Genomic DNA, 115343 nt, shown 5'->3' on the forward strand with positions numbered 1-115343 from the left:
GCCCAGCGCCGCATCGCCGGCCGACTGCGCGCCCGCCAGAGCGCTCACCACGATGTCGCCGCCCGCCGTGATGCGGTTGTTCGAGCCGGCCTCGCCGGTGAGCAGCGGGGTGCGCAGGTTCAGCTGGCCGCCCGTGAAGTCGTAGCCCTTGCCCGTCACGTACTCGCCCTGCTGGTGGTACACGGCCAGCGTGCCCTTGCCGTTGGCGGTGATGCGCTCGCTCGCGTTCAGGTTGACCGTGCCGAAGCCCAGCGCCAGGCGGTCTGCCGAGAAGCCCGCGTCGGGTTGCGTGCTGGGCGCGTGGCCCAGCACGATGCGCGCGGCCGACACGTCGAGCGTGCCGTGGCCCAGCAGGCTGCCGATGGCGCCACCCGGCGCGTTCTCACCGGGAAAGATCTGATCGCTGCCGGGCGGGCGCGGCGTGAGGCCGGTCCAGATGAATTCGCCGGTCGTGATCTTCGCGGTGTCGCCTGCGCCGCCGTAGCCGTAGATCGCGGGCGTGCCCAGCACCAGCCGTTCGATCGACGACACGCCGGTGACGGGGTCGAGCGTGTCCAGCGACACCGCGCCGTAGATGTTCACCGACTCGCGCGCGTTCAGCACCAGCGTCTCGACCGCGGGCACGCCCTCGCCCTTGTTGCCAGCCAGGAGGCTCGCCAGGATGCCCTGGTTCATCGACAGGCCCGACGGCAGCTGGCCGTTGGCCGCGGCCTGCTGCAGCGCCGCGTCGCCGCCCAGGTTGACCGAGGACACGGCCAGCATCAGGTTCTTCGCGCCGTAGCGCACGTTGTCGGCCATCGTGAACGAGCGGTTCGTGGCCACGGCCAGCGTGCCCTCGCCGTACAGCGTGGTCTGGCCGGTGCAGGCGCCGCTCGCGCACTCGCCGATCTGGACCGTGGCGGGCACGCCCTCGCTGACGGGAGGCATCAGGTTGATCCAGCCGTTCGACAAGCCCAGCACCGCGGCGCGGCCCGCCGAGAACACCACGCCGTCGGTGGAGTCGTAGGCCGGCGCGCCGGCGCCCAGCGTGTTCAGCGAAGCGCCCTGCTCCACCTGGATGCCGTCGCCGTAGCCGCCGGCCACGAGGAAGATTTCCGCGCCGCGCAAGGTCGCGCCGCTGCGCACAACGACATGGCCGGTGTTCGAATTGAAGGTCGCGAAGTTGTCCGCGTAGCGCAGGTCGACCCTGCCGCCCAGGATCATCCGGGGGGCGCCGAAGGCGTTGAGCTGGTCGGCCTGCAGCGAGGCGCCCGTGAACCCGGCCGTGCGCTGCACGCCCGGCGCCGTCACCTCGATGCCGATGCCATTCACCGACAGCGTGCCGCCGAAGCCCGTGCTGCCGGCCGCCGGGTTGAACAGCGCCTGGCCGTCGAACCGCAGCATCGACACGCCGTCCTTCGGCTTGGAATAGAAGTAGTCCAGCAGCAGGTTGCGGGCATCGGCCGCGATCTCGCCGCGCACGCCGCCGCGGCGTGCCGCGTCGGCTGCCACGAAGGCGTCGTAGCCCATGTCGTTGTAGCTGGCGTGCTGCTTCACCAGCGCCGCCGGCGTGAGGACCAGCTGGTTGGCCAGCGACGACTTCACCGCCGTGTTCGCCACGCCCAGGGTGCCGCTCGCCGCGTACGAGCCGTAGCCCACCGGCAGTGGCGCCGCGGGCTGCGCGGTCGGCGCGCCCACTTCCACGCGGAAGGCGCCGGGCAGCAGTGCGTAGGTCGAAGGCAGCAGCGTGTAGGTGCCGGCCTTGAGCCCGCCCACGTCGTGGTCGAGCGTGACCTGCCGGCCGACGGCCGGCTCACCCGCGCCTGCGTCGGGCGACACCGGCGCGTAGCCGCCCTGGAAGCCCGGCACGATGGCGTACACGCCGTTGCCTGCCTTGCTGAAGGTGTTGGCCGGGTTGGCATTGGCCAGCGGCGTGCGCAGCACGTCCACCGAGCCGCCGCGACCGCTCACGAAGCCCGCGCCCGTGAGCTCGCCGCCGCCCGACAGGTCGAGCAGCGCGCCCTGGTGCCCGACCACGCTGTCGGCGGTGAGCAGGATGCCGCTGCTGCCGACGCCGCGCTTGTCGATGGGCGTGCCCGCCACGCTGTAGCCGATGCCGTCGGTCGTGCCGCCGTAGGGCATGAGCAGGCCTGCGCCGCTGACCGAGGTGATGCTGCCCGGCAGCAGCTCGAGCAGGCTGGCGCGCGCCTCGAAGGTGCTGCGCCCGTCCTGCCCCACGATGAGATTGCCCAGCGGCGCGCGCACGATGCCGCCCTGGCGCACCGTGCCGCCGCCGAGCGCGAGCGTGCCGAATGCCGACTGCGGCATGGCCACGTCGCCCTCGACCTGGCGGCGGATGTCGAGCACGCGGCCCTCGTCGTAGCCTGCGCGGATCTGCGCGTTGGCGCCGGTGGCGGGGTAGATCTGCGCGGCGGTGAGCGTGAGGTCGCCCAGCGTCGCCAGCTCGGTCGTGATCGCGCCCAGCAGGCCGAGCGACGGGCTGCCGCCCAGCAGGCGCAGGTCGCCGCGGCTGGTCATGTGCACGGCGTCGAAGCCGCGGCGGTCCACCACCTGCGCGGGGCCGGTCTTCCTGGCGATCTCGCCGTGCGCACCGAAGCCCACGCGGTCGCGGATGTCGATCAGGTCGGCCTCGGCCGTGAAGGCGGCCTCGCTCGTGCGCGTCGATGCGCCGTGGCGCCAGGTGGTGGTGTAGATCACCTCGCTGTCCTGCTTGGGCACACCGGTCACGCCGGCCAGCCGCAGGTAGGACGAGGCGAGCCGCACGTTCGAATCGGTGGCCGCGCTGTCGGCCAGCGCGAAGCTGCCGGCGTACAGGCGCAGGCTCTGCGCGGTCGTGAGGTCGACGTGGCCGTCGAAGCTCAGCAGGCCGTTGACCAGCAGCGAGAGGTTGCCGAAGCCGCCGTCCCGCACCTGGTCCGCGCTCAGGCGCCCCTTGCCGTAGGCCAGTGCCGCATCGGCCTGGCCCGGCTTGAGGGTGGCCGGCAATCCGCTGGGCTGCTGCGTCTGCGAGATCACCAGCTCGCGCGCCTGCCGCACCGCGTCGTCGACGGTGTAGATCTTCGAGAACACCGGCGCTTCGAGCGCCACCGCGAGCGTGCCGCCCGCCGCATTCGCGCCGCCCGCATGGGCGCGCAGCGTGCCGTCCAGGTACAGGCTGTGCGCCGACTTGAGCACGATGCTGCCGCCGTCGCTGGCCACGTCGAGTTCGCGCCACAGGCCGCCGGCCGCCGGCACGTCGATACGCGCATGGCTGCCCGAGGCATCGAGCAGCGCGCCGGGGCGGATCACAACCGCCACGTCGGGCGCGTTGGCCGCACCCTTGGCCTCCCAGTCGAGCGCGCCGCCGATGGAAATGGTGCCGCCGTTGCGCACGCTGCCGTAGCGGCGGCCGTCGTCGTCGATGCCGGTCTGCGCGCGCGCCGCCACGTCGAGCACCGCGCCCTCGCCGATCCACACCGAGCGGTTGTGCGGCTGCAGCGAGGTGCTCACCGGGGAGTTGAAAGCCGGCGCCTCGATGCCGATGGCGATGCGCCCGCCCCAGGCGTTGAGCCGGCCGTCCACCACGACGCTGCTCTTGCCGCCGCCGAGCAGCTGGATCGAGCGGCCCGGATCGACCGTCACCACCGCGCCCGCGCCGATGGCGATGTCTGCGCCTTCGGTGACACGGCGCTGCGCGCGCAGCACGAGGTCGGCGCCCTGGCGCTGCACGACCTGGCGGTTCACCGAATCCTGTTGCAGCAGCGGCGGCGTCCAGAGTTGCAACCCGATGCCGCCCTCCTGGCCGGCACCGGCCTCGGGCGCGATGCGGTAGACCGGCATCGCCACGTCGAGCTGCGCGCTCGGCGCGACCGTGAGGCCCGCGTGGCCGTTGAGGTCGTAGGTGGAAAAGCCCGACTGCAGGCGCGACGCGTCGAGCACGAGCTGCGTCGCATCCGACAGCGCCGGGTCGAGGCCGAGCACCAGCGCGTGGCCCGTTTCGATCTTCAGCGTGCCGCCGCCGTTCACGCCGTGGCCGCGGATCTCGCCGTCCAGCGACAGGCGCCCCTGCGCGTCGATGGGCGACGCGGCCGAGTCGGCCACCAGCGTCACGTTGCCACCCTTGCCGCCCCTTGGCTTGCCCTTGGCCAGCAGTGCGGCGCCCGACGACACGTCGATCAGGCTGCCCTGCCCGATCGTCACGCCGTGCGTCGATTCGAGGCGCACCGTGCCGCCGTCGATGGCGGCGAGCAGGGCCGTGTCTTCGGGGGCCGTGCCGACGTCGACGCGGCGCCCGCGCAGGTCGAGCACGACGCCGTCGCGCACCCGCACGCGCGCGCCGCCCTCGTCCATGAGCGCCTGCGTCACCGTGCCGGACACCGGCGAGGTGAAGACGTTGCCGGCCTCCAGCGTGCCGCTGCGCACCGTGACGTTCGCGCCGATGTCGATGAACGCGCCGAGCAGGTTCATGCGCCCGCCGTCGGCGAGCGTGAGCGCCTTCTCGACGTTGACGCTGCCGCGCGTGCCGATGTCGAGCACCGACAGATGCTGCGCATTCAGGTGCGCCGCGTCGAGCCACAGCGTGCCGATGCGCTCGGCGGCCAGTGCGTCGGCCGCGGCCATCTGCTGCGTGACCGGCGCCACATCGCCGAAGCGCACGTCGGTGTCGAACAGGTCGACGCGGCCCAGCGCGCCGTAGCGCCCCACCGCCAGCACGCCGCCGCGCGCCACCGCGCTCTGCGACTGGCGGTAGCTGTCGTCCAGCGCGGCGTCGCGGGCGCGCGTCTGCTGCGCACCGTTGAACACCTCAGCCACGATGTCGCCTTCGAGCACCGCCGTGGGCGCGCTCACCACCAACCGGCCGGCGTCGCGCCCGACCGTGTAGCCGTTCTCCAGCGAGCGTTGCGGCGCGATCAGCGGGTTGTAGAAGTAGTCGGTGTTCTTCTTGCCCCAGCGCACGTGCTCGGCCTCGAAGCCCTTGTAGACACCGTCGAAGAGCATGTCCGACGGGGCCTTGTCCAGGCTGTACAGGCGCCCGTCGCTGCCCTTGAGCCAGGTCTGGTTCAGGAAACCGGTCTGCACGTTCAGCGAGCCGCCCGACAGGTTGACGTTCGAACCCGCCTGCGTGACGACCTCCGCGCCGCCCAGCACCACGGTGCCGCCCTGCGCAGCCCATTCGCCGATGCCGTGGCCCTGGTTGCCCAGGTAGCCGCCCACCTCCAGCAGGCCGCCCGCCGCGTACCAGCGCTCGCCCTCGTAGCCACCCACGCCGGGCGCCACGCGCACCAGCTTGCGCCGGTCGATCCACACGTCGCTGTTGAACAGCTTGCCGCTCTCGCGGTTGCGCGGGGCGTCGCGCGTCTCGTTGCCCTGCACGCTGACCTTGACGTTGTTCGATTCCATCGTCACGTTCACGCCCACCGCGCCCGACACATCCAGGCGCGCCTTGTCGGCCACGAAGCTGCGGCGCGCGGCGCTGGCCGCGATCTGCCCGCCGGTGGCCAGCGTGAGCGACTCGCCCTCGAAGCGGATGTCGCCACCCGAGACGATCTCGATGCGCGACTGGTCGCGCCGGTCCGACAGCCGCGAGAGGTTGTCGAAGAGTGCGGGCGGCACGAGCGCGCGCGCGGCGTCCTGCGCGGCCGATTCCTTGATGAGCGCGTCGCGCTGGCTGTCGAGTGCGCTGGCCTTGCCGTCGTCCTCGATCAGCACGGCCGTGACCGCGCCCTTGCCGACGGCGACGTTGCCGCGCGTGTCGGCGGCCGAGTTCAGCAGGTGCACCGTGCCGCGCACCGCGACGGTGGAGGTGGCCAGCGCCACGCCGTCCTGGCGCACGTCGCGGCCGGCCAGCGTGATGTCGCCTTCGCGCGCCACGATGAGGCCGGTGTTGCGCACCGTGCCCGCCGTGCTGTCGGCCGCGAACTGCGGCGCGATCTCGTTGCCGCGCGTGGTCGAGAAGGCGTTGGCCTCGGTGCCCATGCCCTTGCGGATCACGAAGCTGTCACCCGCGGCGAGCTGCGCCTGGCCCTTGCGCGCGGCGATCTCGCCGGCGTTGGCCACTTCCTTGCCCAGCAGCAGCACGTAGCCGCCGCCCTGCGTGACGGAGGCGGGCTCCTTGGTGGTCAGGCGTGCGCCGGCCTGCACCTCGACCTTGCCCTGGTCTTCCTTGCGCGTGGTGAAGCTCGGTGCGGTGTCGTTCGAGTAGATGCCGCGCGCCTTGAACTGGTCGTCGCCGATGTGGGCGGCGGCGGCCACGAGGTTGCGCGTGTCGGTCTGGCTGGTGCCGCTGAACACGATGCCGTTGCGGTTGGCGATGAGCACCGTGCCGTCGGCCTTGATCTGGCCCTGGATCTGCGAGGGTCGCGCCTTCGGGTCGTTCACGCGGTTGAGCACGGCCCAGTCGGCCTGCTGCTTGAAATCGACCGTGGTGTTGCGCCCGACGTTGAAGGTCTCCCAGTTCAGGATGGCCTTGTCGCCGGTCTGCTCCACGGTGACGACGGTGCGGCCGTCGACCTGCTTCTGCGAATCGCGGTTGAGCGCGCGGGCGTTGAGCCAGCCGGCGCTGAGCGAATTCGTGTCGACCTTCAGCCCGCCGTCGGCCAGGCCGTCGGGCACCGAGGGTTCGTTCAGCGCGGCGGCGCGTGCGGCGGCCTGTGCGGCCTGCTGCGCGGCAATCGCCTGCGCCGCGAGGCCCAGGTTGCCGAGCGACTGGCGCAGCTGCTCGTTGGCCTTCTGCTGCTGCGCCAGCGGGTTCGTCAGCATCGAGGCCGGCGTGCCGTTGGGCAGGTAGCCCGTCGCGGCGGCCGTGCCCTGCGTCACGTTCTTCTGCGCCATCCACGCGGCGCTGAAGGCGCGCTGCGCCTGTGCATTGCCCGCCAGGCCCGCCATGGCCAGCGCGAGGGCGGCGGCGTGCGCGACCGGCGCGCGGCGGAATGTCTTGTTGCTCATGTCATACCCCAGAGAAAAACCGTTCTGGAGAAGAGACCGGGCTCACCGGATGCGACCGACACGCGCGCTGCAAAAGTTCGGGAGAATTTGCGAACGAAGACGACGCGCCGTTTTTTTCACAGCCGCGTCACACAGCGCGGCTATCCGAGCAGCACGATGCCGGCGGGCAGCGACGTGAGCTTCGCGCCGTAGCTCACGGCGATCAGCGTCTCGACATGCGGCAGCTCGTCCAGCCGCAGCCGCGCCTGCACCTTGCGGCGGCCGAGTTCGGCGCGCGTGACGATGAGGCGCCCCGGCCGGTAGCGGTTGATCTCGTCGACCACGGCCGCCAGCGGCGTGTCGTCGAACACCAGCACGCGCTCGCGCCAGGCGGCCACCGCCGCGAGGTCGGGCGCGCGCGCCACCTCGGCCTCGCGCCGGCCGCCGTAGCGGATCTGCTGCGCCTCGCCCGCCACCAGCACGCGCTCGCCGTCGCGCAGCTCGACCGAGCCCGCGAAGCAGGTCACGCACACCTCGCCGCCGGTGGCGCGCACGTTGAAGCGGCTGGCCGACGCGGCCACGAGGCGCGCGCCGCCCACCGTCATGGTGAAGGGCGCGCGGCGCGCCGCGTCGAGCTGCACCTGCGCCTCGCCGCCGAGCATGTCGAGCACGGGCGCCTCGCCCTCCGCGCCGCGCGCGAGGTTGAGGCTGGTCTGCGTGTTCATCTCGACCACCGCCGCCGCATCGGCCAGCACCACGCGGCGCTGCTCGCCGGTGCCGGTGCGGTAGTCGGCCGTCATGTCGGACAGCGCGGGCCACAGGCCGGCCGGCGGGCGCACCACCACGAAGGCGGCGGCACCGGCCGCGAGCGCGGCGCCGAGGAACTGGCGGCGGCCGAACATCGGCGGGCGCGACACGGCGATGGCCGTGGCCGCGCGCGGCGGTGTGTCCATCGCGGGCATGCGCCGCGCCACCGCTTCGGCGGCGGGCCGGGTCAGGTCCCACAGGCGCGTCGCCTCGGCCATGGCCTGCGCATGCTGCGGGCTGCGGGCACACCAGCGGCGGAAATCCTGCGCGTCGCCGGTGGTGGCGCTGCCGGAGGTCAGGCGCACGAGCCAGTCGTGCGCCTGGGCGTCCAGGGCGGCGCGGTCGGCGTCGTCGTCGTTGATCGGGGTACGTGCGGCCATCATGTCTTCTCAGACTGTTTTCCCGCCCCGGGACCGAACCGCTGGATCACATCGCGTCCCAAACGGCCGGCGCAATGCACCAGCGCGGCCTTCACTTCACGCTCGACGATGCGCACCGACACGCCGTAGCGCCGCGCCAGGTCGGCATGCGGCGTCTCGTCCACGCGCGAGGCGATGAAGATGTCGCGGCGGCGGCGCGGCAGCTCCTCGAGGGCGCGCTCCAGCGCCTGCACCTCGCTGCGCGCCTCCGAGACGCGGGCCGGGTCGTGGCTGTCGTCCGAAAAGTGCAACAGCTCCTCGACCTCGACGAAATCGAGCAGGCGCCCGTGGGAGATGCGCCGGTCTTCCGCCACGTTCGACGCGATGCGCAGCAGGTAGGCCATGGGGCTTTGCACCGGGCCGGGGTCGCTCATGCGCTGCACGCGCAGCCAGGTCTCGTGCAGCACGTCGTCGGCCTGCTCTTCCGAGCCCAGGCGGCGGCGCAGCCGGTTGCGGAAGTCGATGTAGCGGCTGGTCAGCAGGCTGCGCAGAAAGCCGGGGGTGTCCTGTTCCACGGCGTGCTCAGGGAGAAACCGCTGCGTCGCAGACGTCGGGGCGGTCGCCGGTGCGCGGCAGCAGCAGCACCGTGAGCGGCTGGTCGGCCTCGCCTTCGGGCGGGCGCTCGAGCACCAGCGTGTTCATCGCGGCTTCGAGCGCGGCGTCGCGCTGCGCCAGGCCGGTGGAGCTGAGCAGCCGCGTGCGCCGCACATGGCCACCGGGCCCGACCCACAGCTGCACGAGCGCGCGGTAGGTGCCCGGTCGCGCGTGCGGCCAGCGGCACAGCGTGCGCTCCAGCGCCTGCTGCACCACGCGCGCGTCGCGCGAAGACATGGCGGGGACAGCGGGCGCGGCCGGCGCCATCGCAACCACGGGCGGCGGCGCCTCGGCCTCGACCAGCGTGAAGGTGCGCGCGTCGGTGTGGCGCGCGGCCAGCCGCGTGCCGGCCAGCAGGCGCTGCAGCGCCTCGCGCGGGGTGAACAGGCCGTGCAACGCGGCGGATTCGAGGCCGGCGGTGAGCTGCCCGTCGAAGAACACGGACTGCCCCGTCGCCTGCGCGTAGACCTGCACGGCGGTGGCCAGCGGCTGGGCCGGCAGGTCGAAGGCGATGCGCCCCGCCACATCGGGCGAAGGCGCAGGTTCGCCGGCATGCGACACGGCCGCGAGGGACAGAATTCCGAGGATCAGGGTCAAGACACACACCCACCGTGACCGAGCAACGCGAGACATGCCGGGTCCTGTGACGAAGGAGGAATCGCAGGCGCCGGGTCGGTGCCGGGTACTGCTTTGGTGCTCGGAATGCTAGTGACGCTTTGTGACAGCTTGAATGCATCGCAGCCACGGGCCACGGTCCGAAGCGCCCCTGCCGCTGGCGACAATGCCCCCATGACGTTCGACCTCTTCGACGCCCCGCCGCGCGCCGCGCGCGAGCCAATCGGCCCGGCCGCCTTCGTGCTGCCGGGCTTTGCGCTGCCGCGCGCCGAGGCGCTGCTCGACGCCATCGACGGCGTGACGGCACGCGCGCCGTTCCGCCACCTGGTCACGCCGGGCGGCTTCACGATGTCGGTCGCGCTCACCAACTGCGGCGCGCTCGGCTGGACCAGCGACCGGCGCGGCTACCGCTACAGCGCGGTCGACCCTGACAGCGGCGTGCCCTGGCCCGCGATGCCCGAGGCCTTCGCACTGCTCGCGCGCGACGCGGCGGCGCTGGCCGGCTTCGACGGCTTTGCGCCCGACGCCTGCCTGGTCAACCGCTACCAGCCGGGCAGCCGGCTCTCGCTGCACCAGGACCGCGACGAGCGCGACCACGGCGCGCCGATCGTGTCGGTGTCGCTGGGCATGCCGGCGGTGTTCCAGTTCGGCGGGCTCGCGCGCGCCGACAAGACCACCCGCATTCCGCTGGTGCACGGCGACGTGGTGGTGTGGGGCGGCGTGGACCGGCTGCGCTTTCATGGCGTGCTGCCGCTCAAGGACGCACCGCATCCGCTGCAGGCGCGGCTCGGCGCGCAGCGCATCAACCTCACCTTCCGCAAGGCGGGCTGATGCGCGCATGACGGGTTTGACGACCTCCTCCACCGAATCTCCCGGCCGCGCGATCCGCGCGCTCTACGCCGCGCTGTGGCACTTCGCGGCCGGCGCGCGTGCGCAGCTGCTCGGCGCCACCGCGTTGCTCGCGAGTTCGCAGCTGATCCGCCTCTCGCTGCCCTATCTCGCGGGCCAGGCCATCAATGCACTGCAGCGCGGCGACCTGCCCGCGGCGGGCCGCTGGATCGCCACGCTCGCGGGGGTGTACGTCGGCGCGTGGGCGCTGCACGGGCCGGGCCGCATCCTCGAGCGCAACGTGGGCCTGAAGGTGCGCGAGACGCTGGCCGACCAGCTCTATGCGCGCATCGCCGCCGCGCCGCTCGCCTGGCACGACAGCCACCACTCGGGCGAGCTGCAGCACCGCGTGCACCAGGCCAGCCGCGCACTCGCCGACTTCGCGCAGAACCAGTTCATCTGGCTCACCAACGCCGTGAACTTCGTCGGGCCGCTGGTGGCGCTGGCGCTGCTGTCGCGCACCAGCGGCGTGACGGCGCTCGCGGGCTATGTGCTGATTGGCGTGGTGATCGTGCGCATCGACCGCGCGCTCATGAAGCTCGCGCGCGCCGAGAACGACGCCGACCGGCGCTACGTGGCCGCGCTGCTCGACTTCCTGGGCAACGCCTCCACGGTGATCGGCCTGCGGCTGCAGGGCGCGTCGCGCCTGTTGCTGCGCCGTCGCATGGCGGCCGTGTCGCTGCCGCTGAAGCGCACCGTGGTGCTCAACGAGGGCAAGTGGTTCGCGGTCGACCTGATGGGGCTGGCGCTGACCTGGGGCCTGGTCGTCATCTATGTGTGGCAGGCGCGCGCGCCGGGCCAGGCCGTGATGCTGGGCGCGGTGTTCATGATCTACCAGTACGCGCAGCAGGCGGCGGGCGTGGTCACCTCGGTGGCGGCCAACTTCAGTTTCTTTGCGCGCATGCACACCGACTACAGCAGCGCCGAGCCGATCTGGCACGCGCCGACGAGCCCCACGCTCGAGGCCCCGCCCGAAACAGTGCCGGCGCACGAACGCATCGACGCGCAGGCGCCGTGGACGCAGCTGCAGGTCGCGCAGCTGCAATGGCGCTACGCCCCGCGCGGCGCCGTCGCCGTCACCGTCGCCGATGACCCGGCGGCGCCCGCGCGCAGCGGCCTGCACGACGTGGCGCTCTCGCTGCGCCGGGGCCAGCGCGTGGCGCTGGTCGGCCCCAGCGGCGGCGGCAAGAGCACGCTGCTGCGCGTGCTGGCCGGCCTGTATGCGCCGCACGGCGGCACGCTCTTGCTCGACGGTGCGCCCACCGACTGGGCCCGGCTGCGCCAGCTCGCCACGCTGATCCCGCAGGAGACCGAGCTGTTCGAGGCCAGCGTGCGCGAGAACCTGGCCTTCGGTCGCCCCTGCGACGACGAGCGGCTGCGCGCCGCACTGCACACCAGCACCTTCGACGAGGTGCTGAAGGCCACGCACGGCGACCTCGACAGCGCGATCTCGGAACGCGGTTTCAACCTGTCGGGCGGCCAGCGCCAGCGGCTGTGCCTGGCGCGCGGCGTGCTCGCGGCCGAAGGCAGCTCGCTGCTGCTGCTCGACGAGCCGACCAGCGCGCTCGACGCCGCCACCGAGGCGCGCGTGCTGGGGCGCATCGCGGCGGCGTTTCCGCAGGCCTGCGTGATCGCCTCGGTGCACCGGCTGAGCCTGCTCGAGCGCTTTGACACCGTGATCCTCATGGAAGCCGGCCATGTGCGCGACCACGGCCCGCGCGACGAGGTGATGGCGCGCCAGCCGATGCTTCGGGAGGCCGTGTCCGGCAATAAGCAGTAGGAACCCTCCTGCGCCAGGACGCGGCGTTCACACCCGTCGCGCTGGCATGCCTTCTGCAACAGTATCGGCATCCATTTGTTCACGCTTGGCCGGCGCAGTCCCTTTTTTGCGCCCCGGCTGCGTTCCAATCACATGGTTCTTCATTCCGCGAGCGTTTCCCGCCTCATGCGTTCTTCCCGCGCCACCCTTCCGCTCGCCCTGCTCGGTGCCCTGCTGGGCCTGTCCGCCTGCACCACCGGCACCACCGCCGAACAGCGCCAGGCCGCCGCCAGCAAGCCGCCGCCCACCGACTGCACGGCCTGGGTGGGCGCCGACCGCAACGCACGGGTGGGCGGCTACCTGCTGCCGCAGGCCGGCACCGCCGTGAACGCCGGCGGTCCGCGCGTGTGCGTGCCCGTGCTCATGAGCGCCTACCCTGTGCCCACCAACTATGCGGGCGGCGACTACCACGTGGGCGCATTCACCGACGACCAGCTCAAGGCGCGCTGGCGCACCTGCAAGGCCGAGCCGGACTGCTTCGCGCGCGTGAACGCACAGATGCAGCGCTGGCTGCCGCCCAACAAGGCCCGCGCCACGCGCGTGACGGGCGCGGTCGATCCGGCCGGGCGCATCGATGCCGACAGCCCGAACGTCGACCTGAAACAGATCCGCCGCCCCGCCTTCTTCGCGAAGGCGCCCTACCGCGAAGGCATTGCCGAGGCCGACGCGCGCACCCACATCGTCGAGTTCACCGTGCCGCGCGACACCTTCGAGCGGCTCGACCTGAAGCTCACCGACCCGATCAGGCTGCGCGGCTGGTACCTCGAAGGCGCGGGCGTGGACGACGGGCGCGGCCGCAAGGTCCGCGCCCTCGCCGTCATGGCGGCGGGCGGCGGCGGGCAGCTCACGGCCCTCCAGCACCCGGACGAGGTCGCCCACCGCATCGACGCCGCTAGCGGCAAGGCCGTGCCGGTGTCCTTCCCCAACGGCACCACCGAGGCCATGGGCCAGCGCTGGTGGCGCGAGAACCTGCATGCGCTGAACCAGGCCGGCTTCGACGTGCTCGCCTACGACCGGCGCGGCGAAGGCCTGTCGGGCGGCGTGAGCGACACCAACACGCTGGAGCAAGGCGAGGACGTGTTCCGCGTGCTCGCCCAGCTCGAGCACGGCCAGGGCTTGCGGCTGCTCACGCCGGCGGGCCAATTGCTCGAAGGCAATGCCGCGCGCGGCCGGCTGCTGGCGGGCCAGAAGGCCAGCGAGATTCCGCTGGTGCTCGGCGGCTACTCGCGCGGGTCGATGTCGACCGCCTGGGCCCTGACGCGCAACTACGTGGCTGCCTGCAGCTTCGACATGCCCGTGCCCAACTGCACGCCGGCGCGCGGCTGGCGCAACATCCGAGGGGCCATCCTGCTGTCGTCGTTCGCCAGCGGTGCGGGCTACCTGCCCGACGCGCCCGACCTGGCCGACCGCAACCTCTTCTTGGGGGGCATGGCGGCGGACCACCACATCCTTTTCTATCCGAACTCCGCCACGCTCGCGGGCATGGACCGCTGGCCCGCCGCCTTCTTCGGCAAGGGCCTGTGGGACCGCGCCGAATCGCTCGAAGGCACCGTGGCCGCCTACAACCGCATCCGCGGCGTGAAGGAGATCGTGCTGTCGCGCGGCCCGCACGCCATCGAGACCTGGCCCGAGTCCGAGCGCCGCTACCTGCGCGAGCGCATGGTGGCCTACGCGAAGGTGGTGATCGTCGGCGGGCGCACGGTGCCGGGCGCGCGGCCGTGGAAGGACTTCAAGTCGCTGGTCGCCACCACGCCCGATGTGTGGGAGCCGTCGTCGCGGCCGGGCACCGGGCCCGGACGACAGCCTTAGTCGCCAGGTGGCCGCCACAATGGCGGCCATGGACCTGCTCAAGACCCTCGGCCTCTTCATCGCGACCGCGCTCGCGGAAATCGTCGGCTGCTACCTGCCCTACCTGTGGCTCAAGCAAGGCCAGTCGGCCTGGCTGCTGCTGCCCGCCGCGCTGAGCCTGGCGCTCTTCGCGTGGCTGCTCTCGCTGCACCCGACGGCTGCCGGCCGCGTGTATGCGGCCTACGGCGGGGTCTACATCGGCGTGGCCATCCTGTGGCTCTGGGCCGTGGACAAGGTGACGCCCTCGGCCAGCGACTGGGTCGGCGTGGCCGTGTGCTTCGTCGGCATGGGCATCATCATGTTCGGGCCGCGCAGCGCGGGCTGAATCACCATGAACTTGCGCGACTGGGCGCGCCGCATCAAGCGCGACGCCGTCACCCTCTGGTTCGCCTGCCGCGACACGGCCACGCCATGGCTGCCGAAGGCGCTGTGCTGGTTCACGGTGGCCTATGCGCTCAGCCCCATCGACCTGATTCCCGACTTCATTCCCGTGCTCGGCTACCTCGACGACGTGCTGCTGCTGCCCGCACTGATCTGGCTCGCCGTGCGCCTGCTGCCGCCCGAGGTCATCGTGCGCAGCCGCGCGCGGGCCGAGGAATGGATGGCGCAAACGGGCAGCAAGCCGACGAGCAAGACTGGCATGGCGCTGGTCATCGGCATCTGGGTGCTGGTTGCAGCCGGGCTGGCCTGGTGGCTCTGGCCGCGCTGACGACAATCCGCTGGAAGTTCATCCGCTTCACAAGGAGCCGAAATGTTCTCTCATGTCTTCTTCAGCGTCTCCGATTTCGACCGCGCGCTGGCCTTCTACGACGCGGTGATGGACGGCCTCGGCCTGGAGCGCCGCTTCTGCGACCCGGCCAAGCCCTGGGCGGGCTGGCACAGCGCAGGGCGCGCGCGACCTTTCTTCGTGATCTGCCAACCCCACGACGGCCGGCCGCACGACGCGGGCAACGGCCAGATGGCGGCGTTCACCGCCGGCACGCGGGCGATGGTCGATGCGGTGCACCGCATCGCGCTCGCGCACGGCGGCAGCTGCGAAGGCCCGCCGGGGCTGCGCACGCACTACCACCCCGACTACTGCGGCGCGTACTTCCGCGACCCAGACGGCAACAAGCTGTGCGTCGTGTGCCACGACGCGGCGGGCTGAGCTTCTAGCTCGCGCGGCTGCGTGAACTCTTGCGCGGGCTCTCGGTGCGCGCCACGCGCGCGGCCTCGGCGGCGGCGTTCACCTGCTCGATCCACAGCAGCGCATCGACGTGTGCCATGAAACGCTGCAGGTACTGCGGCGACAGGTCGCGCATCAGCGTGAGCGCGCGCTGCACGAGGTGGTGCGTGTTGAGCGGGCCGGCGTTCTTCGGCACCTTGGCGAGCGACTGCGTCACGCGCTGGTCGGCGGCGAGCTTGGACCAGGTGCCGCGGAAGTAGCTCAGCGTCTTGAGCTCGGGCGCGGTTGAGAGGCTCGGCACGGTGTCTCCGTCGGTCGCCTCCGCGTCGGGCGGCGGCGGCAGCGGTGCGAGCTGGGCGATGTGGTTCATCAGCTCGGCGAGCGCGGTGTGCAGCGGCGCATCGGCCGGCGCTTCGGCCTCGGGGGCGACCTTCTCCAGATCGGCGCGGTAGGTCGCCATGAGGCTGGCCAGCCGCGCATCGAGCAGGCGCCGTGCCTCGCCTTCGTGCGCCGCCGCGCGCTGCGCCATCGCCGCGATGAAGCGGAAGCGCACCGGGTCGAAGCGGTCGTCGCCGCGCGCGCGCCAGGCGTCGAGCGCCGCGACGGGGTCGACCTGATCGTCCGGTGCGGTGTCGTTACTCACGGGGCTTCGCTGCGTCGGGTGCGTTCTTGGGTCGGGGCGTCGGCGCCATTTCCACGCGCCGGTTCTTCGCGCGGCCTTCGGCGTCGCCGTTCGAGGCCACGGCCTGCTCGGCGCCGAAGGCCGCAGCGAACACCGACGACGAGGGCACGCCCTCTTCGATCAGCGCGCGCGTCACAGTGAGCGCGCGCTGGGCCGACAGCTCCCAGTTGTCGGCGAACAGGCGCGCGCCCTCGCGCATCTGCCGGTCGTCGGTGAAGCCGCTCACCATCAGGATCTCGTCGCGCGCCTTCAGGTAGGCGCCCAGCGGACCGGCCAGGCTTTTCAGCAGTTGCCGGCCGCCGGGTTGCAGGTCGGCGGAATTGAAGGCGAACAGCACGCTGCCGCTGATGCCGATGCGGCCGTTGTTGAGCGTCACGCGGCCCGCGGCGAGCGGACCGGCCAGCGCCTGCTCGAGCGCCTCGCGGCGCTGCGATTCGGCGCGGCGCTGCTGCACCTCGGTTTCGAGGCGGCTCGCCAGGTCCAGCTGCATGCCGAGCACGCACACCAGGATCAGCACGAACGCGCCCAGCATGCCCGCCATCAGGTCGCCGAACACCGCCCACACGGGGACGGTCGGCTCCAGGCCGGCGTCGAGGTCGATCTCGTCGCGCACCATTTCAGGCCTCGCTGCCTGCGGTCTGGCGGCTGGCGAACTGCTGCAGGTCTTCGACGATCTGCTTCTGCGACATGATGCTCAGGTCGATCACCTCGCGCGCCTGCGCCACGTAGTAGGCCAGCTGCTCGTCGCTGCGCGCCAGCGACTTGCCCAGCGCGCCTTCGATGCGCTGCAGGTGCGCCACCAGCTTGTCGTTCGATTCGCCGAAACGCTGCACGGCAAAGCCGAAGGCCTCGCCCAGGCTCGCCACCTCGACCGCGCCGCCGGTGATCTGCGCGGCGATGCCGGCCATCTTCTCGGTCTCGCTCTCGACCTTCTCGGTGAAGCGGCTGCCCACGCGCTCCATCATGTCGGCCGAGGCCGTGACGAGCGCGTCGATGGCGCTGCGCTGTTCGGTCGAGGCATGGTTCACCGCGCCCAGCAAGGTTTCGAGCGTGCCGAGGATGCGGCTGCGCTCTTCGAGCATGTCGTTGTCGCGCGCCATGCCGTCCGACAGCTTCTGGCGCAGCTCGGCGATCACGTCGGCCGCGGCCTTCGGTGCCTCGGCCGCCACCTGCAGCAGCTGCGCGACTTCGGCCACGGTCTGCTTGGCATTGGCCTCGGCCTGCGCCGACATGTCGCGCACGGTCTGCGCCAGCGTCTCGCTCATCTGCTGCTGTTGGCTCAGGCTGTGCGCGCCGGCCTGCTGCCATTCCTTCTGCAGCGAGGCGGCCATGGTCTCGAGCGAGCCGCTCCAGGCCGCGAGGCGCTGCGCGTCGCGCGTGGCGAGTTCGGTCTGCAGGTTGGCGTGCGCCTCGCGCACGGTGTCGAGCAGCGACGCGGCGGCGCGGGGGGCGTCCGACGCGGCCTGCAGCAGCTGTGCGACTTCGGCGACGGTCTGCTTGGCGTGCGCTTCGGCCTGCGCCGACACGTCGCGCGCGGCCTGCGCCAGCGTCTCGCTCAGTTGCTGTTGCTGGCTCAGCGTGTGCGCGCCGGCCTGTTGCCATTCCTTCTGCAGCGACGCGGCCATGGCTTCGAGCGACTGGCTCCAGGCCGACAGGCGCTGCGCATCGCGCGCCGCCAGTTCGGTCTGCAGGCTGGTGTGGGCCTCGCCCACTGTGCGCAGCAGCGACACCGAATGCTGCTCGAAGGTGGCGGCGGCAGCGGCGAGCGCCTGGTGCGAATCGCCCGACAGTTTTTCGCTGACGCGCTGGTGCTGCGCGAGCGCGCTGCCCCAGGTGTCGGACACGCTGCCCACGGTGCTTTCGAGGCGGGCGGACACGCCGTCGACCAGCGCGGCCGAGCGCTGCTCGAAGGTCTCGGCAAAGCGTTCGAGCGTGCCGCGCAGGTCGCTCGACAGCGCCCCGCTCGCGCGCTCGTGTTCGGCCAGTGCGGCCTTCCAGGTGTCGGCGACGCCGGCGGTCGAGGCCTCGAAGCGGCCCGTGAGGCCTTCGAGCTGCCGTTCGACAGCCTGCGCCATGCCGCCCTGCAGCGAGGCCGCTTCGCGCGCGATGCCGAGCATGGCCGCCTCGACCACGGGCTGGATCGTTGCGCCGGCGATGCGGGCGGTGTCGGTGAGGCTGTCCTTCAGCGAGCGATCGACCGAGGCGGCCAGACCGCTGTAGGCGGCCTCGGCCTTTTCGTGGAAGCTGTCCTGGCTAGCGACGAGACGGTCGTTCTGCGACTGGCCCTGGCGCTCCAGCGCGGCCATCATCGTCTGCAGCTGGCCGACCAGTTCGGGCATCACCTTCGCCACCGGCTGGATGGTTTCACCGGCGATGCGGGCGCTGTCGGCCAGGCTGTCCTTCAGCGAGCGATCGACCGAGGCGGCCAGCCCCGTGTACGCGGCTTCGGCCTTCTGGTGGAAGCTGTCCTGGCTGGCCACGAGGCGGTCGTTCTGCGTCTGGGTCTGGCGCTCCATCGCGGCCATCATGGTCTGCAGCTGGCCGACCAGCTCGGGCATCACCTTCGCCACGGGCTGGATGGTTTCTCCGGCGATGCGCGCGCTGTCGGCCAGGCTGTCTTTGAGCGAGCGGTCGACCGAGGCGGCGAGCCCCGTGTAGGCGGCTTCGGTCTTCTGGTGGAAGGTGTCCTGGCTGGCGACGAGGCGTTCGTTGATCGACTGGCTCTGACGGTCCATCGCGGCCACCATGGCCTGCAGCTGGTCGACCAGCGCGGGCATCGCGTGGGCCTGCTGCTGCATCAGCTTGAACGACTCTTCGCGGCGGTGCGCCAGCGAATGGCCGCGCAGCGACGTGGCGATCAGCGTGTCGAGCGACTGCCCGGCCAGCAGGCGTTCACGCCGGCACAGCGCCGAGGCCAGGCCCAGCATGGCCGATGCGGCCACGCCCGCCACCGAGGTGCCGAAGGCCAGGCCCAGGCCGCGCACGGGCGCCGACAGCGAGTTGCGGATGGCCTGCACGTCGGTCGCGCTTTCGAGCGCCAGCCCCGTGCCGTTGAGCGTGACCACCATGCCCAGGAACGTGCCCAGCATGCCCAGCAGCACCAGCAGGCCCGCGAGGTACGGCGTGAGCGCCGGACCCGGCAGGCCGACGCGCTCGCCTTCGATGCGCAGGCGCACCGCGTTGCGCAGCGAGGGATGCAGGCCGGCGAGCCAGTCGCCAAGGCTCGTCGGCGGCGCCGACAGGTCGTTCACCGCGTGCGAGAGCGTGCCGGTGGCCTGGTGGAAGCGGTGCAACTCCAGCGCGCCCATCAGGTAGAACGCGCCGATCAGCGCCGTGATCACCAGGGCCAGCGGGTTGTGGCCGACATAGCTGGCACCGACCCAGCACACGACGGCCAGGCCCACGAGGAAGACGGCGTAATGGAAAAATCTGTTCATGGAAGCTTGTTGTCTCTTATGGGGCTAGCGATCGCGAAGGGCTTCTAGGAGGCCTTCGACCGGTTGCATGCGAATGTCCAGTTCGGCCCGCAACACGCTTTGCATGTCGCGGCCGAACACGTTCAGCCAGCCGCCGGCGGAATTCGGTGGCGGCTGGGGGGTGTCGGGGTGTGCGTCCTGCGCGGCCTGGTCGGCCTCGCGCAGACGCTTGAAGTGTTTCTCCAGCAGCGACGGCACGCTCGCCAGCAGGCTGCGTTCGCGGGCGCCCACCACCTGCTCCAGGATGGCGTCCACCGCAGCCAGCCGGGCCAGCTCGGGCGAGCGGGTGGCCAGGCGGGCCCGCAGGCGCGCGCGCAGCGGTTCGATGGCCGTTTCCATGGCCTGCTGGCGCGCGAAGTAGCGGCGGCGGTACGGCGGGAAGTCATCGTTCGCGCCGGGCAGCACAGAGGCCACGCCGCCGTCGGCATTGCCCTTGGCCAGCGCGGCCTTCAGGCGCGCGCACTCCTGCGCCTCCTCGGCGCCCTCGGACGCCCGGACGCCGGACACGGCGACGCCCAGATCGGAATCCAAAGCTGCAGACAAGGAGATGGCGTCGGTCCAACTGAACCACTGACTCAAACGATCCGCGAGGGCTTGCCTGGATTCGGGAACGTCGATGTCGCTCAATTGAGCGAGCAAGCGAGTGAGCGCCGAGCCGGTGAAGCCTGTGCGCCGTGACACTTGCACCATACCGCGAGAGAGGGAGAAAACCGGGCAGTTTACACCGGTCAACTAACGGCTTTCCCTCTGTGAACTGGTGCACACGAAGCGCGGGAGAAGTGAAACGGGGTGTGACAGGGATCGAGGAAATCCGGGCCTTCCCAGCCCGCCCGTTCCGCCTTTTTCAGGCCGCCCTGGCCTGCGCGCGCTGCGCCACCCCGATGCTGCAGATCACCAGCACGAGCCCTGCGACCTGCGCGGGCGTGAGCGTCTGCTGCAGGAACACGCCGCCCAGCACCACCGCCGTCAGCGGGCTCAGGAAACCCAGCGACGACACGACCGACGACTCCAGCCGCGCGATGCCGCGAAACCACAGGATGTAGGTCAGCGCCGCACCCACCAGCCCGAGCCACGCGAGCCCCAGCAGGCTGGGCGTCGTGAACGCGGGCAGCGCCGGGTCGAGCGCGAGCGACACCGGGACCAGCAGCAGCCCGCCGGCCGTGAGCTGCCACGCGGTGAAGGTGAGCGGCGACACCGGCGGCTGCCAGCGTCGGCTCAGCACCGTGCCACAGGCCATCGAGGCCGCGCCCGCCAGGCCCGCGGCGATGCCGACCGGATCGAGCGCCGCGCGCGGCGTGAGCACCAGCAGCGCGACGCCGCCCAACCCCGCCAGCGCCGCGACGATCGACCAGGGCCGGATCGGGCTGCGCAAGAGGACGTACGCCAGCACAATCACCAGCAGCGGCTGCACCGCGCCCACGGTCGCCGCCACGCCGCCCGGCAGCCGGTAGGCCGACACGAACAGCATCGCCCAGAAGAACGAGAAGTTGAGCGCGCCGAGCACGAACACCCGCCCCCACCACAAGCCGCGCGGCAGCTGCCGCACGATCAGCAACAGCAGCAACCCGGCGGGCAGCGCCCGCAGCATCGCGACGGTCATCGGCGGCCAGCCGGCGAGGAACTCGGTGGTGACGATGTAGGTGCTGCCCCAGATGGCCGGCGCGATCGCCGTCAGCCACAGATCGGTGGCGCGCGCCTTCACAGGATGTCGAGCACTTCGGCCAGCGGGCGGCGCGGCTTCTGCGGCCAGTTGCCGGGCGCGGCGCGACCCACGGCCACCAGCACCACGGGCACCTCGTGCGGCCGCAGGCCGAACTCGCGGGTCACGCCCTCGGGGTCGAAGCCGACCATCGGCCCCGACACCAGCCCCTGCGCCTCGGCCGCATGGATGAGCGTGGCGGCCCCGAAGGCGGCGCTGCGCACGGCCTCGTCGCGCGCGGTGCGCGGGTCGTCGGCGTACTGCAGGCGCGCGCCTTCGCGCCAGCCGGCCGCCGTGTCGGGCGACATGAAGCCGGCCTCCATGAACGGGCGCAGCCGGTCGGCGAGCGCCTCGGGGTCGGGCAGCAGGCCGCAGACGATGAAGGTGACGGCCGCCTCGCTCACCTTGGGCTGGTCCTGCGCCACCCGCCGCAGCCGCGCCTTGGCCTGCGGCGTGCGCGCGGCGATGAAGCGCCAGTTCTGCAGGTTGTAGGCCGTGGGCGCCCGCGTGGCGAAGCGGATCAGCGATTCGATCTCTTCGCTTTGCAGCACGTGGGTCGGGTCGAAGCGGTTGGCCGAGACACGTTGTTCGATGAGGGTCAGCGCAGGATGGGTCATGGCAAAGGAGAAGGAAGAGGAAAAGAAGAAGGGCGCGGTCATTGGCGATCGGGCAGCGCCTGTGCCTGCGCGGCGATGGCGGCTTCCTGGCGCGGGGTGTTCTGGCCGGCGGCGATCATCCAGCCGTCGCCGTGCTTGCTCATCACGTACAGCGGGCGTCCTTCGGCCCGTCCCGCCAGCGGCGCGCCGGCCGCATCGACCGGGCGCTGGCGCACGTTGACGACCGCGATGGTGTCGCTCAGGAAGGTGACGTGCTCCACGTCGTAGAACGCGTGCTCGTCGCCGATGGCGGGCGTGAGCACGCTGGCGGTGAACTCGCGGATCTTCGGCCAGTCGTTGAGCCGACGCCCGAAGGCGGTCACCCACACGGCCTCGGGCGTGAGCAGGCGGGTGAAGCCGTCGACATCGCGCGCCCGCTGCGTCGATTCGACACGGGCGACGACGCCGTCGATCAGTTCGATGTCATGCGTGCGCTGCCGCGGCGACGAGGCGGCATAGCTCACGGTCGGGCATGGGCGATGTCTCATGCGTGCTCCCCCGGATGCGTCGCATCGAGCGTGAAGCTGCCGATGCCGACCGGCGCCCTTCCCTGCACGGCGTCGATGACGGCGGCGGCGCCAGCGCTCGTGAAGCCGCCGTAGAGCTCGATGAGCCCGACGCCGTCGGCCACCAGCCCGCGCGCCGCGGCCACGGCCGCCGCCTCGTCGGGCACCGGCACGAAGGTCGTGTGCTCGCGCATGAAGGTCTGCACGAAGCGGTCGCGGCGCGCGTCGGCGCCGGGCTCCAGGAAGATGAAGGCGGCCGGCAACGGCGCACCGTCGGCGCGGGCCTGGCTGAAGCGCGCGGCCGGTGCCAGCGACTCCATGCCGAAGGTGACCGAGCTGACCTGCACGCCCGGGCCGGCCGCGGCACTGACCAGCGGGCGCCACCGCGGCGAGACGCCGCCGCACAGCTCGATGAGTTCCACGCCATCGCGCGCCAGGTCGATCGCCACGTCGGCCAGTTCGCCGGGGTGGCCGACCGCCACGATGGTCAGGTCCTTGCGCTCGAGATGGTCGCGCCGGGGGTCGGCGCCGGTGGCTTCGTAGACGATGGCTTTCTTCATGGCTTGCTTCCAGGAAAGGAGAAGAAGCCAATGCTCCCGCAGGCCATCGATCTGCACAATTGATAAAATTTAGATCGAATTGATCACAAAATCAGATCATGCTGGACGCCCTCACCCTCGACCAATTGCGCGTCTTCGTCTCGATTGCCGACCGGGGCTCCTTCCGCGCCGCGGCCGGCTCGCTCGGGCGAGCGCAGTCCGGCCTCAGCGCCGCGATTGCCAACCTCGAGTCCGAGCTGCGCCTGTCGTTGTTCGACCGCTCGCAGCATCGCCCGGTGCTCACCGAGGCCGGCGCGACGCTGCTGGCGGAAGCGCGCACGCTGCTGATCAAGGCCGACGCGTTCCGCGCGCGGGCCAACAGCTTCAGCGAAGGCGTCGAGGCCGAGCTGCGCATGGCGCAGGACCCGCTGCTGCCGCTGCCGCTCGTGGCCGACGCCATCTGCCGCTTCCAGGCGGAGTTCCCCAGCGTGCGGCTGGAGCTGGCAACCGCGCCCATGACGTCGGCGCTGACCGCCGTGCTGGAAGGCCGCTGCGACCTCGGCCTCACGGCCGCGGAAGAGCACGATCCGCATGTGGCGTCGGAGGGGATCGGCGAGATCGCGGGCATGGTCGCGGTGTGCCATCCGGCTCACCCGCTCGCGCAGGCAAGCGCCGCGCGATGGACGACCGTCGACCTGGCGGACCACGTGCAGGTCGTCGTGGCCGACCCGTCGGCGCGCTCGCAAGGGCGCAACTTCGGCGTGCTGTCGCAGAAGACCTGCCGCGTCAGCGAGATCGCGACCAAGCACGCGCTGATCCTGGGCGGCGTCGGCTGGGGCCACCTGCCGCTGTGGATGGTGCAGGCCGACCTGAAAGCGAAGCGGCTGGCGCACGTGCCGCTGGCCATGCAGCGCACGACGGCGCCGCGGCCGTTGCCGGTCTACCTGATCCGCCGCATCGACCGACCGTTCGGCCCTGCGGCATCGGGACTCAGCCGCATTTTCTCCACCGTTTTCCGTGGGCCAAAGCAGCCAAATACCCAGAACAGGTGAGTGTGCTTGTTTACATTTGTCGTAAGAATGAATACTTTCAATTCCCAGTAGCCGAAGAGCCACAGAGCTTGGTCAGGGTGGGATCTGGACAGCATGGTCATTCGGACAAATGTCGTCGTCTCATTCGGTTTCTGCCTGCCCCTGCCATCCTCAGGACATGGATCGCCAGCCGCGCGCCGCGTGGATGCGCCTGCTGCCCTGGCTGCGCCTGTACCGCTGTTCGAGCTGCAGCAAGATGCATCTTCTTTCCAAGCAAAAGGTCGACAACGCCCGCCTCCTGCACGCGGCCCAGGTGCGCGCGCGCGGAGGCTGAGCGCGCCCGCCGGCAGTTTCCCTGCTATCATTTTTTCGTTCGCGCGCCCTGCGCGAACCGGGCCGAGGACGACCTCGGCCTTGCACCTTCACCTTGCAAGGGACGGCCCTTTCCTGACTTCTCGCGAAGTTTCGACATGGCCGAACTGCTCCCTTCCTGGCGCCTCGCTGCGCTACGCCTCTTTTCCCTTTTCCGTCTTCCTCGGGCCCTTGGGTCGGATGCCTTCTGGCTGACGCTCGGTGCCGTGCGCCTGCACGTGCGCCCCGGCGCCACGCGGCTGTCGTACCGCGCCGAATGTCGGCGCGGGTTCGCCGCATCGGGAGCGAGACGATGAACGGTCTTGATCTGCACTGGCCCGCGTTGACCATGGCGGTGGCCCTGGCGTACGCCGCATGGCATGCGCGCCGCGAAGGCTGCGAGCCGCGCGACGTGAAGGCCCTGTGGGCCGCCAGCGGGCTCAGCCTCGCAGGCAGCGGCCTGCTGGCCCTGGCTTCCCTCTTGATGTCGGAGTGACAACGCACATGACCACAACCCACACCCCTGCCCGCCTCGTGCCGCCCGCCACCTGGGCCCTGATCGCCGCCGCCTGGCTCGTGGTCGGGCTCTTCGTCGCGTTCGGCGACCGCTGGCTGGCCGCGCCGATCAGCCCCGTGGTGGCCGGCTGCGTTTTTCTTGCGCTGTTCGTCACCATCCTGGCCGCGTCTTTCGGCGTGGTGCGCGAAGCCGATCACCTGGCGCACCAGTTGGGCGAGCCCTACGGCACGCTGATCCTGACGCTGTCGATCGTGTCGATCGAGGTGATCCTCATCGCCTCGGTGCTGCTCGGCCCGGGCGAGTTTCCGACCATCGGGCGCGACTCGATCTTCGCCGTGATGATGATCATCCTGAACCTCGTCATCGGCATCTGCCTCATCGCCGGTGCGGCGCGCCACGGCGACCAGGAATACAACGCGCAGGGCGCCGGCGCCTATGTGTCGATGATCGTGCTGCTGACCGGCACGGCGCTGGTGCTGCCCAACCACAGCTCGGGTGCGGGCGAGTTCACGCCGGTGCAGGCGATCGGCATGTCGGTGCTCACCGCCGTGCTGTACGGCGCGTTTCTCTGGATGCAGATGCGCAGCCACCAGCGCTTCTTCATCCAGCCGGCGCCGGGGCACATGTCGGTACGTGCGACCGCGCCTTCCCCCGCGACACAGTCAGCGCACAGCGGCCTGGACAAGCGCGCCGTGGTCGTGCGCTCGCTGCTGTTGCTCGCGATGATCCTGCCCATCGTGCTGCTCGCGCACTACCTCGCGGTGGTCACCGACTACGGCATCGCCGCGGCCGGCGCGCCCGCCGCGGTGGGCGGCGTGCTCATCGCCATCATCGTCTTCACACCCGAATCGATCACCGCCGTGCGCGCCGCGATGAACAACGAGATGCAGCGCGCCATCAACCTGTGCCTGGGCGCCTTCGTCTCCACCGTGGGGCTCACGGTGCCGGCCGTGCTGATCATCGGGCTGGTCACGGGCAAGCAGGTGCTCATGGGCATCTCGGGGGCGGAAACCCTGCTGTTCGCGGTGACGGCGGTGCTGACGATGCTGAGCTTCAACGGACAGCGCACGTCGCCGATCCAGGGCCTCATGCACCTGATGCTGTTCGCGGTGTACGGGATGCTGCTGTTCCTGCCCTGAGGGCGCGCAGCCGGGTTACCCCACCGCCTGCGCCTTCGCCAAGGCAGGCGGGCGCCCCGTTGAGGTACCTCGCCCTCTGCGGGGCCTCCCCCACCGCCACCAGGCCCCCTCGCCGCCCTCGTGCAGTGGCCTATTTATCCGCATGAAATTTAATGCAAATATAGTTACCAAAGGTTAATGGAATGAGATTTCAATTGCATCTGAACACCAAAGTAGTAATGTGAACTCGTCACACGTTGTGGTCTTTGGCAATAAAAATGTATTCCAAACTGTCACTGCCGAGCGCCCCCGCCTGTACCGCGATCACTCGCGGTGCCTGACATGGCCCATGCACAGGATGCATCCCCATGCAAGTTCGCGGCTCCGCCCCCAGCATCGACGCCAGCCTGGCGGCGGATGCGCTCATGGTGGGACGCATGCGGCTCGTGCTGTCGATTTCAGCCCTGCTGGCGATCACGGTCGACGCCGCCGATAGCCACAACCAGGTTCCCGCAGCGGTCTGGCTGGCCTTCTTCGGCTACATCCTTCACAGCCTGCTGATCCACGTCTGCACGGCGGTGGGACGGCCCTACTTCCAGGGTCGGGCGATCCACTGGTCCGACGTGCTGTGGTTCACGCTGATCATGGCGGTGACCGACGGCACCCACAGCCTGTTCTTCCTTTTCTACTTCTTCGCCATCCTCACCTCCTCGTTCCGCTGGGGCTTCGAGGAAGGTGCCCGCGTGACGGTGGCGTCGGTCGCCTCGTTCGTCGCCTGCGGGCTGGTCGCGTGCTCGGACGACACGCCGCAGCTGCTGATGCGCACCGCCTTCCTGCTGGCGCTGGGACACATGATCGTGTACTGGGGCGGCTCCAAGCTGGCGCTGCAACGGCGCCTGGCGCTGCTGGGCGACGTGAGCCAGCTGTCGAACCCGCGCTTCGGCGCCGGGCGCACCATCGCCCGCACGATGGAACGCACCCTGGCCTTCTTCAAGGCCAGCCATTGCATCCTGCTCACGCGCGACCGCGCCACCGGCACCTGGACTTTGCGCACGCTGCGCGAGGACGACACCTGCGAGCAGGTGAGCATCGAGAGCATCGGCCGCCTCGCGGAATCACCGCTCATGGCCCTGGCGCCCGACAGCATCGTGATGAGCAACCGCCTGCCCTGGCCGCTGAGCCACCTTCGCGCGCAGCACCACGTCTTCGCAGCGGGCGCGACCGCCTGGCGCCGCGCCGACGAAGAGGCCGCGCAACGCTGCGCCACCGTCGCCGCCATGCTGGAGGCCCGCGCTTTCATCAGCGCGCCGCTGCCGATGCGCCTGGGCGAAGGCCGGGTGTTCATCTCGTCGCGCGACGGGCGGCTCGGCAAGTCCGACGCGCTGTTCCTCGCGCACCTCATGGAGCAGATCTTCCCGGTCATCGAAACCATCGAGGTGCTCGACCGGATGGCCTCGGAAGCCGCGTCGGCGGAGCGCCTGAAGATCGCGCTCGACCTGCACGACACGGCCATCCAGCCCTACATCGGCCTGCGCATGGGCCTGTGCGCACTGCGCAAGCGCGCCGGCGCCGACAACCCGCTGCGCGAAGACCTCGACAAGCTCTCGGAGGTGGCCGACGGGGTGATCGCCGACCTGCGCCGCTACGCCGGCGAAGTCAGGCACGGCGCGAACGATCCGGGCGGACTCGTGCGGCCCCACATCGAGCGCCAGGCCGCGCGGATCAAGGGCCTGTACGGCATCGACATCGACATCGTGATGGCCATCGACGCCCCGCTGCACCTGGACGACCGCGTGACCGCGGAGCTGCTGCAGATGGTGAGCGAGGGGCTGAACAACATCTGCAAGCACACCCATGCGCGCCACGGCAGCGTGCGCATCGACTGCAAGAACGGCCAGCTGGCCTTGTGCATCGAGAACGACGCCTGCCAGGAAAGCTTCACCGCCTTCCACCCACGCTCCCTCACCGAGCGCGCCGCGGCCCTGGGCGGCCAGGCGCATGTCGACCGATGCGCGAACGGCGGCACGGCGGTGCGGATCGAAATCCCGATCTGACCGCTCGCCGCAGACACAGGAAGGAGTCCGTCATGCAAACCCTCGACCATCCCATTGCCGTGCTGCTCGTGGACGACCACAAGACCATGCTGTGGGGCCTGTCGAAGCTGATCGACGGCGAACAGCCGCGCATGAAGGTGGTCGGCACGGCCAGCTGTTGCGACGAAGCGGTGGCCACGGCGCAAAGCCTCGCACCCGACGTCATCGTGCTCGACCTCGACCTGGACGGCCACAGCGCGCTGGACATCCTGCCCCGGCTGCTGGCCAACGAGGTGTCGCGCGTGATGGTGCTGACGGCCGAGAAGGAGCAGCGCACGCTCGACCAGGCCGTGCTGCGCGGTGCACGCGGCGTGGTGGGCAAGGACGCCTCGGCGCAGCAGCTGCTCGACGCCATTTCGCGCGTCCACCAGGGCGAGCTGTGCGTCGACGCGCAGACCATGGGCCGCGTCTTCTCCGAACTCACGTCGGCCAGGAAGCCGCCGAAGGCCGACCCCGACACGGCGCGGCAGGCCACGCTGACGCACAAGGAACGCGAGATCATCCACATCGTCGTGACGGGCTGCGGCGCCTCCAACAAGGTGCTTGCCGAGCGCGCCTTCGTCACCGAGCACACGCTGCGCAACCACCTGTGCGCCATCTACCAGAAGCTGGGCGTCACGAACCGGCTCGAGCTGTACATCTACGCGATCAAGCACCAGCTCGACACGCTGGCGTCCTGAAACGCTGCGGCGGCTCCTGCTGCGCGCCGCCTGCGCGCCCTCTTACAGCTGCCCGCCGCTCAGCATCGGCATGATCATCCGGATCACGCGGATCGCCGCCGGCGTGAGGATCACGAGTGAGATGCACGGGAAGATGCACAGCACCAGCGGCAGCAGCATCTTGGTCGGCACCTTCGCGGCCAGCTCCTCGGCGCGCACCTGGCGCTTGTGGCGCAGGTCGTCCGAAAACACGCGCAGCGACTCTCCGATGCTGGTACCGAAGCGGTCCGCCTGGGTCAGCATGGTGGCGAAGGTGCTTATTTCTTCCACGCCCGTGCGCAGCGCCAGGTTGCGCAACGACTTCTCGCGCGTGCCGCCGGCGCGCATTTCCAGGTTGGTCCAGTGCAGTTCCTGCGCGAGCGCCTGGCTCTTGATCTTGATTTCCTCGGTGACCTTGGCCAGCCCGGCGTCCAGCCCGAGCCCCGCCTCCACGCACACCAGCATCAGGTCGGCGGCGTCGGGAAAGTTCTCGAAGATCTCGCGGCGCCGCGCGCGGATGCGCAGGCGCAGCACCAGGTTGGGCAGATAACAGCCGGCCAGCGCGGCCAGCGCAAGCCACAGCAGCATCGTCATGCCGCCATCCGCCCCCGCCGCGCGCATCGCGAAGAACGCGATGGCCGCGAAGCCCAGCGGCAGCAATGTCTTCAGGCCGAAGTAGACGAGGTAGGCATCCGGATGGCGGATGCCGGCGTTCAGGAAGCGCACGCGCAGCGGCGACAGGTCGGCGTCGCCGGTCGGCGACGACAGCTGCGCGAACGGGCCGACGAGCTTGATCGCCGTCTCGGTCCAGGCCGACTTGCCTGACGACGGCGCCACCGCCTGCAGCCGCTGCGCGGCGCGCGTCGGGGACAGCCACGCCGCCAGGCCGATGACGGCCAGCGACACGGACAGGAACACCAGGATGGGGAACAGCATGGCCATGGCGCTTCTCCTTCAGACGTGAATCTTCACGATCTTGCGCAGCAGCACGATGCCCACGAGCATCAGCACCAGCATGTAGCGCAGCACCGTCTCGCCGATCGGGTCGGTCCACAGCGGCGACATGAACTCGGGATTGAAGACGTTCATGAGCGCCGCCAGAGCGAACGGCATGACGCCCAAGATCCAGGCCGACAGCCGCCCTTCCGACGACAGCACCCGCACCCGCGCCAGCAGCTTGAAGCGCTCGCGGATGAGCCGGCTCAGGTTGCCCAGCACCTCCGTCAGGTTGCCGCCCGAGTCGCGCTGGATCAGCACCGACACCACGAAGTAGCGCAGGTCGGTGAGCGGCACGCGCTCGCTGAGGTTGGTCAGCGCCTGCTGCAGCGAGACGCCAAAGTTCACCTCGTCGGCCACCAGGCGGAACTCGCTGGCGATCGGCTCGGGCATTTCCTCGCCGATCATCTGCACGCCGCTGGCAAAGGAGTGGCCCGCGCGCAGGGCGCGCGTCACGAGGTCCAGCGCGTCCGGCAGCTGCTTTTCGAGGCGCTCCAGCCGGTGGCTGCGCTGATGCTGCAGGTACAGCACGGGAAGCACCGCCGCCACGGCCCCGGCGAGAAGCGCCAGCACCAGGGGCTGATGCGCCGCCCACACGGCGCAGAACGCGAACACGCCGAGCGCCCCGCAGGCCAGCAGGAAGCTGGACACCGTCCAGTCCAGCCCCGCCTGCAGGATGAAGCGGTCCAGCCGGTGCGCCCGCGGCAGCGCCAGCAACTGGCGCTGCATCCACGGCACATCGCTGAGCATGCGCTCCTTGGCGAGATGCGCCTGCGGCGTGCGGTCGACCGCGGCGGACATCGCCTGCAGACGCTTCTCGATCTTGCGTGCGTCGGGCCCCTTGTAGGACCGCCACAGCAGGTAGAGCCCCTCGATCATGAGCAGCGCGGTCACGAAGACCAGCACCGTGACCGTGATCAGCGTGTCACCCCCCAGGTTTTCGAACATGGCGCGCTCCTATTCGTAGTGCTTCTCGGGATCGAAGATGCTGTCGGGCAGGTCCACGCCGTACGCGTGCAGCCGCTCCATGAACTTCGGCCTCACGCCGGTCGCGTGGAAATGACCGCGCACCTGGCCGTCGGGGCCCATGCCCGTCTGGTGGAAGGTGAAGACCTCCTGCATGGTGACGATCTCGCCCTCCATGCCGGTGATCTCCTGGATGCTGGTGACCTTGCGCCGCCCGTCGACCAGCCGCAGCACCTGGACCACCACCGTGATCGCCGAGGCGATCTGCTGGCGCACGGTGCGGTGCGGCAGGTTCAGGTTGGCCATGCCGATCATGTTTTCCAGCCGGGCCAGCGCATCGCGCGGCGAATTGGCGTGGATGGTGGTGAGCGAGCCTTCGTGGCCGGTGTTCATGGCCTGCAGCATGTCGACCGCTTCGGCGCCGCGCACCTCGCCGATCACGATGCGGTCGGGCCGCATGCGCAGCGCGTTGCGCACCAGCGCGCGCTGCGTGATCTCGCCCTTGCCTTCGATGTTCATCGGTCGCGTCTCCATGCGCGCGACGTGCGGCTGCTGCAGCTGGAGCTCGGCCGCATCCTCGATGGTGATGATGCGCTCGGTCTCCGGAATGAAGCCCGAGAGAATGTTCAGCAGCGTGGTCTTCCCTGCCCCGGTGCCGCCCGAGATCAGCATGTTGACCTTGGCCTGGGCCAGGCCCTCGAGCATCTGCGCCATCGGCGGCGTGAGCGACTTGAGGTCGCTCACCAGGTTGCTCATGCGCAGCGGGATCTTCGCGAAACGGCGGATCGACATCATCGGCCCGTCCAGCGCCACCGGCGCGATGACGGCGTTGACCCGCGACCCGTCGGGCAGCCGCGCATCGACCATGGGGCTGGACTCGTCGATGCGCCGCCCCACCAGCGAGACGATCTTGTCGATGATGCGCAGCAGGTGCTTCTCATCGGTGAAGCTCACGTTGGTCAGCTCCAGCCGGCCCCGGCGCTCCACGTAGATCTGGTCCGGCGAGTTGACCAGGATGTCCGACACGGTCGGATCGGCCATCAGCAGCTCGATGGGCCCGAAGCCCAGCATCTCGTGCTGGATGTCGCGGATCAGCGTGCGCCGCTCGATGTCGTTGAGCGCCTCGGGCTCTTCCTGCAGCAGCCGCCCGACCATGGTCGAGATTTCCTGGCGCAGCGCGTCAGGCTGCAGGGTTTCGAGCGCCGCCAGGTCGAAGCGCTCCAGCAGCTTCAGGTGCATGCGCTCCTTCAGCAGCTTGTAGGTGTCCGAGGCGAAAGGCGACGCCGTCAGCTCGACGACCGGCCCCGCCGGGCGCGCGCCGGCATCGCCGTCGATCGCATTGAGTTGGTCCCTGAATGACATGGTTGGCACCTCCGCCTGGGTATGGATGGAAATCCGCGTGGTCTCAGGCACGGCGGAACAGCCGCCCCATGAAGCCGGGTGTTGCTTCCGGCCGCGGGCTGAGCGTGTGGGCGATCTCGTCGAGGCGCTTGGCGAGCGCGCTGCCGCGCGACATCTCCGACAGCGGCACGCCGCGGTTGATGGACGCATCGACGTCCTTGCCGCCGTCCGGCACCGTCGTGAACGTCGCGCCGGGCAGCGACCGGCGCATGTCCGACAGCCCGATCTCGCCGCCGCCTGTGCTGCGGTTCACCAGCAGCTCAACCTTGCCGGGGGCGTAGCCGAGCGACTTGAACACCTGCATCAGGCGCGTCACGTTGCGGATGTGCGGCAGGCTGGTCTGCAGCACCGGAAAGATGCGCTCCGCGCGGTCGAGCACGCGCAGCGTGAGCGTGTCGATGCGCGTGCCGAGATCGAAGATCACGAAGTCGTACTGCGCGAGCGCCACCTGCAGGATGGCGTCGATGTGCTCGGCCTTGACGTCCATCGCGCGCGCCAGGTCCTCGGGAGCGGGCAGGACGCTGTAGCTGGGCGACACGCGCACCACGCTCGCCGCCAGCAGCGAAGCATCGAGGCGTCCGATGTCGCGCGCCACGTCGGCCATCGTCGAGGTCGGGCGCAGGTCGCTCACATACGACAGCGCGTCGCCGAACTGCAGGTTCAGGTCGATCAGCAGCACCGAGCGCTCCCGCGACAGCTGGTGCGCGATGTTGGTCGCAAGAAAGGTCGCGCCGCTGCCGCCCTTGCAGGGCATGAACGCCACCACGCGCCCGGGGCTGCGCGCCTGCGAGCCGGCCATCTTGAGCGCGATGCGGCCGACAGCCGCTTCGAGCGCAGTGGTGTCAGCGGGCGACGGCAGCACCTCGCGCACGCCCGCGCGCATCGCGTGGATCAGGAACTCGGGCGTCTGCATGGCGCACAGCAGCACCACCGCCACCGCCGGGTGCCGCAAGGTCAGGGCCTCCACCAGCGAAAGCTCCTGCGGGTCGCAGCACATGCCGTCGACCAGCAGCAGGTCCGGCGCGACCTTCTCGACGACCGCCTGCATCCGGCTCTTGCCGCCTTCGAAGAGCGACACGGCATGGCCGCGCGGCTCCAGCACCTTGCGCATGTCCTGCAGGTGGTTCGGATTGGGGGAAACGATGGCGATCTTCATGGTCGTGTCCGGTGTGCTGTTAGGAACAGATGGCCGCGCTGTTCGGGTCCTTGCGCATGACCTCGCGCGGCAGGTACGTGGAGAACCCGGGCATGGGGATCAGCGGCCCGGCGGCGCCCACGATGGGAGAAATCCACTGGTAGTTCAGGCCGGTGATGCTGACGGTGACGCCCTGGCACGTGGCCGCCGTGCAGCCCGAAGGCGCCCACGTCACCGACACCGTGCTGATCTGCGGCAGCAGCGCCCGCATCCGGGCGAGCACCTGGGCCTGGTAGGCGGTGTCGTCGCACACCACCGCATACCGGGCGCCCGCGCGCGTGGCCTCCTGGGCCGCGCTCCAGGTGAACAGCATGCGCGAGAAATCGACGATGCCCAGAACGAGCATCAGGAAGATGAGCAGGCCCAGCGCGAACTCGACGGTGGTCGCGCCCTTGATGTGGTGTCTCATGACGCAGCCCTCATGGTGGCGGTGATGTCGCTGAAGACGATGTTGCCGTTCGCACCGGTGAAAACGACGCCCATCACCGAAGGGAACAGCGAATGAAAGGCGTAGCTGCTGACGCGCACCGTGACCGTGGTGATGATCGGGTTGGCCCCGGCCGCCTGCCAGGTGCAGCAGCTGCCGGCGGGCACGTTCGAAAGGCTCAGCCCGCGTGCCAGCGGCGCTCCGGTGCCGGCGGTATTGCCGTACACGATCAGGTTGCGCGCCTCGGTGACGTGCGTGTTGGGTGTCTGCACCGACAGGTAGCGCACCGCATCGCGGGTCGATTTGACGACCGCGTTGTACTCGTACACCGCGCGGCCGAACTCGGTGGTGATGAAGGTCAGCAACAACAGCACCGGCGTGATGAGCGCCAGCTCGATCAGCGCGGCGCCATGCTGGGTGCGACGGGACTTTTTCATGATGCTCACCTCACCAGGACCGGAACCAGCGGGCCTGCGGATCCACCGGCCAGCCCGCCGGTGGTGCAGGGGCTGGCGACGGCTCCCGCGTTGCCGAGGAATTCGAGTTGCGTGTCGGTCATCGGAATGCTCAGCGGCTGCAGCATCAGCATGCAGAGGTAGTCGATCACGTGGTTGCCGCCGTCGATGACCGGCACCGTGACGAAGCGGCGGTCCATGCCGTACTGCATGTGGCCTCCAGCCACGTTGCCGGGCGTGGCCAGCTTCTGGAAACTGTTGAGCGACAGCCCCGTGATCGACTCGCAGCTGTTCGAGCCCTTCACCTTGGTGCCAGTGTCGGCGCAGGACGCGAAGGCGGCCCGCTTGGTCACGAAATTCTGGGCGGTCGGGTCTGCGCCTGGGCCCGGTGCGCCCTTGTAGGCGTTGAACTTCGCGGGCCAGTTGAGCGCGGTGTAGGCATAGCCGGTGTAGTCGGGCCGGCTCACGCTCGGATCGCCGCTGTTCTTGTAGATGCCGAAGCGGTAGTTCCAGGTGTCGGCCACCGAGGTCTGCACGCCGGGGGTTCCGATCGTGTCGCCCACCCTGGCGCCACAGCGGCCGTTGAGTTCGCTTTCGGTTTCCGAGGCGCTGTTGCTGCCGTCGAGGTTGGCCCAGCCGATCTGGCCACCCGTGGCCGCGTTCTGCGCCATGATGAGCGTCACCCATTCGCCGACGGCAAAGCCGTAGTTCGGTGCCGCGCCGCCCGGCTTCGGCTTCGCCGCGACCGGAATGGGACATGCGGTCTGTGCGCTTGCGCGGGTGGCGACGGCGCTCGCCGCCACACTGCGTGTCGCGGGGTTGCCGGCGGTATCGCCCGAGAAGGCGCCGATGGCCTGCAGCAGCCACATCTTGATGTTGGGTTGGCTGTGCGTGCATTGCGCGTAGACGGCCACGGCAGGATCGATCGTGGACGCATAGGAGGCATCGCGGAACGTGACTTCTGCGGCCACGATCTGGCCTTCCCCGCGCCAGGTGGCCGACTGCATGTTCACCGGGTTCGCATTGCCGGCCGTCTGGCCGGCGCTCTTGCCCCGCGTGATCGCCGAGCTCGATTTATCGAGCTCGCGCGCCGCGGCCAGTGCGCAACTGTCCACCGCCGTCTGCAGCTCGGTCCTGACGACGAACAAATGGCCGAAGTCGAGCGCAATGCCCATGAACCCGAGCAGGAACAGCAGGAACAGCGCGGCCGTGATGATCATCGCGCCGCGCTGGCGGCGAGGGGAGCGGCGGGCTTTCATGATCGGCTTTCTGTGCAGAAGTGGCAGTTTGAAAAAGCCTGCGCTTCAGGCGCAGTTGACGCCGCCGTAGCAAGTCAAGACGCGATCAACGAGATCGCTGAGACCGGTGTCGGTGACCAGTGGTCGCAGCGCGATGATCAGCACGATAGAGATCACGGCGATGACCAGCGCGTACTCCACCACCTGAGCACCGCCCTCTTCTTTCAAAAAGGACTTGAACATGGGACTGCTCCTTTTTCATTGAAAAGAATGCGGACTCGATAAGGGAGGCGGCGAGCGTGGCGCATGCCCCGGATCGCCCGCCGAACTACCTACACGCAACCACCGGTCGTCGATGTCAGGCAGGTTTTCACTCGATCGATGAAGAGCGAGAAGCTGCCACCGTTGTCGGTGAGCGCCTTCAACGCGACGACCAGAGCGATCGAGACGACTGCGATGATCAGCGCGTACTCCACCACTTGAGCGCCGCTCTCGTCCTGCAAGAATGGCTTGAACATGGGACTACTCCTTTCCTGTTGAGAAGAATGCGGGTCCGATACGTGGAGGCGGCGAGCCTGGAGCGTGCCCCGGCTCGCCCCGCCAACTACTTACACGCAACCGCCGGTCGTGGAAGTCAGGCAAGTCTTCACGCGATCGATGAAGAGCGAGAAGCCGCCGCCGTTGGCGGTGAGCGCCTTCAGCGCGACGACCAGTGCGATCGAGACGACCGCGATGATCAGCGCGTACTCGACGACCTGTGCGCCTTCTTCCTCGAGCATGAAGCCGCGTGTCGATTGGCCGATGGCCTTCAGAAAGTTTTTCATGGTTCTTTCCTTTCAAGGTTTGAACAGTTGGAAATCGGGTTCGAAAAAGAGTGGTGGTGGAAAAATTTCATTGCAATTCGTCGCGTTCTCCTTTCCATGTGAAGACTCGAATGGAATGAATCCGCCTCACGCGGTCTGTCATTTCCCCGAGCCGCCGCCCTGACCACCGATCTGCCCGCCGATGTTGATGACGTTGGTCACCGGCGGCGGGGTCTTGTAAGAGTCCTGGTACTGCACCATCGACTCGCGCGCCGCGCGGCCGTCCATGCCCATCACCGGGTCGCCGTTCTTGCCGGCGTTCGGGTTCAGCGTCATCTTCTTCTTGGCGTCCCGCACCGCGTCGCCGAAGCGCGCGTCGTAGTGGGGTGTCACGCTGGAGCAGCCGGTCGCCAGAAGGCATGCAAGCGCAAGGGTGGTCGATCTGATGAACATGGCGGTTACTCCTCACGGGGTTTCGCTGGCCGGGGCGGCCGGGGCCGGGGTGCTGCTTTCGAGGGCCCCGTTGAGGTAGACCTCGGCGCGGCTGGGCGGGACGTGGTTGTCGGTCGGCACGCGCGGCGACTGGGCCAGCGGGCGCACCAGGCGCGGCGTGATGACGAACATCAGCTCGGTCTGCTCGTTCTGGAACTCGGTGCTGCGGAACAGCGCGCCCATCACCGGCACTTCGCCCAGCCCCGGGAAACGCTTGATCGCTTCGGTCGCGTTGCTCTTGATGAGCCCGGCGATGACGAAGCTCTGGCCGTCGTTAAGCTGCACCGTGGTGTCGGCACGCCGCACCGTGAGCGAGGGCAGCACGGACGTCACGCCACCGACCGTGGTGAAGGGCGAGCCGGTCTGCGACAGGTCCGACACCTCGGACACCATCTTGAGGTTGATGCGGTCGCCGTTGAGCACCGTCGGCATGAACTTGACGCCGATGCCGAACTCCTTCTCTTCCAGCGTGATGGTGGTGCCGTTGCCGCCGCCACCGGTTTGCGCCACCGGAATGAAGATCTTGCCGCCCGACAGGAAGCTGGCCTGCTGGCCGCTGATGGCCATGATGTTGGGCTCGGCAAGGACGCGCACCAGCCCGTCGTCCTTCTGGCCGTCGATGGTCACCGCGGTGCGTCCGATGCGCAGCGCCTGGACCAGCCCGCCGCCCGAGCTCAGGAAGTTCGAGATGAGCGAGTAGTTGTTCTGCCCCCCGCTGCCCGTGCGCGCCAGGCCGACGCGCGCGCCCAGCCGGTCGAGCAGGGTCTTGCTCACTTCGGCGATCTTCACTTCGAGCATCACCTGCTGGGACGTTCCGACGCGCAGCAGGTTCACCACCTTCTTGCCCTCGGCGCCGTAGGCCGAGGCCAGGTTCATCACGTCGTCGAGCTTCAGCGCGTCGCTGACCTCGCCGGTGAGCACGATGGAACGTTCGGCGCTGCGCACGCGGATGCCGCGCTCTTCGGGCATCAGCTCCGCCAGCTTGGCCTGCAGCGCGCCGGGGTCGATGGTGACGATCACGTCCTTGATGTGGCAGGTGCCGTCGGCGCTCTGGAGCACGACGTTCATCGAGCCGGCCTGGCGGCCCCGGAAGAACAGGTCGGTCGGGCTCAGCAGCGTGACCTCGATGTCGCCGACGCCGTCGCTGCGGGCCGCGGGGGGCGGTGCCACGGGCGCCGCGCCCTGCGGGGCTGCGGCCGGCGCGGGCGCCGGGCTCTGGGGCTGCGGCTGGCCGCTGACCACGATGCGCACCGCGCGCGCCTTCAACGGAATGACCACCGACTTGCCGAGCACGGCATAGGTCGGCTCGTCGTCCGGAATGATGGCGGTGCAACGCCGGCTGGTGGATGCATTGCCACCGGCCGCGGCAGCTGCGGGCCGTGCCGCGGCGGGCGTGGCGGCTGCAGCGGCTGCAGTGGCGGCGGGCATGGCGGCCGTGACCGGGGCGGTTGCCACGACCTCCGCGGCCAGGGCGGGTGTCGCCACGGTCGCGAGGGTCGCCAGCAGACGGGCGATGGTTGTTGTGAGTGGGCGCACTTGGTGTTCCTCCTGACGAACGATCAGAAACAGGTGACCGAACGCGAGGCGCTCTGGATCACCTCCACGCATTCGGAAGACCGCGGGGCGGCGGGCGCCGCCCGTTGCACACGCGGGCGGGCCGGTGCCGCGGTGGAGACCGGCACGATGTCCTTCTTCTCGCCGAACAGCTGCCCCTTGGTGATGCCCAGGGTGGCGACCGTGGTCTTGTCCATCTGGTTGCGCAGCACCAGCGACAGGGTGCCCACGCTGCGTGCCAGGTCGAGCTTCTCGGAGTCTTCGAGCGAGAGTTCGAGCGTCACCGCGCTCACGACCTTCGGCTTGGTGTCGTCGCGGTTGGCCTCCTGGGCCACGGCCAGCACCAGCACCTGCTCGAGCACGGTCTTGCTGATCTGCAGCGCGTCTTCGCCGCGCCCCTTTTCCTGCTGGGCGTTGACCATCACGTCGACGTAGTTGCCCGGCAGCGCGAAGCCCGCCACGCCGACCACGTCATTGACGCGCACCGTCATGGCCCGCTTGCCGCTGGCGATCACCGCCGACAGCCCGCCCTGCGTGCCCACCGGCGCCAGCTTGCCCTCGATGAGCGCTTCGCCGCGCAGCACGCCGACCTTCACCACGCGGTCGTTCAGCGCCTTGATGTCGCCGAAGGAGCCGTTGGGCACCGAGCCGCTGGGCCAGTCGACCGTGGACAGCATCTGCGCGTTGACGCGGCTGCCCAGGTCGATGTCGACGGCGGCCACGACCACCTTGTTGGACGCGATGCCGCTTTGCCGCGAGATCCAGCCGGTCGCGTAGACCGCGGCCGCCAGCCCGAACAGCAGGGCCAGAAAGATCAGCCCGATCGCCTTGATGTTCTTCATACGAACCTCCGCCAGGAATGAAACATGCAGGAGCTAGACAAAGCCCAGCTGGTGCGCCAGCACTTGGACCACCGTGCCCGCCGCGATGCACAGGCCGTAGGGCAACTTGCCCACGGACTGGCTCGCCTGCAGGCGCCCGTCGGGCCGCACGCCCGCCATACCGGAAATGAGCATCCCCTGCGCCGCGGTCTTGACGTTGCCCAGCATGTGGGCGAGGCGGCGGCGATGGATCGCGAAGGCCAGCGCCGCGACGCCGCCCGCAATGAAAGTGAAGAGCACGGCCATCAGCGTCTGCTGCGGCCCCAGGAAGGCGCCGGTCATGGCCATCAGCTTGACGTCGCCCGCGCCCATGATCCCGAGCGCATAGAACGGCAGCATCGCGGCGAAGCCCACACCCAGGCCACCGAATGCGCTCAGCGCACCCGACGTCGGCGTGCGTGCCGCCATCGTTCCGTAGATGAGGGCGAAGCTCGCACCGCCGAAGGTCAGCCAGTTGGGAATGCGGTAGGAACGCCAGTCGCTGACCGCCGCCACGCCGAGCAGCGCGAAGAGCGCCAGCATGCGGATGTCGGTCGCCAGCATCGCGAGCAGTTCGAGGACAGCGTTGAATTCCTGCATGGCGCGCTCCCCGTGTTCAGGCGCTGCGCCGCAGGGCGAGCAGCAGCAGAAGCACCACGACCATCACCAGCGCACCGATCAGTGCGAACTCCATGAACGACATGCCGGCGTCTTCGCGCAGCAGGCTCAGGGCGGTTCTCGGCAGGACTTCGAGCGGTTCCATGCGGCGTCCCCGGTGGTGGTGACCGGCCGAAACCGCTGGCCTTCCCGGCGTGGGAAGAAGCGTTCGGCATGGGGATGACTGTAGGAATCGCACCGCTTTCGCACATGAGCGGAGCGCCCTTTTCTGAGGGGGTCAGGTGCCCCGCGGCGGCGCGGGGGCGTGCATGACAAAACGACTACCCGACAGGGCGGGCGAAAGGGCGGGCGAAAGCGCAGGCGCGCCTCAGATCACCTGTGCGTCGCGCAGCGCCGCGAGCTGTGCCTCGCCCAGGCCCAGCCCGCCGTACACCTCGCCGTTGTGCTGCCCCGTGCGCGGCCCCGTGGCGGCCGGCCGCACGCCTTCGCGCCCCACGAAGCGAGGCACGGCCGCCGGCGCGGGCACGGTGCCGAACTGTTCGTCGGGCACGTCGATGAAGGCGCCGCGTGCCTGCATGTGCGGGTCGGCCCGCAGGTCGGCGATCGAATACACCTTGCTGTAGGGCACGTCTTCGCGGTCCAGCCGCACGGCCAGGTCCGCGAACGGCAGGCTCGCGCACCAATCGGCCAGGATGCGGTCCAGCGCCTCGAGGTGGCGCAGGCGCGCGGTGTTGTCGACAAAGCGTGCGTCGGTGAGCAAGTCGTCGCGGCCGATCGCGCGGCAGATGCGCGCAAAGATCGGCCCGCCCGTGCCCACCAGCGTGAACCACACGCCGTCGGCCGCACGGAACACGTTGGACGGCGCGGTGTAGGCGGCGGATCGGCAGTCGGGGTTGCGGTGAAGCGATGTCGCGATCAGGCGATTTCAGCTAGAAGAGTCCGCGTTGCGAGGTCGTCAAGGCCATGAAGCTGTCTCCCATGGGCTGAAGAATGGCATCGGCAATCGGCTGCAGCTGCCGGGTCAGGTAGTGCTCGTAGTCGATGCGCGAATGGCGGGTTTCCAGCGGCTCCGGTCCGTTCCGCGTCATGACGTATTGAATCCAGCCGCCCTTCTGGTACTGCTTGGGCCGGCCGATCCGTCCGTTGTGCTCGTCGGCGATGCGCGCGGCCCGCACCTGCGGCGGCACGTTGACCAGGTAGGCATCGAGCTGATGGCGCAGGCGCTTTCGGTAGATGAGCAGGTCGTCCTTGGCACCCGCCAGCGTCGACCTCGCGTAGTCAGTCACGAACGCCTTGTAGGGCTCGCCCTGGAAGATGCGCGACAGCAGGCCCTCCTGGAACTGGCGCGCCAGCGGGGTCCAGTCGCTGCGCGCCATCTCGAGGCCGCGGTACACCATCTCCTCCTTGCCTGCGGCATCCACGCTGAGACCCGCGTAGCGCTTCTTGCTGCCGACCTCCGAGCCGCGGATGGTGGGCATGAAGAACTTCTTGTAGTGGGTGTCGACCTCGATCTCGAGAAAGCTCTCCAGGCCCTGTTCCTCGCGCAGCGTGCGTGCCCACCACGCGTTGATGTCGGCCGCCAGGCGGACCGCGACGGCGTGTGCCTCGTCGTTGGTGTGGGTGCGCTTGAGCCAGATGAAGATGGAGTCGGTGTCGCCGTAGATGGCCTCGTAGCCCTGCTCTTCCACGAACTCGCGCGTGAGCTTCATCATCTCGTGCCCGCGCAGCGTCACGGCGGACACCAGCTTGGGGTTGAAGAACCGGCATTCGGAGGCCCCCAGCACACCGGCGAAGGAGTTCATGAGCAGCTTCAGCGCCTGCGACAGCGGCTCATTCTTCGCGCGCTTGGCCTCGTCCCGCGCGCGCCACAGCGTGGTCACGATCTCCGGCAGGCAGTGCCTGTCGCGCGAGAAGACGGTCTCCTGCGGGCCGTGAATGAGCCCGGTCGGATCGGCGGCGTTCGAGCCCTCGACCAGGCCCACCGGATCGACCAGGAAGGTGCGGATGATCGAGGGGTAGAGGCTCTTGTAGTCCAGCACCACGACGGAGTCGTAGAAGCCCGGCTTCGAGTCCATCACGTAGCCGCCGGGATAGGCCTTGCTCGCAATCTCGCCCACGTTCGGCGCCACGTAGCCCAGGCGGTGCATGCGCGGCAGGTAGTGGTGGCTGAACGCGGCAATGGAGCCGCCGAAGTGGTCGGCCTGCAGGCCGGTGACCTGGGCCCGCTCCATCATGAACTGCAGCAGCTTCGCCTTGTCGAAGATGCGCAGCACCAACTCGCAGTCGCGGATGTTGTAGAGCGCGAGCGCGGGCTTGTCGTGCTGGTAGCGCCGCTCGATCTCGGCCATCTTGTCGTACTCGTCGCCGATGGCCTTGCCTTCACCGAGCAGCGTTTGCGAGACGTTCTCGAGGCTGAAGGACGGAAAGCTCCACACCGCGGCCCGGAGCGCCTCGATGCCGTCGAGGATGACCCGGCCAGGCGTGGGCGCGAACAGGTAGCCCTGCTTGCCCGGATGGGTGCGCCATTCGATGGGGCGGCGCTCCCGTCCCAGGAGGAACGGCACGCCGCAGTCGTTGGCGGTCTTCTGCAGTACGCGCAGGTCGAACTGGATGACGTTCCATCCGATGACGACGTCGGGGTCGTTGCGCTCGAACCAGTCGTTCAGTTGCTCGATCATCGCCTTGCGGGTCGGGCAGTAGACGAGCGAAAAGCCCATCGGCTCATCCGGCTCGGGCGGCGGCTCGCCGAGCATGAAGACGACGCGCTCCGGCGTGCCATCCAGCGCAATCGAATAGAGCCCTTCATGCTGGCTCGTCTCGATGTCCAGCGACACGACCTTCAGCACCGGCCGGAACTCGGGCGCGGGCTTGAGCTTGCAGTCGACGATCGTGGCGCGCTCTGCCCGCCCGCCTTCCACCCGCACGCCGGCGGTGATGAAGCGCTCCATCAGGTAGCGGTCGTGCGGGCGCACGTCGGCTTCGAGCAACGGAATGCCCTGCGCCTGGAGGGCGCGTGCCAAGCGGCCGAGCTGGCGGAAGTGCGTCGCGTAGACGCCGAGAACGGCGTCCTGCTGGAAGCTCTGCAGCGCGAGTTCGCGCAGCTGCACGCCCGGCATGGCGGCGAGGTGCGCTTCCACCGCCGCCCGGTGTCGGGCGGCGACGAACGCGACGCTGCTGCGGGAGGTCAGGACCACTTTCCTCGGCCCGGCTTCGGTGGCCAGCCAGTACTCGATCTCCGTGCCGGTCGGTGCATCACGCCAGTGGCGCGTGAGGATGAAGCCCTGGAGGTCGGTGGAGGTCACGGGCGCGGGGAGATCGGGTGGAGCGGGAGGGCAAACTTGGGCACAGGCGATTTTCGCCTGCACAGCCGGACAGACCTTCGCCGCAGCCGGTTGCGCGTCTGCGTGCCGAATGGCGCGCTTCGATCAGACACCCGGGTGTGCGACCCGCGTCCATCGCTTGCCCGGAAGAGACATTCCAGGCTTCATGTTCAGCGCTTTGAAGCGGTCGCTCATGCGGGCACAAAAGGCGCGCTCATGCGCGTCAGGCCCTGGCGCGAACTACGCCCCCGGTTGGCGCGCGTGCTCGAAGATGGCTTCGAGCGCCTTGGCCTCGTCAAGGGTCAAGAGGGAAATGGGGTCCCCATGACCGTCGCTGTCCGTCCAATCATCGTATTGACCTTCTCTGCCGTCCGCTGCCACCGCCCTGTCGCAGTAGTCGAGGTGTCCTTCGCAATAGAACACGCTGACATGCCACCCACCCATTTCATACTGCATTTCACCCTTGTAGGGGCGACGCCCTGAGGCAGCGACCGGTACCTCGCCTCGGATGGTGCGCCGAAAATGCTCCGCGATGACTGCTGCTGACAAGGTTCTCATGTGTCGTTCGAGGGGATTGGGAGCGGTCGCCTGTCAACGACCGCAGTTGGCCGACTGTAGCCATCGGCAGCCCATGGCGTGATCTTCCGGCCCGCCAGAGCGCGAGAATACGGCCACCACTCCAGGAGAACTCTTCGTGACGACCGTCGCCATCACCCCCGCAATCAACGTCAGCAACAGCGACGGCTTTGTCCTGTTTGGCGGCGTGAACGTCCTCGAGTCGAAGGACATGGCCCTGCGCGCCGCGGAAGAATATGTCCGCGTCACGCGAAAGCTGGGCATCCCCTACGTCTTCAAGGCGAGCTTCGACAAGGCGAATCGCTCGTCGATCCATTCCTACCGGGGCCCCGGTCTGGAAGAGGGCCTGAAAATCTTCGAGGCCGTCAAGGCGGAGTTCGGCGTGCCCCTCCTCACCGACGTGCACGAGCCATGGCAAGCGAATCCCGTCGCCGAAGTGGTCGACGTTCTGCAGCTGCCTGCGTTTCTCGCCCGCCAGACGGATCTGGTGGTCGCGCTCGCGAAGACGGGCAAGGTCATCAACGTCAAGAAGCCCCAGTTCCTGAGCCCGTCGCAGGTGCTCAACATCGTCGAGAAGATCAGGGAAGCGGGAACCTCCCCCGTCATCCTGTGCGACCGGGGCACCTGCTTCGGCTACGACAACCTGGTGGTGGACATGCTCGGATTCGGCACCATGAAGAAGATCACCGGGAACCTGCCCGTCATCTTCGACGTGACCCATGCGCTCCAGCAACGCGAGGCGAACGCCGTCGCCTCGGGCGGGCGACGCGAGCAGGTGGCTGAGCTGGCGCGTGCGGGTCTGGCGGTGGGCCTGGCGGGCCTCTTTCTTGAAGCGCACCCTGACCCGGCGCAGGCCAAATGCGACGGTCCCAGCGCGCTGCCGCTGGACCAGCTGGAGCCTTTCCTCACGCAGCTGAAGGCGTTGGACGACCTGGTGAAGTCGTTCGCGCCCTTGCACATCCGCGCCTGAAAGAGACACCGCCGCCGCTCAGGCGGCCTTCTGCTTTTTCTGCACGGACCTGGGCGCCTCGCTTCGCGCCAGCCACAGTCCGCTCGCAATGATCAACGCCCCGCCGCCCAGCGTCCATGCATCGGGCGCGGCCTGCCAGAACACCCAGTCCAGCACCAGCCCCCAGGCGAGCGCGCTGTATTCGAAGGGGGCGATGGCGGCGGCCTGGCCGTGGCGGAAGGCCTCGGCGATGGCCAGCTGGCCCAGAAAGCCGCTGATGGCCAAGCCCGCCAGCAACCCCATGTGCTCGGCCTGGAGGGGCACCCATTGCGGCGCCGCCAACAGGCTGCCGCCGACAGCCATGCCCGCCGTGGTCCAGAAGACCAGCGCGGCGCTCGATTCGGTGCGGCTGATGAGCCGCCCCAGCATGTTCGACAGCGCGTAGCAGGCCGCGGCCACCAGGATCGCCAGCGCCCCCGTCGAGAGGAACGCGCCCTGCTCGGGCCGCAGCGCGATCACGACACCGACAAAGCCCAGCCCGATGGCGACCCAGTGGCGCAGAAGAATCGACTCGCCCAGCAGCGGCACGGCAATGAGCACCATCAGCAGCGGCGCGATGAACGTGAGCGTGTAGGCCTCGGCCAGGCCCAGGGTCTTCAGGCCATGGACGAAGAGCACGAGCATCGTCATGTTCAACGCGGTGCGCAGCAGGTGCAAAGGCCAACGCAGCCGGCGATTGAAAACGCCGGCGGTCTCGCGCCGCCAGGCGATGTACACGCACACCAACGGCAGGGCCGTGAGACCGCGCAGCGCCATCACCTGCACCGCCGGGTAGTGCCCGGCCAGGTTCTTGAGCAGCGCGTCCATGCAGGCGAAGAAGGCGCAAGCCAACAGCATCGCGGCGATGCCGCGCAGGGTTCCGGTCGGGTTCATGGTCGGGTGATCTCGCGGCAACGGCCGGGAGAAAGGGACGCGTCTTGTTCTTGACCGCCAAGCATAGACGCTGCGAACGCGTGGCGTTGGCCGGCTGTCGACGAAGCACTTCCGGCCGCACGGGACCCACAGCAGGCCTTGGCCATGGCCGCTACAGTGCCCTCATGACCGACACCCACACCCTCCCCCCCGACCTTCAAGCCGCCATGCGTGCACGAGACGAAGCCTTCTATGCCGTCGATTCGGCGCAGTGGGGCCGGTACACCGCGAGCGACTTCACGACGGTCCAGCAGAACGGCCAGTTCATGTCTCGCGCCGAACGGGTCGGCAACCTTCAAACGCAGAAGCAGCGGCCCTACGTGCCACGCGAACGCGAGCAGCACGAACAGCAAGGCGATCTTGTCGTCACCCGCTTTTTCAGCGGCGGACTGTGGGTGGTGGAAGTCTGGAAGCGCATCGACGGTGCATGGGCCACCGTCATGACCCAGGCCACCACGGCGACTCCCTGAAATCTTCCAGCCGCAGAACGCGATGACCGCTGCCGGCGACATGCCGCCGCCCGTCAAGGGCCGCAACTGCGAAGCGGGCCTGAAGGGCGAGCTGTTCCGCGGCAAGGTCCACACCGCGCTGGCGCTGTTCCGTCTCCACCGGCAAGGTGCGCAGCGAAGGGTTCGACGCGGAGATCAGCGGCGAAGTGGCGCGCGGGTGGCAGGTGTTCGCCGGCTGCACGTTCAACCACTTCAAGTACCTGAACCACACCGCCAATGCCGGCGTCGATTTCGCCAGCACCTGTTCGTCTAGGGGAAAAGAACAGCGCCCCCGCGGTTGAGGTCTGCCAGCAGCACGCCCTGAACATAGACGGCATAGTCCGCGAAGAACATCGCCGCGCCCCCGCTCGCTCCGGTAGGAATGCTCAAGCCGGCGTAGAAGAACCCCTGGCTCGCCTGGTCATTGAGCCGGGCCAGTCCCGCAGGCGTATTGATATCGACCGGGCCTCCATCAATTTCATCCGAGAAGCGATAGGCGACCGCCGAGGGGCGGCGGCTGTCCAGTTCGTAGGCATTGAAGACGCCCTGGACGGGCTGTCCGCCGGGGTTGGCGAAGTATTCGAAATAGCCCTTGTAGCGGAATCCGTCTTGACCGCGGCTGGTGAGTTGCGGCTTGGGATCGGAGACGATGGGATCGAACGCATAGCGGTAGGTCGCCCCTGCGGCTGCAGAGCTCTTGACGACGATCGCATTCACGCTCGGGCTGAGACCCCGCTCCGTGTTCAGGAAGCGATAGCCTTCCTGTCCCCATGCGTTCAACTGGGCGATGAAGTCTGCCGGCATCATCTGATCGAAGCTGAACTTCCGATAGGTGTAGGTGACGGGCTGACTTTCGTTCTTGACCAGGATGAAGCTGGCCTTGCGGATGGCGTTGAGTGAATCGTCCAGGGTATGCGTCTCCCCCACCAGGTGATGCAGCACATAGCCCTTGGCGCCCTCGTCTTCCAACCGCTGCAGCAGCGCGGTACTGGCCGGGTCCCAGCCATCGCGACCGGAGAAGGTGAGCGTGAATTCCTTGTAGCTGTACTTGTCGTTGGCGGCTTGCGGATTGACGTACAGAGAGTTGCTTCCCACGGGGCGCAGCCGGACGCTGCCTTTGGCGCCCTGGTCGTTCAGTTGCTGCACGACGGCCGGCACCGAGGCGATGTAGGAATCCTTGTCGCCATCCCAGGCAGAGGGGAGCGTCTCATACTGCGCGGGTGCCGGTGTTCCGGGTTCCTGGGTTCCAGGTTCCTGCGTTCCAGGACCTTGTGTTCCGGGCCCTTGCGTTCCGGGGCCTTGTGTTCCAGGCCCTTGTGTTCCGGCGCCGTCCGTTCCAGGCCCGACCGGCACCACTGGAAATCCACCGCCACCTCCGCCGCTACCACCACCACATGCCGCAAGCATCAAGGCGACTGCCGTTGCTGCAGCCACTGCAGATTTTTTGAATTTCATTCCCTTGCCTTTCAATTTTTCGAAGCCGATGCTGCCGATAGGGCAACGTTGTCCGTAGCGATCGGCAGCCACTGCGTGGTCCGTCAGATCGCCGTCAGCGTTTTTAGGGCACTCGGGAGAAATTTCCCCATGCCGAAAGTCACACCGACCGGAAAGGCATGGGAAATCGATATTTGGCGATGAGGCAGTTAGGACTCATGCGAACCATGAGACCGAAAAAGAGAAGGTTCTTTCTCTTGCCAATATCGAGAACATTCACAGGGTGATTCGTTCTTCGATGCCCAGGTCTATTCTTCTCACCCAACTTTGAAGTTGGCGCGAAAGACCTTCTATGCAAACGGCGATCGATCTCTGAAGTACCGAGTCGCTGGCGCAAGACTCCGTGCATGCCCCGTGACGGATGTCAGTTCTGCCATCGCCTGCAGCAGCGCGGCAGCGCTCACCGGCTTGAACAGCATCGGCACCCCCGATGCCTGTGCACGCCGCAGTTGTTGCGGGGCCGTCTCGCCCGTGATCAGGAGCAGGGGAATGTCGAGCTGAAAGCGCTCGAGCAGGCGCAGGCCGACCTCGAGTCCATCGCCCCCGTCGGCCAGCCGGTAGTCGCACAAGAGCATCGAGAACGGACTGCTTTTCGCATCCGGGTGCGTCAATGCTTCGACCGCATGCGATTCGTCGGTCACGGCCACGACATCGACCGAATGCGCTCGCAGCAGCGCCGCCATGGCCAGGCGAATCTCCGCTTCGTCGTCGATCAGCAGCACGGGGCCGTGCAGGTTCGGCGCCGCACGGCTGCGATGCCTGGGCATCTCCAGTTCATCGCGCAGCAGGTCGGCTGGCGCCGCCAGCGTTGCCTTGGCTTGCGGCAGGACCACGCGGAAATGCGTGCCACGTCCCGGGCGCGAGCGCACCACGATCGGGTGAGACATCAGGTGCGACAGGCGCTGGACGATCGACAGCCCGATCCCGAGTCCACGCGCGCGGTCGCGGCCCGGGTTGTCGACCTGATAGAACTCCTCGAAGATGCGGTTCAACTGTTCGGGTGCAATGCCGACGCCGGTGTCGCGAACCTCCAGCCACACCTTGTCTCCGCGCCGCCGCGCGACCACGCTCACGCCCCCCTCAGGGGTGTACTTCAAGGCGTTGTCGACCAGATTGGACAGCAGGCGGAACAGCAACTGAATGTCGCTGCGCACCCACATGCCGCTGGCACGTATGCGCAACTGCAGGCCCTTCTGTTCGGCGTGCGGGGCGAAGGTCTGGTTCAGCACCAGAAGCAATGCATCGAGTTCCAGTGCCTGCGGTTCGGACACGACAACGCCTGCATCGAGATGCGAGACATCGAGCATGGTGTCCAGCGATGAGCCCAGCGCGTCGACGGCGCGCATCAGGCGCTCGGCATTCTTTCTTTCGGGATGGTCATGCAGTGCGCTTTCCATGGCTGCGCCGAAAAGGGCAATGGCATGCATCGGCTGGCGCAAGTCGTGGCTGGCCGCGGCAAGAAAGCGGGTCTTTTCCGCACTGGCTCGCTCCACGGCGGCGATGCGTTCGCGCAACTGCGCAGCCAGCGTCTCGTTCTCGAATCGCAGGATCAAGGAGGCTGTCAGCCGCTGGTTCTGCTTCACCCCTTCGCGCAGTGTCAGTATCAGATGCGCGAAGCCGAAAAGCGCCAGGAACCCGTGCAGCGCGCCACCGTGCCAGATCAAGGCAAGGATCAGCCCGCCCATCATCGGAACGCCGCAGCCGAACATGGCCTTCTTGAGCGGCCAGCGGGCCTGAACAGCCCGGGTCCAGCTGACCATGATCACGACGATCACCACGGTCGCCATCGCCGGGCTCTGGATGAGCACGAGGAACAACGCGCATGGAATCGCCGTGGTCACGCTGAGCAGCGTGACGATGCATGTGTACCGGCGCGCCCAATGGCGGCTTTCGGACAAGGGGACATCCGGCGTCCACCGCGGCGCGAACAACGCATACAGGTGCATCGACACGACGGCAGCGACCATGCCGATCACCAGCAGGTGGTGGATCGGATCGACGTTGAAGTACCCGAAGATGCCGATGGCAATGGCGAAGCCCATGTGCGCACAGGTGACCGTGGTGTGCCCGGCATACACCGAGGCCACGTGCTCGCGGAGCACCCGATGGTCCAGGTCGGCGAACGCCGGGGCCTGATGCATCGATCGGGCAGCGTCATTCATGAGGGGGCCCTTCTTTCGTTTCTTCTTCGACGATCGCCTTGCACCTCCTCCGGTGAATCAGCGCAGGCTGCTGATCAGTTCCGCCCGCGACTGCACGCCGAACAGCAAGAGGATCGTCGAGACATAGTTCTTCACCGTGCCTTCGCGCAACTCGGCCAACAGGGCGATCTCCTTGTTGGACTTGCCTTCGAGAATCATCTGCAGCACACGCGCCTGGCTTCCCGTCAGGGCGCCCAGGCCACCGCTGACGGAACGGTGGGGCACCCTGGCCACCCACCTGGAAGTGCCTGGAAGGCCGTCGACCACGTCCCTCCCGAGCAGGCCGCAGGCACGGATGAAGCTCACCACCTCCTTGAGGTTGGCCGACTTCGGCAAGAACGCGCGGGCGCCCTGTGCCAGCGCACTTTGAGCAATGGCGCTTTGCGCCAGCGACGTGGCGCCGACACCCGACAACGCGACAACGCGGGCCTGCGGATAACGCTGGAGAAAAACGGACACGCCGCTCAGACCGCGGGTATCGGGAAGCGCCAGATCGAGCAGCACCCACCCGATGCTCGCCTGAAAGCGCTCATACACGGCCAGTGCCTGCGCCATGCTGCTGGCTTCGAAGACCTCGACCGCGGGCCCGGTGGGCGAGGCTTGCGCCTGGAGCAAGGCACGCACACCCAGGCGCACCAGGTCGTGGTCGTCCACGATCAGGATGGCTGACGCTCGGGTCGGCGCAAGGGTGCTCATGGCGCGCATGTTAGGGTCATGCGCCGCCGGCTGATAGTGACGAAAGTCAACTCACCCGCAGACCTCTACTCCTTTTTCAGACCCATCTGCAGCGCGGTCTGCCCAAAGCGCGCAAGGTCTGCCCGGGCCCGCGCCGCTGCATCGCCAGGCGAACTGCCAACCGGCATCCACCCCGCATCGATCAGGCGCTGGCGTGCCTCGGGCCGCGCCATGCCCTGGACGATCACCGCATTGAGCCTGTCGATGACGGCCTGCGGCGTGCCCTTGGGTGCGGCCAGCCCGAACCATCCCGAGGTCACGAAGCCCGGCAGCCCCGCCTCCTGCGCCGTGGGCACGCCGGCCAGCGATTCGCTGCGTTCGCGCGTGGTGACGAACAGCGCGCGCACCTTGGCGGCCTGCACGTTCGCCACCTGCGCGGCGGCGTTGTCGATCATGGCGTCGATGTGACCGCCGAGCAGGTCGGCGATGGCGCCGGTGCCGCCCTTGTAGGGAACGACGTTGGCCGAGATGCCGGCCGCCTTCATGAACATCATCTGCGTGAGGTGGGCCTGCGTGCCCACGCCGGCATTCGCGAACGAAACCTTCCCCGGATTCGCCTTGGCATGCGCGATGAATTCCTTGAGGGTGCGCGCGGGAAAGTCCGGCCGCGTCACGACCACGAAGGGAATGTCGACCAGGATCGCGATGGGCGCCAGGTCTTCCACCGGCTTGTACTTCAGGTCATACAGGTAGGGATTGACGGCCATCGTTCCGCTGGCCACGAGCACCAACGTGTGACCGTCGGCGGGGGCGCGCACCACCTGCTGCAACGCCATCGACCCACCGGCGCCCGGCTTCGCGTCGACGATGACCGGCTGGCCGAGCGCCTTGGCCATGAGGTCGGCGATCTGGCGTGTCATGGCGTCGGTGGCACCGCCGGCCGCATAGGGAAACACGATGGTGATCGGCTTGCTCGGGTAGCCTGGGCCGACTGCACGCGCCGCGGTGGCGAGCGATGCGGCGCAAAGCGATGCAGCGGTATTCAGCACGAAGGTTCGGCGAGGGATCGTCATGCGGGCATCTCAACGCATCGAAGCGGAAGAAGCAAGGGTGCGGCCTGTTCGGCGAAGCGCATGAGCGCGGGCACCATGTCGGGCTGGTACCAGTGTTCCCGGTGCAGGAGGTTCAGGGAACCGACAGTGCGGCCGTCGTGCCGGATCGGCACATTGATGGCAGACCGGCAGCCGAGCGCGTCGATCAGCGCATGGTCCGGGAACGCGCGGCGGCAGGCTTCCTGATCAACGCAGATGCGCGCCCGGCCGCCCTGCACCACCTCGCGAAAGAAGTCGTTGTCATGGTGCAGTGGCTTGGTGCCGCCGCACGGATACGCCACCGGGTCGCTCGTGTACAGGCGCCGGGACGCGGCAAGGCTGGGGTCGATCGCCAGCACGGTGAACAGCCGGTGCCCCGGAAACCGTCGCAGCGCGTGGTCCAGGGCCTCGAAGGAAGCCGGCTCGATGGCACTCACTGCGCAATGCCCAGGCGATCGATGATGGGCCCCCAGGCGGCCGACTCGCGCTGCGTGAACTTCAGGACATCGGCCGGCGTCGACTTGACGCCGACCAGCATCTGGCCGGCCAGGCGCTCCTTCATCTCGGGCGTGTCCAGGGCCTTGTTGATCTCGGCGTTGAGCCGCGCGACCGCGTCGCCGGGTGCGCCCGCGCGCGCCACCAGGGAGTACCAGCCGGGCACTTCCATGTCGATGCCCAGCTCCTTGAACGTGGGCACGTCGGGCAGTTGCGGCAACCGCCGCTCGCCGGTGACCGCCAGCGGCACCAGCTTGCCGCTCTTGACCAGCGGCACGACGCCGACGGGAACGGTCGTCATGACCGGCGTGTCGCCCGCCATCACGCTGGTGAGCGCGTTGGGGCCGCCGGCGCCGCTGATGGGCACGTGCTGCATCTGGATGCCGGTGCGCGACTTCAGCAGCTCGCTCGCCAGATGGGTGGAGTTGCCGATGCCGGCGGATGCAAAGCTGAGCCGCTGCGGCTCGGCCTTGGCCATCTTGATGAGGTCGGGCAGCGTCTTCACGCCCAGGCTCGGCGACACGACCGTCACGAACGGCGTGTTGGCGATGACGGCGACACCGGTGAAGTCACGCGCCGGCTGGTGCCCCAGCGACTTGTACAGGTGCGGGTTCCACGACATGTTCGAGACGCCGGCCAGGAACAGCGTGTAGCCGTCCGCAGGCTGCGAAAGCACGTAGGCCGCGGCCAGCGTGCCGTTCGCGCCGGGCCGGTTCTCCACCACGACGCTCTGCCCGATGCTCTTGGCGAGCACGTCGGCCAGCGTGCGCGCCAACGTGTCCGGCCCCGAGCCGGCCGGCTGCGGAACCACCACCTTGATCGGTTTGGAGGGAAAGCCCTGCGCGAAGGCGGGTGCGGCGAGCAGCGAGGCTGCAACGGCCAACGCGGAAAGCATGGTGCGGCGGGTGGTCATGGTGAAGTCAAGGTCGGTGGTGGCGAAAGGTGTGAGGGGTCTCAACCGACGGTGGCGTAGTCGAGCGACTTGGGCGTGGCGGTGAACACGCGCGGCGTCGCGCCCACCACGACCGTGTCGTCGATGCGAAAGCCCCCCACGCCGTAGACGTACAGACCGGGCTCGGCCGAATAGACCTCGTTGTCGCGCAGCGGACGCTGGCTGAAGGCCATGTCCTCCGGGTACTCGTGGTGCACGATGCCGATGGCGTGGCCCGTGCGGTGGCGGATGCAGTCGGCAAAGCCGGCGCGCTCGATCACGGCCTGCGCCGCGGCGTCGATCGCACACACGGGCCGGCCTGTCACGGCCGCGCCGATGGCCGCATCGGTCGCGTCGCGCGCGGCCGTCCACAGCGCCTTCTTCTGCTCGTCGGGGCGCCCGCAGAACCAGGTGCGCTCGTTCTCGATCGTCAGGCCGTTGAGCCGGGGAATCACGATGTTGACCAGCACGTCGCCTTCGCGGATGCGCGCGCCGCAGGAGGCACCGTCGCCGTGCGGCGAGGCCGACGCCGGGCCGCTGAGCGTCCAGCAGCGCACGACCTCGAACTGTTCGCCGGGAAAACGCTCGGCGGCCTCCTGCACGAACAGGCTGGCCATGGCGCAGTCCATCTCCTGCACCAGGCGGCCGGGCTTGATCGCTTCGCGGTAGCGGTCCTGCAGCCAGTCCGTCAGCCCGGCCATGGCCTGCATCACGGCCAGTTCCTCGGCGTGCTTCTGCCAGCGCAGGCTGCGCACTTCCGCGGTGGCGACGCGCACGTCCAGGTCGGGCAGCAGGCGCTGCACGGCCGCCATCACGCCGCTGCCGGCATCCAGCGCGATGCGCGAGCGGCGCAGGCCGGCGCGGCTCAGGCGCTCGGCAAGGATCTCGGGGAGCTGCGACACGAGCGGCAGGCGGTTGCTCACCATCGGATGCTCGGCATAGAACGTCACGTCCGTGATCCACACCTTGTGCGCTTCCATCGAGAAGCGCATGTGGTTCGTGGACAGCTCGTTCATGACCAGGAAGCCCTCGCCCTGGCGCGGCACGACCGCGAAGATCGGCCGCTCCCACGGCTGCACGTCGGTGTGGAAGTTGGTCGCGAACTGAAAGAAGTCGGCGGTGGTGAACACCAGCGCATCGACGGCGAGTTCGTCCATCAACCGGACCATCTGGTCGTGGCGGTACCGCCAGACGGCTTGCGTCAGCTTGGGCATGTGTCGTTTCCTTGAAGGGGCCGGAGGCATCCGGCGGGTTGTCTGAACAGCTCGGGGGTGCGGGCTACAGCGCGTCGAACTCGACCACGCCGGCTTTCATCACCAGGGGAATGCGCTCGCCCTGCCCCCCCAGGCAATCGAGGTTGCGCATCGGGTCGCCGTCGACCAGCAGCAGGTCGGCCAGCGCGCCCGGGATCAGCCGGCCGAGCCGGTCGCTCATGCCCAGCACCTCGGCGCCGACGAGCGTGGCGCTGGCGATGATCTCGGCCGGCGACAGCACCTGCGCGCGCAGGCGGAACTCGTCGCTTTGCAGCCGATGCGACTCGCCCAGCAGGTCGGTGCCGAAGCCCATCTTCACGCCGGCCGACTTGTAGATCTCGAGCGAGCGCAGCCCGGCGCCGCGCACGTCCTCCACCTTGGCCACGCTGGCGGGCGGCAGCCCCAGGGCTGCGCCTTCGTTGGCGAGGGCGTCGTAGGTCACCAGCGTGGGCACCACATAGGCGCCGTGCTCGGCCATGAGCGCGGCGGTGGGCGCATCGACCAGGTTGCCGTGCTCGATCGTGCGCACGCCGCAGCGCACCACGCGCTGGATCGCGGCCGGGGTGTAGGCGTGGGCCAGCACGTAGGTGTTGCGGGCCGCGGCCTCCCCGACGATGGCGCGGATCTCGTCCTCGCTGTAGCCCAGGGCGTCGACCGGGTCGGTGGGCGACGCCACGCCGCCGCCGGCCATGATCTTGATCTGGTCTGCGCCCATCTGCAGTTCTTCGCGCACGGCCTTGCGCACGGCGTCCACGCCATCGGCCACGCGGGCCAGCATGCCCACGCGGGCGCAGTTGGGGCACACGGCGTTGGCCACCAGGTAGTCGGAGCGCGCGCGGCCGTCGCCATGGCCGCCGGTCTGGCTCAGCGCGCGGCCCGAGACGAACAGGCGCGGCCCCTGCGCCAGCCCCGACTGCACCGCCTGCTTGAACGCATCGCCCGCACCGGCGGCGTCGCGCACGGTCGTGAAGCCGCGGCGCAGCATGCCGCGCAGGATCGGCAGGCTGCGCAGCGTCGCCAACACGTTGGGCATCAGCGCCTGGCGCTGCAGGTTCAGGTCGACGGCCACCACGTGCACATGCAGGTCGATCAGGCCGGGCATCACGGTCTTGCCGGCGGCGTCGATGACCCGCGCATCGCGCGCCACGATCGGCCGGTCGGACACCTCGCGGATGGTGTCGCCCTCGATCAGGATGTCGTGGCGGTCCTGCAGCTCGGGCTTCAGCGGATCGAGCAGGCGGGCGTTCTTGACGAGGATCTGATTCATGGGTCTGTTTGCCGGGTTCCGAGGGCATGGGCGGTGAGGAATGACGGGATCGTAGGATCGCGTCACAATTCCGAAAAATTTATATGCTGAATCCACTCCATTGACCATGTGAATGGTTTCAGCAGCCTCCTCTTCTGCCCATGAACTACCGCAACGCCGATCTGAACCTGCTGAAGGTCTTCGAAGCCCTCATGAACGAAGGCAACGTGACGCGCGCCGCATCGAAGCTGTCGCTGACGCAGCCCACGGTCAGCAACGCGCTGCGCCGGTTGCGCGAGACCTACGGTGACCCTCTGTTCGTGCGCAACGGCGCGGGCATCCGCCCGACGCGGCGCGCCACGGAGTTGTGGGCGCCGCTGGCCCGGTCGCTGCGCACGATCCGGGGCACGCTCGAGGGCGAGAGCTTCGATGCCTCGCAAAGCGACGCACGCCTGACAGTCTCGATGACCGACTACGTGGCCTGCATCGTCGCCCCCCGCCTGCTCGAGCGGCTCGGCGACCTCGCGCCGGGCATGCGGCTGCACACCCACCCCGGCACGGTGGTGGACTTCGGGCAGTCGCTGGACGACAACCGGGCCGACTTCGCCATCGGCGCCTACAACGACGACGTGCAGCGCCCCGGCTTCATGCGCTCACGCAGGCTGTGGTCGGTGGACTTCGCCTGCTTCATGCGCAACGACCACCCGCTGGCCAAGCTCGACAAGATCCCGCTGAAGAAATTCCTGGCCGCGCGCCACCTCGACGTGAGCCTGGCGGGCCGTGTCGGCGGCGTCTACGACCGCGTGCTGCAAAGCCGCGGCCTGCAGCGCAACCTGGTCAGCACGGTGAGTCACTACTCCGCAGCCTACGAGGCCGTGCGCCGCTCCGACCTGATCGCCGTGCTGCCCTGGTCCGAGGGCCTGGAGACGATGCGATTGACGGGCCTGAAGCGCGTGCCGCCACCGGTGGCGGCGCCGGCGCGCACCGTCGAACTGGTCTGGCACGAGCGGCATGAGACCTCGGCGCTGCACCAGTGGTTCATTGCGTTGGTCGTCGAGATGCTGGCGCGGGAGCCGGCTGCGCGCACTGCGCGGGCTAAGCCCGGAACCAGATCTTGAGCGTCACGTACATCGCGTAGCCCAAGCCCAGGACGCACCACGCGATGAAAAACATGTTGGCCCAGTACTCGCCTGCATGCGCCGCCAGGGTGTAGACCTGCCCCGCGCACCCCTTGCCGACGCAAGGCACTTCGCCGCGAACCAAGGCGCGCAGCATGGCGAAGAAGAGGTAGCAGGTCACGCCAGCGGTCAGCAGGAATCCGACGGGCCCGACGACCCCCTGGGTGAGTTCATCCTTCTCATCGCGGTACCCCTTGCGCAGCAGCTTCTGTCCGTACCGGTACCAGGCGTATCCGAGCAGGAGCATCAAGGCGTAGTAGAGGAAGGTGCGCATGGGTCCTGTGATCGTCGGGGTGTGGCGGGCGTGAGTGCTTCGGCAAGGATCGTATCCGAGCCCGCCACGCTCGCCACCCGCGCCCGCTACCGCGCGCTGGCCACGATGGCGATGCCGCGAATCTGCCCGGCGCCGGGCGCCTCCACCGGCTTCGCGTAGCGCGATGGCGCAAAGCGGTGCAGCAGCTCGGCCTCGCGCAGGCGCGCCGCGTCCAGGTTCGCCAGCTTCACGTGGCCGAAGCCTCGCACCGACAGCGGCAGCGCCGCGATGCGTGCGGCGGTCGACTGGTTGTCGGGGGTCAGCGCGGTGGCCATTTCCTGCAGCAGGCGGTCGAAATGATCGATCAACGCGCGCTCGGTGCGACGCTCCGCCGTGTGGCCGAACAGGTCGAAGGGCGTGCCGCGCAGGCGCTTGCCGTGGGCCAGCCACTTCATGGCTGGCAGCATCCATGCACCGAGGCGCACCTTGGCGGGTGCCTGTCCGTGCGCGGGGCGCGAGAGCAGTGGCGGCGCCATGTGGAACTCGAGCTTCAGATCGCCTTCGAACTGGTCCTTCAGCTTCTGCAGGAACGCGCCGTCGGTGTACAGGCGCGCGACCTCGTACTCGTCCTTGTAGCTCATGAGCTTCAAGAGGCTGCGCGCCGCGTTGCGCGTGAAAGGCAGGCTCGCGTCGCCGCCCGGCAGTGCGGACTCGACCGCCTGCAGTGCGCGGATGCGCTGGTCGAAGCGCGCGGCCCACGCAGCGTTCTGGTAGCCAGTGAGATGGCGACGCGCATCGGCGAGCAGCGTTTCCAGCGGGCGGTCGTCGACCTGGTGTGCCGCCGCCTCGACCGGTGCCGCGCGCAGCTGGTCGAGCGCCGTGGGGTCGCCGGCCGCGAGCCTCCCGAGCGAGAACGCCGATTGGTTCGCCGCCACGGCCACGCCGTTGAGTTCGATCGCGTGCATGAGCGCCTCGAGGCTCAGCGGCACGAGGCCGCGCTGCCACGCATAGCCGGTCGCCACGATGTTCGCGGCCAGCGTGTCGCCCAGGAACTCTTCGGCCAGGCTCTGCGCATCGAAGGTCTCGACCTGTTCCTCGCCCGCGACGAAGCGCATCTTCTCCAGCAGCAGGTCGACATGCAGGTCGGCATCGGGGTTGCGCAGCGACTCGGCCACCGGAATCTCGTGGATGTTCGCGAGCACGCGCGTGCGCCCGTGCCGCACGGTCTGCAGCGCATCGGCCGAGGCGCCCACCACCACGTCGCAGGCGAGGATGGCGTCGGCCTGCTGCGTGTCGATGCGCACCTGGTTCAGCCGCTCGGGCGTGTCGGCCAGCCGCACGAAGCTCAGCACCGAGCCGCCCTTCTGCGCGAAGCCCATGAAGTCGAGCACGCTGGCCGACTTGGCCTCGAGGTGCGCGGCCATCGCGATGACCGCGCCCACCGTCACCACGCCGGTGCCTCCCACGCCGGTCACCAGCAGGTCGTAGGGGCCGGTCCATGCGTGCGGCGCGGGATGCGGCAGCGCGCCCACGCGGTGCAGGAAGGCATCGCGCCCGGCCGCGAGCGCCCCGCTCTTGCGGCGCAGCTTGCCGCCCGTGACGCCCACGAAGCTGGGGCAGAAGCCCTTGGCGCAGGAGTAGTCCTTGTTGCAGCTGGTCTGGTCGATCTTGCGCTTGCGGCCCATCGGCGTCTCGTGCGGCAGCACGGCCACGCAGTTGCTCTGCACGGTGCAGTCGCCGCAGCCTTCGCACACGGCCTCGTTGATGAACAGGCGCTTGGGCGGATCGGCCAGCTCGCCCTTCTTGCGGCGGCGGCGCTTCTCGGCGGCGCAGGTCTGCTCGTAGATGAGCACGGTCACGCCGGGCATCTCGCGCAGGCGGCGCTGCACCTCGTCGAGCGCGGCGCGGTCGTGGAACTCGGTGCCCGCCGGAAACTTGTTCTTGATGGCGTCGTAGTGATGGATGGCATCGCTCACGACCACCACCTTGGTGACGCCCTCCGACTCCACCTGCCGCGCAATGGCGTCCACGCTGATGACGCCGTCGACCGGCTGGCCGCCCGTCATCGCGACCGCGTCGTTGAACAAAATCTTGTAGGTGAGCGTGGCCTTGGCCGCCACGGCCTGGCGGATCGCGAGATAGCCCGAGTGGTAGTAGGTGCCGTCGCCCAGGTTCTGGAACACGTGCGGCGTCTTGGTGAACATGGCGTGCGAGATCCAGTCGACGCCCTCCCCGCCCATCTGGATCAGGCCCGCCGTGCTGCGGTCCATCCAGTTGGCCATGAAGTGGCAGCCGATGCCCGCGCGCGCCGTCGAGCCTTCGGGCACCTTGGTGCTGGTGTTGTGCGGGCAGCCGGCGCAGAAGTACGGCAGGCGCTTGACCGCATCGCTCGCGTTGGCCAGCAGCTCGGGCGGCGTGAAGTCGCGCACATGCTGCAGGTGATCGCCCAGGTCGTGGTTCTCGGGAAAGTGCACGGCCAGCCAGTGCGCGACCAGTTCGATGAGACGCGACGGCCGCAGCTCGCCGAGCGCCGACACCAGCGGCTGGCCCGCGTGGTCGTGCTTGCCCACGAGCACGGGGCGCGCATCGGGCGGCGCGTTGTAGAAGATGTCGCGCAGCTGCGTCTCGACCACCGCACCCTTCTCTTCCACGATGAGGATCTCGCCGAGCCCGCGCGCGAACTCCTTGAGACGCGTCTGCTCGACCGGAAAGCTCAGGCCCACCTTGTACAGCCGCACACCGGCGCGCGCGAGCTGCTCGGGCGAAAGCTCGAGCCGGCGCAGCACCTCCATCAGGTCGTGGTGCGCCTTGCCGCAGGTGACGATGCCCACCTTGGCATGCGGGCTCACGATGACGTGGCGGTCGATGCTGTTGCGTTGTGTGAAGGCGGCCACGGCGGCGAGCTTGTCCTCCAGCCGCGACTCGATGCGCAGCGACGGCAGGTCGGGCCAGCGGTAATGCAGGCCGTCGGACGGCGCGGCGTGGCCGGTGGCGGCGCGCACGGCGCCGGCGTCTTCCCAGGCGGCGACGCGCGCGTTCACCCCATCGAGGTCCACCGTGCCCGCGCTCTCGACGATTTCGGACAGCGCCGCCATGCCGACCCACGCGCCCGAGTAGCGCGACAGCTCGTAGCCGTACAGGCCGAACTCCAGGTACTCGGCCACGCTCGCGGGCTGCATCACGGGCATGCGCCAGGCCATGAAGGCGTGGTCGCTCTGGTGCGGCATCGACGACGACACGCAGCCGTGGTCGTCGCCCGCCACCACCAGCACGCCGCCGCGGGGCGACGAGCCGTAGGCATTGCCGTGCTTGAGCGCGTCGCCCGCGCGGTCCACGCCCGGGCCCTTGCCGTACCACATGGCGTACACGCCATCGACGGTGCGCTCGGGGTCGGATTCGACGCGCTGCGTGCCCAGCACCTGCGTGGCGGCCAGCTCCTCGTTCACGGCGGGCACGAAGCGGATGCCGGTCTTCTTGAAGCGCTCGCCGGCCTTCCAGATGGCCTGGTCGACCATGCCCAGCGGCGAACCGCGGTAGCCGCTGACGAAGCCCTGCGTGTGCAGGCCGCGCGCCGCGTCGCGCTGTTTCTGCATCACCAGGATGCGGATCAACGCCTGCGTGCCGGTGAGGAAGACCGAGCCGGCATCGGCCCAGAGGTTGTCGGAAAGCTGGTAGTCGGGCCGTCGGAGTGCGGTCGCTTCAAGTGGGGCGTTCATGCCCGGAATTGTTCTGCGCCCCCCCAAGTAAGTGTTTCTTCAATACACTGGCGCAGACCCTTGTTTGAAGAAGAATCCACTCCAAAATCACGATGAACGTCGGTTCTGTTTCTCTTGACGAGCATTGCCTCAAGATTCTTTCTGCACTGCAGCATGACGGCCGACAGACCGTGCAGCAGATTTCCGAGGCCGTGGGCCTGTCGCCCACGCCCTGCTGGAAGCGCATCAAGGACATGGAGGCGGCCGGCGTCATCCGCGGCTACACCGCGCTCGTCGATCCCGAGCACGTGGGCCTGCACGTGTCGGCCGTGGCCGAGGTGAACCTCGACCGCCACAGCGAGGCGATGGTGCAGCGCTTCGAAGAAGCCGTGGCCGCGAGCCCGCAGATCATCCGCTGCGTGTCGGCCACCGGGCCCGCGGACTACATCCTCAACGTGACCGTGCCCGACATGAAGCACTACGAGCGCTTCCTGCACGAGGTGCTGTTCAGCCTGCCCGGCGTGACGCACGTGCGTTCGAGCATCGTGCTGCGCGAGATCAAGTCGGAAACGGCGCTGCCGCTCGGGCACCTGCTGGATGCGAAGGCCGGGCTGGCGGGGTCACGGCGGTCGCCGTGAGGCGTGGCGCAGCGGCCTCTAGCGCTTGCGCCGGATGACGTACGCGTTCTGCGCCAGTTCGAAGCCGAGCGTCGGGTAGTAAGACATCGCGTCGGGGGCCGACAACAGGATCAGCGACACCTCCTCGCCGATGATCGCCTGCGTGCGCTGCACGAGTTCCCGGCCGATGCCATGGCCCTGGTACTTCTTGTCCACGGCCAGGTCCGACAGGTAGCAGCAGTACGCGTGGTCGGTCAGCGACCGCGACAGCCCCACCAGCTCGTTGTCGACCCAGGCCGACAACAGGAGGCTAGGCGCGGCGAACATCCGCGCAATGCGGGCGAGATCGTTCGTGGGGCGCTTGATGCCGGACCGGTCGAAGACGCGGGCGACGTCGACCGGGTCCAGGGGCATGTCCTGGCGGTAGTCGATGGTGATGTGGTTCATGTATTTCCTGGGTAGCGCCTGCGCCAGCGTCATTCCGTCTCGGAAGACCCCAGCTTCTTGAGTTCGGCGAACTTGGCCGCCATCGTCGGGTTGCCGCGTGTCAGCTTCTTGATCGTCACGTCCTGTGCCTTGTCGTTCGCAAGGCGAAGATTCCGGTCGGTGCCGAGCAGCGCTTCCTTCGTCTTCTGCAGGTGGTCGATCGACTTGTCGATCTCCGCGATCGCCTTCTGGAAGTGGCCGTGGGCCAGGTCGTAGTTCCTGCCGAAGGCGGCCTTGAAGGTCTCCAGCTCGGTCTCGAACTTCGTGATGTCGATGTTCTGCGCCTTCACCAGCGCCAGCTCCGACTTGTACTTGAGCGAGTTCATCGCCGCATTGCGCAGCAGCGTGATGATGGGCAGGAAGAACTGCGGGCGCACGACGTACATCTTCGGATAGCGATGGAACACATCGACGATCCCGGTGTTGTAGAGCTCGTTGTCGGGCTCGAGCAGCGACACCAGCACCGCGTACTCGCAGCCCTTCTCGGTGCGGTCCTTGTCGAGTTCCCTCAGGAAGTCTTCGTTCCTGTTCTTCGTGGCCGTGCGGTCGTTCTCGTTCTTCATCTCGAACATGATCGAGACGATCTCGGTGCCCGCCTCGTCCGCGTCGCGGAAGATGTAGTCGCCCTTGCTGCCCGTGCGCGCGTCGTTGTCCTTCTCGAAGTAGGCGCGGGGAAACGCCATCGACCGGATGCGGTTGAACTCGGTCTCGCAGTGCTGCTCCAGAGTCTCGCCCACCATCTTGGTCGACAGGCGCGCCTTCATGTCGCGCAGCCGCTCGATCGCGTCGTCGCGGTCCTTGATCTGCGTTTCGTACTTGTCCTTGAGCGACTTCTCGGCGAGTTGCTTCTCGAGCTCCGCCCGCTCGAGGCCGCTCTTCCACTGATCCCGCTCCTTCTCGACCACGCTCACGGCCTCGCTGATCGCGAGCTTCTTCGCCACCTCGATGGCGTCGAGCCGGGCCTTCAGTTCCTGGATTTCCACGTCCTTCGCGGCGGCGCTCTTCTGCAGCTCGCCCACGTGCCTTGCTTCGGCGAGCGCGGTGGCGGCCAGCTTGTCCTGCTTGGCCTTTTCAAGCTCGTTCGCGAGCGCATCGCGTTCCCGCTCCACGGCGCCCAGGGCCTCGCTCACGGCGAGCTTGCGCGCGACATCGCCGGCCTCGAGCTTCGCCTTGAGTTCCTGGATCTCGCCGTCCTTGGCGGCGGCGGCCTTCTGCAGTTCGCCGGCGGCCCGGGTCTGGGCGAGTTCGACGGCCGCGCGCTTGTCGCGCTCGGCCAGTTCCAGCCGCTCGTGCAGCTGCTTCTCGAAATCGCCGTCGCGCACCTGCTTCAGGATGTCCGCGTAACCGGCTTCGTCGATCTTGAATGCCTTGCTGCAATGGGGGCAGATGATTTCGTGCATGGCTATGTGCGCTCCGCCGTCGGGGTGGAGGTCGACAAGAAATGGGGGGCTGCGAAGCTGCGCGCGGTTCGGGCTGGGTCGCTGGGAATGATGTTGTTCATGGGGTCAAAGACATGGGGCCATGCGACTGTAGCTGGACAGGGAGAGCGGCGAACGGCAGGCGCTGGAAGACCGGGGCCGACGCCTGCGAACGGGCCATCTCTTGCGGACCGCGTGGCTAGAATCGCCGCCGCAAGAATCGACGCTGGTCTTGTTCAGTGCTCGATCAAGCCGCGAGCTTTGCGTCAACCGACACGCCTCTTGCGCATCACCGGCTAGGCAGGCGGGCATCCCTCTGCAACCAAGGTCCATCCGATTTCCGAACGATGCCGGGCTTCCAACTCTTGTTCGAATTGAAGAACTTTCTGAGCGTGCGTGGCCTTGCACATCACGATCAGAACCTTGTCTGGCTTGATCCGGACCACTTCATCCACGACGGGTGTGGCAAGCGCAGACTGGACCTCCCCCACCTGGTAGGCGGTTGGAGTGATTCGGACCTCGACGGTTCTGGACCCGAAGCAGCCGGCAAGCACCAGCGACGCGAACGCAGCAGACAAATAAACGAATCTCATGGTTCTCCAGAACTACCGAGGGAGCTTGCCGCTGAACTGGCGTAACGACCTTCCCGGTGTCGGTCGCATTCTGCATGCGCCATGACGCCTTCCTCGCGAACCCCGACGCGCGCACGCACGAATCTTTCGATCTGGGAGGCGACCTCGTCCGTTACGACATCGCTGCGGAAGCGGGTACACGGCATCGCCATGAACCTTGGAAATCGCGCCCGTATCCGTTGTTCCTCGCTGGTCCTGTCCCCGCGCAAATACGGTCGCGAAAGCTGGCGTTGCACGATCACTTCAACGCATCCTTCGAGTTCGAAGGCTGGCAGCAGCAGCGAGGTCAGCGCATCCACTTCGATGGCGCAACGCAGCGCTGGGTACCCGTCGTCCACGTCTTCCGGATACGTGAGGAATCCGGACGAAAGCGCGAGAACGGTGGGACGGGTCAACGCAGATCGAACCTCCCGATAGACGGCCACGTTTCGCCTCGCATAGCCCAAGTAGCCAGACGCCTTAATGACGGCGTCGATGCTCCCTTCGCGGGACATGAAGTGCTGGTCGAGATCGACGAACGCCCAGCCCAGTCGGCGAGCCAGATGCGGACCCACAGTGGTTTTCCCCGCCCCGCCGGGTCCGATGAGATGAAGGACTGCCGTCATTCCCGCCCGAGGTCGCTCTTCAAGCAAAGGACCGTCGATATTTGACGAGCCCACGCTTGATCGAGGCATCGAAGCCGCAGCGCTCGAAGAACCGATGAGCATCCGTGCGATCCACCGAACTCAGCAACATGATCTTCGAGCAATCGCTCGCCGCACAGAACGCCTCGACCTCCCGCATCAGCGCGGCCCCCACCCCTCGGTTGCGAGCGGCCGCGTCGACGACGACGTTCTCAACGACCGCGAACGGCTGCCGCTTGTACATCACGTCTTCGCACAGCGAGACCAGCACCGTGGCGCACACCTGGCCGTCGATCTCCGCGACAAGAAGCGCCGTCCGCGGGTCTTCGTACAACTCCTGCAGGCGTTCGGGCAGCACGCAGCGCGCCGCGTCTGCGACCAGTTGGCCGTAGAGCGCATCGATGCGCGCGGCGTCGTCGGACACGGCACGACGGACGCTGAGGGATGGGATGGGCATGCAGGCGGTCTCCGCAAAACGACGTCGGGTTCGGGCGAGGCCCGCTTCTGACTGGATTCTCCCGCAGCCCCACGCCTGCGAAGCGCGCGACGCCCACATAGACTGTGGAGATGTCCCAGCCCACCCCCGCCTTCAGCACGTCATCCACCACCAACAACTACGCCGAGAAGACCGCCCGCCTGGTGCCAGGCCTGCACGACCTGCAGACGATGGCGGCCCTGCTCGTCGCCGAACGCGCGCCGGATGCGGCCCACGTGCTGGTCATCGGCGCCGGCGGTGGCATGGAGTTGAAAGTGCTCGCGCAGGCGCATCCCCGATGGCATTTCGTCGGTGTCGATCCGTCGCAGCCCATGCTCGACCTCGCCTCGGAAACGCTCGGCCCGCTGGTCGAGCGGGTCGCGTTGCACCACGGCTACACCGACACCGCACCTGAAGGCCCGTTCGACGCGGCGACCTGCCTGTTGACGATGCACTTCCTGACGCTCGATGAACGCAGGTCGACGTTGATGGAAATTCGTCGCCGGCTGAAGCCCGGTGCGCCGTTCGTCATGGCGCATCTCAGCTTTCCCCAGGCAGAGGGCGAGCGCGATTTATGGCTCTCACGTTACGTCGCTTTCGCCGCGGCTTCCGGCGTCGATCCGGACAACGCGCGCAAGGCAGCGACGGCGATCGGGTCCACGCTGACGCTGCTCAGCCCGGAACAGGAAGAGGCACTGCTGGAGGAGACGGGGTTCACCAACGTTCGCCTGTTCTACGCGGGCATGGCGTTCAGAGGCTGGGTCGCCAGCGCCTGAGCGACACCTGCCTCACCGCGCGTTGCAGAACGCCTTGATGTCGTTCTGCGCCACCTCGCGATCGTAGGCGTCGGTGGGCTTGTTACGGCGTGCTCGGGCTCCGCTGAGGATGTCCCGGGCCAGCGCACATCGCGAGGCATTCGTGCCGTGGTCGATGCCGTCTGAAACCGCCTTGGGTCCCTTGCGTTCGGGCGGTCCATAGGGCCGGGGCGACTGGGTCGACGTGGGGAGGCCGAACCGGTCACGTGGACGCCAGTCGCTGGTGGGTGGCGTGAAGTTGTTCGACGTGTCGTGTGACGGGGGAATCTTCAGTTCCTCGGTCCTGGTACCACCCGCATCGGCCTTGTGCTGGGTGTAGTGCGTCTGGCCTTTGGCGTCGACCCACTTGTAGATCTCCGCATGACCCATGGAGGAAAAGAGCACGGACGTGAAGGCGCCCAGTGCAACCCGACGCAGTCCTGAAGTTTTCATTCCGTGGCTACCAGCAAGTGGCGAGATCGAACGAAGAGGTCGGGCGATTCTGCCCTACCCTTCGCGACCCCACCGCCACGCCGTCAACGCTCCAGATCGCGATCGAGCGAAGCGCCCCCGTCCCCCACCTGCCGCCACGCAGGCGCCAGCGCCTTGCGCGCCGCATTGAGCTCGGCCATCGAGATGTGCAGCTCCGCCATGGTCTGCACCAGCAGCTCGAGCAGCGCGGCGCGCTGGCGCAGCCGCACGGTCTCGGCGCGGCGCGCGCGCTGGGCCTGGCGCGCCGCGGCCTGGATGGCGCGGCCCGTGGGCGAGTCGTGCGAGGGATGGTGGTGGTCGTCCACGGACAGGCCGGATGCAGCGCGCATGGGCAGTGGCATCACGCGGCGGCGGGCACACCCTGGACGGCGGCGGTGGCAGCAGCAGCAGCGTCGGCATTCGCCGCGTCGCCGCGCGTCTCGGCGGCGGGGCCGTAGTTGCGCAGGTGCAGGAAGAACTCGCCCATCATCTGCATCCACAGGCGCACGGCGAACGCCAGGTAGGCGGGGCTGACGCCGCCGGCCACGACCACGTCCATCTCGAGCACGACGAAGTCGCCGTGCTGCGCCACGCGCGCAAAGCGCTTGCTGCGGTGCCAGGCGGCGAGCACGGCCTCGGGCAGCGTGCCGCCCTGCACGCGCAGCGGGCAGCTCAGGGTGAAGTCGGTGTACTGGGTGGTGGTGACGGCGTTGCCCCACAGCACCTGGAAGCCGATGCCGTGGCTGGCGCTGTGCAGGCGCACCACGCCATCCTGTTCGATGGCGGTGACGGCGCCGCCGGCGGCCTTGATGGCGTCCGACACCTGCTCGGGCGTGACGGCGTCGAGCATGTCGAAAGGCACCGGCGTGGCGGCCTGGTCGTCGGCTTGCGGGGTCGTGGCGGTGGTGTTCATGGTGTGCTTCTTCTTTCTGAAAAGGGGGAATGGGTTCAGTTGGTTTTCTTGAGCGCGGCGTCGAGCGCGGCGCTGTCGATGCTCAGTTGCGCCGGCGGCGCCAGCTGGGCCATGTAGGCCTGCACGAGTTGCTGCTGCCGCTGCTGGCGCAATGCGGCCTGCAGTTGCGGCTTCATCTCCTCGAGGGTGGCGGTGCGCGCGGGCTGGATGTCGATCAGCTTGACGATGTGAAAGCCGGCCTCGGCCTGCACCGGTTCGCTGACCTGGCCCTGCTTGAGCCTGGCCACGGTGTCGCGCAGCTCGGGCAGGATGCGCGCGAGCGGCAGCGTGTCGACCTCGCCGCCGCGCTCGGCGCTGCGGCGGTCCTGCGAGCTGGCGCGCGCCACGGCGGCGAAGTCGCCACTGCGGGCCTGCTTGGCGAGACGATTGGCTTCGTCGCGCACCTTGGCGATGGCGGCCGGGTCGCGTTCGGGCGTGGCCAGGTAGATCTGCGCCACGCGGTAGGCGGCCGGCAGGTTGAAGCCGGTCTTGCCCTGGTCGTAGGCGGCCTTCACCTCGGCGTCCGACGGGAAGCCCGCGGGCACCTGGCTCACGGATTCGAGGTAGCTGGTGGCGACGATGCGCGCGGTGATCTCGCGCGTGGCGGCGTCGATCCTGGCCTTCACGTCGGGCCGGTCGGCCCAGCCCTTGGCGCGGGCGTCGCGCAGCAGCGCTTCGCTCACGAGGCGCTGGCGCAGCCAGCCGTCGAGGCCCGCGCGGTCGGCCTTGACGGCAGCGCGTTCGGCCTCGGGCAGGGTCTGCAGCAGCTTCTCGACCTCGTCGGGGCCGATGGTCACTTCGCCGATGCGTGCGACCACGGCGGGGCCGGGCGCGGCGGGTTGCTGGGCGGCGGCCACGCCGACCGACGAGACGAGCAGCACGCCGGCTGCCGCGCGCAGGCGTCGGCCGAGGCCGGCTGCGGGAGTGGATTGGGTCTGGGTCATTGGGGCTTTCCTTCCGTGGCGGAGGCAGCGGCAGCTGGCGCCGGCGCGCTCACCGCGCGCACGTCGAAGCGGCTCTCGTAGAGCTTGTCGCCGTACTGCTGCGCGATCTGTTCGTACTTGACGCGGCTTTGCGCCGCGAAGGGCTGGCGCGAGGCGAGCACGCTGCCCACGTCCATGGTTTCGTAGGCGCGCAGCACTTCCTGCCCGACGGCATACAGCTGCGTGTTCTTCGCCTCGCACTGCGTGAGCGCGGTGCGCTGCAGCGCGGCCTCGCCGGCCAGGCGCTGGCGCTCGGCCTCGGAAGAGCGCGCCATCTTCAGCAGCTCGTCGTAGGCGCCGCGGAACTGCGCGATCTGCGCGCCCGCCTTCTCGCCGGCGGCCTGGGCCTGCTCGCGCAGCTGCGCGTTGCCGGCGCTGGCCTGGCCGCGCGCGTGGCGCTCGGACGCGAGCTGGGCCTGGCTGGCGGCCAGTTCCTTCTTCAGCGTCTCGAGCTCGGACGCGGGAGCTGCAACGCCAGGCGCCTTGCCCGCGGGCTGGCCGGCCTTGAGCGCGGCCAGCTCGTTCTGCGCCTGTTGCAACTGGGTGGTGGTGGTGCGCAGCTGCGCACGCAGCCGCTCCTCCATGCTCTGGCCCTGCGGCTGCTGGGCCTGCGCGACGCCGGCCGTGGCGGCCAGCGCGGCCAGGGCCAGCGCCGGGAAGATCGTTCGGGACACGGCGGACTCCTTCTTCTTAGAAACGCGCATTGAATTCGAGCTGCAGGGTGTCGATCGACAGCGGCGGGCCGTAGACCTCCTTGGTCGAGATCCAGCGGCCGGTGAACCACATGTTCTTGTCGATCGCGTACGAGCCGCCCAGGAAGTAGCCGCGCGCATTGGTGCCGCCGCCGTGGAAGCTCGAATCGTTGTAGCCGTCGGGCATGGCATCGGGCTCGATGCGCTTGTAGCCCGCGAGCACGTTCCAGTCGCCGCGTGCGGCCGGTGCCGGCTTGCCGTAGGTGGCCTGCAGCATGTAGGCATTGCCGCCGCTCTTGAAGTCGGACTTGCTGGTGCCGCCGGTGGGGCCGAAGTTGTTGACGATGGCGCCGCGAATGCCCGCGCGGTTCCAGATGTCGTTGGCGTCGTAGGCGGTGTTGCGCACGAAGTTGGCGTCCAGGCGCAGGTTGTTGCCAGCCACCTGGGTGTCCCAGCGCAGGTTCAGGTCGATCAGGCGGAACTTCGAGGCCAGGCCCACGTACTGCGGCTGCGGCGTGCCGGCCGGGTTGAGCGGGTCGAGCGAGATGTCGCGCAGCAGCATGAGCGTGTTGCCCTTCTGCATGAAGGCCGGGCGCGACCAGTCGGTGCTGCAGCCGTCGGCGCCCGCATACAGCGCGCAAGGCTCGGAGACCTTGCCGCTGACGTTGCGGAAGTTGTAGTACGCCAGCGCGCCGCGTACGCGGTTGTCTTCGTTGATCTTCCAGTCGGCGCCCACCTGCGCGCCGAGCAGCCACTTGTTCTCGCTCTTCATCTTGCGCTGGCTGCGCGTGGGCGAACCGTCCGCCGAGTATTCGAGCGGAATGAGGCCCAGCGTGCCGAAGAGAGAGAGGTCGCGGTTCGAAGCCAGCTTCTTGTCGAACTGCGCGGCAATGCCGTCGAAGTTCAGGTCGCTCGAATACAGCAGGTCGGTCGACATGAAGGGGTTGCCGAAGCGACCGCCGGTCACGGTGAGCCAGTCGGTCGGCTTGTGCGAGATCCACATCTGGTCGAGCCACACGCTCTTCTTGCCCAGGCCGCCGCCCAGCGTGGTGGTGGTCGACACGGGGCTGTCGTCGCTGCCCGAGGCCAGGCGCACGCCGGCCTTGGTGTTCTCCGACAGGTCGGCCAGCAGGCCCACGCGTGCGCGGGCGCGGAACAGGTTGCGGCGGTCCTGGCGCGTGTTCAGGATCGAGGGCAGTGACAGGTTGGTGTTCGGGTTGACGTCGTAGCCGGCGCCCTGGTTGAGCGAGGGCCAGTTGATCTCGATGTCGCTGTTGTTGCCGGCGTAGCTGCGCGATTCGTTGCGCACGCGCACGTCGCCTTCGAAGCGGATGCGCTTGCTCCACTCGGGCGTCTCGTTGGGCGCGGCCCAGCCTTCGTCCTTGGCCTGGGCCATGACCTGCGCCTTGACCTCGTCGCGGATCTGGTCGCGCACGGTCTGCGAGATGTAGGGCACGCGCACGTCGCCCGCTTCGAGGCGCATGCCGCCCGCGACGGTGGCCGATGCGGCGGTGGCCGACACGGCCGCCTGGCGCTGTGCCTGCTGCGCGGCGATGGCTTCGGTCTGGGCCTGGGCCAGCAGCGCTTCGCCCACGTCCTTGGCGAGCGTGCCGCTCTGGATGAGGCCGCGGATCAGCTTGACCATGGCGGATTCGCCGGCGGGTGCGGCGGACTGGGCCATGGCGGTGCCGGCCGACAGCACGAAGGCGGAGGCCACGGCCGCCGCGAGCGCGCACTGGCGCAGGGCCGGCATCGCGCCCCGGCGCGGGAGGGTGTTGTGCAGGGTGTTCATCGCTTCGTTCACTGGAGGAAAGGAGTCGGGCCGGGCATCGGCCGTACAGGTGTGGAAAGTCATGGCCGGCGGCCTTTCATCGACACGCGCATCGGAAAGCGCATCGAGGCCGGCGGACGTTCGTCGACGCGATCGAGCCCGCGCACCAGCGCCAGCACGGCCTCGTCGATGTCCTCGGTGCCGGTGCCGCGCACCAGTTGGGCGCGCGTGGTCTTGCCGTCGGCGCCGAGCCACAGGTCGATCTGGATGTCGTCGAACACCAGCTGGCGCGTGCGCGGATCGCGCGACAGCGCCTGCTGCAACATGCTCGACACGTAGCGCGCATACGAGCCGCTGCCCAGGCCGCCGCCGGCGCCGGTGCCGCTCATGCCGCCGCCGCTGCCGGCCTGGATGCCGAAGGCGTCGTTGCCGGCCTGGCCGGCGCTGTCCATGGTCACCGGGTCGCCCAGGTCCTTCGAGGGGCTGGGCGGCGCGTCGTCCTTCGGCGCTTCCAGCGGCTCTACCGGCTTGGGCTCGGGCTCGACCACTTCGGGCTTGATCTTTTCCGGCTCGGGCTCGGGCAGCTTCTCGGGTTCGGGCGGCGGTGGCGGGGGCGGCGGCAGCATCAGCGTGGGCGCGTCGGCCACCACGCGCTTCTGGCTCGCGGTGTCGGACAGGAGCCGCCACACGAGCAGCGCCAGCGCCACGACGATCGCCAGGCCGATGACCACCCCGCCCCAGCGGCGCCACAGCGCGGCCGTTCCACCTGTACCACTGGAGCTCGGCGCAGGCAGGGCAGAAGAAATCGGGTCGCGAGGGTTCACGCTCCGGTCCTCACTTCTGCTTGCCGGTCACGAGGCCGATCTGGTTCAGCTCGATGCGGCGCAGCAGGTCGAGCACGTCGACCACCTTCGCGTACTGCACGCTGGCATCGCCGCGCACGATCACGGGAAAGTCGGGCGACAGCGCCTTCTCGGTGCGCAGGCGCTCCTCGAGCTCGGGCAGCGTGACCGGGTAGGCGTCCAGGAACACGTTGCCCGCGTTGTCGATCGTGATGGCCTTGGTCTTGGGCTTCTCCAGCGCCACCGAGGCGCTGGCCTTGGGCAGGTCGACCTTGATGCCCGGGATGCTGGCGTTGCTGGTGAGGATGAAGATCACCAGCACCACCAGCAGCACGTCGACGAAGGGCGTGATGTTGATGCCGCCCGTGCGCTTGCGCACGGCGAACTTCGCGGCTGTGTTTGCCATGGTGCGCGGTCCTCAGGCGCGGCGCGCCTGCACGGCCACCGGCAGCGAGCGGCCCTCGCCCTGCTCTTCGGCCAGGCGCGTGACGAACTCGTCGACGAACACGGCCATGTCGGCACCGATGGCGTCCGAGCGCGAGGCCAGCCAGTTGTAGCCGAACAGCGCGGGGATCGCGACGCCCAGGCCGGCGGCGGTACACAGCAGCGCGGCGGCCATGCCGGGCGCCACCGAGTTGATGTCCACGGCACCGGCCATGGCCGCCACCACGAACACCAGCATGATGCCGATCACGGTGCCGAACAGGCCCACGTACGGCGCGCCTTCGATGGTGGTCGACAGCCAGTTCATGCGCTTGGACATGCGCTCGGTCTCGCGCACCATCACGCCGTCCATCGCGGCGCGGATGGCGCCGATGGTGGAGGCCGACACGGCGTTCAGGTCGTAGCCGCGGTCATGGCGGCGGCGCATCTCCTCGATGGCTACTTCGTACAGGCGCCACAGCGAGGAATCGGCACGCACTTCCTGCGGCACCGTGTTGTTGGTGGCCAGGCGGTCCAGCGGCGCACCGGCGGCTTCGCGGAAGTGCTCGATGAAGGTGGCGTTGGCGCGCGAGGTGGCGCCGAAGTTGCGGCCCTTGCCGATCATGATGGCCCACGACAGCGCCATCATCAGGCCCAGCAGGCCGACCACGATCCACGCGTCCAGCGGCATCGCGGCCAGGATGAAGCCGAAGTGGCTCTTGCCGGCCTGCTGCTCGTCGGGGCCGAAGGCGGCCAGGCGCGACTCGGCGCCTTGCGACACGGCATCGGCCAGCAGCAGCGCGTCGGGGCGTGCGACCTTCGACAGGCGCACTTCGTCGATCGCACCGGTGAACGGCGCGAAGCCGGCGACGGGTGCGGCACCCGGCGTGGCGGGGGCAGCTGGTGCATCGGCACCGAGCGCGGCCGCGGTGTTCAGCGCGGGCAGCTTCGCCGCCAGCGACACGGCCGGACGGCCACCCACATACAGCGCGACGCTGTCGCCCTCGGCCTTCACCGCCAGGTGCGCCCACTGGCCGGCCTGCACTGGCTGGCCGGGCGTGCTGCGCTGGCCGTTCACCTGCACGAAGGGCACGCCCTGGTCGATGCCGACCACGAGCTCGCCGGCGCCGTCGCGGCGCGCATAGATCGCCTGGCGCGCGCCGAGCGAATCGGGCTTGATCCAGGCGGAGAAGGTCAGCGTGCCGCCGGCCGTCACGGCCAGCGAGGGCGTGGCGGGCAGCATCAGCGCGCCGTTGCCGAGTTGCGCGCCCTTGCCGATGACCGTGCCTTCGACGGGCACCGCCGCGGTCTGGCCGTTGTTGCCGTAGGCGGTGGTGTCGCGCGGCGGCACCGCGCCTTCGGCGAAGTGGTAGACCAGCGTGTAGTCGGGGTCGAAGCTGCGCTGGCCGTTGCCCGAGGCCGGGGCCTTGGGGTTGCCGTAGTACATCCAGAGCTTCTGCGGCGTGCCGGCCGAGACGTTGGGCACGTCGACCCAGATCAGCGCGATGCCCAGGAGCGGATCGAACTGCTCGATCTGGTGGTTGAGCACGGTCTTGTCGTCGCCCGCGACAAAGCGCAGGTCGGCGCCGGTCTCGCTCACGCCCTCGAACTTGAAGTTGCCCGTGTGCAGGCGCACCAGCACCGGCACGCGGCCGGCATCGCTGCCGATGGCGCCGGCCTGCGGGCCGCCGTCGATGGTGACGGGTTTGCGGTAGGCCCACTCGGCCTGCCACCAGGCATGGGCCAGGCCCGGCAGGAGCGTGCTCAGCAGCGTGAGCGCGATGAAAAGAAGTCGTCGCATGACAGGGTTCTCCGGAAAGCTCGTGGAATGAGAAAAAAATCGAAAAGAGGAATGGCTGTTGCCGTCGGTCGTTCGTTCGGTCAGTAGCTCGCGGTGATGCTGAAATTCACCTGCGTGTCGTGCTTCTTGGTGCGCGGGCCGTCGACCAGCGGATAGCCGATGTCGACGCGGCCCGAGAAATACGTGCCCACCTTGAAGGTCGTGCCCACGCCCACCGAATACAGCGAGAAGCGCTCGGCCTGCTCGGGCAGCGGACTCTTCAGGCGCAGCCGCGCGGCGTCGGCAAAGGCGTACACGCGCCAGTTCTCGACGGTGCTGCCCAGGAAGGCGAGCGGCTTGCTGCGCAGCTCGACCGAGCCGACCACGCCGTAGTCGCCGGTGGCCTCGGCCGAGAGGTAGCCGCGCACCGAGTTCATGCCGCCCGCGGCGATCTGCTCGCTCGAGACGAGCGGCGAATCGGTCATCTGCGCGTTGACGCGGAAGGCCACCTGCGTGCCGCCCTCGAAGCTGTGCGCGCCGTTGAGGTCGGTCTTCAGCACCATGAAGCTGGGCGAGGCCTTGTAGCGCTTGTAGTCGAAGGCCGCCCAGTCGCTGCCGTACTTGAACGAGCTGCTCGTGCCTGCCACCAGCGACACGCCCACGCCGTACTGGCTCTTGTCGGTCTGGCGGAAGCCCGAGTACGACAGCGTGATCGGCGCGTACTTGAGCGGCACGGTGTCGCCGCTGCCCTTGAGCGTCAGCGCTTCCTTGTTGTTCTTGAAGTCGACGCCCACGCTGAAGGCATGCCACCAGTTGCCGGTGTTGGGCACCGTGTAGGTGGCCTTCAGGCCGATCGAGTGGCCCTTGCCCAGCACGGTGGTGCCACCCACGGTGGCCACGTTGCTGTCGGACACGAAGGCGTTGGCTTCCAGGCTCCAGTTCGTGCCCTTGAGCGGCGCGTTGTACGAGGCCGAGAACACCTGCGTCTGGTTCAGGTCCTGCGGCGCGCCGAAGAAGCTGATGGAGGCGCTGTGGCCCATCTGCCAGAGGTTGTCGTGGCCCAGCGAGGCGCTGGCGCGCAGCTTGCGCGTGTCGGCGCTGTAGTCGTTGTTCAGGCCGACGCTGGCGCGCCACGGGCTCTGGTCCTCGACCTTCAGGTCGACGTCCATCGTGCCCGGCATCGCACCCGGTCGCACCAGCGGCATCACCTGGCGCTTGGGGCTGCGGTTGAGCGCGGTGAGCTCGGCCTGGGCCTTGTTGAAGTCGGGCACGCCGCCCTCCTTCAGCGCGGGCACCTGGTCGCGCACGTCGAGCGGCGAGTTGTACTCGGCGCCCACCACGCGCACGCGGCCCACGCGGGTCTCGTTGACCTGCAGGAACACCACGCCCTGCGTGACCTGCTGTTCGGGCAGGTCGACGTACACCGACTGGTAGCCCGCCGCCTGGTAGGCCGCGAGCAGCGCGTCGCGCGCGCCCTCCACGTCCTTGAGCGTGCGCTCGGGGCCGAGAAAGGGCGTGACCGCCTTCTCGATGGCGCGGGCGTCCAGCACGGTGTTGCCGCGCACGATGTATTCGGCGATGTCGACCTTGCGGGCCGGTTCGGTGGCCGCAGGCGCGGCCGGTGGGGTGGCCGAGGTCGCGGCCGGCGTGGAGACAGCGGCAGGTGCTTGCGCGAACGCTGCCGCCGGGGCACCGATCGCCATCACCGCCAGCCACACCGCTCTCCAGCAGGTCGGTGGGGCGTTCTTCTTCATGTCATGCATTTACAGCTCGGTTCTCAAGGATGAAGCTCGCGTGGCAGCGGCTCATGGTGGAGAGCCTTCATGTCGCTGCTGCGTACCGATACCTAGACGCACGGCGTGCGCGGCGACTGTCGTTTGTCACGAAAACTTCATCAAGAAATCGGCACGAGGTCCGGCGCGACGGGTTTCGCGCACATAAGAAGAAGGGCCTCCGCATGGGAGGCCCTTGTGTTTTTTTCGCCTGCGCGGGTAGCGCAAAGGTTCAGCCGCTCAGCGTTTCAGCCCCCGCTGCTCGCCCGGCGTGAGCGACTGCATCTGCGCGGTCGTGAGCGCGCCCGCGCCGAGCACCTGCACCACGCCCTTGGGGTCGTAAGCCGCGCCGCTGCGCTCGCGGCCGGCACCGCCGCCAGCGCCCTCGCCGCCCGCGGGTTCGTTGCCGAAGCCGAGCACGCGCACGGTGAACACCGAGGACAGTGCCTGGCGCTGCGCCGCGCGGTCGCGCTGCACGGCGTCCTGCGCCGCGGTGGCGGCCTGCGAGGCGGCGGCGCTGGCGTTGGTGAGCGCGCCCACGTTCACCGCCGCCACCACCGGGACGCCGGTGGACTTGCCCTGCACCTGGATGTTCTCGGCATTGGCCACGCGCAGCGCCGCCAGGTTCACGTTGCCCGACACGCGGATGCCCGCCTCGCCCGCGTCGATGGTGCCCAGCGGCGCGATCAGGTCGATGTCGCCCGGCGGCACCTCGGGGATCGGGTTCAGCGTGGCGATGCCGGCGCCGGTGTTGGGCGTGGTCGGCGACAGGCTGACGTTGCCGGCGTCGTCGTACAGGCGCCGCTGCGGCGTGTAGACCACGGTCGACTTCGAGCCGCGCCCGGCGTTGATGTCGCCCTGCGCCGACCAGGCCAGGATGCCGCCGCCGAAGGTGGTGAAGATGCGGCTATGGCCCAGCAGGATGCTGTCCAGCGAGTAGATCTGCACCTCGCCCGCGCCCTGCGTCAGCACGCCCGAGCCCTCGCCCGGCACGAAGCCGCCGTCCACCCCCACCAGCGTGCGCCCGCCCGGCACGAGGATGTTCACGTTGCCGCCGAAGTTGGTGTGGATGCCGGCATCGAGCGCGTCGTACACGCCGATGTCGCTGGGCCGGCCGGCGGCCGTCCAGGCGTCGCGCCGCAGGTAGCTCTTGCCGGCCTGCGGGCGCTTGGTGAACGGGTCCGAGCTGCTCGCGTAGTAGTTGGCGCTGCTGAACATGGTCAGGTCGCCCTGGTAGCGGCGCGCGCTGCCGTCGGCGCCCTGCGCGGGGAACAGCGTGGCGATGGCCTCTCGCCCGCGCAGGTAGCTGCCCCGGCGCGGACCGCCCTCTTCGTTGTACTCGCGCCCGCCGGCGCGCAGCTCGGCGAAGTACACGTTGCGCAGGTACACCTGCTGCTGCTCGGGCGGCAGCGCGGCGAAGAAGGCCTGCGCGTCCATGGTGGCGGCGTCGAAGTGGCGGCCCTGGCTGTTGCGCCCGCCGAAGCGATCGCGCAGCCAGTTCACCAGGTGCAGGCCTTCGGCCAGGCCGAACTCGCGCACCAGGTCGCGGCGCGTGCTGCCGCCGCCTTCGCTGCGCTGGCCGTCGATCTCGGCCTGCTTGCGCCGCAGGTAGGCGTCGGCGCCGGCCTCGTCGCCGCCGTAGCCGAACTGCTGCGACAGCCAGCCGGCCAGCGTGAGCTCGCCGCCGTAGCTGTACAGCGCGGTGCCGGGCTGGTCGGCGAAGGGCTGGCCGCTCGCGGCGCGGCGCTTGGGGTCGAGGTAGCGCGCGGCAAAGCCGGCCCAGTCCGGCCCGTCGCGGCCCACGCCCACCGCCACCGAGATGCCGGCGCCGCTGCTGCGGTCGCCCGGCTTCACATTGACGATGGCGCCCAGGCTCTTGAGCTCGCCCTTGTCGGCCATGTACAGCTCGCGCCCGGCGCTCAGTACCAGCTCGCCGGGGCCGGCGATGTGGAAGCTGCTGTTGCGGATGTCGCGCCCGGCCTCCACCACCGACACGTCGTCGGCGTGGCGGTGCACGATCAGGTTGCCGCGCGCCGAGGCGGCGTTCAGCGTCTGCGGCTGCGGCGGCAGTTCCGGTCGGCCGGGAAAATCGCGCCCGCGCCAGCCCGCGCCCTCCGACGGCACGAGATCGACCTCGCCCAGCGCGGTGCCGGCGCCGACGATGTCGCGCCCGGCGCGGATCGCCACCGGGCCCGCCCCTTCGTACCAGAGCCCGTTCGGCGTCGCCACGCCGGTGTTGGAACCGCGGTAGACGATCGAGCCGGTGCGCAGGCCCACGATGTCGCCCTCCAGCGCATAGAAGCGCGACGGCGGCTGGCCCGCCGGCGCCACGTCGGCCACGCTGGGCGAGGTGAGCGTGAACAGCGGAAAGCGCAGCCACGAATTCTGGCCGTCCAGTGCAATGGAGGGCAGCAGCGCGTCGGCGGCCGTGTTGTGGATCAGCTCGCGGCCGTACCAGAGTTCGCCGCCCAGCGCGGCGAAGCCCGGCTGGAACGGGTCCACCAGCCGCGACGGATCGGCGCCCGAGGGCGTGACGGTGTAGCCCGCCGCGTGAATGGAGTCGCGCGCCAGCAGCTCCAGCTGCGCAGTGCGCTTCACCGCGTACTGCGGGCCGACCGGCGACGGCGCCAGCGTGAGACTCCAGGGCGACAGCACCGGCCCGTTGCTCGACTCGTCGCGCACGCCCGAGCTCGCGCTGCCGTAGTACAGGCTGCCGCTGGCCGCCAGCGCGCGCAGCACGGCCGGGTAGACGAAGCGGCCGTCGGTCGCCTGGTGGTTGGTGCGATCGCCCAGGTCGGTCCAGCCCAGCGTCGGCGTGAGGTTGCCACCGGCGCTGAACAGGTCGATCGCGGTCGACGGCGTCCACAGCGAGAACCAGGTCCAGCCCTCGCCCGGGTGCTGCGTGCCGTTGGCGCTGAAGGGCGTGCCGTGCGTGAGCGTGGGCACGCGCCCCGGATCGGCCACGCCGCCCAGCACCAGGTCGCCGCGCGCGTCGAGCCGCACGCCGGCATCGCCGGGAATCAGCACCGGGCCGCCCGAGGCGATCGACGAGCCGGCGACGTAGGGGCTGAGCGCGCGCGAGTCCTTCGGGCCGGGGGTGCCGAAGTCCAGCTCGATGCCGCCCACCGCGCCGCTTTCCAGCCGCAGCGCGCCGCGCAGGTTGGCGAAGACCCCGTTCAGGTCCAGCCGCATGCGGTCGTAGCGCTGGAGGCTGCCGGCCTGCCAGGTGGTGCTGGCGGGCACCGCGCGCACCTCGGGCGCCGGGTTCAGCGTGCCGCCGATGCGCACGTCCAGGTCGCCGCCGCCGGTCAGCAGCAGCTCGCCCGCGCGCGTCACGCGGCCGGTGCTGCCCACCGCGAGCTGCAGGCCCTGGCTGCGCGCCACGTAGGTGGCGCTGTGGTCGCCCATCTGCTCCATCATCCCGGCGTTGCCGCCGGTCTCGAACACCAGGTTGCCGCCGCCCAGCGTGCCGATGCCGGTGAAGCCGACCAGGTAGGGCCAGAGGCCGCCGAGGTCGTAGGTCGTGCCTTCGTGGCCCGCGACGTAGCTGCCGAAGTTGATCCACCACGCGGTGGGCACGCCCTCGGCGCCCGGCACCACGCTGCCGGTGCCCTGGCGCCACAGCCAGTTGCCGAGCATGGCGCTGGGCATCTGCTTGCGAAAGACGCCCAGTTCGTCGGTCGTGCGGCGCATGTTGCCGCGCACGCCGATGGTGTCGCCGCGCGCATCGCCCTGCACGCGCATGCGCAGGTTGCCGCCGTGGTCGGGGTACCAGGCGCGGTACAGGCTCTGGCTGTCGACGAACTGCTCGAAGATGTCGTAGCCGCCGTTGAGCACCGTGCCTTGCGGGCCCTTGGCGCGCGGCAGGTGGAAGTCGGCGTCGTCGGCGCGCGCCGCGGCGCGGGTGCCGGCGGTGTAGATGCCGTAGGGCGAGCGCTGCGTGAAGTCGTTGCCGGCCAGCAGGTCCAGGTCGCCGGTGCCGGTGCGCACCACGCTGAACAGCGGCTGGCGCACGGGGTAGGACTTGAAGTCCCAGACCTCGGGGGTCTCGGAGACCAGGTCGCAGTAGCCGATGTCGCACATGCCCCAGGACACCTCCTCCGGCGTGAGGATGCTGCCCAAGCTGCCCCAGCCTTCGTCGGCCGCCTGCTGGTTCCAGGCCCACACCTTGCCGCCGGAGACCAGCTGCTTCGTGAAGGCGTTGCCGTAGTGCGTGTCGGCCAGCAGCAGGTCGCGCTGCGGCCCGCGCGGCTGCAGCGCGCGGCTGTCGGCGGCCTGCGTGTCGGCGCCGGCCACCAGGCGCATCGACCACGACTGCGAGCCCTCGGCCAGCATCGGCGCGATGGCGAAGTTGCGGCCCTGGTTGCCGTCGCCATCGGCCAGGCGCAGCCGCACCGACGCCGCGCCGCCGGGCAGCACGACCACCGTCTCGGCCGGGATGACGGCGCCGCGCTGCAGCGGCACCTCGCGCGCCAGCACCGGGCCGTTGTAGCGGTAGAAAGGCGGCTGGTTGATGTCCAGCACGGCGCCGTCGGGGAACGGCAGCGGCACGCCGACCGGCCACAGCATCGGGCCGACCTTGGCCGCGCCCGCCAGCCGCACGCCGGGGTCCAGCTGCATGTTCACGCCCAGCACGAGCGGCTGCGCCAGCACGGTGCCGGCCGGATGAAGGACCTGGCCAGACGCATCGCGCACCGCGCCGCCGAGCACGGTGCCCGCGGGCAGCGTGTAGCCCTCGGTGAGCACCGCGCGCACCGGCAGCACGGTGCCGGCGGCCAGGCTCATGGCCTTGAGCGGCGCCTGGAAGTTGAGCGCACGACCGGGCTGCAGGAAGGTGTTCTCGGCCAGCGTGACGGCGCCGCCGCGCGGCACCACCACGTCGCCACCGAAGGGCACGCGCCCTTTCAGCAGCACCCAGCCGTCGTCGTCGCGCGTGGCCAGCAGCGCCGAGGTGTCGAAGCCGTCGTTGATGCTGCCGTGGAGCTTCAGGTTGCCGCCCGCGCGCATCACCAGCGCGCCCGCCTCGCCCGAGCCGTAGACGCCGGTGCGCTGCGTGCGCGCGTTGAGGCTGTCGTAGCGGAAGGCCGAAAGGTCGAGGTCGCCGTCGATCTGCAGGTCGCCGTCGGGTGTCCGGCTCACGATCTGCACGCCGGGGCGCAGGTGGAAGGCATCGCCGTACGCGCGCAGGCCGGCCAGCCGGCCGTCGACCAGTGCGCCGTTGGCCAGCACGTTGCGCATGAAGGCCGTGCTGTCCCCGTGCTTGGCCTGCAGGTAGGCCTGGTCGATGCGCTGGTAGGGCCGCCCGCTGATGTCCGGGTCGGTGCCCGTGGGCGCGTCGTCGTAGCGGAAGAAGCCGTTGACGGTGATCGTGCGCGCGCCCTCGATGCGCTGCGTGCCGCCGGCGTCGATGTCGATGTCGTTGCCGCGCGCGCCGCCCAGCCGCGGCGCGTTGAGCTCCACCGTGCCGAAGGCGCGCGGCGTGCCGTCGGTGCCCGCGCGCAGGTCCATGCGTGCGCCGCTCTCCAGCACGAGGCGGCCCTTGCCGCTGTCGATCTCGATGGTGGCGCGGTTGGGCGCCTCGATGGCCTGGCCGTAGCTGTCCACGCGCAGCCGCGTGCCATGCGCGTCGAGCAGCGCGTTGCCGGCAATGGTGACGCCGTCGCGCGCCGCCAGCCGGATGCTGCCGACCTGCACGCCGCCGGCGTCCACGGTGCCGGCCACGGTGAGGTGGCCGCCGTCGATGGAAAGATTGATCTCGCGCGCCTTCAGCTCGTCGCCCACCACCAGGTCGCCCTGCTTGAGCTGGAAGCTGCGCTCGCCGACCACGCCGCCGTCGGTCAGGCGGCGGTTCAGGCCGGCGAAGTCGGCCAGGCGCTGCGCGCGCACGTCGATGCGCCCGGCCGCGTAAGGCACCGCCGTGCCGCCCGCGTCGTACTCGCCGCTGCTGCCGCCCGCAATGCGGCCCAGCAGCTCGACCTGGCCGGCGCCCGCGCCGAGCGCGGTGACGGCCAGCCGGCCGGCGCGGTTGTTCTGCGCCGAGAGGTCGATCTGCGCGCCCGCGGCCTGGCGCACGTTGCCCGTGCGGCTTTCGATCTCCACGTCGCCGCCCCAGCTGTACTTGTCGACGTCGAAGAAGCGCAGGCGCCGGCCGGCCAGGTCCAGCCGCGCGCCGTCCTGCAGCTGCACGTCGCCGTCGGCGCGCAGCACCAGCTTGCCGCTGGGCAGCACCACGGCGGTGTCGAGCATCACGCTGCGTCCGTCGATGGCGATCTCGGCGCCCAGCGCGCGCGATGCTTCGGCGTCGCTCATCGCGGCCGGCCGCATGCCTTGCGGCGCGGCCACGCGCACGTCGCCGCCGGCGGTGTAGCGCATCACCGAGCCGGCCTCGCCGGTCAACAGCGGCGTGTCGATGCGCAGCGCGCCGCCCGTGCGCACGTAGCCCTTGGCCGCCTCGTCCCACGCGCCCTGCGACTGGTAGACCGAGAGCGAGCCCTTCTGGCGCGCCGTGACCTGCTCGCTCGCGTTGAGTTGCACCTCGCCGAAGCCCAGCACCAGCCGGTCCATGTCGTGCACGGTGTCCACGCGCATGTCGCGCGCGGCGCCCAGTTCGATGCGCCGGGCGTCGATCTGCAGCCGGCCGCTGCCGGTGCCCGCCCCGCCAGTGGCCACCAGGCCGGGCGGCGTGCGCGTGCCGTTCCACACCAGCACGTCGGTGTGGATGCGCGCCACGCTGTCGGCATCGCCCCAGCCGTAGATGGCGGGCGTGGTCAGCATCAGGCGCGCGATCGTCGACTGGCCGGTGGCGGGGTCGATGGTCGACAGCTGCGTGGAGCCGAAGAAGTTGACCGCGTCGCGCACGGTGAACACCAGGTTCTCCAGCGCCGGTGCGCCGGTGCTGGTGTCGCCGCGCAGCAGGCGGTCGAGCACGGACTGGTTCAGCGTCAGGCCCGGCGGCAGCGCGCCACGCGCGGCGGCATCGCCCAGCGCGCGTTCGCCGCCGACGTTGATGCCGCCCAGCGCCAGCACCAGGTTGCGCGTGCCGTAGCGCGAGCTTTCACCCATCGTGAAGGCCTGGTCGGTTGCGGCGGTGATGGTGCCTTCGGAATACAGCCGCGCGCCGGCGCTGCAGCTGCCGCTGGGGGCGCACACGCCGATGTCGATGCGGCCGGGGCCCGTTTGGCCGCCGCTGGACGCGGACGGCGGCTGGATGTCGATCCAGCCGTTGGACACCGCCAGCACGCTGCGCAAGCCCGGCTCGTAGATGTAGCCGCGGCGCGAGTCCCAGGCCGCCGGCCCGCGGCCCAGCGTGTCGATGCCGGCACCGGACTCGACGGTGATGCCCGAGTCGCGGCGGTCGGTGACCAGGAACACCTCGCCCGCACGCAGCACCGCGCCCTCGCGCAGCACGATGCCCTCGGCGGCGCTGCTGAAGCCCAGGCGGTTGGCGTCCTTCAGCCGGTCGGCCGCGGTGGGGTCCTGCACGAAGGTGCCCGCCGGCGCGCCGCCGATGGCCAGCTGCGCGGCGCCGATGGCGTTGAGGTCGCGCGCATGCAGCGAGGTGCCCTTGAAGTCCGGCGTGGGCGCGGCGCCGTCGCCCAGCACCTCGAAGGAGCGCGCCGTTCCGCCGAGCACCAGCGCCGTGCCGCCCATGCCGTCGCCCACCGTGGCGTAGCGCGCGGTGCCGGCGAAGCGCAGCGCGGGTTCGCCGGGCATCTCGCCCGCCGAGCCCTTCAGGCCGAACTGGAAGCGCAGCGCCTTGGCGTCGCGCTCCAGCAGCGGGCGCGGCACGCCGTCGCGCAGCGCCTGCGCCACGGCGAAGTCGGCATAGCCGGTCTCGTTGTACTGCGCGTAGGTGCGCAGCACGTCGCCCGGCGTGAACACCGCCTGCAGCGGCAGCGCGTCGTGGATGCCGGTGCCGGCCACGCCCAGCTGCGCGGGCGCGGTGTAGGAGCCGTTGCGCATCGCCGTCGCGCTGCCCGGCGCGCCGACCTGCGCGGCCAGCCCGTTGAGCTCGACGCGGAAGGCGCCGGGCAGCAGCGCGTAGGTGGACGGCATCAGCGTGTAGCGGCCCGGCGGCAGGCCGGGCACGCCGGCGCCGACGGTGATCTGCCGGCCCAGCGCCGGATCGCTCGCGCCCTTCTCGGCGCCGAGCGGCGCCTGCAGCGGCTGCACGCCCGGCACGATGGCATAGACCGGGTTGGTGGCCAGGCCTGGCAGCACGAAGCCCTTGCGCTGCGCGCCCACCTGCACCAGCGGGTGCATGCGCGCGTCGGTGGAGCCGCCGCGACCGGCCAGGAAGGCGGTGCCGGTGAGCGTGCCGCCGCCCGACATGTCGAGCACCGCGCCCTCGCGCACGTCCACCGCGTGGCCGGACAGCGTGATGGCCGGGCCGACGCCGGCCACGCGGTAGGCCACGTCCTTGCCGTTGAAGAGATAGGTCAGCCCGTCCTGCGTGCCGCCGTAGGGCATCAGCAGCCCGTCGGCGCTGACCGAGGTCAGGCTGCCCGCGTGCAGCTGCACGGTGCTGGTGGCGGTGTCGCCGAAGACGCTGCCCAGCGCGATGCCGCCCAGCGGCGCGCGCAGCACGCCGCGCTGCTCGATGTGGGCGGCGTGGAAGGTGAGCGAACCGAAGGCCGACTGCGGCATGGCCGGCGTGTCGCCCACGCGCTCGATCACCAGCCGGCGGTTCATGTCCATCTCGGCCTGGCGGGTGCCCCACTTGTCGATGACGTTGCGCTGGCCGACCTGCACCAGCCCGCTGTCGCCGGTGGCCGGGTAGATCTGCGCAGCCGCCAGCGTGAGGTCGCCCGGCACGTAGAACCTGGCGTTGTTCGAGAAACGCAGGTCGCCGCTGCTGCGCAGCAGCGTGCGGTCGAAGGCGTTGCGCTCCACGACCAGGTCCTCGGGCACGTTGCGCACGATGGTGCCGCGCACGCCCTGCTGCACCATGCCCGCCAGGTCGATGAGCTGCGCGTCCAGCCGCAGCGAACTGCCGGCCGACACCAGCGGCACGCCCAGCGTGCCGGCCCCTCCGCCGGCGTTGCGCGAGCCGAGCACCGGGTTGGGCAGGATGTAGTCGTCGGGCTGGGTGCGCCCGCTGGCGGCCAGGCGGATGTAGGGCGCGGCCAGCGTCACGCGCGCATCGGGCGCGGACGCATCGGCCAGCGCCAGCGCGGTGGTGGTCAGGCGCAGGCTCTGGCCCAGCGAGAGATCGACGCTGCCGTCGAAGGACAGCATGCCGTGGCTGAGCAGCGACAGGTTGTCGAAGCCGCCGTCGTGGATGCGGTCGACGCCGATGCGCGCCGTGCCGTAGGCCAGCGCGCCGTGCGCCTGGCCGGGGCGCAGGCCGGCGGCATCGGCGACCGCGCTGCGGCCCTGCACCTGCGCCAGCAGCATCTCGCGCGGCACACGCACCGCGTCGTCGACGTTCTCGCCCTTCAGGTTGTAGCGCGCCACCTGGCCGTAGATGGGCGTGTCCAGGTTCAGCGCCAGCATGCCGCCGGCCGCGCCCGCGCCACCCGCGGCGGCGCGCATGTCGCCGTCCAGGAACAGGCCGCGGAAAGAACTGAGCGCGATGGTGCCGCCGTGGCTGGCGACCTCGGTCGCGCCACGGCCCGGCAGGTCGAGCGTCGCCGAGGCGCCCGAGGCCTCCAGCCGCGCGCCGGGGCGCAGCACCACGAAGGCATCGGCCGCGTCCACCTGCGTGGCATCGAGCACGTGGCGCGCGCCGATCTCGATGGTGCCGCCGTTGGCCACCTGGCCGTAGCGGTGGCCGCGCGCGTCGGTGGCCACCACCGGGCGCGCGGCGACGTCGATCAGCGCGTGCTCGCCGATCCAGTACGAGCGCGCGTTGGGCATGCCGTCGGCCAGATTGCGTGCGTTGCTCATGCCGTGCTCGCCCGGCAGCAGCGAGACGCGCCCGCCCCAGGCCGAGAGCGTGCCATCGACCGTGATCTGGTCGTTGCCGCGCAGCGTGAGCGTGCGGCCCGGATCGAGCGCGATGTGGGCGCCCTCGCCCACCACCAGCGGCGCGCGCTGGTAGAGCGTGCCGGCCTCCAGCGTCAGGTCGGCGCCGGCGCGCTGGGTGAGCTTCTGCTTCACCGGATCGTCCTGGTACACCGGCGGCGTCCACAGCGGCAACGCGATGGACGGGTCGGCGCCGGTGGGCGCGAGCGCGCCGGCGACCGGGTCGAAGCGCTGCACCGGCATGCGCACGTCCACGCGCGCGCCGTCGGCCACGGCCACGCCGTCCTGGCCGCGCACCGTGTACTGCGCGAAGCCGCTGCGGAACAGGTCGGTGTCCAGGCGCAGCAGCGGCTGCACCGCGACCGCGCGCGGCAGCGCGGTGCCGGCGACGATCGGCGTGCCCGCGGGCATCACGGTGTCGGCGGCGGCCACCGTGCCGGCCTTGTACGACGTGGTCTTGGGCGGGATCGGCAGGCCCGAGGGGAACACATCCCTGGGCAGCACGTAGCCCTGGGCCAGCAGGGTGATGGCCGCCAGCACGCTGCCGGCCGGCACCGTCTGGCCCGGCTCGTAGCCCTTGCCGTCGAGCAGGAACGCCTGCGTGCCCGGCGGCACCACCCAGTCGGCGCCGGTGATGACGGTGCGCGCGTTGCTGACGCCGGGTTGCACGCTCTCCTTGAGCGCCTCGCCCGGCAGCGCGCGCGACACCGTGACGGCGAAGTCCATCGGAATCTCGCTGCCGGCCGCGATCACGTAGTCGCCGGCCAGCCGCAGGTGCACGGTGCTGCTGCGCCCCGCCGCGAGCTGTCCGTCGCCGCCCGCGGGCAGCTCGCCGATGCCGATGGCCGCGCCGTTGGCCAGCGTCAGCTTGCCGCCGCCCTTCACGCCGTGGCCACGCACCTCGCCGTCCATGCGCAGCGTGCCGGGGCCCGCGCCATCGTTGCCGGGCTGGGCCGCCATCAGCGTCACGTCGCCACCACGGCCGCCGCGCAGTTCGTTGCCGGCCAGCAGGGCCGCGCCGCCCGACACATCGACCACGCTGCGCGCGCCGAGCACCACGTCGCCGGTGCTGCGCAGCGTGACCTGCCCGCCGTCCACGTAAGGCAGGCCCTCGATGCGATCGGGCGACTGCGCGATGTGGCTCCAGAGGCCGCGCGCATCCAGCCGCACGCCCTCGCCCACCGCCACGCGCGGCGCGTAGCCGATCGGCAGCACGTCGGCGATGGAGATGTCGACCCAGCTGCCGCCGTTGACGCTGGCGAAGCGGCTGACCAGGTCGCCCAGCGCGATGCTGCCGCCGCGCGCGACCAGGTCGGCCTCCACCGCCACCGTGGGTGCGTGCAGCGCGATGCTGCCGCCGGGCGCGACCGCGAGCGCGGACGTCACGGCCACCGTGTCGTTCGCATAGGCGACGACGCCGCCCAGGCGCTGGCGCTGCAGCCACTGGCTGTCGATGCGCACGTGGCCCGCAAGGTCCTTCGGCAGTGCCTCGCCTGCGGCCAGCGCATCCGCCAACGTACCGGGCGCATCGGCGAAGGTGACGCGGTCGACCCGCGCGGAAGGGTTGTCGCGCAGCAGGCCGGTGGCGGCGTCGTACACCGGCGCCACGCCGCCGATGACCAGGCGCCCGGCCAGCGGGGCCGCGGTCTGCAGCTGGCGGTAGCTGTCCAGCCCCGCATCGCGCTTGCGCTGCTGGCGCTCGCCCTGGAACACGGTCGCGTCGATGTCGCCTTCGAGCACCGCGGCGCGCGTGCCGACCTGCACCTGGCCGGCATCGCGGCCCACGGTGTAGCCGTTTTCCAGCCGCTCGCGCGGCGCGATCAGCGGGTTGTAGAAGTAGCCGGTGGTGGTCTTGCCCCAGCGCGCGTGCTCGTCCTCGAAGCCGCGGTACAGGCCGGTGTAGACGATGTCGGCCGGCGCGGTCGACAGGTTGTACAGGCGCCCGTCGGGGCCCTTGAGCCAGCTCTGCTGCAGCCGGCCGGTCTGCACGTCGAGCGTGCCGCCGGCCACGTTGATGCGCGAGCCGCGCTGCGTGACCAGCTCGCCGCCCGCGAAGGCCACCGTGCCGCCCGACGCGGCCCATTCGCCGACGGTGTGGCCGTCGGTGTTGAGGTAGCCGCCGACCTCCAGCAGGCCGCCGCCGGTGTACCAGCGCTCGCCGACGTAGCCGTTGACGCCGGCCGCCACGCGCACGAGGTCGCGGCGGTCGATCCACATGTCCAGGTTGTTCAGGCGCTTGCCGTCGCGGTTGAGCGGCGCGTCGCGCTGCTCGTTGCCCTGCACGTTGATCTTCACGTTGTTGGACGCCATGGCCACGCTCACGCCGACCGCGCCCGCCACGTCGATGGCGGCGCCGCTGGCCACGCGCGTGCGGCGCCCGGCGCGCGCCTGCACCTGGCCGCCGGTGGCCAGGGTGAGCGAGCCGCCGTCGAAGTCGATGTCGCCGGCCGAGTCGATCTTCACCAGCGACTGGTCGCGGCGGTTGTAGCCGCCGTCGCTCAGGCGCATCGAGTCTTTCAGCAGGGTGTCGCGCTGCACGTCGAGCGCGGTGGCGCCGTCGTTCTCCAGCACGATCGCGCTGGTGCTCTGCGGCGCCAGCGTGACGCGCGCCTCGCCGGCCTCGCCCACCGCCCGCAGGTGCAGCGTGCCGCGCGTGTTGACGGAGCTGCTGGACAGCAGCACGCCCTGCTGCTCCACGGTCTTGCCGACCAGGGTCACGTCGCCGGTCGGCGCGGCGATCAGGCCGGTGTTGCGCACGCGGCCGGCGGCGCTGCCGGCCAGGCGCAGCGGATCGACCTCGTTGCCGCGCGTGCTCGAGTCGCTGTTGCCGTCGGTGCCCATGCCCTTGCGGATCACGAAGGCGTCGCCGGCGGCCAGCACGGTCTGGCCGTTGGCGGTCGTGATGCTGCCGTGGTTGTGCGCCTCGCGCCCGGCCAGCAGCACGTAGCCGCCGCCCTCGGTCACGCTGGTGGGCCGGCGCGTGGCGATGCGCGCGCCGGGCTCCACCACCACGTCGGCGGTGGCCGCGCCGTGCGTGGCGCCGGTGGCGTGGAGCACCAGGTCGTTGGCCAGCACCGGCACCTGCGTGCTGCCGCGCGTTTCGCTGTACAGGCCCCGCTTGAACTGCGCGTCGCTCATGCCCACGGCCGCGGCCACGAGGTTGCGCGTGTCGACCTGGCTGCTGCCGCTGAACACGATGCCGTTGCGGTTCACGACCATCACCGTGCCGTCGGCCTGGATCTGCCCCTGGATCTGCGAGGGCCGCGCCTTCGGGTCGTTCACGCGGTTGAGCACCGACCAGCTGGCCTGCTGGTCGAACTTCACGGTGGTGTTGCGCCCGACGTTGAAGGTCTCCCAGTTCAGGATCGCCTTGTCGGCCGTCTGCTCGACCGTGACCACGGTGCGGCCCGCGGCCTGGCGCTGCGAATCGGGCGTGAGCGGGCGCGCGTTGTGCCAGCCGGCGGTGAGCGCGTTCGTGTCGACCTTCAGGCCGCCTTCGGCCAGGCCGTCGGGCACCGAGGGGTCGTGCTGCGCGGCGGCGCGCGCCGCGGCCTGCGCCGACTGCTGCGCCGCGATGGCGCGCGCCGCCAGGTTCAGGTTGCCGAGGGACTGCTGCAGCTGTTCGTTGGCACGCTGCTGCTGCGCCTGCGGCCCCGCGAGCATCGCGGCGGGCAGGCCGTTGGGCATGCGGCCGGTGGCGAGCGCGGTGCTCTGCGCCATGTTCTTCTGCGCCATCCACGCGCCGCTGAACGCCTGCTGCGCCTGCGCGCCGTCGAACGCGGCGCCGCCGGCCAGCAGCAGCGCGATGGCGCGCACCAGCGGCGTGAGCCGGACCTGCGCGAATGCGGCGGACGAATAAGAAGAAGAGGACGCGTTCGGCGGATTGCGCCGGGACACCGTGCGGCGGCTGCTGCGTTGCATGCGGACTTCCATGGGTTCGTGTTTCGTTGCTCGATCGGGGCCACGAAGCGCAAGGGCCCGTGGACTACCGAGCTATGACAGCGAAGGTCCGGCGCGACTGCACCATGTCACGAAATCTTCACGAACGCGCAGGTCGGCACGCTGCGACGCATCTCAGGCGCTCGCGGCGCCCAGCAGCACGATGCCGCCGGGCAGCTGCGTGAGTTCGGCGCCGTACACGTCGCGCACCAGGAAGGCCACGTCGTCCAGCCGGTCGATGGAGAAGCTCGCCTGCACGCGGCTGCGGCCCAGCGCCTCGTTCGTGAGGATGAGCCGGCCGTGGCGGTAGCGGTTGACCTCGGCCACCACCTGCGACAGCGGCACCTGGTCGAACACCAGCTGGCGGCGGCGCCAGGCGACGACGGGGCCGGTGTCCACGCCCGTCACGACGCCGAGCCCTGCGGGGCCATAGCGCAGCTGCCGGCCGGCGTCGAGCCGCGCCTGCTGCGTGCCTTGCGCCACGTCGACCTGGCCCGCCAGGCAGGTCACGCAGACCTCGCCGTCGAGGTGGCGGATGTTGAAGCGCGCGCGCGTCGCCGACACCGTGCCGCCGCCTGCCGCGACCGTGACGCGCGCCGAGGCCGGGCCACCGGCGAGCACCTCGGCCTCGCCGGACACCAGCTCGATGGCTTCGCCCGCGCGCTCCGTCGCGCCGCGGCGCAGGTTGATGCGCGTCTGCGTGTTCATCTGCAGCACCACGCCGTCGCCCATGGCGACCTCGCGCTGCTCGCCGGTGGCGGTGCGGTAGTCGTCGCCCCACTCGGCGACCGAGGGCCACAGCGCCAGCGGCGGCGACACCGCGAGGTAGGCGACCGACGCCGCGACCGCGCCGCCCAGGAAGGCACGGCGTCCGGGCACCGGCAGACGGCGGGCCGCCTCGCGCGCTTCCTGCTGGCGCACGCGCTGCGCGGCCGGCGCCATGGCCTGCCACACCTGGCGCGCCTGCACGAAGGCCTGCGCGTGATCGCGGCTGCGCGCGCACCAGCGCCGGAAGGCCTGGGCGTCGTCTTCGGTGGCCTGTTGCGAGCCGAGCCGCACCACCCAGGCTTGCGCTTCGCGTTGCAGGGTTTGCTTCATGGCCTCGGTCGCCTGGGGTTCTTCAGCGGTCATCATGGGGAGACTGTTTTCCGGCGCCAGGACCGAAGCGCTGGATGAAATCCCGCCCGAGCCGCTCGCAGCAATGTTCCAGGCCGGCGCGCAATTCCTTCTCGACAGTGCGCGCCGACACGCCGTAGCGCGCCGCGATGTCCTTGTGCGGCATCTCGTCGATGCGCGCGGCCAGCACGATGGCGCGGCGGCGGCGCGGCAGCTCGGCCAGCGCGCGCTCGAGCGCCTCGAGTTCGTTGCGCGCCTCGGCGCCGCGCGCGGGGTCGGCGGCCTCGTCGGCCATGTCGTACAGCGCCTCGACCTCGCCCACGCTCAGCAGCCGCGCGTTGCTCTTGCGCTGGTCTTCCGCCACGTTGAGCGCAATGCGGAACAGGTAGGCCGAGGGGTAGCGCACGGCACTGCGCACGGTCGAGTTCTCCACGCGCAGGTAGGCCTCCTGCAGCGCATCGTTGGCGAGGTCCTCAGAACCGAGGCGGTGGTGCAGGTGCTTGCGGAACTGCGCATAGCGCGCGAGGAACAGCGCACGCAGCGAGGCCTTGATCGATTCGGACATGCGACTCAACCTGCGCGCGCGCGCAGGTACGGCCGGCAATCGCGCGCCGGGTCCGGGCGCGGGGTCAGCAGGAGCGTGACGGGTTGCGGTAGCGCGGCCGGCGGCGGCATGTCCAGGCCGAGCGTGCGCAGGCTGGCGAGCACCGTGGCATCGCGCGCCGGCACGCCACTGCCCTCGAGCAGGCGGGCCTCGGTGACGGCGCCCGCCGGGTCGATCCACAACTGGACCGCGAGCCGGTAGCGGCCGAAGGCGTCGGGCTGCGCGATGCACAGCACGCGCGTGACCGCCCCTTGCAGGACGGCCGCGTAGGCCTGCAAGGCCGGGACGTTGCCGGCCGTGGGGGCGCCCACCGGCGCGGGTTCGTCGGGGACGACGGTCATCGCCGGAGCCGGCACGAGCGTGAACGCGCTGGCGCCGGTGTAGCGCGCCACCAGCCCGGTGCCCACGAGCATCCGCTGCAGCGCGTCGCGCGGCGCGAAGTCGCCCTGCACCGGCGACGCCTCGCGGCCGTCGGTGAGGCGGCTGGTGACGAGCACCGAGTGACCGGTGAGGTGACCGAAGACGGCGAGGGAGCGCGCCAGCGGCTGCGCCGGCAGATCGAAATGCAGCGCCGGCGCGTCGCTCGCCATGTCGTCGGCTGCCGCGGCGTGAGCGGCGCACATCACCAGCGCCATGACCAGGCACCAGGACAGTGTCAGGCCACCGCCCGATGCGGAAGTACGTGTCATGTGACGGAGGATCAACAGCAGCAACGAAGGATCTGGAAAGCGGCCGTCCGCCGTGCGGCCCGGGTGAGCGTGCGGGCGAGACTAGCGACCGCGCATGACCGACATGTGACGTTTCGTTCACACTTCAGGCCTCGCGAGATTCCGTCTTCTTCCTGACTTGCGCGCGGTCCAGACTGCCGGGTTGGCCGTGATCGCGGCACGGCGTTCCTTCTTCTTTTTTCCTGGGGTGCAACGATGCGCGTCGGTGTGTGGCTGTTCGGCGTGATGCTCTCGGTGATCGGCACCGGCGCGGCGGCGCAGACACCGCCCTCCGGTGGCGGTGAGGCCGACGGCAGCTGCGTCGAAGTGGTGGTGAACGGCGAGCGCACGCCCGCCTACGACTGCCTGACCCGCAAGCTCGCGCCCACGATGCCCGCGCGCGGGCCGGACGACGCGGCGCCCGGGCTGGCGTCGGAAGCGATCACGCAGCGGCCGGGCAATCAGCTGGGCTTGTTCAACCGCGCGGCGACCGGGCACCGCATGGGCAACACCTTCGGCACCTCGGTGTATCCGCAGCGTCCGCCGCCGGCGGTGTACACCTCGCCGCTGCTGCCGGCGCGGCCCTGAGCGGCGGCATGCGGGAAGAGAGGCCGGGCGTTCAGAGTTGCTGGGTCACCAGCACCACGAACCCGGCCAGCGAGATGGCGGCGCCCATGGCTTTCCTGAAGGTCTTCAACATGTCGTGTGCTCCATCGGTGAGATCCATGAGCCTCGATGGTGCGCCGCTTGCGAACGCAGCGGGTTTGGCAATCCCGATGGCCGGGATAGAGAAACTTCAAGCGCGCGGCGGGCCGCGTCAGTTCAGCGCGCCGGCGCGCGCGTCGGCCAGCGTGAGGCGCTCGCGGGCGAACTGGCTGGCCCGCAGTCGCACGCGCGCGACCGCGGCGTCCAGCGAGGGCTGCTGCATGAAGACGAGCACGCCGCGCTTGAGCCCGCGCAGGCGGAGCTCGGCAACGCCGGCATAGCGGCCACCGGTGGTCTGGCGGATGTCGATCTCGCTGGACCAACCGTCGGAAAGTTCGACGAAAAGATGTTGCTGTGTGGCGCTCATGTCAGTGAGGAGCTTAGGGCTACTGCCGGCGCCGCCCTAGGACATAGTTCCTAGGTATTAGCATTTAATTTCGTTTAATAACAATTTCACGCGCACCGCGCAAAGGGACACCATGTGTGAACACCCGCATGACTTTCGGCACTCGCGCCAAAACAGCCTGCCCTCTAGGATGGAGCGGCCGTGATCCGTCTCCCTCTTTCTGCGCATCCTCCTGATCGACCCGCCTCTCCCGTTGCCGCCGCATGAAGGACGAGATTCACACAGCCGAACACCTCTACACGGTCGAAGTCGAGGGGCGCAACGTCACGGTGCGGGACGTGATGGTGGCGGCGTTCACCTACCGCATCAAGCTTGAGGAACTGCTCGGCTCGCCCCGACAGGTCGCGCACTGCTACCGGCTCTGGCGCCGGCTCGAACAGCTCGACGAACCGCCCATGACCCGCCTGGACATCAAGTACGCGACCGCCTGGCGCGACGCGCATGCACAGGCCTGGCAGGTGGCGCAGGTCTTTCTCACCGAACCGCACGCCAAGACCTTCGTGCTCCGGCTCGCCATTCCCTGACCGGGCGGGTCAGCGCATGTGCGCCATGTCGCGGATGTCGGAGCGCAGCGCCGTGCGATCGGCGCCCACGAGCGGCAGGTTGATCAGCAGTTCGAGCCGCCGCCGCAGTGAGTACAGCACCTGGATCGCGCCATGTGCCGCGTCGTCCGGGCCGGTGCCGGCGCCCGCCACGTCCGGGTAAGGCCACAGCGCCGCATCGGGCTGGCCGGGCCATCGCGGCTGCAGCGGTTCCAGCGACGGGTCCAGCGTGATGACGAAATCCACCCGGGGCGAGCCCGCGCGCGCAAACACGTCCCAGCTGCGCGGCGGTGACATCGGCAAGGCGATGCCGGCGCTGCCCAAGGCCTCGACCGCCGCGGGGTTCACATCCGCCGCCAGCCGCCCCGGCTGCCCGCACGAGCGCGCCGCGAAACGCCTCGAGTCCAGGTGGGCCAGGCAGGCCTCGGCCAGTACGCTGCGCAGTGAATTGCGCCGGGAGACAAAGACGACTTCGATCCGTTGCTGCATGGTCAAAAGACTATAGCCACGCCGTGTGGCAGGTGTGTGCGGGGCTGCGCCGACCCTTCTGCGCACGCCTGTTTTGCCCTGCCTGCCGGGCGTGTCAAATAAGTGTAAACACTGGTAAACCTTGACGCGATGCACGGCGTTAGAACCCCATGTGGACAACCGACCCCTCCCTTGTAGTGCTTGCCTTTCTGGTCGGTCTTGCCGCGGGCGTGACGCTCATGAGCATGCTGGCAGTCCTGCGTTCCGACCAGGACATGCCGCCCTCCGAGCACACCCGGCTGTAAGGCAGACCGCGGGCCTCACCCGCCGGCACCGCGCCGGCCGGCGTAAGCGGGCGCGCTTGTTCAGAACCCCGACTGCTCGATCAGCACCGAGGTCGCCGCGTTGATCCAGCGGCGGGCCAGGCTCTCGCGGGTGCCTTCGAAATGCGCGCGCACCTCGCGCACCCCGTCGACCGGTGTGTCGTCTTCTCCCTCCACCGTCACCCGAAACCAGGCTTCGGCCGGGCGCAGGTCTTTCTTCTGCGCGGTCGGGTTGAGCGCGATCGGGCCGCCGTGGTCCTGCGCCAGCAACAGGTGCGGCAGCCGGCGCACCGGGCTGTTGTCGATGGCGCGCACCTGCCCTTCGAGCTTGCGCATGCGGCCCTTCACGAGGATCACCGCGCGGCTGCCGGCCGCCAGGCGCTGGCGGTCGTGCTCGGGCACCAGCGCTTCGACGCGCCAGCGCCGCCCGTCGACCACCATCGCCATCAGTTGCGACGGCGCGACCCAGGTGCCCGATTGCAGCAGCGGATCGACGTCGCGCATCGTGCCGCCGTGCGCCGCCACCAACCGCAGGCGCAGCAGCTCGGCGTCGCGCGCGCGCCGCTCGGTGTCCCAGCGGCTGGCCTGCTGTTCGGCCAGCACCTGCTGCGCCGCCGGGCGTTCTTCCAGGCCCATGGCGCCGCGCGCCGCGCGCGCGTAGGCGCTGGACATCACGCGCGCTTTCTCGCGCTCCTCGGTCTGGCCGGGCGCCTCGAGCGTGACCAGCGACTGCCCCGCCGCCACGGCCGCGCCGTCGTTCGCTTCCATCGCCGCCAGCCGCGCCGCATAGGGCGAGAACACGGGCTGTTCGACACCGGCCCGGAGCACGCCCGGCGCCGAGATGCCGCCGTGCCACGGCACCAGCAGCACCGCCGCCACGAGCGCGAGCAACAGCGCCGCCACGACGCGCCGCCGCGGCTTGATCTCGTCGCGCCGCGCGTGCCACACGCGCAGCTCCGCCATCACCGGCCGCACGACGAACACGCCCATCTCGACGATGAAAAGGAACACGCCCAGCGCCTTGAAGAACGCGTGGTACACCACGACCGCGATGCCGATGAACAGCACCAACCGGTAGACCCAGGTCGCGAACGCGAAGGCGATGAGAAAACGGCGAAAGCCCGGCGTGAGTGTCTCCGGCGACGGATCGTTGAAGCCCAACAGCCAGCGCCGCAGCGCGCGCTTCGCCTGCTGTCCGGCACGCTCGTGCAGGCCGGGAAAATCGAGCGCGTCCGTCAGCATGTAGTAGCCGTCGAAGCGCATGAAGGGGCTGGCGTTCACGGCAAGCGTCAGCACCCAGGCCGTGGTCGCCAGGAAGAACAGCGCGTTGCGCAGGTCGCCGTCGGGCATGAAGGCCCACAGCAGCGTCGACCACGCGGCCAGCACCAGTTCGGCGCAGATGCCGGCCGACGCGATGGCCAGCCGATGCCGCGAGCGCGCCAGCTTCCAGCTTTCGCCGGTGTCGGTGTAGGCCATCGGCCACATCACCAGCAGCGCGACGCCCATGTGCCCCACCCGCACGCCGTGGCGCGTGGACATGAGCGCGTGCCCCATCTCGTGCAGCAGTTTCGACACCACGATCGCGCCGGCAAAGCCCAGCACGCCCTCCCAGCTGATGGCGCCGCGCAGGTGGGCCGCCACCGTGTCCCACTGCCGCGCGGCCAGCAGCACGCCGACACCGGCGGCCAGCGCGGTGAGCGCCACGAACCAGCGGCTGTAGAGCCATTCGACCCAGGGCAGCATCTTCTCGAGCAGGCGCGCCGGCCGCACCAGCGGAATGCGCACGAACAGGTAGTTGTTGAGCAGCCATCGCCAGGCCGGCGTCGGCGGCTTGCGGCGCACGGTGCGCAGCAGCTGGTGCTGTTCGAGAAAGCCCTGGAAGCGCGCCACGTCGTCGGCGTCGGGCGCCAGCGTGGTGTCGCGCGCGATCTCCTGCGCGATGCGCTCGGCATCGGCCATCGGCCAGCGCAGCAGGATCTCGAACTCGAGCCAGCCGATGCGGAAGAACAGGTTGCGCACCGGGTCGCTGATGTGCCACGCCGGCGAGCCGTCGCGGTTGGCGCCCGTCGGATGGATCTGCAGTTCCTCGCGCAGCGCCGGCCAGGGCGGTGGCGACGCAGCCCCCGCACCCGCAGGGGCGCCACGGCCTGCGAGCGCCGCACCGCTCAGCACCCGCACCACTCCCGCGCCGCCGCGAACGGCCGGCGCAGCAGCAGATACCCGAGCACCGTCCAGCTGCCCGACACGCGCGCCGTGCCGCGCAGGCCGATGCGCGCCACGCTCGACGGCTCGCGCAAATGGCCGCGCAGCTGGTAGCTGGCCACGCCGTTCGGCGCCTCGACCGCCTGGTAGCCGGCGTAGTCGAGCTGCGCCGACACCGGGTCGAGCGGCGCCACGCGCAGGAACAAGGTCATGGGCGCACCCGGCGCCAGGTTGACCGCCTCGCTCACCGGCGCCCAGGCCTGCACGCCGAGCGCGGCCGGGTCGGCCAGCAGCCCGACGCGCTCGCCGGTCTGCACCGGGCGGCCGGCCCAGTCGTCGGGGTCGGAGTACACGAACACGCCCTTGGCCGGCGCCTTGATCTGCAGCTGCGCCACTTCGCGCTGCAGCGCATTCACCTCCACCTCGCGCTCGCGCAGCTTGCCTTCGGCCAGGCTCAGCTCGGCCTTGGCCGATTGCGACTCGATGGCCCGCTGCGAGGCCTGGTGCAGCTCCAGCCGCGCGGTCGACAGCGCCGCGCGCGCCACCGAGAGGCGGTTGTCGAGCGTGGTGTCGTCGAGCTCGGCGATGGTCTGGTCGGCCTCCACCGGCGTGTTGGGCGGCACGGTCATGCGGCGGATCACGCCGTCGCGCGGCGAGGCGATCACCTGGCTGCGCGTGGAGATCACCTCGGCCTGCAGCAGCGCGTACTCGCGCACCGGCACCAGGAGCGCGAGCGGCAGCAGCGCCAGCGCCCAGCGCAGCGGCTTGCGCGACCAGGCCTCGCGCAGCAGCGTGCCGACAGACCGGCGCCGCCCGGTCAGCGCCCACCACGCGTGGCCGTACATCGCGGCGGCCTGCAGCAGCAAGAACTCGGGCGCCTTGGCGTCGAACTCGGTGGGCCACGGCGCCTCGCGCGCCAGGAACAGCGCGGCACGCGCGCGGCCGTCCGGGTCGGCCATGGGCAGCACCCACACCTGGTCGGGCAGCCAGTCGGCCCACGACGCGGCGAGCGCGGGCGGCAGCATGCCGGGCGACAGCGCCAGCACGCGCGCGGCGGCCGGCAACTCGTCCAGCCGCGGCTTCAGGTGGTCGGCCACCGACGCCAGCCACAGCGCATAGGGCGAGTCGGACTCGACATCGGCCAGCCCCGAATGCGCCACCAGCCGCGTGCGGCGCGCGCCGAAGAAACCGACCAGCGCGGCCTGCCGGTACGGCGCGAGCGCGTGGGTCTCGTTGCAGATCAGAAAGGCCAGGTCGGCCGGACGCTGCGCCGCGCGCACCTTCGCGGCCAGTGCATGGAACGCGAGATCGGTCACGAAGAAAAATCCTTGCTGCGTGCGGCGCTCATCCCTTGCTGGCCGGCGCGCGCACCTGCCCGCTCATGCCCGGCAGCACCTGGCCGGCCGCATCGCCCGCCAGCTCGGCCTCGATCTCGATGGTCTGGCTCACCGCGTCGACGCGGCCCGACACGCGCGTGACCTTCAGCGCCACGGTGCCACCCGTCTCGTCGACCGTGCCCTCCAGGCGCTGGCCGGTCTTCAGCCACGCCAGCCATTGCGAGGGCACGTTCATGCGCGCCTTCAGCGGACCGTTGCCGACCAGCTCGACCACCGGCGCGCCGGGGTTCACGCCCTGCCCCACCTTCACGTGCACGCGCGCCACCTTGCCGGCGAACGGCGCCACGAAATTGCACTGCGCGATCTGCGCATCGAAGATGCGGACCTGGCTCTGGGCCTTGTTCACGTTGGCCGCGGCCAGCTCGACCTCGATCTCGGCCGCCGACTGCAAACCCTGCAGCTTGAGCTTGCCCACGTACTGCACCTTGGCGGCCTCGTGCTCGGCGCGCGCGGCGGCACGCCGCGCCTGGATCTCGTCGCATTCGTAGGCGGCCAGCACCTGGCCCGCGCGCACCGTGTCGCCCAGGCTCACCGGCACCTTCGCGAAGCGGCCCGGCGCCGAGGCCGAGAGCACGCTTTCCTGCGCGGCCACCACGAGAAAGCGCACGGGTGCCAGGTTGCCCGGTGCACCGCTCGGGGCAGCGCGTGGCGGCGCCGCAGCCGGCGCCGGTTGGGCGCCGACATGCATGGCACCCACGGCGCACGACACGAGAACGAGCGCACGAAGAACGGACAGGTGCGGCGGCTTCATCAAGGACCTGCCCGCTTTCACTTCTGCGTCACCGTGGCACCCGTGCGCGCCAGGCGGCGCACATCCGAGATCACCGACAGCGTCGCCGCCTCGGCGAAGGCGCTCACGGCGCTTTCCGTCGTCACGGCCGGCACGTAGCTCGCGTAGTTCTGCGACAGCAGCTCGCGCCCGCCCGGCTCGGCCAGCGTGAGCCGCCACTGGGCGCGCGTGGTGCCGCGCACCTGCGGCACGTTGCGCTGGAAGGCCAGCGTGAGCACCAGCGCGTCGGCAGCACCCGACGACACCAGCTCGTTGCGCGTGACGATGCGTTCGACCGCGCTGCGCACCGCCGCTTCGCTCACGCCCGATGGCAGGTCGCGCACGCGCACGGTCACCGGCCGGTTGCGCGTCTGGATCAGCGCCGCTTCGAGGAACACCGCCTTCTCGCCCTCGGCCATGCTCTGCTCGATGGCCTTGGCGACGGTCTGGATGTCGGTGCTGGCCACGGAGGCCGGCATCAGGTCGACGCCGACCGAGTTGAGCACCCGGCCGTACGAGGTCTGCGTGGCCGCATAGGCCGTGGCGAGCTGGAAGCGCGACACCAGCGCGCGCGAATCGACGCGCAGCGCCTCGAGTTCGCTCTCGAGCTGGTTGCTGGCGCCGGCCCGCGCCACGCTCGACATGCGCTGGTCGACGCGGCTCGACTCGGCCGCCAGCTCCTGGTCGACCACCGCCAGCTTGTAGCGCTCGGCCGACACGCGCACCTGCGTGATCACCGCCATCGTCAGCGCCAGGCGGCGGGCTTCGTCGGTCTTCTTGCGCGCGTCGTTGGTGCGGTTGATGGCCGGAATGGCCGCCAGCCGGAACAGGTCCATCGACAGGCTCACGCCCGCGTCGCTCCAGTTGCTGTTGTAGAGGAAGGAGTTGGAGTCGTAGCGCGCCCCGGCGTAGAGGTTCAGGCTGGGGAACAGCGAGGCGATCTGCTTCTTGGTCTCGGCGATGCCGATGCGCGCCTTGTAGTCTTCCTCGCGCAGCTCGGCGCGGTTTTCCAGCGCGGCAAGCTCGAGCTTGTCGATGTCCAGCGTGACCGGTGCGCGCCCGTCCTGCGGCCCTTCGACCAGCGTGAAGTCGACACCCGGCGGCAGGCTCATGAGCGCGGCCAGCTCGCGCTTGGCGAACTGCATCTCCTGGCGCTTGGCGTTGACCAGCGACATCGCATCGAGCAGCGCGCGCTGGTAGGCCAGGCCCTGCGCGGGCGGCAGCACGCCGGCGCGCTCGGCCTCGCGCGACTTCTTCAAGGCGTCCTCGATGCGCACGGCCAGCCGGTCGGCATCGCCGATGAGCTGCTGCGCACCGATGGCGCGCCAGTAGGCGCTGCGCACGTCCTGCGCGATGTTCTGCAGGATCTTGCGGCGGCGCTCTTCCGAGATGTTGACCTCGTCGGCCGCCTGCTTGGCGCGGAAGTAGCTGATGCCGAAGTCCAGCGCGTTCCACGACAGCGTGGCGCGGCCGTAGTAGTGCGAGCGCTGCTCCGAGGTCGAGGGCCGCAGGCTCACCACGCGGTCCTCGATGCCGATGCTGGTGCCGCCCGAATCGTTGCTGCGGTCGTTGTAGCCGGCGTCGGCCACCAGCTTGGGCAGCATGTCGGCGGCCGACACGTCGAGCAGGCCGCGCGCCAGGGCCGACTCCATGAGCTTCAGGCGGTAGTCGGCGTTGTACTTGAGCGCACGCGCCAGCACCTCCGAATAGGTCATCGGCGTGGCCACCGCCGCCTGGTCCTTGTAGAGCTGCTTCTGGTCGTGGCGCACGCGCACCACGATCTCGTCGCGCGTGAGCTGCACCGGCGTCATGCTGCAGCCGGCCAGCATGAGCGCGGCCGCGACGGCGGTCCACGACAGGGGGGAACGGAACGTCGATTCTTGTGGGTGGTGCATATCGGTCCTGGTGCTCGCTGGATATGAAGGGGGCGGTGGTTCCGGGAAGGCTCTGGCGTCGGTCAACTCGAGGGCACGCGCACGGTGGGTTCGGCGCGCTGCGGATGCCGCATCGCATCGCGCACGGCACCGCGCTCGGCGGCGGCTGCGGCCACGCGGCTGGAGAAGGAGCGGGCCGGCCCGTCGGCGGCGGGCGCCACCGGCACGGCCTTGCCGGCCGCAGGCATTGCTTCGGCGTGTGCGGCCTCGGCGGACGGATGCGCCGCGTCGGCACGCGGCACCACGATGCGCCCGCCGTCGCGCGCCGGCGCCTCCTGCGGCGCTTGCGGGTGCGGCGCCGAGAAGCTGTCGAAGTCGCCGAACAGCGGGCTCGCGCCGTCGATCAGCTTGCCGGCCGTGACACCGCGCAGCGCCAGCGTCTGCTCCACATCGCGGATCATGCGCAGCGAGAACGACACGCCGTCGCGGCTCACGTGGTCGGCATAGTCCACGCCTTGCGGCTCGCCCCACAGGTCGGTGGGACGGTCCTCGCCGAAGATGCGGTCGCCGCCCAGCGCGCGCGCGGCGATCGCGCCCGACAGCGTCTGGCTCAGGCGCTGCGACTCCTGCACCGCGATCTGCACGAACAGCGCCGGGGTCATCGACTGGTCGATGCGGCGGCTGGGGTCGCCGAAGTCCGCCGGGAACACCTGGTCGCCCGTGAGCGGCCGGTGCTGCGAGGTGCCGTTGATGGTGACGACCAGCTTCGCCGTGCTGGTGCTGCCGTCGGCGTCGGTGATGACGTAGTCGAACACCTCGGTCAGCGTCTGGCCGTCGCCCAGCGAGGCCACGCGCACGTTGCTGGCGTTCACCGAATAGCTGTAGCTGCCGTCGGCGTTGAGACGCAGGTTGCCGTAGCGCCCTGCCGTCGCGCCGCCGATGGCGCCGGCCACGCCCTCGAAGGAAACACCCGTGACCGGCGTCGGCGTGCGGTCGGCGCCGAGGCGGTCGGCCACGTCGTTCGCGCCCATGCCGTCGCCGCCGAACACGTTGCCGGTGGCCGTGGCGCCGGGTCGCGTGGTGCCGATGGCGGTGGCGTCGTTGCGTGCCGTGGGCACGTCGTCGATCACCAGCACGCGCAGGGTGCCTTGCGTGGTGTCGCCGTCGCGGTCGGTCACCTGCAGCGCGATGTCGTCGGTGACCTGCCCGCCCGCGTGGTTCTGCGCGGCGCCCAGCACGTAGGTGTAGCGCACGGTGCCCGTGGCCGCATCGAAGCCGGTGAGCGTGATGCGCCCGCGGTCGGTGGCGATGGTGACCGGGCTCGTGCCGAGCGCGGCCAGCTGCGCCGGTGTGAGCGTGGTGCCGTGCACCGCGATGCTGCCCAGGCCGTCGGGCGCCGTGACGAAGAAGCTGCCCGAGACCGTCTCGCTCGCGTCGCCCGGCTCGACCAGGCCGCGCTCGTACACGGTGGCCTGACCGGCCGTGTCGGGGCCGTTGTTGTCGCCGATCACCAGCGTCACGCCGTCGTTGGCGCCGTGGATGGTGAGGGTCAGCGTGGCGGTGCTGGTGTCGCCGTCGTTGTCGGTGATCGTGTAAGTCACCACCTCGGTCAGCGTGTCGCCCACGACCAGCGCCTGCACGCGCGGGTCGGCGTTGTTCAGCGTGTAGGTGTAGCTGCCGTCGGCGTTCAGCACGATGTGGCCGTAGGTGGTGGTGATCGACGTGCCCACCGTGCCGGCCACGCCGCCGAAGCTCACGCCCGTCACCGGCACGCCGTTGGCGTCGTCGGCACCGAGGGTGTCGTTGGCCTTCACGTTGCCGCCCACCGTGTTCGGCGCGCCGTCCTCGGTGATGGCATTCGTGTCGTTCACGGCCTCGGGCACGTCGTCCACGATGCGCACGGTGAGCGTGCCCGTGGCCGTGTCGCCGCCGGCGTCGGTCACGAGCAACGTGATGTCTTCCGTGCTTTCGGTGGCGTTCGGCTGCGGCACCTGCGCGTCCAGCGTGTAGGTGTAGGTCAGTTCGCCCGTCGTCGGCACGCCGCCCACCGAGCTGGTGGGCGTGAAGCCGGTGAGCACCAGCGTGCCGCGCGGCGTGTCGATGGTGACCGGCGTCGTGCCCAGGTTCGCCAGCTCGGTCAGCGTCAGCGTGCGGGTGCCCACGGTGACGCTGCGCATGCCGTCGCTCGCCGAGACCACGATCGTTCCGGTGGTGATCTCGCGGGTGTCGGGGCCGCCGATGCCGTCGACCAGCCCGCGCTCGTGCACCTCCGCCTGCCCCGTGGCCGCGCCGTTGCCGTCCACCGCGCCGATGGCCGGGTCGCCGTCCAGGCGGCCGTGGATGGTGATCGTCAGCGTGGCGGTGCTGGTGTCGCCGTCGGCATCGGTGATCGTGTAGCGCACCGTCTCGGTCAGCTGCTCGTTGGTCTTGAGCGCATTGACGGCGGCGTTGTCGTTGTCCAGCGTGTAGGTGTAGCTGCCATCGGCGTTCAGCACGATGGCGCCGTACGTGGTCGTGAGCGACACGCCCACCGTGCCGGCCGCGCCGCCGAAGCTCACGCCCGTCACCGGCACGCCGTTGCCGTTGTCCGCGCCGTCGCGGTCGTTGGCCTTCACGTTGCCGCTCACCGTGTCGGGCACCGCGTCCTCGGTGATGGCGGCCGTGTCGTCGGTGGCCTGCGGCGTGTCGTTGATGATGAGCACGGTGAGCGTGCCGTTGGCCACGTCGCCGTCGCGGTCGGTCACCGACAGCGGGATCTGCTCGGTCACTTCGGTCAGCACGCCGCCGGAGCGATGGCTCTGCGCAGCGCCCAGCGTGTAGGTGTAGCTGACCGCGCCGCCGGTCACGATGCCGTTGGGCAGCGTGGTGCCGCTGAAGCCCGTCAGCTGGATCTGGCCGTCGGGCGTGGTGATCGTGATCGGCGCGCCCGGCGTGAGCGCCTGCAGCTGCGCCAGCGTCATCACCGTGCCGCCGACGTTGATGCTGGCCACGCCGTCCGCCGCGGTGATGTTGAAGCTGCTGGCGGCGCGCTCGCCCGTGTCGGTGATGCTCACCAGGCCCGACTCGAACACCGTGACCTGCCCGGTCGCCGCGCCGTTGGCGTCGGTGACGGCGATGCCCGGCAGGTCGTTGGCGCCGCGGATGGTGATCGTGAGCGTGGCGGTGCTGGTGTCGCCGTCGGCATCGGTGATCGTGTAGCGCACCTGCTCGGTCAGCGTCTCACCCACCGACAGCGCCTGCACGCGCGGGTCGGCGTTGTTCAGCGTGTAGGTGTAGCTGCCGTCGGCGTTCAGCACGATGGCGCCATACGTGGTCGTGATCGACGCGCCCACCGTGCCGGCCGCGCCGCCGAAGCTCACGCCCGTCACCGGCGCGACGTTGCGGTCGTCCGCGCCGATGGTGTCGTTGCTCGCCACGTTGCCCGACACCGTGTTCGGCGCGGCGTCTTCGGTGATGGCGGCCGTGTCGTCGGTGGCCTGCGGCACGTCGTCCACGATGCGCACGGTGAGCGTGCCTGTGGCCGTGGCGCCGCCGGCGTCGGTCACCTTCAGGTCGATGGCTTCGGTGCTCTCGGTCGCGTTCGGCTGCGACACCTGCGCGCGCAGCGTGTAGGTGTAGGCCAGGTTGCCCGCCGTGGGCACGCCGCCCACCGAGGTGGTGGCCGTGAAGCCCGTCAGCGTGATCGTGCCCAGCGGCGTCGTGATGACGACCGGCGTGGTGCCCAGGTTGGCCAGCTCGGCCAGCGTCAGCGTGCGGCCGCCCACGGTGACGGTCTGCAGGCCGTCGGCCGCCGACACCGTGACGACGCCGCTGCCGTTCTCGCGTGCATCGGGACCGCCCAGGCCGTCGACCAGGCCGCGCTCGTAGACCTCGGTCTGGCCCGTGGCCGCGCCGTTGCCGTCCACCGGCACGATCTCGGGGCTGGCGTCGGTGCGGCCGTGGATGGTGATCGTCAGCGTGGTGGTCGAGGTGTCGCCGTCGGCATCGGTGAGGGTGTAGCTCACCGTGTCCGTGAGCGTCTCGCCGTCTTTCAGCGCGTTGACGCGCGGGTCGGTGTTGTTCAGCGCGTAGCTGTAGGTTCCGTTCGCGTTCAGCACGATGCTGCCGTATTCCATGCCCAGCGCGCTGCCCACCGTGCCTGCGTTGCCGCCGAAGCTCACGCCCGTCACCGGCACGGCCGTGTCCGCGCCCTCGCGGTCGTTGGTCTTCACGTTGCCGCTCACGGGGTTCGGCGCGGTGTCTTCGGTGACGCTGTTGGTGTCGGGGTTCGCGGTGGGCACGTCGTTCACGATCAGCACCGTGAGGGTGCCGCTGGCCACGTCGCCGTCGCGGTCGGTCACGCTCAGCGGCACCGCCTCGGTCACTTCGCCCGCGCTGTGGTTCTGCGCCGAGGTCAGCGTGTAGGTGTAGCTGACCGTGCCGTCGATCACGACGCCGTTGGACAGCGTGGTGCCGCTGAAGCCCGTGAGGCGGATCTGGCCGTCGGGCGTGTTGATCGTGATCGGTGCGCCCGGCGTGAGCGCCTGCAGCTGCGCCAGCGTCACCACCGTGCCGCCCACGTTGATGCTCGCCACGCCGTCGGCCGCCGCGATATTGAAGCCGGCGCCCGCTGTCTCGCTCGTGTCGCCCACGCTCGTCAGGCCCGACTCGTGCACCGTCACCTGGCCGGTCGCGTTGCCGTTGGCGTCGGTCACCGTGATGCCCGGCACGTCGTTGTTGGCGCCGCGGATCGTGATGGTGATCTGCGCGGTGTCGGTGCCGCCGGCGCCGTCGGAGATGGTGTACGTGAACAGGTCGGTGAGCGTCTCGCCGGCGATCAGCGCCTGCACGCGCGGGTCGCTGTTGTCCAGCGTGTAGGTGTAGCTGCCGTCGGCGTTCAGCACGATGCTGCCGTAGGTGCCGGTGAGCGGGTTGCCCAGCGTGCCGTTCGAGCCCGCACCGAGCTCGGGGCCGGTGCGGATGCTGGTGACGCTCAGCTGTGCGGTGGTGTTGTCAGGGTCGGAGTCGGCCTCGCCCGGAATGCGCCCGGTGATGACATTGCTGCCGACCGACACCGTGTCTTCGTCGATGCTGTGCGTGTCGTCCACCGCGATCGGCGGGTCGTTCACGGCGGTGATGGTCAGCGTGCCGGTGAGCACGTTGCTGTTCAGCGGCTGCGGGCCGCCCGCGTTGCCGCCGGGCTGCACGTTGTTGCCGTCGTTGAGCACGATGGTGTAGACGCGCTCGTTGTCGGTGCCGAAAGCGGTCGGGTTGTCACTGCTGCTGCGGTAGGACAGCTGGTCGAGCACCGCGCGCACCTCGGCCACGGTGGTGTCGGCGTCGAACTGCACCACCAGTGGTGCGCCGTTGCCGCCCGAGACGGTGACGCCCGCGGGCAGCGCGCCGTTGACGAACAGCTGGTCGCCCGGCTGGTAACCGTCCAGGCTCACGGTGAGCGAGCCCGCGCCGAACACGCCGGCGGCCAGGCCGGGCGTGGTCGCCAGGTCGAGGTCGCCGACCGTGCCGCCGCTGACCAGCGCCACGGGCGGAATGCTGACGCCGGTGCCGGTCTGGTTGTTCTCCACCGCGGTCGCGCCGGTGGTGCCGCCGATCACCGGCGCGTCGTTGCGCGGCGCGATGGTGGTCGACACGTTGCGCAGCACCGACCACTGGCTGGTGTCGTCGTTGACGGTGGCGCTGATGTCGCCACTGCCCGCCGCCACCGGCGCATCGGACACGCGCACGACCAGCCCGCCGGGCGTGCCGTTGAAGTCGGCCGCCGGCACAAAGCGCAGCTGCGCGCTGGTGGGCAGCAGCAAGGCGCTGGTGTCGGACGCACCCGTCGGCACGGCGAGCCAGTCGGTGCCGTTCAGGCTGTACTCCCACGCGCCCTGCGCGGCGTTGGCGTTGTTGCCCACGATGGCGATGCCGCCGAACGAGGTCGATGCATCGCCGCCGCCGCTGATCGACGTCTGGTTGTCGATCGCGTCGCCGTAGCCGCCGCCCAGGAGCGTGTCGACGCGCACGCCGGCACCCGTCACGTCCTCGACGCCGGCGGGCACGGTCGCATCGGTCGCCGTCGGCCGGTCGTTCACGTTGATCACCGTGGTGCTGAGCACGATGGTGCCGCCGCTGTAGACGGTGCTGCCGCCGTTGTTGGCACCCGCCACGTTGACCGTCGAGCCCGAGGTGGGATCGGCCGTGGCGCTGTCGTTGTTGGTGTCGGTCTCGACCAGCCGCACGGTCAGCGTGGTGGGCGTGCCGTGGAAGTTCGCGGCGGGCACGAAGCGCAGCTGCGCGTCCGCACCGAGCACCAGGGCGTTGGCGTTGGTGCGCGCGCCCACGTCGGTCCAGGCCCCGCCTGGGAGCAGGTACTGCCAGCTGCCCTGCGCGGCGTTCGGGGTGTGACCGGAAATCGCGACCCCGAAGAAGGTGTCGGACGAGCTGCCGCCGGTGCCACCGTTGCCGCTGTTGTCGATCTGGTCGGCGCCGTCGCGGTAGTGGCTGCTGAACAGCGTGTCCACCCGCGTGCCTGCGGCGCTGGTGCCCACGTCTTCGTTGACGGGCGGCAGGGTTTCGGTACTGCCGCTCACCACGGGCGCATCGTTGACCGGTGCCACCGTGAAGACGAAGGTGCGTGTGGTGACCAGGTGGTTGCTGACGCCGTCCTCGTAGGCGAAGGTGCCGGTCGTGCTGTTGTCGCCGGGCGCCAGGGCCCCCGGGCGCCCGCCGGTGTTGCCCTCGTCGTCCACCACGACGGTCACGGTGAACGCGCCGTTCCAGTCGGCCGCCGTTGCCACGCCCGGTGCGTTGGGCAGTGCGACGGAAATGGCGTTGATGCGGCTGTTGATCTCGGCCAGCGTGCCGGTGATGGTGATGGTGGAGCCACCGGTCGCACTGACTATGCCGCCGCTGCCGCCCACGTCGCTGATGACGAATCCGTTGGGCACCGACACCGTGGCCGTCAGCACGCTGGTGGCGCCCGCGTCCTGGTCGGTGACCGTGAGGCCGGTCAGCGTGACGCTGCCGTTGCCTTCGTTCACCGTCGGGTTGCCGGCCGCGATGTGGGCCGGGTCGTTGATCGACGACGGGAACAGCGTGCGGTAGGCCGAGGCCACGTTGGCCGTCAGCCCGGCGGGGATCAGCGCATAGGGATCGACGTTGGTGGTGGGCACCACCACCGTGCCGCCGCCCGTGTTGTTGTTGTCGCCGCCGTTGGCGCCGCCCGCCAGCGCGCCGCTGCTGTTCTCGCGCAGGCGGTCGTCCACGACGACTTCGACACGGAAGTTCTGGTCGGTGTTGGCCAGGCCGCCGCCCAGCGCCACCTGCAGGCCGTCGAGGTAGGCCTGCACCTGCGCGCGGGTGCCGCGGATGACGAGCGCGCTGCCGGTGCCGTCGAAGGTGCTGTCGATGGTCACGCCCGAGCCGGCTGCATTGACCGAGGTGATGGTGATGACGTCGCTGCCGCCGTCCTGGTAGAACGACGCGCCCAGCGGTGCGCCCGCGCCGTTGGTGATGCGCACGGTGACCTGAAGGAAGTCGGCCTCGCCGGGCGCGATGCCGCCGCCGTCGCCGTCGATGTCCAGGTCGCCCACGACGAAGCCCGGCACGGCCGACGGCGTGTCGCCGCCGGTCAGGTTCAACGGCGTGTTCGGGTTGATGCCCGGCGTGAGCCCGGCCGTCGGTGCGTCGTTGACCGCCACGATGGTCAGCGCCATCGTCATGTCGGGCGGATTGTTCGACACGCTGCCCCCGCCGGTGTCGCCGCCGATCTGCGAGCCGGTGTCGTCGAAGGAGACGAGGAGCGTCACGTCGCCGGCGTCGGCGCCGTTGAGGTCGTGATTGACGTCCGCCGCGCTGCGGTAGGTCAGGCCCGTGGCGGCGCCGCCGGTGATCAGTTCCTGGATGTCGCTGGCACGCCCGGTGAGCGTGAGCGCGCCGGTGTTGTCGCCGGCGATGGTCACGATGCGCCCGCTGGGCAGCGTGAAACTCGTCTGGCCTCCGGTGCCGCCGATGCCCAGCGTGCCGTTGGGCACGGTCAGCCGCAGCGTGATGGGCGTGTCGAAGGCCGCCGATTCGGGGTCCGACACCACGAAGCCCGCGCCGATGTAGGTCGGCTGGTCTTCGTAGACCGTGTGCGCGGGCGGCACGACCAGCACGCCCGGGTCGTTCACGCTCGACGCGCGCACCAGCACCGAGGCCGCCGCCATGTTGCCCTTGATGTCGCCGGTGGTGGGCACGGTGTCGGTGTACCAGTCGTACTCGGTGGTCGGGACCGGGATGTTCGGCCCGCCCGGCACGGTCGGCTCGTTCTGCGGGCCGCCGTTGGCACCGGGCTGCAGCACGCCGGTGGCGGTGTCGCGCACGCGGTCGTCGACGATGACCTGCAGGCGCAGCGCCTGGTCGCGGTCGGTGGCGAAGGTGAGCGTGAGGCCCGCCAGCGCCGCGTTCACCTGGGCGCGCGTGCCGCGCAGCGTGAGGAAGTCGCCGATGCCGTTCTTGTCGGGGTCGACGGTGGCGCCGCTGGCCAGCGCCCAGCCGATGTTCACGTCCGCATAGTCGGCCGCGGACAGCGGGTTGCCGCTGGCGTCGGTCAGCCGCACGGTGACCTGCAGGAAGTCGGTCTCGACCGGAAGGATCACGTCGAGGTTGACGTCGTCGACGCTGAAGCCGGGCACCGGGTTGTTGGCCGGGGTGCTGCTGTCGATGTCGATCGGCCCGGCCGGCGCGGTCACCGTGGGCGCGTCGTTCAGCGGTGTGACGTAGATCCAGAACTGGCCGCCGGTCTGCTCCTTGTCGCCGTCGCTCAGCGTGAAGGTGAAGCGGTCGCTCGGCGGGCCGGGATAGGTGGCGCCATCGGACTCGTCGCCCGAGTTGGTGTAGTAGATGTAGCCGGCGTTCACGTCGGCCTGCGTGAACGAGGAGCCCACGCCCAGCGCCACGAAGTTGACACCGTCGGTCGAGTACATGATGCGCCCGTGCGTGGTGACGGAGGTGATCGTGTACTGCAGCTGCGTGAGCGTGCTGTCGGGGTCGAAGGCCGTGAGCATGCCCGGCGTGATCTGGCCGCGCCCGCCCTCGGTCACGACCAGCGGGTTGTTGGCCGTGGTGCCGCCGGGCGGGTCGGGCTGCGTCGGATCGGCCGCGATGATCGGCGCGTCGTTGACGTTGGTGATCTGGATGCCGACCTTCACCTGGTTCGACGCGGCGCCCCAGCGGTCCACGGCATGCACGTTGAACTCGGTGACGCGCACCTCGGAGCCGTCGCTCACGAAGCGCAGGCCCGTGGTGCCGGCGCTGCCGGTGATGAGCGACGCGTCGATGCGCATCCCCACGGTCACGGTCAGCCAGGTGGTGCCGCCGTCGGGCGAGTACTGCAGCACGCCGCCGGTGGGCAGGCTGTCGAACTCGAACTGCATCGCGCCGGGCCCGCTGGTGCCGTTGTTGAAGGCGTAGTTCGGGTCGCCGTTCAGCAGCGTGGCCGAGCCTTCGAGGTAGCTCTCGCTCGCGGCATCGTCCGCGTCGACCACGCGGATCTGGCCGGTCGTGAGGTAGGCGGTCTCGCCTTCGCGGATGACCGTGTTCGACGAGCCGGTGGCCACGGGCACGTCGTTGACCGGCGTGATGAAGAACGCGAAGCTGGTGTTCCAGACGTTGCGCACGCCGCCGACGGCGACGCCGGCCGTCACCGAGAGCGACACGGCCGATTCGAAATCTTCCACGTCGCCGTCGTGCTGGAAGCGGATGCGCCCGGCGTTCAGGTCTTCCTGCGTGAAGGTCTCGTAGGTGTCGATGTCGATCCAGTTCGCACCATCGAAGCGCTGCAGCACGCCGTTGCGCACGGGCCCGGTGGTGCCGGTGTAGTCGGTGACGGTGTAGATCACCTGCGACGGCGGCACGCCGTCGACCGTGTAGCTCAGGCCCGGCACGATGTTGAAGTCGGCGCCGGTGCCGCCCAGCACCACCGAGCCGCCTTCGCTGAGCGTGCCGCGCGTGGCGCCGTTCTGGTCGGTGCCCGCGTGGTTCGAGCCCGAGGTGGTGACGGTGCCGTCGATGGTCTGCAGCGGATTGCCGTTGCCCGTCGGGGTTTCGACGAGGTTGATCGTGAACTCGTAGGTCTTCAGCGTGCCGTCGGGGTTGCGGTCGGCGCCCTCGCGGATCACGGTGTTGCCGTTCGCGTCCCAGGTGGGCCCCAGCGTGTTGTCGACCACCTGGAAGCTGAAGGTGTCGGTGTCGCCCGCCGCCGCGCCCTGCGTCTGCACGTACTGCACGCGGCCCGAACGCACGTCTTCCATGGTGAACGTGCCGCCCGGCGGCAGGATCTTTCCGTCGAGCAGCAGGTAGCCCTGGTTCAGGCCGTTCATCGAGGTGACGGCAAAGGTCAGGTTGTCGTCGCTCGAATCGACGTCGGTCGCGCCGAGCATGCCGGGCGTGAGCGTCACGGTGTAGCCGCCGCCCGCCGGGTCCACGGTCGCCTCGAGCGTGCTGCCGGGGTCGAGCACCGGGTCGTCGTTGGCCGGGCGCACGTTGATGGCGATGGTGCCCGAGGTGGACGACGGCGTGCCCGTGCCGCCGCCGGCGTCGCTCACCGTGACGCCGAAGCCGTCGGTGAACGGGTAGCTCTGTCCGTTGTTGTCGCGCTGGCCGTTGTTGCCGTAGGTGAGGCCGCCGCGGTCCTCGTAGCCGAACACGAAGCCGGCGTCGATGTCGGCCTGCGTGATGGCGCGGTTGGTGACGTTCTGGGGCACGCCGCCGATCAGCACCGTGCCCGTGAAGTACAGCGTGCCGTCGGTGGGCAGGCTGGTCAGCCGCACCGTGAGGTCGCCGCTGGCGTCGTCGCCGCCGCCGTCGGCGACGATGAAGTTGCCCACGACCGAGGCCGGGTTGCCGCTGGTGTCGATGGCGTTGGGCGGCTGCCCTTCGAACACGCTGCCCCCGCCCGAGACCACCGGCGGCTGGTTCAGCGGCGTGACGTTCAGCGTGATGGTGGCGTGGTCGGAGCCGGCCAGCGGCGTGGCGCCGTCGTTGACCACGACGACGAAGCTGTCGTCCAGGTTCTGGGCCGCGCCGGTGGCCGTGTGAACGTAGGCGACGCGGCCCGCGAGCACGTCGGCCTGCGTGAAGACCGAGCCCACGCCGATGCGTTCGCCGTTGAGCGTGAGGTAGCCGTGCGCGGTGTTGGTCGCGATGCCGTAGACGATCTGGCCGGTGTTCTGCGAGCCGATCGTCACCTCGGGGTCGATGGCGTTGAGCGTGGTGCCGGTCAGCAGCGTGGTGCCGCCCTCGGAGACCGCCTGCGCCGCGTCGGCCACCGTGGTCGGGTCGTTCGACGGCGTGATCGTCACGTCGAGCGCGCGGTTGGCGGTGAGCGCCGGCGTTTCCGAATCGGTGATCGACACCAGGATGCGCGTGGTGGCCGTGGCGTTGCCCAGCTCGGTGTCGGCGGCGGTGAACACCAGCTGGTTGATCCAGGCGTTGGCATCCGCCACGCTGCCGACGAAGCGGTAACCGCCGGGCACGGTGGTGACGCCGCTCATGCTGGCGCTGGACAGCGCGCCCAGTGCGGGGTTCTCGACGGTCACGTCGACCGTGACGTTGCCCGCGCCGTCGTCGGTGAGCGTCCAGCCGCTGAGCGTGGCGCGGTCGGCGCCCGGCGCATTGAGCGTGCTGGGTTCGCTGACCGTGATGCGCGGCGTGGTCGTCGAAACGGTCGGCGCGGCCAGCAGGCCGTCGTAGCTGGCGGCGGCAAAGGCGCGCGTCTCGATGAGGCCCGTCGCGACTTCGAGCGACCAGTCGCCCCGGCGCGACGCCGCGCCGGTGGCGTCGTTCGACGCCGCGACGTCCGCGCCGGTCGCACGGCTCAGGGCCTGCGCGAACTGCTGCCCGTCGGCCCCCACGTCGCACCCGTAGAGCAGGATGTCGCCGTTCACGTCGAGGCTCGCACCGATCGCCTGCCAGGCGCCGGCCGACTGCGCCAGGCTGGCGACGCCGAGCGTCTCGTTGCCCAGTGTGATCTCGCCCGCGGTGCCGTGGCTGAGGATGTGCAGCGCCGTGAGGCCGGTGCGCCCTTCGAGCGCCTGGCGCAGCTGTTCGACGCCGGACGATCCGGTGTCCAGCAGGATCAGCTCGGCGCCCTGCGGCACCGCGGCGGCGAGCTGCTGCCAATTGGCAACATTCTTGTCGACGACGTAGACCTCGCTGGCCGGGCCCGATCGCGCGTCCGCTTGCGCAGGCGCGCGAGCCGCCTCGGCCATGCTTTCACGCCCATGCGGCACGGTGACCGGCGCAGCCGCGTCGGCGGCATGCGGCGCCTCCACGTGCTGGCCCTGAGACGCATCCGGAGGTGCCGCGGCGGCGGCTTCTACAAAAGCGGCCCCATCAAAAAGCTGCCGGCTTTCCAGCGCAAATCGATGAGAACGAGGGCGGAGGAATTGGGGCAGTTTGGAACTGGGCATGCGCCGAAGTGTGACGACAAATACTCAATTGTGTCCACCGTTAACGAACGCAAACTTCGCCAAATCAATGCCGTTGAACATAAAGCAACGTTCAATCGGTGTTTTTACTATTTGCCGAAAACAATTGTTACCCTGATGACGTCGCATTCACCTACGGATTTCCGTGATATTCCGCTCCACCCCTGACAAGAACCCCGGCCAGCGGTTAGCGAACGCCTTGAATCGCGAGCGACGGGCGCGCGTCGGCTTTTCAGCCGAACGAGAGTCCGGCAATGCGCGGGTCGGCCAATTGGAATGTAAACAGCGTCCATCGAAGCGCTGAACTTCAATTCGACGGAGCGAGCGGCGACACGCGATCAACGCAATTGGCGTGCGGCATATGAATCACCAAATAATGCGTATTTTCTCAATGCATGTAGTTATTTTTACTACATGCAAATCGAATTGAAAAACAACTGCACGCCAATGCGGGAAGTTCATTGCGACGCTCGCGATCGCTGTGCTGACAACAGCGCAACCGGTTGCACATGCGCCCAGCCAACGCCGCTTCAGATCCAGCTTTGGATTGATGTAATACCAAATGATCAATTGGATTTCACTGAATCGCAGCTTGATGCGTGCGCCCCGGACTTGCCGGCCTTGCGCTGCGGCCGCCAGCCTGCGCGGCACGGCAATCACAGCCCGGCAAGAATTAACAATAAGAGACGATTTTTGTGCCATTTGCGTCGCTGCAAACCAACTGACCACGTTCCAGTCACAGGCAAGCCACTGCAACACGGCGATACTGAAATGGCCTTGATATTTGCGTTCCTGGCGCACTCAGCGCGCGCTGCGGGACACGAGACGAGGCACATCATCCAACTCGCTCATGTAAGACAAAAATGAACAAACTGCTCGCACTCATCTTCGCGGCTGCCGCCATCACCGCTTGCTCGAAGCAAGAGTCCACGCCCGCAGCGCCGGCCGCTCCCGCAGCACCTGCTGCCACCGCACCGGCCACGCCGGCACCCGCTCCGGCCGCCAGCGCGCCGGCTGCTGCAGCGCCTGCCGCCACCACCACGGCATCGGCCGACGTGCCCAAGGAATGCCAGGAGTACCTGGACAAGGTGAGCGCCTGCGTGGGCAAGCAAAGCGGCGCCGCCGCCGACGCGCTCAAGGGCAGCCTCGAGCAGACCAAGGCCACCTGGGCCAGCTACGGCGCCAACGCCGCACAACTCGGCGCTGCATGCAAGGCCGCTTCCGACGCCTTCGCCGCACAAGCCACGGCCATGAAGTGCTGATGCACTGAGTCGCTGACGCCGGCGAGGTTGCCCTCGCCGTGCGATGCGACACACCTCCTCGTCACCGACGAGGAGGCGCCGCTCCCACTACAGCGGACGGCGCACCAACGGTTCCTGTCAGACCGAAAGAATCCAGTCCCATGACAGACCTCCTCACCAACCTCACCTGGCACGCCCTCTCGGGCCCGCATGCGTCTTTTGCCGCCGGCACATCGACCGCACGCCGCTACGCCACAGGCTTCTCCCCCATCGTCGGGTTTGCCGACGCACTGCACCCCGACCTCGACGCGCTTCTGCCCTTCTGCACGCCGGACGAGCACTTCTATGCCATCGGCTGGTCGGGCACCGCGCCGTCCACCTGGCAGGTCGACATGGAGTCGGTCATCGTGAAGATGATCTGGGACGCGCCTGCGCCCGTGGCCGACTCGCTTCCTGATGTGGTCCGGCTGGGCGCAGCAGATGTAGAACAAGTGCTGGCCCTCGCCGCCCTGACGCGCCCCGGCCCCTTCTCCACGCGGACCATCGAGCTCGGCGAGTATTTCGGCTGCTTCGACGACAACGGCCGGCTCGTGGCGATGGCCGGCGAGCGCATGGCCGCCGGCACGCTGCGCGAGATCAGCGGTGTCTGCACGCATCCCGATGCGCAGGGCAAGGGCTACGCGAAGCGCCTCGTCACGCGCTTGGTGGCGCAGCAGATGCAGCGCGGCGAAGTGCCGGTGCTGCATGTGATGCAGGGCAACGCGGGCGCGCGGCGCATCTATGAGCGCATGGGTTTCCGCGTGCACAGCGAACCGGTGGTTCGCGTGATCTCGCGGCGCTGAGCGGCGGTACGGCTACCGCCTCAGGAATTCGCGCAGCGCATCAAGGGCGCGCAGCACGCCGGCTTCATCCACGTCCCGGTGCGTGACCAGGCGCAGCCGGCCGTACAGCATCGAGACGCGGATGTCTTTCTCTTGCAGGTGCTGTTGAAGCGCACGCGCCGTGTCCTGCCCCCGATCGGCCAGATCAAGAAACGCGATGTTGGTCTGCGGCGCCTCCGCACGCACCCCGGGGCTGTCGCAAATGCCTTCGTACAACAGCCTTGCCAGCCGGTGGTCTTCGGCGAGCCGATCGACATGGTGGTCCAGCGCATGCAGCGCCGCGGCCGCCAGCACGCCGGCCTGCCGCATCGCACCACCCGCGGCCTTTCTCACACGCCGCGCCCGCGCAATGAAGGCCGCACTGCCACACAGCGCACTGCCGACCGGCGCGCCCAACCCCTTGCTGAAGCACACCGACACGGAGTCGAAGTGCCCCGCGATGCGCCGCGCGCCGGCCTCGGGCGACGTCGCCTCTGAGGCCGTGGCCGCGTTGAACAAGCGCGCGCCATCCAGGTGCGTCGACAGGCCGTGCTGCCTCGCCAGATCGGTCGCCGCACTCAGGTACGCATCGGGCAGGCATCGCCCACCCAACGTGTTCTCGAGCGCGAGGAGCCGCGTGACGGCAAAGTGCTCGTTGTCCGGTTTGATCGCGTCGGCGATCGCCGCCAGCGGCAAGGTGCCGTCTTCTGCATGGTCGAGCGGCTGCGGCTGCACGCCGCCGAACATCGCCGCGCCGCCGGCCTCCCAGCGGTAGCAGTGCGCCATCTGGCCGAC

The 115343-nt window shown here is 69.7% G+C and carries 92 protein-coding genes (2 of these 92 running past the window's edge); 22 read left to right on the plus strand and 70 right to left on the minus strand.

Annotated features, from left to right (window positions below; translation table 11 throughout):
• The 4 genes from AC07Q9_RS14640 to AC07Q9_RS14655 form a co-directional block, all read right to left on the minus strand.
• Positions 1 to 6924, minus strand: partial view of a filamentous hemagglutinin family protein gene (locus tag AC07Q9_RS14640; RefSeq protein WP_495310328.1) — the 5' portion only. It extends 5586 nt beyond the left edge of the window; 6924 of the gene's 12510 nt are visible here — the first part of the coding sequence; it begins with the start codon at positions 6922 to 6924; the stop codon falls past the left edge of the window.
• 140 nt (positions 6925 to 7064) lie between these two features.
• Complete coding sequence (locus tag AC07Q9_RS14645; RefSeq protein ID WP_495310330.1) at positions 7065 to 8090, minus strand: FecR family protein; 1026 nt, start codon at positions 8088 to 8090, stop codon at positions 7065 to 7067.
• Entirely contained in the window at positions 8090 to 8644 is a 555-nt protein-coding gene (locus AC07Q9_RS14650; RefSeq protein WP_070061142.1) for an RNA polymerase sigma factor, read from the minus strand. The genes AC07Q9_RS14645 and AC07Q9_RS14650 overlap by 1 nt, the downstream gene beginning before the upstream one ends.
• A gap of 7 nt (positions 8645 to 8651) precedes the next feature.
• Complete coding sequence (locus tag AC07Q9_RS14655) at positions 8652 to 9320, minus strand: STN domain-containing protein (RefSeq protein WP_495310332.1); 669 nt, start codon at positions 9318 to 9320, stop codon at positions 8652 to 8654.
• Between the two features lie 192 nt (positions 9321 to 9512).
• Here AC07Q9_RS14655 and alkB point away from each other — a divergent pair, with 192 nt between their 5' ends.
• The 6 genes from alkB to AC07Q9_RS14685 all read left to right on the plus strand — a co-directional run bounded on the left by alkB (position 9513) and on the right by AC07Q9_RS14685 (position 15040).
• The gene (alkB, locus tag AC07Q9_RS14660; RefSeq protein ID WP_495310334.1) at positions 9513 to 10169 is read left to right on the plus strand and encodes a DNA oxidative demethylase AlkB; all 657 of its coding nucleotides are present in this window, start codon (positions 9513 to 9515) and stop codon (positions 10167 to 10169) included.
• A gap of 7 nt (positions 10170 to 10176) precedes the next feature.
• Positions 10177 to 12006, plus strand: a complete 1830-nt coding sequence (locus AC07Q9_RS14665; RefSeq protein ID WP_495310336.1) for an ABC transporter ATP-binding protein — start codon at positions 10177 to 10179, stop codon at positions 12004 to 12006.
• A 165-nt stretch (positions 12007 to 12171) separates the two neighbouring features.
• Complete coding sequence (locus tag AC07Q9_RS14670) at positions 12172 to 13854, plus strand: alpha/beta hydrolase (protein WP_495310337.1); 1683 nt, start codon at positions 12172 to 12174, stop codon at positions 13852 to 13854.
• Positions 13855 to 13882: 28 nt separating this feature from the next.
• Complete coding sequence (locus AC07Q9_RS14675) at positions 13883 to 14218, plus strand: YnfA family protein (protein WP_492676546.1); 336 nt, start codon at positions 13883 to 13885, stop codon at positions 14216 to 14218.
• Positions 14219 to 14224: 6 nt separating this feature from the next.
• Complete coding sequence (locus AC07Q9_RS14680; protein ID WP_495310339.1) at positions 14225 to 14602, plus strand: YkvA family protein; 378 nt, start codon at positions 14225 to 14227, stop codon at positions 14600 to 14602.
• Positions 14603 to 14644: 42 nt separating this feature from the next.
• The gene (locus AC07Q9_RS14685) at positions 14645 to 15040 is read left to right on the plus strand and encodes a VOC family protein (protein ID WP_495310340.1); all 396 of its coding nucleotides are present in this window, start codon (positions 14645 to 14647) and stop codon (positions 15038 to 15040) included.
• A gap of 4 nt (positions 15041 to 15044) precedes the next feature.
• Here AC07Q9_RS14685 and AC07Q9_RS14690 read toward each other — a convergent pair whose 3' ends face one another.
• The 8 genes from AC07Q9_RS14690 to AC07Q9_RS14725 form a co-directional block, all read right to left on the minus strand.
• Positions 15045 to 15701, minus strand: a complete 657-nt coding sequence (locus AC07Q9_RS14690; RefSeq protein ID WP_495310341.1) for a DUF2894 domain-containing protein — start codon at positions 15699 to 15701, stop codon at positions 15045 to 15047.
• On the minus strand, positions 15694 to 16356 hold the full coding sequence (locus tag AC07Q9_RS14695; RefSeq protein ID WP_495263508.1) for an OmpA family protein: 663 nt from the start codon (positions 16354 to 16356) through the stop codon (positions 15694 to 15696). The genes AC07Q9_RS14690 and AC07Q9_RS14695 overlap by 8 nt, the downstream gene beginning before the upstream one ends.
• Before the next feature lies 1 nt (position 16357).
• Positions 16358 to 19177 (minus strand): DUF802 domain-containing protein, encoded by a 2820-nt coding sequence (locus AC07Q9_RS14700; protein WP_495310342.1) that lies wholly within the window; start codon positions 19175 to 19177, stop codon positions 16358 to 16360.
• A gap of 24 nt (positions 19178 to 19201) precedes the next feature.
• Positions 19202 to 19906: a DUF3348 domain-containing protein gene (locus AC07Q9_RS14705; RefSeq protein ID WP_492677175.1), complete on the minus strand. Its 705-nt coding sequence runs from the start codon at positions 19904 to 19906 to the stop codon at positions 19202 to 19204.
• A 154-nt stretch (positions 19907 to 20060) separates the two neighbouring features.
• Positions 20061 to 20918 (minus strand): EamA family transporter, encoded by an 858-nt coding sequence (locus tag AC07Q9_RS14710; RefSeq protein ID WP_495310343.1) that lies wholly within the window; start codon positions 20916 to 20918, stop codon positions 20061 to 20063.
• On the minus strand, positions 20915 to 21532 hold the full coding sequence (locus AC07Q9_RS14715; RefSeq protein ID WP_495310344.1) for a nitroreductase family protein: 618 nt from the start codon (positions 21530 to 21532) through the stop codon (positions 20915 to 20917). Before AC07Q9_RS14715 ends, AC07Q9_RS14710 begins: the two co-directional genes overlap by 4 nt.
• Positions 21533 to 21570: 38 nt before the next feature.
• On the minus strand, positions 21571 to 22059 hold the full coding sequence (locus AC07Q9_RS14720; RefSeq protein WP_495310346.1) for an SgcJ/EcaC family oxidoreductase: 489 nt from the start codon (positions 22057 to 22059) through the stop codon (positions 21571 to 21573).
• On the minus strand, positions 22056 to 22637 hold the full coding sequence (locus tag AC07Q9_RS14725) for a DUF6506 family protein (protein ID WP_495310347.1): 582 nt from the start codon (positions 22635 to 22637) through the stop codon (positions 22056 to 22058). Before AC07Q9_RS14725 ends, AC07Q9_RS14720 begins: the two co-directional genes overlap by 4 nt.
• 98 nt (positions 22638 to 22735) lie before the next feature.
• Between AC07Q9_RS14725 and AC07Q9_RS14730 the strand changes: the two genes are divergently transcribed.
• From AC07Q9_RS14730 to AC07Q9_RS14755, 6 genes are all read left to right on the plus strand, one after another.
• A complete protein-coding gene (locus tag AC07Q9_RS14730; RefSeq protein ID WP_495310348.1) occupies positions 22736 to 23668 on the plus strand; it encodes a LysR family transcriptional regulator in 933 nt (310 codons plus the stop codon).
• A gap of 157 nt (positions 23669 to 23825) precedes the next feature.
• On the plus strand, positions 23826 to 23981 hold the full coding sequence (locus AC07Q9_RS14735) for a hypothetical protein (protein WP_495300630.1): 156 nt from the start codon (positions 23826 to 23828) through the stop codon (positions 23979 to 23981).
• 330 nt (positions 23982 to 24311) lie between these two features.
• Entirely contained in the window at positions 24312 to 24494 is a 183-nt protein-coding gene (locus tag AC07Q9_RS14740; protein WP_095745833.1) for a hypothetical protein, read from the plus strand.
• 8 nt (positions 24495 to 24502) lie between these two features.
• Positions 24503 to 25654 (plus strand): calcium:cation antiporter, encoded by a 1152-nt coding sequence (locus tag AC07Q9_RS14745; protein WP_495310349.1) that lies wholly within the window; start codon positions 24503 to 24505, stop codon positions 25652 to 25654.
• A gap of 347 nt (positions 25655 to 26001) precedes the next feature.
• Complete coding sequence (locus AC07Q9_RS14750; RefSeq protein ID WP_495310351.1) at positions 26002 to 27687, plus strand: sensor histidine kinase; 1686 nt, start codon at positions 26002 to 26004, stop codon at positions 27685 to 27687.
• 32 nt (positions 27688 to 27719) lie between these two features.
• Entirely contained in the window at positions 27720 to 28406 is a 687-nt protein-coding gene (locus AC07Q9_RS14755) for a response regulator (protein WP_495310352.1), read from the plus strand.
• 42 nt (positions 28407 to 28448) lie between these two features.
• On the opposite strand, the gene AC07Q9_RS14760 is transcribed toward AC07Q9_RS14755, so the two are convergent.
• The 18 genes from AC07Q9_RS14760 to AC07Q9_RS14845 form a co-directional block, all read right to left on the minus strand.
• Positions 28449 to 29366, minus strand: coding sequence for a type II secretion system F family protein (locus tag AC07Q9_RS14760; protein WP_495310353.1), 918 nt, complete (start codon positions 29364 to 29366; stop codon positions 28449 to 28451).
• A gap of 12 nt (positions 29367 to 29378) precedes the next feature.
• Positions 29379 to 30368, minus strand: a complete 990-nt coding sequence (locus AC07Q9_RS14765; protein WP_489058568.1) for a type II secretion system F family protein — start codon at positions 30366 to 30368, stop codon at positions 29379 to 29381.
• A 9-nt stretch (positions 30369 to 30377) separates the two neighbouring features.
• Positions 30378 to 31748 (minus strand): TadA family conjugal transfer-associated ATPase, encoded by a 1371-nt coding sequence (locus tag AC07Q9_RS14770; protein ID WP_495310356.1) that lies wholly within the window; start codon positions 31746 to 31748, stop codon positions 30378 to 30380.
• 43 nt (positions 31749 to 31791) lie between these two features.
• Positions 31792 to 32943: a CpaE/TadZ family protein gene (locus AC07Q9_RS14775; RefSeq protein ID WP_495310358.1), complete on the minus strand. Its 1152-nt coding sequence runs from the start codon at positions 32941 to 32943 to the stop codon at positions 31792 to 31794.
• A 19-nt stretch (positions 32944 to 32962) separates the two neighbouring features.
• On the minus strand, positions 32963 to 33391 hold the full coding sequence (locus AC07Q9_RS14780; RefSeq protein ID WP_492676526.1) for a TadE/TadG family type IV pilus assembly protein: 429 nt from the start codon (positions 33389 to 33391) through the stop codon (positions 32963 to 32965).
• Positions 33388 to 33846: a TadE/TadG family type IV pilus assembly protein gene (locus tag AC07Q9_RS14785; protein WP_489058572.1), complete on the minus strand. Its 459-nt coding sequence runs from the start codon at positions 33844 to 33846 to the stop codon at positions 33388 to 33390. The genes AC07Q9_RS14780 and AC07Q9_RS14785 overlap by 4 nt, the downstream gene beginning before the upstream one ends.
• A gap of 5 nt (positions 33847 to 33851) precedes the next feature.
• Positions 33852 to 35123 carry a pilus assembly protein TadG-related protein gene (locus AC07Q9_RS14790; protein WP_495310360.1) on the minus strand — a complete coding sequence of 424 codons (1272 nt, stop codon included), beginning with the start codon at positions 35121 to 35123 and terminating at the stop codon, positions 33852 to 33854.
• Positions 35124 to 35168: 45 nt separating this feature from the next.
• A complete protein-coding gene (locus AC07Q9_RS14795; protein WP_070061164.1) occupies positions 35169 to 35345 on the minus strand; it encodes a Flp family type IVb pilin in 177 nt (58 codons plus the stop codon).
• Between the two features lie 89 nt (positions 35346 to 35434).
• Complete coding sequence (locus AC07Q9_RS14800; protein ID WP_489058574.1) at positions 35435 to 35620, minus strand: Flp family type IVb pilin; 186 nt, start codon at positions 35618 to 35620, stop codon at positions 35435 to 35437.
• Between the two features lie 90 nt (positions 35621 to 35710).
• Positions 35711 to 35926, minus strand: coding sequence for a Flp family type IVb pilin (locus AC07Q9_RS14805; protein WP_070061166.1), 216 nt, complete (start codon positions 35924 to 35926; stop codon positions 35711 to 35713).
• 138 nt (positions 35927 to 36064) lie between these two features.
• Entirely contained in the window at positions 36065 to 36358 is a 294-nt protein-coding gene (locus AC07Q9_RS14810; RefSeq protein WP_489058575.1) for a hypothetical protein, read from the minus strand.
• Positions 36359 to 36370: 12 nt separating this feature from the next.
• Positions 36371 to 37825: a type II and III secretion system protein family protein gene (locus tag AC07Q9_RS14815; RefSeq protein ID WP_495310798.1), complete on the minus strand. Its 1455-nt coding sequence runs from the start codon at positions 37823 to 37825 to the stop codon at positions 36371 to 36373.
• Between the two features lie 131 nt (positions 37826 to 37956).
• The gene (cpaB, locus tag AC07Q9_RS14820) at positions 37957 to 38793 is read right to left on the minus strand and encodes a Flp pilus assembly protein CpaB (protein WP_489058576.1); all 837 of its coding nucleotides are present in this window, start codon (positions 38791 to 38793) and stop codon (positions 37957 to 37959) included.
• A gap of 33 nt (positions 38794 to 38826) precedes the next feature.
• On the minus strand, positions 38827 to 39411 hold the full coding sequence (locus AC07Q9_RS14825; RefSeq protein WP_495310363.1) for an A24 family peptidase: 585 nt from the start codon (positions 39409 to 39411) through the stop codon (positions 38827 to 38829).
• Between the two features lie 16 nt (positions 39412 to 39427).
• Positions 39428 to 39574 (minus strand): hypothetical protein, encoded by a 147-nt coding sequence (locus tag AC07Q9_RS14830; protein WP_180288527.1) that lies wholly within the window; start codon positions 39572 to 39574, stop codon positions 39428 to 39430.
• Positions 39575 to 39796: 222 nt separating this feature from the next.
• Entirely contained in the window at positions 39797 to 40348 is a 552-nt protein-coding gene (locus AC07Q9_RS14835; protein WP_495310800.1) for a CoA transferase, read from the minus strand.
• Between the two features lie 10 nt (positions 40349 to 40358).
• Complete coding sequence (locus tag AC07Q9_RS14840; RefSeq protein ID WP_495310365.1) at positions 40359 to 42731, minus strand: DNA polymerase II; 2373 nt, start codon at positions 42729 to 42731, stop codon at positions 40359 to 40361.
• A 258-nt stretch (positions 42732 to 42989) separates the two neighbouring features.
• Positions 42990 to 43298: a DUF7693 family protein gene (locus AC07Q9_RS14845; RefSeq protein WP_495310367.1), complete on the minus strand. Its 309-nt coding sequence runs from the start codon at positions 43296 to 43298 to the stop codon at positions 42990 to 42992.
• Positions 43299 to 43443: 145 nt separating this feature from the next.
• On the opposite strand from AC07Q9_RS14845, the gene kdsA reads away from it, so the two are divergent.
• Complete coding sequence (gene kdsA, locus AC07Q9_RS14850) at positions 43444 to 44295, plus strand: 3-deoxy-8-phosphooctulonate synthase (RefSeq protein WP_489058586.1); 852 nt, start codon at positions 43444 to 43446, stop codon at positions 44293 to 44295.
• A gap of 18 nt (positions 44296 to 44313) precedes the next feature.
• On the opposite strand, the gene AC07Q9_RS14855 is transcribed toward kdsA, so the two are convergent.
• Entirely contained in the window at positions 44314 to 45207 is an 894-nt protein-coding gene (locus AC07Q9_RS14855) for a DMT family transporter (protein WP_495310369.1), read from the minus strand.
• Positions 45208 to 45371: 164 nt separating this feature from the next.
• Here AC07Q9_RS14855 and AC07Q9_RS14860 point away from each other — a divergent pair, with 164 nt between their 5' ends.
• Positions 45372 to 45716, plus strand: a complete 345-nt coding sequence (locus AC07Q9_RS14860) for a nuclear transport factor 2 family protein (RefSeq protein ID WP_495310371.1) — start codon at positions 45372 to 45374, stop codon at positions 45714 to 45716.
• Here AC07Q9_RS14860 and AC07Q9_RS14865 read toward each other — a convergent pair.
• From AC07Q9_RS14865 to AC07Q9_RS14905, 9 genes are all read right to left on the minus strand, one after another.
• Positions 45685 to 45996: a hypothetical protein gene (locus AC07Q9_RS14865; RefSeq protein WP_495310373.1), complete on the minus strand. Its 312-nt coding sequence runs from the start codon at positions 45994 to 45996 to the stop codon at positions 45685 to 45687. The genes AC07Q9_RS14860 and AC07Q9_RS14865 overlap by 32 nt on opposite strands.
• Before the next feature lie 8 nt (positions 45997 to 46004).
• Positions 46005 to 47261 (minus strand): hypothetical protein, encoded by a 1257-nt coding sequence (locus AC07Q9_RS14870; RefSeq protein WP_495310374.1) that lies wholly within the window; start codon positions 47259 to 47261, stop codon positions 46005 to 46007.
• A gap of 257 nt (positions 47262 to 47518) precedes the next feature.
• Positions 47519 to 49390, minus strand: coding sequence for an ATP-binding response regulator (locus AC07Q9_RS14875; protein ID WP_495310375.1), 1872 nt, complete (start codon positions 49388 to 49390; stop codon positions 47519 to 47521).
• A gap of 57 nt (positions 49391 to 49447) precedes the next feature.
• Positions 49448 to 50125 (minus strand): response regulator transcription factor, encoded by a 678-nt coding sequence (locus AC07Q9_RS14880; RefSeq protein WP_495300655.1) that lies wholly within the window; start codon positions 50123 to 50125, stop codon positions 49448 to 49450.
• 65 nt (positions 50126 to 50190) lie between these two features.
• Complete coding sequence (locus AC07Q9_RS14885) at positions 50191 to 51177, minus strand: tripartite tricarboxylate transporter substrate binding protein (RefSeq protein WP_495310376.1); 987 nt, start codon at positions 51175 to 51177, stop codon at positions 50191 to 50193.
• Positions 51174 to 51632 (minus strand): GAF domain-containing protein, encoded by a 459-nt coding sequence (locus AC07Q9_RS14890; RefSeq protein ID WP_495310377.1) that lies wholly within the window; start codon positions 51630 to 51632, stop codon positions 51174 to 51176. Before AC07Q9_RS14890 ends, AC07Q9_RS14885 begins: the two co-directional genes overlap by 4 nt.
• On the minus strand, positions 51629 to 52603 hold the full coding sequence (locus AC07Q9_RS14895) for a Bug family tripartite tricarboxylate transporter substrate binding protein (protein ID WP_495310378.1): 975 nt from the start codon (positions 52601 to 52603) through the stop codon (positions 51629 to 51631). Before AC07Q9_RS14895 ends, AC07Q9_RS14890 begins: the two co-directional genes overlap by 4 nt.
• A 41-nt stretch (positions 52604 to 52644) precedes the next feature.
• Positions 52645 to 53835, minus strand: a complete 1191-nt coding sequence (locus tag AC07Q9_RS14900; RefSeq protein WP_495310379.1) for a M24 family metallopeptidase — start codon at positions 53833 to 53835, stop codon at positions 52645 to 52647.
• Positions 53836 to 53899: 64 nt separating this feature from the next.
• Positions 53900 to 55141 carry a metal-dependent hydrolase family protein gene (locus tag AC07Q9_RS14905; RefSeq protein ID WP_495310380.1) on the minus strand — a complete coding sequence of 414 codons (1242 nt, stop codon included), beginning with the start codon at positions 55139 to 55141 and terminating at the stop codon, positions 53900 to 53902.
• A 140-nt stretch (positions 55142 to 55281) separates the two neighbouring features.
• On the opposite strand from AC07Q9_RS14905, the gene AC07Q9_RS14910 reads away from it, so the two are divergent.
• On the plus strand, positions 55282 to 56238 hold the full coding sequence (locus AC07Q9_RS14910; protein WP_495310382.1) for a LysR family transcriptional regulator: 957 nt from the start codon (positions 55282 to 55284) through the stop codon (positions 56236 to 56238).
• Here the strand turns inward: AC07Q9_RS14910 and AC07Q9_RS14915 are convergent.
• Together AC07Q9_RS14915 and AC07Q9_RS14920 are read right to left on the minus strand one after the other, a co-directional pair.
• On the minus strand, positions 56216 to 56572 hold the full coding sequence (locus AC07Q9_RS14915) for a hypothetical protein (protein WP_495310383.1): 357 nt from the start codon (positions 56570 to 56572) through the stop codon (positions 56216 to 56218). The two genes, AC07Q9_RS14910 and AC07Q9_RS14915, sit on opposite strands and share 23 nt — an antisense overlap.
• 86 nt (positions 56573 to 56658) lie before the next feature.
• The gene (locus tag AC07Q9_RS14920; RefSeq protein ID WP_495310385.1) at positions 56659 to 60267 is read right to left on the minus strand and encodes an indolepyruvate ferredoxin oxidoreductase family protein; all 3609 of its coding nucleotides are present in this window, start codon (positions 60265 to 60267) and stop codon (positions 56659 to 56661) included.
• Positions 60268 to 60359: 92 nt separating this feature from the next.
• Between AC07Q9_RS14920 and AC07Q9_RS14925 the strand changes: the two genes are divergently transcribed.
• Positions 60360 to 60884, plus strand: coding sequence for an Lrp/AsnC family transcriptional regulator (locus AC07Q9_RS14925; RefSeq protein WP_062474115.1), 525 nt, complete (start codon positions 60360 to 60362; stop codon positions 60882 to 60884).
• A gap of 18 nt (positions 60885 to 60902) precedes the next feature.
• On the opposite strand, the gene AC07Q9_RS14930 is transcribed toward AC07Q9_RS14925, so the two are convergent.
• From AC07Q9_RS14930 to AC07Q9_RS14950, 5 genes are all read right to left on the minus strand, one after another.
• Entirely contained in the window at positions 60903 to 61310 is a 408-nt protein-coding gene (locus tag AC07Q9_RS14930) for a GNAT family N-acetyltransferase (RefSeq protein WP_495310386.1), read from the minus strand.
• A 29-nt stretch (positions 61311 to 61339) separates the two neighbouring features.
• Positions 61340 to 62749: a DUF2130 domain-containing protein gene (locus AC07Q9_RS14935; protein ID WP_495310388.1), complete on the minus strand. Its 1410-nt coding sequence runs from the start codon at positions 62747 to 62749 to the stop codon at positions 61340 to 61342.
• Between the two features lie 314 nt (positions 62750 to 63063).
• Positions 63064 to 63360, minus strand: coding sequence for a hypothetical protein (locus AC07Q9_RS14940; protein WP_495310390.1), 297 nt, complete (start codon positions 63358 to 63360; stop codon positions 63064 to 63066).
• On the minus strand, positions 63357 to 64004 hold the full coding sequence (locus tag AC07Q9_RS14945) for a shikimate kinase (protein ID WP_495310392.1): 648 nt from the start codon (positions 64002 to 64004) through the stop codon (positions 63357 to 63359). Before AC07Q9_RS14945 ends, AC07Q9_RS14940 begins: the two co-directional genes overlap by 4 nt.
• 19 nt (positions 64005 to 64023) lie before the next feature.
• Positions 64024 to 64479: a GNAT family N-acetyltransferase gene (locus AC07Q9_RS14950; RefSeq protein ID WP_495310393.1), complete on the minus strand. Its 456-nt coding sequence runs from the start codon at positions 64477 to 64479 to the stop codon at positions 64024 to 64026.
• Positions 64480 to 64589: 110 nt separating this feature from the next.
• Between AC07Q9_RS14950 and AC07Q9_RS14955 the strand changes: the two genes are divergently transcribed.
• A complete protein-coding gene (locus tag AC07Q9_RS14955; RefSeq protein WP_495310394.1) occupies positions 64590 to 65273 on the plus strand; it encodes a class I SAM-dependent methyltransferase in 684 nt (227 codons plus the stop codon).
• Between the two features lie 12 nt (positions 65274 to 65285).
• Here AC07Q9_RS14955 and AC07Q9_RS14960 read toward each other — a convergent pair whose 3' ends face one another.
• From AC07Q9_RS14960 to AC07Q9_RS15025, 14 genes are all read right to left on the minus strand, one after another.
• Positions 65286 to 65744: a DUF4124 domain-containing protein gene (locus AC07Q9_RS14960; protein ID WP_495310397.1), complete on the minus strand. Its 459-nt coding sequence runs from the start codon at positions 65742 to 65744 to the stop codon at positions 65286 to 65288.
• Positions 65745 to 65827: 83 nt separating this feature from the next.
• A complete protein-coding gene (locus AC07Q9_RS14965; protein WP_070061194.1) occupies positions 65828 to 66112 on the minus strand; it encodes a hypothetical protein in 285 nt (94 codons plus the stop codon).
• Between the two features lie 11 nt (positions 66113 to 66123).
• Positions 66124 to 66675, minus strand: coding sequence for a YbjN domain-containing protein (locus AC07Q9_RS14970; RefSeq protein WP_492696746.1), 552 nt, complete (start codon positions 66673 to 66675; stop codon positions 66124 to 66126).
• 35 nt (positions 66676 to 66710) lie between these two features.
• A complete protein-coding gene (locus AC07Q9_RS14975) occupies positions 66711 to 67658 on the minus strand; it encodes a peptidylprolyl isomerase (RefSeq protein ID WP_495310400.1) in 948 nt (315 codons plus the stop codon).
• Complete coding sequence (locus AC07Q9_RS14980) at positions 67655 to 68371, minus strand: hypothetical protein (protein WP_495310402.1); 717 nt, start codon at positions 68369 to 68371, stop codon at positions 67655 to 67657. Before AC07Q9_RS14980 ends, AC07Q9_RS14975 begins: the two co-directional genes overlap by 4 nt.
• A 16-nt stretch (positions 68372 to 68387) precedes the next feature.
• Complete coding sequence (locus tag AC07Q9_RS14985) at positions 68388 to 70244, minus strand: putative porin (protein WP_495310403.1); 1857 nt, start codon at positions 70242 to 70244, stop codon at positions 68388 to 68390.
• On the minus strand, positions 70241 to 70984 hold the full coding sequence (locus AC07Q9_RS14990) for an energy transducer TonB (RefSeq protein WP_495310405.1): 744 nt from the start codon (positions 70982 to 70984) through the stop codon (positions 70241 to 70243). Before AC07Q9_RS14990 ends, AC07Q9_RS14985 begins: the two co-directional genes overlap by 4 nt.
• A gap of 10 nt (positions 70985 to 70994) precedes the next feature.
• Positions 70995 to 71408 (minus strand): ExbD/TolR family protein, encoded by a 414-nt coding sequence (locus AC07Q9_RS14995; protein ID WP_062474100.1) that lies wholly within the window; start codon positions 71406 to 71408, stop codon positions 70995 to 70997.
• 12 nt (positions 71409 to 71420) lie between these two features.
• Positions 71421 to 73226, minus strand: coding sequence for a DUF2341 domain-containing protein (locus AC07Q9_RS15000; RefSeq protein ID WP_492684189.1), 1806 nt, complete (start codon positions 73224 to 73226; stop codon positions 71421 to 71423).
• A gap of 80 nt (positions 73227 to 73306) precedes the next feature.
• Positions 73307 to 74959, minus strand: a complete 1653-nt coding sequence (locus tag AC07Q9_RS15005; protein ID WP_495263469.1) for a ShlB/FhaC/HecB family hemolysin secretion/activation protein — start codon at positions 74957 to 74959, stop codon at positions 73307 to 73309.
• 258 nt (positions 74960 to 75217) lie between these two features.
• Positions 75218 to 88864 carry a filamentous hemagglutinin family protein gene (locus AC07Q9_RS15010; protein ID WP_495310407.1) on the minus strand — a complete coding sequence of 4549 codons (13647 nt, stop codon included), beginning with the start codon at positions 88862 to 88864 and terminating at the stop codon, positions 75218 to 75220.
• Between the two features lie 153 nt (positions 88865 to 89017).
• Complete coding sequence (locus AC07Q9_RS15015) at positions 89018 to 89980, minus strand: FecR family protein (RefSeq protein ID WP_495310409.1); 963 nt, start codon at positions 89978 to 89980, stop codon at positions 89018 to 89020.
• Between the two features lie 22 nt (positions 89981 to 90002).
• Positions 90003 to 90563 (minus strand): RNA polymerase sigma factor, encoded by a 561-nt coding sequence (locus AC07Q9_RS15020; protein WP_495310412.1) that lies wholly within the window; start codon positions 90561 to 90563, stop codon positions 90003 to 90005.
• 5 nt (positions 90564 to 90568) lie between these two features.
• Positions 90569 to 91291 carry a secretin and TonB N-terminal domain-containing protein gene (locus AC07Q9_RS15025; RefSeq protein WP_495310413.1) on the minus strand — a complete coding sequence of 241 codons (723 nt, stop codon included), beginning with the start codon at positions 91289 to 91291 and terminating at the stop codon, positions 90569 to 90571.
• 234 nt (positions 91292 to 91525) lie between these two features.
• Between AC07Q9_RS15025 and AC07Q9_RS15030 the strand changes: the two genes are divergently transcribed.
• Positions 91526 to 91897: a hypothetical protein gene (locus AC07Q9_RS15030; protein WP_082818347.1), complete on the plus strand. Its 372-nt coding sequence runs from the start codon at positions 91526 to 91528 to the stop codon at positions 91895 to 91897.
• Between the two features lie 229 nt (positions 91898 to 92126).
• Here the strand turns inward: AC07Q9_RS15030 and AC07Q9_RS15035 are convergent, their stop codons facing one another.
• Complete coding sequence (locus AC07Q9_RS15035; protein WP_492676483.1) at positions 92127 to 92381, minus strand: hypothetical protein; 255 nt, start codon at positions 92379 to 92381, stop codon at positions 92127 to 92129.
• A 242-nt stretch (positions 92382 to 92623) separates the two neighbouring features.
• Here AC07Q9_RS15035 and AC07Q9_RS15040 point away from each other — a divergent pair, with 242 nt between their 5' ends.
• The gene (locus tag AC07Q9_RS15040; RefSeq protein WP_495310415.1) at positions 92624 to 92944 is read left to right on the plus strand and encodes a hypothetical protein; all 321 of its coding nucleotides are present in this window, start codon (positions 92624 to 92626) and stop codon (positions 92942 to 92944) included.
• 9 nt (positions 92945 to 92953) lie between these two features.
• Here AC07Q9_RS15040 and AC07Q9_RS15045 read toward each other — a convergent pair whose 3' ends face one another.
• From AC07Q9_RS15045 to AC07Q9_RS15070, 6 genes are all read right to left on the minus strand, one after another.
• On the minus strand, positions 92954 to 93451 hold the full coding sequence (locus tag AC07Q9_RS15045) for an arsenate reductase/protein-tyrosine-phosphatase family protein (RefSeq protein WP_492676481.1): 498 nt from the start codon (positions 93449 to 93451) through the stop codon (positions 92954 to 92956).
• Between the two features lie 344 nt (positions 93452 to 93795).
• On the minus strand, positions 93796 to 95925 hold the full coding sequence (locus AC07Q9_RS15050; protein WP_495310417.1) for a site-2 protease family protein: 2130 nt from the start codon (positions 95923 to 95925) through the stop codon (positions 93796 to 93798).
• Positions 95919 to 97271 (minus strand): efflux RND transporter periplasmic adaptor subunit, encoded by a 1353-nt coding sequence (locus AC07Q9_RS15055; RefSeq protein WP_495310418.1) that lies wholly within the window; start codon positions 97269 to 97271, stop codon positions 95919 to 95921. The genes AC07Q9_RS15050 and AC07Q9_RS15055 overlap by 7 nt, the downstream gene beginning before the upstream one ends.
• 28 nt (positions 97272 to 97299) lie before the next feature.
• Positions 97300 to 98103 (minus strand): efflux RND transporter periplasmic adaptor subunit, encoded by an 804-nt coding sequence (locus tag AC07Q9_RS15060; RefSeq protein WP_495310420.1) that lies wholly within the window; start codon positions 98101 to 98103, stop codon positions 97300 to 97302.
• A gap of 17 nt (positions 98104 to 98120) precedes the next feature.
• Positions 98121 to 100016: a TolC family protein gene (locus AC07Q9_RS15065; RefSeq protein WP_495310422.1), complete on the minus strand. Its 1896-nt coding sequence runs from the start codon at positions 100014 to 100016 to the stop codon at positions 98121 to 98123.
• 62 nt (positions 100017 to 100078) lie between these two features.
• Positions 100079 to 112228, minus strand: a complete 12150-nt coding sequence (locus AC07Q9_RS15070; RefSeq protein ID WP_495310424.1) for a cadherin-like domain-containing protein — start codon at positions 112226 to 112228, stop codon at positions 100079 to 100081.
• 12 nt (positions 112229 to 112240) lie between these two features.
• Between AC07Q9_RS15070 and AC07Q9_RS15075 the strand changes: the two genes are divergently transcribed.
• Positions 112241 to 112615 carry a hypothetical protein gene (locus tag AC07Q9_RS15075; protein ID WP_495310427.1) on the plus strand — a complete coding sequence of 125 codons (375 nt, stop codon included), beginning with the start codon at positions 112241 to 112243 and terminating at the stop codon, positions 112613 to 112615.
• 198 nt (positions 112616 to 112813) lie between these two features.
• Here the strand turns inward: AC07Q9_RS15075 and AC07Q9_RS15080 are convergent, their stop codons facing one another.
• Entirely contained in the window at positions 112814 to 113248 is a 435-nt protein-coding gene (locus tag AC07Q9_RS15080) for a hypothetical protein (protein WP_495310429.1), read from the minus strand.
• Positions 113249 to 113310: 62 nt separating this feature from the next.
• Here AC07Q9_RS15080 and AC07Q9_RS15085 point away from each other — a divergent pair, with 62 nt between their 5' ends.
• Positions 113311 to 113709 (plus strand): hypothetical protein, encoded by a 399-nt coding sequence (locus AC07Q9_RS15085; protein WP_495310431.1) that lies wholly within the window; start codon positions 113311 to 113313, stop codon positions 113707 to 113709.
• Positions 113710 to 113849: 140 nt separating this feature from the next.
• The gene (locus tag AC07Q9_RS15090) at positions 113850 to 114530 is read left to right on the plus strand and encodes a GNAT family N-acetyltransferase (RefSeq protein WP_495310433.1); all 681 of its coding nucleotides are present in this window, start codon (positions 113850 to 113852) and stop codon (positions 114528 to 114530) included.
• 12 nt (positions 114531 to 114542) lie between these two features.
• Here AC07Q9_RS15090 and ltaE read toward each other — a convergent pair whose 3' ends face one another.
• Positions 114543 to 115343, minus strand: the 3' portion of a protein-coding gene (ltaE, locus tag AC07Q9_RS15095; RefSeq protein WP_495310435.1) for a low-specificity L-threonine aldolase. The gene runs 240 nt beyond the window's last position; only the last 801 of its 1041 coding nucleotides appear in the window; the start codon falls outside the window, past its right edge; its stop codon occupies positions 114543 to 114545.

The organism is Variovorax sp. GW821-FHT09A10 (assembly GCF_059418385.1).

Coding starts and splice junctions, on each gene's coding strand:
- AC07Q9_RS14645 (WP_495310330.1), bottom strand. CDS start 8,090: ATGGCCGCACGTACCCCGATCAACGACGACGACGCCGACCGCGCCGCC.
- alkB (WP_495310334.1), top strand. CDS start 9,513: ATGACGTTCGACCTCTTCGACGCCCCGCCGCGCGCCGCGCGCGAGCCA.
- AC07Q9_RS14665 (WP_495310336.1), top strand. CDS start 10,177: ATGACGGGTTTGACGACCTCCTCCACCGAATCTCCCGGCCGCGCGATC.
- AC07Q9_RS14670 (WP_495310337.1), top strand. CDS start 12,172: ATGCGTTCTTCCCGCGCCACCCTTCCGCTCGCCCTGCTCGGTGCCCTG.
- AC07Q9_RS14675 (WP_492676546.1), top strand. CDS start 13,883: ATGGACCTGCTCAAGACCCTCGGCCTCTTCATCGCGACCGCGCTCGCG.
- AC07Q9_RS14680 (WP_495310339.1), top strand. CDS start 14,225: ATGAACTTGCGCGACTGGGCGCGCCGCATCAAGCGCGACGCCGTCACC.
- AC07Q9_RS14685 (WP_495310340.1), top strand. CDS start 14,645: ATGTTCTCTCATGTCTTCTTCAGCGTCTCCGATTTCGACCGCGCGCTG.
- AC07Q9_RS14695 (WP_495263508.1), bottom strand. CDS start 16,356: ATGGTGCGCGACGAGATCGACCTCGACGCCGGCCTGGAGCCGACCGTC.
- AC07Q9_RS14700 (WP_495310342.1), bottom strand. CDS start 19,177: ATGAACAGATTTTTCCATTACGCCGTCTTCCTCGTGGGCCTGGCCGTC.
- AC07Q9_RS14705 (WP_492677175.1), bottom strand. CDS start 19,906: ATGGTGCAAGTGTCACGGCGCACAGGCTTCACCGGCTCGGCGCTCACT.
- AC07Q9_RS14715 (WP_495310344.1), bottom strand. CDS start 21,532: ATGACCCATCCTGCGCTGACCCTCATCGAACAACGTGTCTCGGCCAAC.
- AC07Q9_RS14720 (WP_495310346.1), bottom strand. CDS start 22,059: ATGAGACATCGCCCATGCCCGACCGTGAGCTATGCCGCCTCGTCGCCG.
- AC07Q9_RS14725 (WP_495310347.1), bottom strand. CDS start 22,637: ATGAAGAAAGCCATCGTCTACGAAGCCACCGGCGCCGACCCCCGGCGC.
- AC07Q9_RS14730 (WP_495310348.1), top strand. CDS start 22,736: ATGCTGGACGCCCTCACCCTCGACCAATTGCGCGTCTTCGTCTCGATT.
- AC07Q9_RS14735 (WP_495300630.1), top strand. CDS start 23,826: ATGGATCGCCAGCCGCGCGCCGCGTGGATGCGCCTGCTGCCCTGGCTG.
- AC07Q9_RS14740 (WP_095745833.1), top strand. CDS start 24,312: ATGAACGGTCTTGATCTGCACTGGCCCGCGTTGACCATGGCGGTGGCC.
- AC07Q9_RS14745 (WP_495310349.1), top strand. CDS start 24,503: ATGACCACAACCCACACCCCTGCCCGCCTCGTGCCGCCCGCCACCTGG.
- AC07Q9_RS14750 (WP_495310351.1), top strand. CDS start 26,002: ATGCAAGTTCGCGGCTCCGCCCCCAGCATCGACGCCAGCCTGGCGGCG.
- AC07Q9_RS14755 (WP_495310352.1), top strand. CDS start 27,720: ATGCAAACCCTCGACCATCCCATTGCCGTGCTGCTCGTGGACGACCAC.
- AC07Q9_RS14760 (WP_495310353.1), bottom strand. CDS start 29,366: ATGGCCATGCTGTTCCCCATCCTGGTGTTCCTGTCCGTGTCGCTGGCC.
- AC07Q9_RS14765 (WP_489058568.1), bottom strand. CDS start 30,368: ATGTTCGAAAACCTGGGGGGTGACACGCTGATCACGGTCACGGTGCTG.
- AC07Q9_RS14770 (WP_495310356.1), bottom strand. CDS start 31,748: ATGTCATTCAGGGACCAACTCAATGCGATCGACGGCGATGCCGGCGCG.
- AC07Q9_RS14775 (WP_495310358.1), bottom strand. CDS start 32,943: ATGAAGATCGCCATCGTTTCCCCCAATCCGAACCACCTGCAGGACATG.
- AC07Q9_RS14780 (WP_492676526.1), bottom strand. CDS start 33,391: ATGAGACACCACATCAAGGGCGCGACCACCGTCGAGTTCGCGCTGGGC.
- AC07Q9_RS14785 (WP_489058572.1), bottom strand. CDS start 33,846: ATGAAAAAGTCCCGTCGCACCCAGCATGGCGCCGCGCTGATCGAGCTG.
- AC07Q9_RS14790 (WP_495310360.1), bottom strand. CDS start 35,123: ATGAAAGCCCGCCGCTCCCCTCGCCGCCAGCGCGGCGCGATGATCATC.
- AC07Q9_RS14795 (WP_070061164.1), bottom strand. CDS start 35,345: ATGTTCAAGTCCTTTTTGAAAGAAGAGGGCGGTGCTCAGGTGGTGGAG.
- AC07Q9_RS14800 (WP_489058574.1), bottom strand. CDS start 35,620: ATGTTCAAGCCATTCTTGCAGGACGAGAGCGGCGCTCAAGTGGTGGAG.
- AC07Q9_RS14805 (WP_070061166.1), bottom strand. CDS start 35,926: ATGAAAAACTTTCTGAAGGCCATCGGCCAATCGACACGCGGCTTCATG.
- AC07Q9_RS14810 (WP_489058575.1), bottom strand. CDS start 36,358: ATGTTCATCAGATCGACCACCCTTGCGCTTGCATGCCTTCTGGCGACC.
- AC07Q9_RS14815 (WP_495310798.1), bottom strand. CDS start 37,825: ATGCCCGCCGCCACTGCAGCCGCTGCAGCCGCCACGCCCGCCGCGGCA.
- cpaB (WP_489058576.1), bottom strand. CDS start 38,793: ATGAAGAACATCAAGGCGATCGGGCTGATCTTTCTGGCCCTGCTGTTC.
- AC07Q9_RS14825 (WP_495310363.1), bottom strand. CDS start 39,411: ATGCAGGAATTCAACGCTGTCCTCGAACTGCTCGCGATGCTGGCGACC.
- AC07Q9_RS14830 (WP_180288527.1), bottom strand. CDS start 39,574: ATGGAACCGCTCGAAGTCCTGCCGAGAACCGCCCTGAGCCTGCTGCGC.
- AC07Q9_RS14855 (WP_495310369.1), bottom strand. CDS start 45,207: ATGAACCCGACCGGAACCCTGCGCGGCATCGCCGCGATGCTGTTGGCT.
- AC07Q9_RS14860 (WP_495310371.1), top strand. CDS start 45,372: ATGACCGACACCCACACCCTCCCCCCCGACCTTCAAGCCGCCATGCGT.
- AC07Q9_RS14875 (WP_495310375.1), bottom strand. CDS start 49,390: ATGAATGACGCTGCCCGATCGATGCATCAGGCCCCGGCGTTCGCCGAC.
- AC07Q9_RS14880 (WP_495300655.1), bottom strand. CDS start 50,125: ATGAGCACCCTTGCGCCGACCCGAGCGTCAGCCATCCTGATCGTGGAC.
- AC07Q9_RS14885 (WP_495310376.1), bottom strand. CDS start 51,177: ATGACGATCCCTCGCCGAACCTTCGTGCTGAATACCGCTGCATCGCTT.
- AC07Q9_RS14895 (WP_495310378.1), bottom strand. CDS start 52,603: ATGACCACCCGCCGCACCATGCTTTCCGCGTTGGCCGTTGCAGCCTCG.
- AC07Q9_RS14900 (WP_495310379.1), bottom strand. CDS start 53,835: ATGCCCAAGCTGACGCAAGCCGTCTGGCGGTACCGCCACGACCAGATG.
- AC07Q9_RS14905 (WP_495310380.1), bottom strand. CDS start 55,141: ATGAATCAGATCCTCGTCAAGAACGCCCGCCTGCTCGATCCGCTGAAG.
- AC07Q9_RS14910 (WP_495310382.1), top strand. CDS start 55,282: ATGAACTACCGCAACGCCGATCTGAACCTGCTGAAGGTCTTCGAAGCC.
- AC07Q9_RS14915 (WP_495310383.1), bottom strand. CDS start 56,572: ATGCGCACCTTCCTCTACTACGCCTTGATGCTCCTGCTCGGATACGCC.
- AC07Q9_RS14920 (WP_495310385.1), bottom strand. CDS start 60,267: ATGAACGCCCCACTTGAAGCGACCGCACTCCGACGGCCCGACTACCAG.
- AC07Q9_RS14925 (WP_062474115.1), top strand. CDS start 60,360: ATGAACGTCGGTTCTGTTTCTCTTGACGAGCATTGCCTCAAGATTCTT.
- AC07Q9_RS14930 (WP_495310386.1), bottom strand. CDS start 61,310: ATGAACCACATCACCATCGACTACCGCCAGGACATGCCCCTGGACCCG.
- AC07Q9_RS14935 (WP_495310388.1), bottom strand. CDS start 62,749: ATGCACGAAATCATCTGCCCCCATTGCAGCAAGGCATTCAAGATCGAC.
- AC07Q9_RS14940 (WP_495310390.1), bottom strand. CDS start 63,360: ATGAGATTCGTTTATTTGTCTGCTGCGTTCGCGTCGCTGGTGCTTGCC.
- AC07Q9_RS14945 (WP_495310392.1), bottom strand. CDS start 64,004: ATGACGGCAGTCCTTCATCTCATCGGACCCGGCGGGGCGGGGAAAACC.
- AC07Q9_RS14950 (WP_495310393.1), bottom strand. CDS start 64,479: ATGCCCATCCCATCCCTCAGCGTCCGTCGTGCCGTGTCCGACGACGCC.
- AC07Q9_RS14955 (WP_495310394.1), top strand. CDS start 64,590: ATGTCCCAGCCCACCCCCGCCTTCAGCACGTCATCCACCACCAACAAC.
- AC07Q9_RS14960 (WP_495310397.1), bottom strand. CDS start 65,744: ATGAAAACTTCAGGACTGCGTCGGGTTGCACTGGGCGCCTTCACGTCC.
- AC07Q9_RS14965 (WP_070061194.1), bottom strand. CDS start 66,112: ATGCGCGCTGCATCCGGCCTGTCCGTGGACGACCACCACCATCCCTCG.
- AC07Q9_RS14970 (WP_492696746.1), bottom strand. CDS start 66,675: ATGAACACCACCGCCACGACCCCGCAAGCCGACGACCAGGCCGCCACG.
- AC07Q9_RS14975 (WP_495310400.1), bottom strand. CDS start 67,658: ATGACCCAGACCCAATCCACTCCCGCAGCCGGCCTCGGCCGACGCCTG.
- AC07Q9_RS14985 (WP_495310403.1), bottom strand. CDS start 70,244: ATGACTTTCCACACCTGTACGGCCGATGCCCGGCCCGACTCCTTTCCT.
- AC07Q9_RS14995 (WP_062474100.1), bottom strand. CDS start 71,408: ATGGCAAACACAGCCGCGAAGTTCGCCGTGCGCAAGCGCACGGGCGGC.
- AC07Q9_RS15000 (WP_492684189.1), bottom strand. CDS start 73,226: ATGCGACGACTTCTTTTCATCGCGCTCACGCTGCTGAGCACGCTCCTG.
- AC07Q9_RS15005 (WP_495263469.1), bottom strand. CDS start 74,959: ATGAAGAAGAACGCCCCACCGACCTGCTGGAGAGCGGTGTGGCTGGCG.
- AC07Q9_RS15010 (WP_495310407.1), bottom strand. CDS start 88,864: ATGCAACGCAGCAGCCGCCGCACGGTGTCCCGGCGCAATCCGCCGAAC.
- AC07Q9_RS15015 (WP_495310409.1), bottom strand. CDS start 89,980: ATGAAGCAAACCCTGCAACGCGAAGCGCAAGCCTGGGTGGTGCGGCTC.
- AC07Q9_RS15020 (WP_495310412.1), bottom strand. CDS start 90,563: ATGTCCGAATCGATCAAGGCCTCGCTGCGTGCGCTGTTCCTCGCGCGC.
- AC07Q9_RS15025 (WP_495310413.1), bottom strand. CDS start 91,291: ATGACACGTACTTCCGCATCGGGCGGTGGCCTGACACTGTCCTGGTGC.
- AC07Q9_RS15030 (WP_082818347.1), top strand. CDS start 91,526: ATGCGCGTCGGTGTGTGGCTGTTCGGCGTGATGCTCTCGGTGATCGGC.
- AC07Q9_RS15035 (WP_492676483.1), bottom strand. CDS start 92,381: ATGAGCGCCACACAGCAACATCTTTTCGTCGAACTTTCCGACGGTTGG.
- AC07Q9_RS15040 (WP_495310415.1), top strand. CDS start 92,624: ATGAAGGACGAGATTCACACAGCCGAACACCTCTACACGGTCGAAGTC.
- AC07Q9_RS15045 (WP_492676481.1), bottom strand. CDS start 93,451: ATGCAGCAACGGATCGAAGTCGTCTTTGTCTCCCGGCGCAATTCACTG.
- AC07Q9_RS15060 (WP_495310420.1), bottom strand. CDS start 98,103: ATGAAGCCGCCGCACCTGTCCGTTCTTCGTGCGCTCGTTCTCGTGTCG.
- AC07Q9_RS15065 (WP_495310422.1), bottom strand. CDS start 100,016: ATGCACCACCCACAAGAATCGACGTTCCGTTCCCCCCTGTCGTGGACC.
- AC07Q9_RS15070 (WP_495310424.1), bottom strand. CDS start 112,228: ATGGCCGAGGCGGCTCGCGCGCCTGCGCAAGCGGACGCGCGATCGGGC.
- AC07Q9_RS15075 (WP_495310427.1), top strand. CDS start 112,241: ATGCGGCACGGTGACCGGCGCAGCCGCGTCGGCGGCATGCGGCGCCTC.
- AC07Q9_RS15085 (WP_495310431.1), top strand. CDS start 113,311: ATGAACAAACTGCTCGCACTCATCTTCGCGGCTGCCGCCATCACCGCT.
- AC07Q9_RS15090 (WP_495310433.1), top strand. CDS start 113,850: ATGACAGACCTCCTCACCAACCTCACCTGGCACGCCCTCTCGGGCCCG.